General features: G+C 37.2%; 114 protein-coding genes and 3 tRNA genes (2 of these 117 running past the window's edge). 45 read left to right on the top strand and 72 right to left on the bottom strand.

Annotated elements, in window-relative coordinates; genetic code table 11:
• The 6 genes from HGJ18_RS04520 to HGJ18_RS04495 all read left to right on the top strand — a co-directional run.
• A protein-coding gene (locus HGJ18_RS04520) for an ABC transporter ATP-binding protein (RefSeq protein WP_253697914.1) crosses the window boundary here: on the top strand, positions 1–1,079 show its 3' portion. Its footprint begins 430 nt before the window's first position; the window shows 1,079 of its 1,509 coding nt (coding positions 431–1,509); its start codon lies beyond the left edge, outside the window; its stop codon occupies positions 1,077–1,079.
• The gene (locus HGJ18_RS04515) at positions 1,079–1,786 is read left to right on the top strand and encodes an energy-coupling factor transporter transmembrane component T family protein (RefSeq protein ID WP_301338930.1); all 708 of its coding nucleotides are present in this window, start codon (positions 1,079–1,081) and stop codon (positions 1,784–1,786) included. Before HGJ18_RS04520 ends, HGJ18_RS04515 begins: the two co-directional genes overlap by 1 nt.
• 14 nt (positions 1,787–1,800) lie before the next feature.
• Positions 1,801–2,382: an MptD family putative ECF transporter S component gene (locus tag HGJ18_RS04510; RefSeq protein ID WP_253697910.1), complete on the top strand. Its 582-nt coding sequence runs from the start codon at positions 1,801–1,803 to the stop codon at positions 2,380–2,382.
• A 59-nt stretch (positions 2,383–2,441) separates the two neighbouring features.
• Positions 2,442–3,533: a cobalt-precorrin-5B (C(1))-methyltransferase CbiD gene (cbiD, locus tag HGJ18_RS04505; RefSeq protein ID WP_253697908.1), complete on the top strand. Its 1,092-nt coding sequence runs from the start codon at positions 2,442–2,444 to the stop codon at positions 3,531–3,533.
• 128 nt (positions 3,534–3,661) lie between these two features.
• On the top strand, positions 3,662–5,491 hold the full coding sequence (locus HGJ18_RS04500) for an NAD(P)-binding protein (protein WP_253697907.1): 1,830 nt from the start codon (positions 3,662–3,664) through the stop codon (positions 5,489–5,491).
• Complete coding sequence (locus HGJ18_RS04495; RefSeq protein WP_253697906.1) at positions 5,485–7,275, top strand: [FeFe] hydrogenase, group A; 1,791 nt, start codon at positions 5,485–5,487, stop codon at positions 7,273–7,275. Before HGJ18_RS04500 ends, HGJ18_RS04495 begins: the two co-directional genes overlap by 7 nt.
• Before the next feature lie 15 nt (positions 7,276–7,290).
• On the opposite strand, the gene HGJ18_RS04490 is transcribed toward HGJ18_RS04495, so the two are convergent.
• The 6 genes from HGJ18_RS04490 to aspS form a co-directional block, all read right to left on the bottom strand.
• Positions 7,291–8,943 carry an ABC-F family ATP-binding cassette domain-containing protein gene (locus HGJ18_RS04490; protein ID WP_253697904.1) on the bottom strand — a complete coding sequence of 551 codons (1,653 nt, stop codon included), beginning with the start codon at positions 8,941–8,943 and terminating at the stop codon, positions 7,291–7,293.
• A gap of 54 nt (positions 8,944–8,997) precedes the next feature.
• On the bottom strand, positions 8,998–9,852 hold the full coding sequence (locus tag HGJ18_RS04485) for an NAD(+)/NADH kinase (RefSeq protein ID WP_253697902.1): 855 nt from the start codon (positions 9,850–9,852) through the stop codon (positions 8,998–9,000).
• Between the two features lie 41 nt (positions 9,853–9,893).
• Positions 9,894–10,919: a DegT/DnrJ/EryC1/StrS family aminotransferase gene (locus HGJ18_RS04480; protein ID WP_253697899.1), complete on the bottom strand. Its 1,026-nt coding sequence runs from the start codon at positions 10,917–10,919 to the stop codon at positions 9,894–9,896.
• 5 nt (positions 10,920–10,924) lie between these two features.
• Complete coding sequence (locus HGJ18_RS04475; RefSeq protein ID WP_002669135.1) at positions 10,925–11,431, bottom strand: chemotaxis protein CheW; 507 nt, start codon at positions 11,429–11,431, stop codon at positions 10,925–10,927.
• A gap of 83 nt (positions 11,432–11,514) precedes the next feature.
• Positions 11,515–12,588: a tryptophan--tRNA ligase gene (gene trpS, locus HGJ18_RS04470; protein WP_253697897.1), complete on the bottom strand. Its 1,074-nt coding sequence runs from the start codon at positions 12,586–12,588 to the stop codon at positions 11,515–11,517.
• Between the two features lie 7 nt (positions 12,589–12,595).
• A complete protein-coding gene (gene aspS, locus HGJ18_RS04465) occupies positions 12,596–14,359 on the bottom strand; it encodes an aspartate--tRNA ligase (protein WP_253698314.1) in 1,764 nt (587 codons plus the stop codon).
• A gap of 109 nt (positions 14,360–14,468) precedes the next feature.
• On the opposite strand from aspS, the gene HGJ18_RS04460 reads away from it, so the two are divergent.
• Entirely contained in the window at positions 14,469–15,122 is a 654-nt protein-coding gene (locus HGJ18_RS04460) for a hypothetical protein (RefSeq protein ID WP_253697896.1), read from the top strand.
• 110 nt (positions 15,123–15,232) lie between these two features.
• A complete protein-coding gene (locus HGJ18_RS04455; RefSeq protein ID WP_253697895.1) occupies positions 15,233–16,084 on the top strand; it encodes an Rpn family recombination-promoting nuclease/putative transposase in 852 nt (283 codons plus the stop codon).
• Between the two features lie 135 nt (positions 16,085–16,219).
• On the opposite strand, the gene HGJ18_RS04450 is transcribed toward HGJ18_RS04455, so the two are convergent.
• Entirely contained in the window at positions 16,220–16,969 is a 750-nt protein-coding gene (locus tag HGJ18_RS04450; protein WP_253697893.1) for an SIMPL domain-containing protein, read from the bottom strand.
• A 158-nt stretch (positions 16,970–17,127) separates the two neighbouring features.
• Between HGJ18_RS04450 and glgA the strand changes: the two genes are divergently transcribed.
• From glgA to HGJ18_RS04430, 4 genes are read left to right on the top strand one after another with little or no spacing between them, the layout of a single operon-like run.
• The gene (gene glgA, locus HGJ18_RS04445; protein ID WP_253697891.1) at positions 17,128–18,603 is read left to right on the top strand and encodes a glycogen synthase GlgA; all 1,476 of its coding nucleotides are present in this window, start codon (positions 17,128–17,130) and stop codon (positions 18,601–18,603) included.
• A gap of 37 nt (positions 18,604–18,640) precedes the next feature.
• Positions 18,641–19,159 (top strand): DUF2062 domain-containing protein, encoded by a 519-nt coding sequence (locus tag HGJ18_RS04440; RefSeq protein ID WP_253697889.1) that lies wholly within the window; start codon positions 18,641–18,643, stop codon positions 19,157–19,159.
• 1 nt (position 19,160) lies between these two features.
• Positions 19,161–21,410: a TIGR03545 family protein gene (locus HGJ18_RS04435; protein WP_253697886.1), complete on the top strand. Its 2,250-nt coding sequence runs from the start codon at positions 19,161–19,163 to the stop codon at positions 21,408–21,410.
• A complete protein-coding gene (locus tag HGJ18_RS04430) occupies positions 21,410–22,825 on the top strand; it encodes an NFACT RNA binding domain-containing protein (RefSeq protein ID WP_253690977.1) in 1,416 nt (471 codons plus the stop codon). The genes HGJ18_RS04435 and HGJ18_RS04430 overlap by 1 nt, the downstream gene beginning before the upstream one ends.
• On the opposite strand, the gene HGJ18_RS04425 is transcribed toward HGJ18_RS04430, so the two are convergent.
• The 5 genes from HGJ18_RS04425 to lipA form a co-directional block, all read right to left on the bottom strand.
• Entirely contained in the window at positions 22,820–23,479 is a 660-nt protein-coding gene (locus HGJ18_RS04425; RefSeq protein WP_253697885.1) for a metallophosphoesterase, read from the bottom strand. The two genes, HGJ18_RS04430 and HGJ18_RS04425, sit on opposite strands and share 6 nt — an antisense overlap.
• A 3-nt stretch (positions 23,480–23,482) precedes the next feature.
• Positions 23,483–24,331 (bottom strand): hypothetical protein, encoded by an 849-nt coding sequence (locus HGJ18_RS04420; RefSeq protein ID WP_253697884.1) that lies wholly within the window; start codon positions 24,329–24,331, stop codon positions 23,483–23,485.
• Positions 24,332–24,698: 367 nt separating this feature from the next.
• Positions 24,699–25,556, bottom strand: coding sequence for a hypothetical protein (locus tag HGJ18_RS04415; protein WP_253697882.1), 858 nt, complete (start codon positions 25,554–25,556; stop codon positions 24,699–24,701).
• A 21-nt stretch (positions 25,557–25,577) separates the two neighbouring features.
• The gene (gene miaB, locus HGJ18_RS04410; RefSeq protein ID WP_253697879.1) at positions 25,578–26,936 is read right to left on the bottom strand and encodes a tRNA (N6-isopentenyl adenosine(37)-C2)-methylthiotransferase MiaB; all 1,359 of its coding nucleotides are present in this window, start codon (positions 26,934–26,936) and stop codon (positions 25,578–25,580) included.
• Positions 26,937–26,938: 2 nt separating this feature from the next.
• Entirely contained in the window at positions 26,939–27,790 is an 852-nt protein-coding gene (lipA, locus tag HGJ18_RS04405) for a lipoyl synthase (RefSeq protein ID WP_253697878.1), read from the bottom strand.
• Positions 27,791–27,964: 174 nt separating this feature from the next.
• Between lipA and HGJ18_RS04400 the strand changes: the two genes are divergently transcribed.
• Together HGJ18_RS04400 and HGJ18_RS04395 are read left to right on the top strand one after the other, a co-directional pair.
• Positions 27,965–28,222 (top strand): type II toxin-antitoxin system RelB/DinJ family antitoxin, encoded by a 258-nt coding sequence (locus HGJ18_RS04400; RefSeq protein WP_002669190.1) that lies wholly within the window; start codon positions 27,965–27,967, stop codon positions 28,220–28,222.
• 2 nt (positions 28,223–28,224) lie between these two features.
• On the top strand, positions 28,225–28,488 hold the full coding sequence (locus HGJ18_RS04395) for a Txe/YoeB family addiction module toxin (protein ID WP_010699424.1): 264 nt from the start codon (positions 28,225–28,227) through the stop codon (positions 28,486–28,488).
• A gap of 75 nt (positions 28,489–28,563) precedes the next feature.
• Here the strand turns inward: HGJ18_RS04395 and HGJ18_RS04390 are convergent, their stop codons facing one another.
• The 6 genes from HGJ18_RS04390 to HGJ18_RS04365 form a co-directional block, all read right to left on the bottom strand.
• A complete protein-coding gene (locus HGJ18_RS04390) occupies positions 28,564–28,842 on the bottom strand; it encodes a hypothetical protein (RefSeq protein WP_253697877.1) in 279 nt (92 codons plus the stop codon).
• Positions 28,843–28,861: 19 nt separating this feature from the next.
• Complete coding sequence (locus tag HGJ18_RS04385; RefSeq protein WP_253697875.1) at positions 28,862–29,338, bottom strand: hypothetical protein; 477 nt, start codon at positions 29,336–29,338, stop codon at positions 28,862–28,864.
• 129 nt (positions 29,339–29,467) lie between these two features.
• Positions 29,468–29,818 (bottom strand): hypothetical protein, encoded by a 351-nt coding sequence (locus HGJ18_RS04380; RefSeq protein ID WP_253697874.1) that lies wholly within the window; start codon positions 29,816–29,818, stop codon positions 29,468–29,470.
• A gap of 118 nt (positions 29,819–29,936) precedes the next feature.
• Positions 29,937–30,545, bottom strand: a complete 609-nt coding sequence (locus tag HGJ18_RS04375) for a hypothetical protein (protein WP_253697871.1) — start codon at positions 30,543–30,545, stop codon at positions 29,937–29,939.
• A 3-nt stretch (positions 30,546–30,548) separates the two neighbouring features.
• Positions 30,549–30,899, bottom strand: coding sequence for a hypothetical protein (locus HGJ18_RS04370; RefSeq protein WP_253697870.1), 351 nt, complete (start codon positions 30,897–30,899; stop codon positions 30,549–30,551).
• Between the two features lie 118 nt (positions 30,900–31,017).
• Positions 31,018–31,335, bottom strand: coding sequence for a hypothetical protein (locus HGJ18_RS04365; RefSeq protein WP_366793582.1), 318 nt, complete (start codon positions 31,333–31,335; stop codon positions 31,018–31,020).
• 331 nt (positions 31,336–31,666) lie between these two features.
• Here HGJ18_RS04365 and lplA point away from each other — a divergent pair, with 331 nt between their 5' ends.
• Positions 31,667–32,662, top strand: coding sequence for a lipoate--protein ligase (gene lplA, locus HGJ18_RS04360; protein ID WP_002679211.1), 996 nt, complete (start codon positions 31,667–31,669; stop codon positions 32,660–32,662).
• A gap of 56 nt (positions 32,663–32,718) precedes the next feature.
• On the opposite strand, the gene HGJ18_RS04355 is transcribed toward lplA, so the two are convergent.
• The 15 genes from HGJ18_RS04355 to ligA form a co-directional block, all read right to left on the bottom strand.
• Complete coding sequence (locus tag HGJ18_RS04355) at positions 32,719–34,401, bottom strand: diphosphate--fructose-6-phosphate 1-phosphotransferase (protein ID WP_010956991.1); 1,683 nt, start codon at positions 34,399–34,401, stop codon at positions 32,719–32,721.
• 19 nt (positions 34,402–34,420) lie between these two features.
• Entirely contained in the window at positions 34,421–35,008 is a 588-nt protein-coding gene (gene recR / locus HGJ18_RS04350) for a recombination mediator RecR (RefSeq protein ID WP_002678237.1), read from the bottom strand.
• Between the two features lie 17 nt (positions 35,009–35,025).
• The gene (locus tag HGJ18_RS04345; RefSeq protein ID WP_002669078.1) at positions 35,026–35,331 is read right to left on the bottom strand and encodes a YbaB/EbfC family nucleoid-associated protein; all 306 of its coding nucleotides are present in this window, start codon (positions 35,329–35,331) and stop codon (positions 35,026–35,028) included.
• Positions 35,332–35,427: 96 nt separating this feature from the next.
• Positions 35,428–36,024, bottom strand: coding sequence for a ribonuclease HII (gene rnhB, locus HGJ18_RS04340; RefSeq protein ID WP_147623645.1), 597 nt, complete (start codon positions 36,022–36,024; stop codon positions 35,428–35,430).
• Positions 36,024–38,219 carry a chitobiase/beta-hexosaminidase C-terminal domain-containing protein gene (locus HGJ18_RS04335; RefSeq protein WP_366793441.1) on the bottom strand — a complete coding sequence of 732 codons (2,196 nt, stop codon included), beginning with the start codon at positions 38,217–38,219 and terminating at the stop codon, positions 36,024–36,026. The genes rnhB and HGJ18_RS04335 overlap by 1 nt, the downstream gene beginning before the upstream one ends.
• Positions 38,216–38,818 carry a phosphoribosyltransferase gene (locus tag HGJ18_RS04330; RefSeq protein ID WP_002669072.1) on the bottom strand — a complete coding sequence of 201 codons (603 nt, stop codon included), beginning with the start codon at positions 38,816–38,818 and terminating at the stop codon, positions 38,216–38,218. The genes HGJ18_RS04335 and HGJ18_RS04330 overlap by 4 nt, the downstream gene beginning before the upstream one ends.
• Positions 38,819–38,881: 63 nt before the next feature.
• Positions 38,882–39,994 carry a glycosyltransferase family 4 protein gene (locus HGJ18_RS04325; protein ID WP_253697867.1) on the bottom strand — a complete coding sequence of 371 codons (1,113 nt, stop codon included), beginning with the start codon at positions 39,992–39,994 and terminating at the stop codon, positions 38,882–38,884.
• Positions 39,995–40,057: 63 nt separating this feature from the next.
• Positions 40,058–41,080, bottom strand: a complete 1,023-nt coding sequence (mltG, locus tag HGJ18_RS04320) for an endolytic transglycosylase MltG (protein WP_002669068.1) — start codon at positions 41,078–41,080, stop codon at positions 40,058–40,060.
• A gap of 19 nt (positions 41,081–41,099) precedes the next feature.
• Positions 41,100–41,291, bottom strand: a complete 192-nt coding sequence (locus tag HGJ18_RS04315) for a hypothetical protein (protein WP_002669067.1) — start codon at positions 41,289–41,291, stop codon at positions 41,100–41,102.
• Positions 41,288–42,250, bottom strand: a complete 963-nt coding sequence (locus HGJ18_RS04310; RefSeq protein ID WP_253697864.1) for an MBL fold metallo-hydrolase — start codon at positions 42,248–42,250, stop codon at positions 41,288–41,290. The genes HGJ18_RS04315 and HGJ18_RS04310 overlap by 4 nt, the downstream gene beginning before the upstream one ends.
• Positions 42,251–42,277: 27 nt before the next feature.
• Complete coding sequence (locus HGJ18_RS04305; protein ID WP_253697862.1) at positions 42,278–42,724, bottom strand: YkgJ family cysteine cluster protein; 447 nt, start codon at positions 42,722–42,724, stop codon at positions 42,278–42,280.
• A 74-nt stretch (positions 42,725–42,798) separates the two neighbouring features.
• A tRNA-Tyr gene (locus HGJ18_RS04300) sits at positions 42,799–42,880 on the bottom strand.
• A 6-nt stretch (positions 42,881–42,886) separates the two neighbouring features.
• Positions 42,887–42,961: transfer RNA gene (locus HGJ18_RS04295), tRNA-Thr, on the bottom strand.
• A 110-nt stretch (positions 42,962–43,071) separates the two neighbouring features.
• Complete coding sequence (locus HGJ18_RS04290) at positions 43,072–43,680, bottom strand: hypothetical protein (RefSeq protein WP_253697860.1); 609 nt, start codon at positions 43,678–43,680, stop codon at positions 43,072–43,074.
• A gap of 2 nt (positions 43,681–43,682) precedes the next feature.
• A complete protein-coding gene (gene ligA / locus HGJ18_RS04285; RefSeq protein WP_253697859.1) occupies positions 43,683–45,626 on the bottom strand; it encodes an NAD-dependent DNA ligase LigA in 1,944 nt (647 codons plus the stop codon).
• A gap of 111 nt (positions 45,627–45,737) precedes the next feature.
• On the opposite strand from ligA, the gene HGJ18_RS04280 reads away from it, so the two are divergent.
• Genes HGJ18_RS04280 through HGJ18_RS04265 form a run of 4 tightly spaced genes read left to right on the top strand, consistent with a single transcriptional unit; the run spans position 45,738 to position 48,574 of the window.
• Positions 45,738–46,772, top strand: a complete 1,035-nt coding sequence (locus HGJ18_RS04280; protein WP_366793437.1) for a polyprenyl synthetase family protein — start codon at positions 45,738–45,740, stop codon at positions 46,770–46,772.
• Between the two features lie 3 nt (positions 46,773–46,775).
• Entirely contained in the window at positions 46,776–47,300 is a 525-nt protein-coding gene (locus HGJ18_RS04275) for a tetratricopeptide repeat protein (RefSeq protein WP_002671188.1), read from the top strand.
• Between the two features lie 3 nt (positions 47,301–47,303).
• Positions 47,304–48,107 (top strand): TIGR00282 family metallophosphoesterase, encoded by an 804-nt coding sequence (locus HGJ18_RS04270; protein WP_002671190.1) that lies wholly within the window; start codon positions 47,304–47,306, stop codon positions 48,105–48,107.
• A complete protein-coding gene (locus tag HGJ18_RS04265) occupies positions 48,089–48,574 on the top strand; it encodes a SoxR reducing system RseC family protein (protein WP_253697854.1) in 486 nt (161 codons plus the stop codon). Before HGJ18_RS04270 ends, HGJ18_RS04265 begins: the two co-directional genes overlap by 19 nt.
• Before the next feature lie 20 nt (positions 48,575–48,594).
• Here the strand turns inward: HGJ18_RS04265 and HGJ18_RS04260 are convergent, their stop codons facing one another.
• From HGJ18_RS04260 to HGJ18_RS04185, 16 genes are all read right to left on the bottom strand, one after another.
• Positions 48,595–50,058: a DUF8515 domain-containing protein gene (locus HGJ18_RS04260; RefSeq protein ID WP_253697851.1), complete on the bottom strand. Its 1,464-nt coding sequence runs from the start codon at positions 50,056–50,058 to the stop codon at positions 48,595–48,597.
• A gap of 95 nt (positions 50,059–50,153) precedes the next feature.
• On the bottom strand, positions 50,154–51,449 hold the full coding sequence (citX, locus tag HGJ18_RS04255; protein ID WP_253697849.1) for a citrate lyase holo-[acyl-carrier protein] synthase: 1,296 nt from the start codon (positions 51,447–51,449) through the stop codon (positions 50,154–50,156).
• 13 nt (positions 51,450–51,462) lie between these two features.
• On the bottom strand, positions 51,463–52,494 hold the full coding sequence (locus HGJ18_RS04250; RefSeq protein ID WP_253697847.1) for a nucleotidyl transferase family protein: 1,032 nt from the start codon (positions 52,492–52,494) through the stop codon (positions 51,463–51,465).
• A gap of 6 nt (positions 52,495–52,500) precedes the next feature.
• Positions 52,501–53,064, bottom strand: coding sequence for a Fe-S-containing hydro-lyase (locus HGJ18_RS04245; protein ID WP_002669045.1), 564 nt, complete (start codon positions 53,062–53,064; stop codon positions 52,501–52,503).
• Positions 53,065–53,078: 14 nt separating this feature from the next.
• Positions 53,079–53,924, bottom strand: coding sequence for a fumarate hydratase (locus HGJ18_RS04240; protein WP_253697846.1), 846 nt, complete (start codon positions 53,922–53,924; stop codon positions 53,079–53,081).
• Positions 53,925–54,002: 78 nt separating this feature from the next.
• Positions 54,003–54,674, bottom strand: coding sequence for a DUF2259 domain-containing protein (locus tag HGJ18_RS04235; protein WP_002669038.1), 672 nt, complete (start codon positions 54,672–54,674; stop codon positions 54,003–54,005).
• A 103-nt stretch (positions 54,675–54,777) separates the two neighbouring features.
• A complete protein-coding gene (locus HGJ18_RS04230) occupies positions 54,778–55,989 on the bottom strand; it encodes an ABC transporter permease (protein WP_253697845.1) in 1,212 nt (403 codons plus the stop codon).
• An 18-nt stretch (positions 55,990–56,007) separates the two neighbouring features.
• The gene (locus HGJ18_RS04225) at positions 56,008–56,457 is read right to left on the bottom strand and encodes an FMN-binding protein (protein WP_002679165.1); all 450 of its coding nucleotides are present in this window, start codon (positions 56,455–56,457) and stop codon (positions 56,008–56,010) included.
• Positions 56,454–57,146, bottom strand: coding sequence for an ABC transporter ATP-binding protein (locus HGJ18_RS04220; protein ID WP_002678210.1), 693 nt, complete (start codon positions 57,144–57,146; stop codon positions 56,454–56,456). Before HGJ18_RS04220 ends, HGJ18_RS04225 begins: the two co-directional genes overlap by 4 nt.
• 28 nt (positions 57,147–57,174) lie before the next feature.
• A complete protein-coding gene (locus tag HGJ18_RS04215; protein WP_253697843.1) occupies positions 57,175–58,311 on the bottom strand; it encodes an ABC transporter permease in 1,137 nt (378 codons plus the stop codon).
• A 26-nt stretch (positions 58,312–58,337) separates the two neighbouring features.
• Positions 58,338–59,615, bottom strand: a complete 1,278-nt coding sequence (locus HGJ18_RS04210) for an ABC transporter permease (RefSeq protein ID WP_253697842.1) — start codon at positions 59,613–59,615, stop codon at positions 58,338–58,340.
• Positions 59,616–59,639: 24 nt separating this feature from the next.
• On the bottom strand, positions 59,640–60,908 hold the full coding sequence (locus HGJ18_RS04205; protein WP_253698313.1) for a Fe-S-containing protein: 1,269 nt from the start codon (positions 60,906–60,908) through the stop codon (positions 59,640–59,642).
• Between the two features lie 88 nt (positions 60,909–60,996).
• Positions 60,997–61,623, bottom strand: a complete 627-nt coding sequence (locus tag HGJ18_RS04200) for an iron transporter (RefSeq protein ID WP_002669021.1) — start codon at positions 61,621–61,623, stop codon at positions 60,997–60,999.
• A gap of 39 nt (positions 61,624–61,662) precedes the next feature.
• Complete coding sequence (locus tag HGJ18_RS04195) at positions 61,663–62,931, bottom strand: FTR1 family iron permease (protein ID WP_147625318.1); 1,269 nt, start codon at positions 62,929–62,931, stop codon at positions 61,663–61,665.
• Between the two features lie 125 nt (positions 62,932–63,056).
• Entirely contained in the window at positions 63,057–63,722 is a 666-nt protein-coding gene (locus HGJ18_RS04190) for an ABC transporter ATP-binding protein (protein ID WP_253697840.1), read from the bottom strand.
• Between the two features lie 34 nt (positions 63,723–63,756).
• Positions 63,757–64,152, bottom strand: coding sequence for a DUF4418 family protein (locus HGJ18_RS04185; RefSeq protein ID WP_253697839.1), 396 nt, complete (start codon positions 64,150–64,152; stop codon positions 63,757–63,759).
• A gap of 183 nt (positions 64,153–64,335) precedes the next feature.
• Between HGJ18_RS04185 and sdaAB the strand changes: the two genes are divergently transcribed.
• Together sdaAB and sdaAA are read left to right on the top strand one after the other, a co-directional pair.
• The gene (gene sdaAB, locus HGJ18_RS04180) at positions 64,336–64,998 is read left to right on the top strand and encodes an L-serine ammonia-lyase, iron-sulfur-dependent subunit beta (protein ID WP_253697837.1); all 663 of its coding nucleotides are present in this window, start codon (positions 64,336–64,338) and stop codon (positions 64,996–64,998) included.
• A 20-nt stretch (positions 64,999–65,018) separates the two neighbouring features.
• A complete protein-coding gene (sdaAA, locus tag HGJ18_RS04175) occupies positions 65,019–65,915 on the top strand; it encodes an L-serine ammonia-lyase, iron-sulfur-dependent, subunit alpha (RefSeq protein ID WP_253697836.1) in 897 nt (298 codons plus the stop codon).
• A gap of 44 nt (positions 65,916–65,959) precedes the next feature.
• On the opposite strand, the gene HGJ18_RS04170 is transcribed toward sdaAA, so the two are convergent.
• From HGJ18_RS04170 to ppdK, 6 genes are all read right to left on the bottom strand, one after another.
• Complete coding sequence (locus HGJ18_RS04170; RefSeq protein ID WP_253697835.1) at positions 65,960–66,403, bottom strand: NfeD family protein; 444 nt, start codon at positions 66,401–66,403, stop codon at positions 65,960–65,962.
• 60 nt (positions 66,404–66,463) lie between these two features.
• Positions 66,464–66,667 carry a 50S ribosomal protein L31 gene (gene rpmE, locus HGJ18_RS04165; RefSeq protein ID WP_002669000.1) on the bottom strand — a complete coding sequence of 68 codons (204 nt, stop codon included), beginning with the start codon at positions 66,665–66,667 and terminating at the stop codon, positions 66,464–66,466.
• 36 nt (positions 66,668–66,703) lie between these two features.
• Positions 66,704–68,350, bottom strand: a complete 1,647-nt coding sequence (gene rho, locus HGJ18_RS04160; protein ID WP_253697833.1) for a transcription termination factor Rho — start codon at positions 68,348–68,350, stop codon at positions 66,704–66,706.
• A 201-nt stretch (positions 68,351–68,551) separates the two neighbouring features.
• Positions 68,552–68,623: transfer RNA gene (locus tag HGJ18_RS04155), tRNA-Glu, on the bottom strand.
• A gap of 131 nt (positions 68,624–68,754) precedes the next feature.
• Positions 68,755–69,141 carry a chorismate mutase gene (aroH, locus tag HGJ18_RS04150; protein ID WP_253697831.1) on the bottom strand — a complete coding sequence of 129 codons (387 nt, stop codon included), beginning with the start codon at positions 69,139–69,141 and terminating at the stop codon, positions 68,755–68,757.
• 80 nt (positions 69,142–69,221) lie between these two features.
• Positions 69,222–71,978: a pyruvate, phosphate dikinase gene (gene ppdK / locus HGJ18_RS04145; protein WP_253697830.1), complete on the bottom strand. Its 2,757-nt coding sequence runs from the start codon at positions 71,976–71,978 to the stop codon at positions 69,222–69,224.
• A 95-nt stretch (positions 71,979–72,073) separates the two neighbouring features.
• Here ppdK and HGJ18_RS04140 point away from each other — a divergent pair, with 95 nt between their 5' ends.
• Positions 72,074–73,261 (top strand): CapA family protein, encoded by a 1,188-nt coding sequence (locus HGJ18_RS04140; protein WP_253697828.1) that lies wholly within the window; start codon positions 72,074–72,076, stop codon positions 73,259–73,261.
• A 4-nt stretch (positions 73,262–73,265) separates the two neighbouring features.
• Here HGJ18_RS04140 and HGJ18_RS04135 read toward each other — a convergent pair whose 3' ends face one another.
• The 4 genes from HGJ18_RS04135 to HGJ18_RS04120 form a co-directional block, all read right to left on the bottom strand.
• The gene (locus tag HGJ18_RS04135; RefSeq protein WP_253697827.1) at positions 73,266–74,708 is read right to left on the bottom strand and encodes a lyase family protein; all 1,443 of its coding nucleotides are present in this window, start codon (positions 74,706–74,708) and stop codon (positions 73,266–73,268) included.
• Positions 74,709–74,786: 78 nt separating this feature from the next.
• Positions 74,787–76,331 carry a DUF8523 domain-containing protein gene (locus HGJ18_RS04130; RefSeq protein ID WP_253697825.1) on the bottom strand — a complete coding sequence of 515 codons (1,545 nt, stop codon included), beginning with the start codon at positions 76,329–76,331 and terminating at the stop codon, positions 74,787–74,789.
• Complete coding sequence (locus tag HGJ18_RS04125) at positions 76,328–76,744, bottom strand: hypothetical protein (protein ID WP_147624318.1); 417 nt, start codon at positions 76,742–76,744, stop codon at positions 76,328–76,330. The genes HGJ18_RS04130 and HGJ18_RS04125 overlap by 4 nt, the downstream gene beginning before the upstream one ends.
• Positions 76,725–79,667, bottom strand: a complete 2,943-nt coding sequence (locus HGJ18_RS04120) for an AAA family ATPase (protein ID WP_253697823.1) — start codon at positions 79,665–79,667, stop codon at positions 76,725–76,727. Before HGJ18_RS04120 ends, HGJ18_RS04125 begins: the two co-directional genes overlap by 20 nt.
• 119 nt (positions 79,668–79,786) lie before the next feature.
• Between HGJ18_RS04120 and HGJ18_RS04115 the strand changes: the two genes are divergently transcribed.
• Positions 79,787–80,407: a helix-turn-helix domain-containing protein gene (locus tag HGJ18_RS04115; protein ID WP_253697821.1), complete on the top strand. Its 621-nt coding sequence runs from the start codon at positions 79,787–79,789 to the stop codon at positions 80,405–80,407.
• Positions 80,408–80,436: 29 nt separating this feature from the next.
• Here HGJ18_RS04115 and HGJ18_RS04110 read toward each other — a convergent pair whose 3' ends face one another.
• Genes HGJ18_RS04110 through HGJ18_RS04095 form a run of 4 tightly spaced genes read right to left on the bottom strand, consistent with a single transcriptional unit; the run spans position 80,437 to position 85,156 of the window.
• Positions 80,437–80,877 (bottom strand): response regulator, encoded by a 441-nt coding sequence (locus HGJ18_RS04110; protein WP_002668975.1) that lies wholly within the window; start codon positions 80,875–80,877, stop codon positions 80,437–80,439.
• Positions 80,878–80,898: 21 nt separating this feature from the next.
• A complete protein-coding gene (locus HGJ18_RS04105; RefSeq protein WP_002668974.1) occupies positions 80,899–81,363 on the bottom strand; it encodes a chemotaxis protein CheX in 465 nt (154 codons plus the stop codon).
• A gap of 24 nt (positions 81,364–81,387) precedes the next feature.
• Positions 81,388–82,722, bottom strand: coding sequence for a CheR family methyltransferase (locus HGJ18_RS04100; protein ID WP_253697819.1), 1,335 nt, complete (start codon positions 82,720–82,722; stop codon positions 81,388–81,390).
• 16 nt (positions 82,723–82,738) lie between these two features.
• Entirely contained in the window at positions 82,739–85,156 is a 2,418-nt protein-coding gene (locus HGJ18_RS04095) for a chemotaxis protein CheA (RefSeq protein WP_253697818.1), read from the bottom strand.
• Positions 85,157–85,285: 129 nt separating this feature from the next.
• Here HGJ18_RS04095 and HGJ18_RS04090 point away from each other — a divergent pair, with 129 nt between their 5' ends.
• The 3 genes from HGJ18_RS04090 to gap all read left to right on the top strand — a co-directional run bounded on the left by HGJ18_RS04090 (position 85,286) and on the right by gap (position 88,421).
• Positions 85,286–86,443 carry a hypothetical protein gene (locus HGJ18_RS04090; protein WP_366793427.1) on the top strand — a complete coding sequence of 386 codons (1,158 nt, stop codon included), beginning with the start codon at positions 85,286–85,288 and terminating at the stop codon, positions 86,441–86,443.
• Entirely contained in the window at positions 86,443–87,285 is an 843-nt protein-coding gene (locus HGJ18_RS04085; protein WP_253697814.1) for a hypothetical protein, read from the top strand. The genes HGJ18_RS04090 and HGJ18_RS04085 overlap by 1 nt, the downstream gene beginning before the upstream one ends.
• Positions 87,286–87,371: 86 nt before the next feature.
• Positions 87,372–88,421, top strand: coding sequence for a type I glyceraldehyde-3-phosphate dehydrogenase (gap, locus tag HGJ18_RS04080; RefSeq protein ID WP_253697813.1), 1,050 nt, complete (start codon positions 87,372–87,374; stop codon positions 88,419–88,421).
• Positions 88,422–88,503: 82 nt separating this feature from the next.
• Here gap and HGJ18_RS04075 read toward each other — a convergent pair whose 3' ends face one another.
• The 4 genes from HGJ18_RS04075 to HGJ18_RS04060 form a co-directional block, all read right to left on the bottom strand.
• The gene (locus HGJ18_RS04075) at positions 88,504–89,247 is read right to left on the bottom strand and encodes a YebC/PmpR family DNA-binding transcriptional regulator (RefSeq protein WP_002668967.1); all 744 of its coding nucleotides are present in this window, start codon (positions 89,245–89,247) and stop codon (positions 88,504–88,506) included.
• Positions 89,248–89,373: 126 nt separating this feature from the next.
• Positions 89,374–89,598 carry a hypothetical protein gene (locus tag HGJ18_RS04070; protein ID WP_253697811.1) on the bottom strand — a complete coding sequence of 75 codons (225 nt, stop codon included), beginning with the start codon at positions 89,596–89,598 and terminating at the stop codon, positions 89,374–89,376.
• Between the two features lie 106 nt (positions 89,599–89,704).
• Entirely contained in the window at positions 89,705–91,462 is a 1,758-nt protein-coding gene (locus HGJ18_RS04065) for an aminopeptidase P family protein (RefSeq protein ID WP_253697810.1), read from the bottom strand.
• A 101-nt stretch (positions 91,463–91,563) separates the two neighbouring features.
• Positions 91,564–92,700 (bottom strand): hypothetical protein, encoded by a 1,137-nt coding sequence (locus tag HGJ18_RS04060; protein WP_253697808.1) that lies wholly within the window; start codon positions 92,698–92,700, stop codon positions 91,564–91,566.
• A gap of 125 nt (positions 92,701–92,825) precedes the next feature.
• On the opposite strand from HGJ18_RS04060, the gene HGJ18_RS04055 reads away from it, so the two are divergent.
• The 12 genes from HGJ18_RS04055 to HGJ18_RS04000 all read left to right on the top strand — a co-directional run bounded on the left by HGJ18_RS04055 (position 92,826) and on the right by HGJ18_RS04000 (position 102,806).
• Complete coding sequence (locus HGJ18_RS04055; RefSeq protein WP_253697807.1) at positions 92,826–93,245, top strand: hypothetical protein; 420 nt, start codon at positions 92,826–92,828, stop codon at positions 93,243–93,245.
• A 69-nt stretch (positions 93,246–93,314) separates the two neighbouring features.
• Positions 93,315–94,316, top strand: a complete 1,002-nt coding sequence (locus tag HGJ18_RS04050) for a DHH family phosphoesterase (protein ID WP_253697806.1) — start codon at positions 93,315–93,317, stop codon at positions 94,314–94,316.
• A 70-nt stretch (positions 94,317–94,386) separates the two neighbouring features.
• Positions 94,387–94,929 carry a hypothetical protein gene (locus tag HGJ18_RS04045; RefSeq protein WP_253697804.1) on the top strand — a complete coding sequence of 181 codons (543 nt, stop codon included), beginning with the start codon at positions 94,387–94,389 and terminating at the stop codon, positions 94,927–94,929.
• Between the two features lie 141 nt (positions 94,930–95,070).
• On the top strand, positions 95,071–95,931 hold the full coding sequence (locus tag HGJ18_RS04040) for a flagellin N-terminal helical domain-containing protein (protein ID WP_253697802.1): 861 nt from the start codon (positions 95,071–95,073) through the stop codon (positions 95,929–95,931).
• Positions 95,932–96,211: 280 nt separating this feature from the next.
• Entirely contained in the window at positions 96,212–97,069 is an 858-nt protein-coding gene (locus tag HGJ18_RS04035) for a flagellin N-terminal helical domain-containing protein (RefSeq protein ID WP_253687937.1), read from the top strand.
• 203 nt (positions 97,070–97,272) lie between these two features.
• On the top strand, positions 97,273–97,644 hold the full coding sequence (locus tag HGJ18_RS04030; protein WP_002668949.1) for a flagellar protein FlaG: 372 nt from the start codon (positions 97,273–97,275) through the stop codon (positions 97,642–97,644).
• 44 nt (positions 97,645–97,688) lie between these two features.
• Complete coding sequence (gene fliD, locus HGJ18_RS04025) at positions 97,689–99,647, top strand: flagellar filament capping protein FliD (RefSeq protein WP_253697798.1); 1,959 nt, start codon at positions 97,689–97,691, stop codon at positions 99,645–99,647.
• A 9-nt stretch (positions 99,648–99,656) separates the two neighbouring features.
• The gene (locus HGJ18_RS04020) at positions 99,657–100,250 is read left to right on the top strand and encodes a DUF8042 domain-containing protein (protein ID WP_253697797.1); all 594 of its coding nucleotides are present in this window, start codon (positions 99,657–99,659) and stop codon (positions 100,248–100,250) included.
• 13 nt (positions 100,251–100,263) lie between these two features.
• Positions 100,264–100,524, top strand: coding sequence for a hypothetical protein (locus tag HGJ18_RS04015; protein WP_002689336.1), 261 nt, complete (start codon positions 100,264–100,266; stop codon positions 100,522–100,524).
• The gene (gene tsaE, locus HGJ18_RS04010) at positions 100,524–100,955 is read left to right on the top strand and encodes a tRNA (adenosine(37)-N6)-threonylcarbamoyltransferase complex ATPase subunit type 1 TsaE (protein WP_253697796.1); all 432 of its coding nucleotides are present in this window, start codon (positions 100,524–100,526) and stop codon (positions 100,953–100,955) included. Before HGJ18_RS04015 ends, tsaE begins: the two co-directional genes overlap by 1 nt.
• Positions 100,952–101,608 carry a tRNA (adenosine(37)-N6)-threonylcarbamoyltransferase complex dimerization subunit type 1 TsaB gene (tsaB, locus tag HGJ18_RS04005; protein ID WP_253697794.1) on the top strand — a complete coding sequence of 219 codons (657 nt, stop codon included), beginning with the start codon at positions 100,952–100,954 and terminating at the stop codon, positions 101,606–101,608. The genes tsaE and tsaB overlap by 4 nt, the downstream gene beginning before the upstream one ends.
• Before the next feature lie 28 nt (positions 101,609–101,636).
• Positions 101,637–102,806 (top strand): HD-GYP domain-containing protein, encoded by a 1,170-nt coding sequence (locus HGJ18_RS04000; RefSeq protein WP_253697793.1) that lies wholly within the window; start codon positions 101,637–101,639, stop codon positions 102,804–102,806.
• A gap of 3 nt (positions 102,807–102,809) precedes the next feature.
• On the opposite strand, the gene hemW is transcribed toward HGJ18_RS04000, so the two are convergent.
• Positions 102,810–103,982 carry a radical SAM family heme chaperone HemW gene (gene hemW / locus HGJ18_RS03995; protein ID WP_253697792.1) on the bottom strand — a complete coding sequence of 391 codons (1,173 nt, stop codon included), beginning with the start codon at positions 103,980–103,982 and terminating at the stop codon, positions 102,810–102,812.
• Positions 103,982–104,683, bottom strand: a complete 702-nt coding sequence (lepB, locus tag HGJ18_RS03990) for a signal peptidase I (protein WP_253697790.1) — start codon at positions 104,681–104,683, stop codon at positions 103,982–103,984. The genes hemW and lepB overlap by 1 nt, the downstream gene beginning before the upstream one ends.
• Positions 104,684–104,756: 73 nt before the next feature.
• Here lepB and smpB point away from each other — a divergent pair, with 73 nt between their 5' ends.
• On the top strand, positions 104,757–105,221 hold the full coding sequence (gene smpB, locus HGJ18_RS03985) for an SsrA-binding protein SmpB (RefSeq protein WP_253697789.1): 465 nt from the start codon (positions 104,757–104,759) through the stop codon (positions 105,219–105,221).
• A 3-nt stretch (positions 105,222–105,224) separates the two neighbouring features.
• Entirely contained in the window at positions 105,225–106,091 is an 867-nt protein-coding gene (locus HGJ18_RS03980) for a TP0183 family DNA metabolism protein (RefSeq protein WP_253697788.1), read from the top strand.
• Here the strand turns inward: HGJ18_RS03980 and HGJ18_RS03975 are convergent.
• Together HGJ18_RS03975 and HGJ18_RS03970 are read right to left on the bottom strand one after the other, a co-directional pair.
• On the bottom strand, positions 106,088–106,642 hold the full coding sequence (locus tag HGJ18_RS03975; RefSeq protein ID WP_253697787.1) for an L-threonylcarbamoyladenylate synthase: 555 nt from the start codon (positions 106,640–106,642) through the stop codon (positions 106,088–106,090). The two genes, HGJ18_RS03980 and HGJ18_RS03975, sit on opposite strands and share 4 nt — an antisense overlap.
• A complete protein-coding gene (locus HGJ18_RS03970) occupies positions 106,617–107,066 on the bottom strand; it encodes a septum formation initiator family protein (RefSeq protein WP_253697786.1) in 450 nt (149 codons plus the stop codon). The genes HGJ18_RS03975 and HGJ18_RS03970 overlap by 26 nt, the downstream gene beginning before the upstream one ends.
• 139 nt (positions 107,067–107,205) lie before the next feature.
• On the opposite strand from HGJ18_RS03970, the gene HGJ18_RS03965 reads away from it, so the two are divergent.
• From HGJ18_RS03965 to HGJ18_RS03945, 5 genes are read left to right on the top strand one after another with little or no spacing between them, the layout of a single operon-like run.
• Complete coding sequence (locus tag HGJ18_RS03965) at positions 107,206–109,593, top strand: midas domain-containing protein (RefSeq protein WP_253697785.1); 2,388 nt, start codon at positions 107,206–107,208, stop codon at positions 109,591–109,593.
• Positions 109,593–110,528 carry a hypothetical protein gene (locus HGJ18_RS03960; protein ID WP_253697783.1) on the top strand — a complete coding sequence of 312 codons (936 nt, stop codon included), beginning with the start codon at positions 109,593–109,595 and terminating at the stop codon, positions 110,526–110,528. Before HGJ18_RS03965 ends, HGJ18_RS03960 begins: the two co-directional genes overlap by 1 nt.
• Entirely contained in the window at positions 110,512–112,041 is a 1,530-nt protein-coding gene (locus HGJ18_RS03955; RefSeq protein WP_253697782.1) for a 6-hydroxymethylpterin diphosphokinase MptE-like protein, read from the top strand. Before HGJ18_RS03960 ends, HGJ18_RS03955 begins: the two co-directional genes overlap by 17 nt.
• A complete protein-coding gene (locus HGJ18_RS03950; RefSeq protein ID WP_253697781.1) occupies positions 112,038–113,561 on the top strand; it encodes a motility associated factor glycosyltransferase family protein in 1,524 nt (507 codons plus the stop codon). The genes HGJ18_RS03955 and HGJ18_RS03950 overlap by 4 nt, the downstream gene beginning before the upstream one ends.
• Positions 113,561–114,988 (top strand): diguanylate cyclase domain-containing protein, encoded by a 1,428-nt coding sequence (locus tag HGJ18_RS03945; protein WP_253697780.1) that lies wholly within the window; start codon positions 113,561–113,563, stop codon positions 114,986–114,988. Before HGJ18_RS03950 ends, HGJ18_RS03945 begins: the two co-directional genes overlap by 1 nt.
• A gap of 46 nt (positions 114,989–115,034) precedes the next feature.
• Here the strand turns inward: HGJ18_RS03945 and HGJ18_RS03940 are convergent, their stop codons facing one another.
• Positions 115,035–115,343 carry the 3' portion of a lipase family alpha/beta hydrolase gene (locus HGJ18_RS03940; protein ID WP_253697777.1) on the bottom strand. The gene runs 519 nt beyond the window's last position, so only the last 309 of its 828 coding nucleotides appear in the window; its start codon lies beyond the right edge, outside the window — the gene reads right to left on this strand; its stop codon occupies positions 115,035–115,037.

The following is a 115,343-nucleotide window of genomic DNA, read 5'->3' as shown; positions in this document are numbered from 1 at the left end:
TCTCTTTGTCAAGCGGAGAAAAACAAAAGATTGCTATTATTGCTGCAAAAACTTTAAATCCTAACATATATGTTTTTGATGAGCCATCTGCCAACTTGGATATTCATGCAATTATGCAGTTACAAGAAATGATACGGAAGCTGAAAGAAGCAGGACATACGGTTATTGTTTCGGAACATCGCTTATTTTATTTGAAAAACTTATGTGATAGATGTTTTATCATGAGTAACGGAAATATCGTTAAAGAATTATGTAAAAGTGATATTGAAAATATGAATACAGCCGATTTGACAAACTATAAACTGAGAACATTTAATATAGAAGAAATCGGGTTGAATAGGGAAAATAAAACAGAATATGAGAGAAGCGACAACATAAAACTTGAAATTAAAAAATTATCTTTTTCATATAAACATTCTAAGAAGCTTTTAGACAATATCAATATAACGGCTTATGCAGGGGAGACCATTGCAATTATCGGACAAAACGGTGAAGGTAAAACTACTTTAGGGAAAATTATTGCAGGCTTATTAAAATCCGCTCATGGCCGATTTTTCCTTGACGGCAAACAGGTAAAACAAAAAGAATTATATAAAAGTGTTTATTTTGTCATGCAGGAATCTGATTATCAATTATATTCAGATTCTGTTTTATCCGAGCTATATGTAAGTTCCGGATTATCCAGCAAAAGGAATACGCAAAAAATCGAATGTATAATGAAATTATTACATATCTTTGCATATAAAGAAAAGCATCCATGGGCACTATCAGGGGGTCAGAAGCAGCGGGTAACTATTGCGGCAGCGATGGCTTCAAATAAATCTATTCTTATTTTTGATGAGCCGACTTCTGGGCTTGATTACGAAAATATGAAAGCAGTCTCAAAAGCAATAAACATTCTGAGCCGACAAGGAACCGTAAACTTTGTTATTTCCCATGATTTGGAATTTCTTAGCCGAGTTGCAACAAGAGCCGTTTTTATAGCAAACGGTACAATCGGCGGAAGTATCAGTTTAAAAAATAATCGAGACTTTAGAACCGTAAAAGATTTTTTGTTACGGAATGGGGTTGCAAAGTAATGTTTAAGCGCTGTAAACGATATGGAATAAAATATGATCCAAGAATTAAATTATTGCAAGTTTTATTAGTAAGTATTTTTGTTTTTACATTACCGGGTAAAAAATATGAGATATTGCTTTTTTTATCGGTCTTTATATTCGCAGTAATGAGCGGTATACATAAAACTGCTGTTAAATTTCTGTTTGTATACAGCGGGCTTTTTATAGCAGCCGAGATAAGTCCTTTATTTATCGCAACAACAATACATTATTTTTTTTTATGTTTTGTTACAATACTACTTGCTGCAACAAACTTGATGAGAACTGCTGAAATATCGGAAATATTGGCTACCTTACAAAACATGAAAATTCCATACTATATCAATATTCCTTTAGCGGTTATCCTGCGTTTTTTTCCTACGATAAAACAAGACATTTTTTGCATTAAACAAGGAATAAAGACTAGAGGAATAGATGTTTCTCTATTGGGTGTATTAAAGCATCCATGTAAAATGTACGAAATGATGTTGATACCGTTCTTAATGAGAATGTTATCTACTGCAACGGAATTAGCCGCTTCCGTTGAAACACGAGGATTAGGTGTTTCAGGTAAAAAAACAAGCTATAGAGAAGTTCGTTTCGGGATGCTTGATATATTGCTATTGATAATAATGCTTGTTTTTTATACAGCTGTTGTTGTTATGAAAATAAAAAATATTGAATTTTAAGGAGAACTTAACTTATGGAAGGAAGAAGAAATTTTCAAATTAAAGATTTGATTATTACGGCATTGATGGTTCTATGCTCACAGATTTTGTACAGAATACTGTCTTTTCTATTTATGTCGCCATACACAATGCTTTTAACAATGCCTATCTGGGCAATCATCGGAGCAATTGCTTATTTCTTAGTACCTGTTAAAACAAAAAATCCATGGATGATATTATTGTTTTGTATACTTACAAGTATTATAGGCTTTTATCCGCCATATATAATCAGCTGCATCATTGGCGGTGTTCTTGCAATGCTCATCGCAAGAATAAAAGGAATTGAAAATTATAAAGGCTTGACAATCGGATATATACTATTTTGTGTTCTTGCAAGTTTTGGAGGAATGTATGTGCCATTTTTATTTTATGCAGAGCAAACACTTAATGCATATAAAGAAATGTTTGGAGCCGAGTATTTGGAAACGTTAACTAAACTTGTTTCACCTACAATAACCGTAATAATGCTTATTATAACGGCGCTATGCGGATGTATTGGAGCGCTTATCTCGAAAAAACTTCTTAAAAAACATTTTGAAAAAGCAGGAATGATTTAAGAAAGGGGGTATATCCTCTTTCAAAAACCCATTTTTAATGCTATAATCTTATCCATAAAATGAAACTGGATTTATATATAGACAAAGACGGACAAAAGCTAAGATGCGGATATACGACGGGGAGCTGTGCAGCGGCAGCGGCTAAGGCAGCGGCCTTGATTTTGGGCGGTGAAACTATGACCTCGGTTAAAATCGATACGCCTGCAGGACTTGTCCTTGACCTTCCGGTAGAGCATTGCCGCTCATATAAAAACAACGACGGGACAGCTATTGGAGAGGCAGCCGTTCAAAAAGATGCGGGAGACGACCCGGACAGCACCGACGGCATCTATATCCATGCTCGGGTATCTTATAGAAACGATGGGAAGGTTCTCATTGACGGTGGAGAGGGTATAGGAAGAATTACCAAAAAAGGTCTTTTCGGAGAAGTAGGGGAGGCTGCCATTAATCCCGTACCCCGTCAAATGATAGAAAAAGAAGTTTTAAAGGTTTCAAAAAGGGGCTTCAATGTAGAAATTTTCAGTCCTCAAGGAGCCGAAATCGGCAAAAAAACCTTTAATAAAAATATAGGTGTTGAAGGCGGCATCTCTATTATCGGCACAAAGGGCATAGTCTATCCTATGAGCGAAGATGCCATCAAAAAAACCATCTACCTTGAAATAGACGGAATATTACAAAATTCGAAAAAAAAAGAAATACTTTTGGTGCCGGGAAACTACGGGGAAGGCCTTAAAGGAAAACTAAACACTATAATAGACCTTCCCACCGTAAAAATTTCAAACTATATAGGAGATAGTTTAAGCTATGCCTATTCTAAAGGCTTTAAAACCATGACCTTACTCGGACACATAGGCAAATTCGCTAAACTTTCCATAGGTATTTTTAATACCCATAACCGCACCGCCGACACGCGTATGGAAGCCTTTGTCTACTACCTTGCCATGCATGGGGCAGACAAAAAAACAATCGAAACGGTCAATGCCTTTTTAACGGCTGAAGAAGCCTTCAACTATCTTGTTGAAAATAAGATGGAAATGATTCTCAAAGCCATGGAAAGAGGCGCCGAAGAAAGAATCAAAAAATACCTCAAGGATGAAAGCCTTTCGATAAAGGTCTTAATCTATTCGATGAAATACGGCCTTGTAGAATGAACAATTTATAGAAAAAAAAATTCTAAAGTTATCAAATTAAAACTTGCTATTTTGATAAACATAGTGTACAATTAAAGGTGTAAGTGGATTTAACTTAGGTTAATATATATGACATAAGGAGTATGCAAATGAGTCGACTTGAGATATTTTCACAAAACCGATCTCAAATTATAATTGAAGAACTGTATGAGAATCTTCAACATCGAATTGAAGCAAGTCCTCCCGGACTTTGTCCCGTTTACATAACACGTGCCTTTATCGAAATGTGTCATGCCCAAACTTGCGGGAAATGTGTGCCGTGCCGTATCGGTCTTTTACAGTTAAAGCATATTTTAACTGATGTTCTAAACGGAAATGCTGAAATGGAAACCATCAAACTTATTGAAGAAACTGCAAAGTCGATAAGAGAGACAGCTGACTGTGCTCTGGGATATGAAGCTGCCGATATGGTTTATAAAAGCATAATCTATTGCCGCGATGACTTTGAAGAGCATATAAAACACGGAAGATGCGGCTGCATGACAACTCAGCCCGTACCTTGTGTTGCCCTCTGTCCTGCAAATGTGGATATTCCGGGCTATATTGCCCTCGTCAGGGATGAAAGATATGCCGATGCCGTCCGTCTTATCAGAAAGGACAATCCTTTTCCTTCTACCTGTGCCTTTATCTGTGAACATCCTTGCGAACATAGGTGCCGGCGAAACATGGTAGACAGTGCCATAAATATCCGCGGATTAAAAAGAGTTGCCGTTGAATTTTCCGGTAAGGTACCTCCTCCTCCATGCGCTCCTTCTACAGGAAAGACTATAGCCATAGTCGGAGGAGGGCCGGCAGGGCTTACCGCAGCTTATTATCTACAGCTCATGGGGCATCAGACAACCGTATATGAAATGCTGCCCAAATTGGGAGGAATGCTCCGTTACGGTATACCTAATTACCGTCTTCCTAAGGACAGGTTAGACGAAGATATAGATGCAATTCTCGAAACCGGAGTTAAGGTTGTTTACGGTAAAAAGATAGGAACCGACATAGAACTCAATGAGCTTATAAAGGATAATGATGCGGCTATTATAGCAATTGGAGCCTCAACCGACAAAAAGCTGGGCCTTGAAGGAGAAGATGCAGAAGGCGTTATCTCTGCCGTTCAATTCCTTAGAGATGTGGGAATGGATAAGGGAATGGATTTAACCGGTAAAAAAACCGCAATAATAGGAGGCGGAAACGTTGCCATGGATGCAGTGCGTACTGCTGTCCGTCTAAAATCGGAAAAAGTTACCTGTCTTTACCGAAGGCGTGTAGCCGATATGACGGCTCTTCCTGCCGAAATTGAAGGAGCTTTAGCCGAAGGTGTCGAAATGATGACCTTAAAAGCACCTTCAAAACTAGAAGTAAAGAATGGAAAACTCACAGGCGTTTGGGTTACTCCCCAGATGATATCCCGTATAAAAGACGGGCGAGCCTCCGTTGTATCTACAGGAGAACCTGATATTTTTATTCCGTGTGAAGTGCTTGTCGTTGCAATAGGTCAGGATATCGAAACTCAACATTATGAAGATTCCGGTATACCGGTTGATCGAGGAAAGCTTTTTACCATGCCCAGCGCAAGTTTTCAAGGAATGCCTGGCCTATTTTCAGGCGGAGACTGTGCTTCAGGCCCCGCTACGGTTATAAAGGCCATTGCCGCCGGAAAAGTTATGGCCGCAAATATAGACGAATATTTAGGCTATAGCCACACTATAAGCTGTGATATAGAAATTCCCATTCCCAATATTGATGACCGCCTTGCTTGCGGAAGGGTTGAACTTGGAGAGAGGGAAGCTTCTGAAAGAATAAAGGATTTTGAAGGCGTAGAATTCTGTATGAGTAAAAAGGAAGCTTGTCAAGAATCAAATCGCTGTCTTAAATGCGATCACTTCGGATTTGGTATATTTAAAGGAGGACGGGAACGATTATGGTAAACTTGACTATAGATAATATAAAAATATCGGCTAAAGAAAACATGACGATTATGGAAGCTGCAGAAAGCGCCGGAATCCCTATACCGAAACTTTGTTTTTTAAAAGGAATAAATGAAATTGCTGCCTGCCGTGTATGTGTTGTTGAACTGGAAGGAAAAGAAAAACTTATAACCGCTTGTAATAATTCCGTTGAAGAAGGAATGGTTGTATACACTAACAGCCCCAAGGTAAGAATTGACAGAAGAAGAACCGTTCAGATGATTTTGTCACAGCATGATTGTAAGTGTGCCATCTGTGTAAGAAGCGGAAACTGTACCTTACAAACTCTTGCAAACGATCTTAACATTCAAGATGTTTTATATGAAGAACAGCTTGAAGATCAGCCATGGGATAAGAATTTTCCTCTTATACGGGATTCAAAAAAATGTATTAAATGTATGCGCTGTATTCAGGTTTGCGATAAGATCCAAAGCCTGAATATTTGGGAGTTGGAAGGAACGGGAGCAAGAACTACAATAAATGTTTCAGGCTCAAGGACTATAGCCGATGCAGACTGCTCTTTATGCGGTCAGTGTATTACACATTGTCCTGTAGGTGCCTTACGTGAAAGAGACGACACGGAAAAATTCTGGCGGGCTGTAGCCGATCCTGATAAGGTTGTTGTCGTGCAAGTGGCTCCTGCAATACGTACGGCTTGGGGAGAACATATCGGCCTTGATCTAAAAGATGCTTCCGTAAACAAAATATTTGATGCATTAAAAAGAATAGGAGCCGACTATGTATTTGATACAGCCTTTTCGGCAGATTTAACCATAATGGAAGAAGCCTATGAATTTATTGAACGTTTTTCGAAGGGAGAGCTAAAAGATAAACCGATGTTTACCTCCTGTTGTCCCGGATGGGTTCGCTTTATAAAAAGCCAATATCCTCATTTGGTTTCTCATCTATCTTCCGCTAAGTCTCCCATGCAGATGTTCGGTGCGGTTATGAAGTCATATTTTGCAGAAAAAATCGGTAAAAAACCTGAGGATATTTTCTCTGTAGCTATTATGCCCTGTGTTGCAAAAAAAAGCGAAATCGATATGGAGCTTTTCTATGGAGAGTACGCAGGACATGACATGGACTGCGTTTTGACTACGCGGGAATTTGTAAGGATGATTAAGTCTGCTCATATTCTTCCTCAAACCCTTAAAGAAACGGAACCTGATAAGCTTTTCCATGATGCTTCAGGAGCCGGAATTATTTTTGGAGCTACAGGCGGTGTTATGGAGGCCGCCTTACGTACAGCCTATTATGCCATTATGGGAAAAAATTGTCCGCCGGATGCTTTTAAGGTTGTAAGGCATTCTTCGCAAGAAGAGTCGGGAATTATTGAAGCATCTTTTACCTTAAAAGAAAATAATTTACGGATTGCCGTAACCAGCGGACTTGCCAATACCAGACGGCTTATAGATTCTATAGAAGCAGGCGAAAAACACTATGATTTTGTAGAAATTATGGCTTGCCCCGGCGGATGCGTAGGAGGCGGAGGGCAACCGATACATGAATCCGGTGAATTGGCTGTTAAAAGAGGCAGTAATTTATACTTTCTAGATAAGAACTCAAAAGTGCGGTATTCTCATGAAAACGAATGTATAAAAGCGCTCTATAATGATTTCTTTGAAAAGCCGAACAGCCACAAAGCGCACAGTCTTTTACATACGGACCATTTTATATGGGAAATGCCGAGAAGTCCGAAGCGGGATCGAAAGGGCTATGTTATAAACGAGAAATTTCAATCATAATTATAGAACAGATTTTTAAATCTGCATCTTTTTGGTGTTGCCGTATAGTTCTTCACGCAGCTTTTTGACGTGTTCATCTTTTATATAGTCGTCAAAATTCATCATCCTGTCGATTACGCCGTTAGGGGTAATTTCGATAATTCTATTTGCAATTGAAGAAATAAATTCGTGGTCATGGGAGTTAAAAAGAATAACGCCGGGGAATTCCACAAGGGCATCGTTTAAGCTCGTGATAGCTTCAAGGTCGAGATGGTTTGTCGGCTCATCCAATATTAAAACATTTGCTCCCGAAAGCATGAGCTTACTCAACATACAGCGTACCTTTTCGCCTCCGGATAGAACATTTACGGGCTTTAATGACTCATCACCCGAAAAAAGCATTCGGCCTAAAAAGCCTCTTACATAGGCATCATCTTGGTCAGGGGAATATTGTTTAAGCCATTCGGTAATATTTAAATCGTTATTAAAGTACTCGGCATTGTCCTTATTAAGATAGGCATGGGATACGGTCTGTCCCCAGTAAACATCTCCCGAATCGGGGTTTAATTTTCCGGTTAAAATATCGAAGAGGGCGGTTTTTGAATTATGCTCTTGACCTACAAAGGCTATTTTATCGGTTCTGTTTACCGTAAACGAAAAATCGCTTAAAAGCTGAATGCCTTTTTCTTCCGCAGTGTCGGGTGTCTTATAAAAAATTTTTTCGGTGCGGACAACATTGTTTCCGATTTCCCTATTGGGCTTAAAATGGACATAAGGGAATTTACGGCTCGTAACTTCAATTTCTTCTAAGGCCAGTTTATCATAAACTTTTTTTCGGCTGGTTGCCTGACGGCTCTTTGCAGCATTTGAGGCAAAGCGTAGGATAAACTCTCTCAAATCCTTCATCTTTTCTTCTCTCTTCTTTTGTTGGTCCTTAGCCTGCCTTTGCATAATCCTGCTCATCTGGTACCAGAAATCGTAGTTACCGGAATACATGCGGATTTTTCCGTAGTCAATGTCGCAGACATGGGTGCAAACCGTATTTAAAAAATGTCTGTCGTGAGAAACAACAATTATAATATTGGGAAAGTCGATTAAAAATTCTTCAAGCCATGCTATGGATTCAAGGTCTAAACCGTTTGTTGGTTCGTCCAAAAGAAGAATATCGGGGGTACCGAAGATAGCCTGAGCCAGCAATACCCGCACCTTCTGCCCCTCATCCAGTTCGCTCATCATTCTGTCATGGTAGTTTTCATCAAGGCCCAAGCCTGAAAGAATCTGCTCTATTTGATTTTCAGCCTCCCAGCCGTTTAAATCGGCAAATTCGGCCTCCAACTCCGAAGCCCGTATTCCGTCTTCTTCGCTAAAATTTTCTTTTGCATAAATAGCTTCTCTTTCATTTCTAACATTGTAGAGCTTAGGATAGCCCATAAAAACCGTGTCTTTTACGCTGTATTCGTCAAAGGCAAAGTGATCCTGCCTTAAAACAGCCATTCTCTCTCCGGGGGTAATACTGAACTCACCTGAGTCATGCTCCAATTCTCCCGAAAGCACTTTTAAAAAAGTAGACTTTCCGGCTCCGTTTGCGCCGATAATTCCGTAGCAGTTGCCTTTTGTAAATTTTAAATTGACATCCTTAAAAAGCGGCCTGTCGCCGAACTTTAAACTTAAATCGCTTACTGTAATCATAAGCTACGATAATACAATAAAGGGGATAAAATGTCAATCAATTCAATTTTTACATCAATTCAGTTTGGGCGATGAAGAACCCGACCAGCCGAGTTTTGAGCGCAGGGCCTTGTAAAAATTATCGGGAGAGCAGCCTGCCATTTTTACCTTATTGGGAGATTCGCTTATTATAATCTCATCATCTTCTTGTAAAGAAACCATCTCCTGTCCGTCAATTGAAACTATAATATCTTTCACTCTTGCAGGAAGAATTTTTATCTTCATTTGACCCGACGATGGAAGAACCAAGGGGCGGTTCGATAAAGAAAAAGGAGAAATAGGGGTTAAAACAAAGGCCGATACATCAGGATCTAAGATCGGCCCTCCTGAAGCTGCCGAGTAGGCAGTTGAACCTGTAGGAGTCGAAACGATTACCCCGTCAGCTCTAAAAACACCGAAAGAAATTCCGTTAAAGGAAATATCTAAGTTTATCAGCTTTGCTATGCCCGAACCTGAAACAACTGCATCGTTTAAGGCTTCATATTTTACAATTTCTTTATTTTTCCGTTTTATCGAAGTTGAAAGGAGCATTCTTTTATGTAAGGCTTGTTTTCCGTTTAAGAGCTGTAAAAGTTCGCCTTCCCATTCTTTAGGTTCGATATTTGCTATAAAGCCGAACCTCCCTAAATTTATCGGAAAAACGGGGATGTGCCGAGGAGCACTGTAACGGGCAGTAAATAAAACCGTACCGTCTCCGCCGAGACTTATTGCAAGGTCATAGTCTTCATTTAATTCGGGAGAATGGGAGATGCCGTCATATTTATATACAAAAGAATCGATTCCCTTTGCCGATAAAAAGGCTTCGATTTCTTTACAAATCTTTTTTGCATTGGGTTTTTCGATACTTAAAACTATAAGGGCTTTTTTCAAAATTTCTCCTTAAAAGCTCGGGCCTAATTTTATAAAAGAAATTAGGGCAGGGTAGCTAAAACTCTTACGATCTCGGACGACTTTTTTGCTCCCAATCGCGGATAAAGAGGAAAAAGAACACATCTTAATAAAAGAGAAGATGCATTTATAAAACTTTCTTGATTTTCTTTTAAGTATTCGACGGTAGAATTTTTAAAAGCAAGTTCTATGTCTATATCCTTTTTTGCCGCATATCTTTGCACATCCGAAACTCCCGAATTTAAAATAACCGGGAAAGAATAAACCGGATTTACCGTGTCTTCTTTTTGAGCTATAGTTTTATGTTTTCCCTGCATCAAAGAGCGGACATAGGACTCATGCATTTCCTTGCGCTGCTCCATGTTTTTTGCCATCTGCTTCAACTGCACAAAGGCCAAGGAAGCATTTATGTCGGGCAATTGGTCCGTAAGAGGGGATTCGTCATAAAGTTTTTTTAAGACTATTGCATTCCGCCTTTCGGGAGCAAGTAATACGGCACCTCCTCCTCCTGTTAGAATATCCTTTTCTTCCAGTCCCAAAATCGAAAAGACTCCCATACTGCCGGCATATTTTTCCTTGTAGGCAGCTCCTGCACTTTGAGAAATATCTTCTATTACGGGAATGGTTAAGCTTAATATCTTTTCCATATCAGGTAAAAAACCCAAGGTTTCATGTAGGACAAGAACTCTTCCGCCGGCTTGAACCGCATTTTCAATGCTTTCAAAGGAAGGAAAAACGGAATCTGCTTCTACATCAAGCACAATCGGTTTATACCCTTGGCGGTTTAATTCTACATATTGCCAAGAGGGTGCAAGACTTGAGATAATAACCGATGAACCGTCTTCAAGGTTTAAGGCTTTTAAAGCATAGTTTAAAGCTATGGCCGGGCTTCTAAATGCAGCGGCTCCGGCTGTTTGAAATGTTTCGCAAACCTGCTTGATAAGTTTTTGATTCATTTCGCCGGGGCCTATTTTTTCCTCGACCATACATGTAAGAACAGCATCCATTTCGGAGCGTCTTATAGTGGAACTGTAAACAGGTACTTTCATAATTTTTATAAATTCGTAATTTTCTGTAATTCTTTCGGATTAAAGAGCCTGTGAATATCCAAGATTATTAGGTAACCGGGATCTCGGCGGACAACGCCGTTAATGTATTCGGCTCCGATACCTGCAATCATTTGGGGCGGAGGCTGTATTTCTTCTTTTTTTACGTCAACAACACGGGCTACTCTATCGATTATAATACCTATTTTATTGTTCTCAACCTTTATGATTATAAAGCCGCCCAAAAACTCATCGCCTTCATCCAAAGAAGCCTTTTTTATATGAAATCTCTTGTGAAGACTTATTACCGGAATAATTTCGCTTCGTAGGTTAAAAATTCCTTCAACATAATACGGAGCATTCGGAATAGGCCTTACATCCTGAACCCTGACTATTTGGTCAACATCCATAATTTCTACGCCGTAAAGTTCTTCTCCGAGTTGGAATGTAACTAATTTTAAAAGGTCATCATTTTCGACCTTGGCCTTTTTATTAAGGCCTCCTGCATTTGCCATATAGTTTCCTTCCTCCAATATTTAAGATATTATCATACAAACACATAAAATTCAAGGGGAAAATGGAGATGTTTTAGTTTTATTTACATTCCCTCAAAATAGTTTATTTTCATTGCAGAACGTACCGAATGAGTCGTAGCTGCGGCTTTTTCCCTTGCTTTTTTGGTGCCTTCAATCAGGATTTGATAAACGGAAGGGAGGTCTTTTTGAAAGGCCTCTCTTTTTTCCCTGATTGGCCTAAGTTCTTCCTGTAAAATATTGTTTAAGAATTTTTTAATTTTAACATCGCCTAGGCCGCCCTTTTGGTAATGCTCCTTAACCTCATTCAAGCATGAATAATCGCTCCAAAACTCAGGGAAGTGCTCATTTCGGGCAAAGGCGTCAAGATAGGTAAATACCGGATTTCCCTCAACCTTCCCCGGATCTTCAACACGGAGGTGATTAGGGTCTGTAAACATTCTCATTACCTTCTTTTTGATTTCTTCGGGGCTATCCGAAATATAAATACAGTTGCCGAGCGACTTACTCATCTTAGCCTTTCCGTCGGTTCCGGGAAGGCGGCCGCAGGTTTTGTTTGCAGGTAAAAGCTCCTTGGGCTCTACCAATGTTTCCCCGTAAAGAGAATTAAAGGAGCGGACTATTTCGCGCGCTTGCTCAATCATGGGCATCTGGTCTTCACCTACCGGAACCGTATTTGCCAAAAAAGCCGTAATATCGGCAGCCTGACTTATAGGGTAGGTTAAAAACCCTACAGGGATACCGGTGTTTCCGCCGGCGTTGGCACCTGTGTTAAAGCCTCTAAGCTTAATCTCATTTTTTACTGTAGGGTTCCGTTCAAGACGGGCCAGGGTAACGAGATTCATATAATAAAAGGTAAGCTCGCAAAGTTCCGGTATTTGAGTCTGCACGAGGATTGTCGATTTTTGAGGGTCTATTCCGCAGGCAAGATAATCCAAAGCCACTTCGATAACGCTTGTACGCACTTTTTCAAGATTATCCGCATTGTCGGTTGTAGCCTGTGCATCAGCAATCATAATATAAATTTCATCGTACTTGCCCGAATTCTGCAAGGCCACCCTGTTTTTTAAGGAGCCTACATAGTGCCCGATATGAAGTTTTCCTGTGGGTCTATCCCCTGTCAAAATAATGTTTTTCATTTAAACCTCATTCCTTAATAACCAAATGGAGTTCATCCAGCTGCTTTTGGTCTACTTCGCTGGGGCTGTCGTCCATGGGGCTTACTGCAAAGGAGTTTTTCGGGAAGGCGATTACTTCTTTTATCGAGGTTTCGCCTGCCATAATCATCACTATGCGGTCAAGTCCCGGAGCAATGCCGCCGTGGGGCGGGGCACCGTATTTAAAGGCTTCCGTTAAAAAGCCGAACTTCTTTTCCGCCTCGCTTTCATCAAAACCGACAATCTTAAAGATACGCTTTTGCAGTTCGGGATTATGGATTCTTATGGAGCCGGAGGCTACTTCATATCCGTTTAAAACAAGGTCGTAAAGATCGCCTTTTACAGGTTCAGGATTTTCTTCCATTGTTGCAATATATTTTTCTTGAGGGGCCGAGAACATGTGATGAGCCGGATCCCATTTGTTTTCTTCCTCATTCCATTCAAAGAGGGGGAAGTCCACAATCCAAGCAAATTTAAACTCGGCAGGGTTTAAGAGTCCTAAGTCTTTTCCGAGCTTGCTTCTGACGGCTCCCAAGGCCGTACAGGCAATCTTGTACTTATCGGCTACAAAAAGAATTAAGTCGCCTTTTTCGGCTCCGAGTTTTGAGCAAATTTCCGCTTCCTTTCCTTCAAAGAATTTGGAAATACCGCCTTCAAATTTTGCACCGCTTTCCGTTACCTTAATCCAAGCCAAGCCCTTTGCCTTGTAGATTTTGGCTGCGGCTTCAAGCTCTTCAATTTTTTTGCGGCTATAGGATTCTGCCTGTCCTTTTACGACCAAGGCCTTGACAGCTCCTCCTGAAGAAAGGGCATCTTTGAAAACTGCAAAGTTTCCGATTTCGGCCATAAATGCTGCATCCTGCATCTTCATTTCAAAGCGGAGATCGGGCTTATCAGTGCCGTAAACATCGATAGCTTCGTCATAGCTTATGCGTTCAAATGCTTTCGGAAGGTCTACGTTTATGCTCTTTTTAAAAGCATACTGCATCATTCCTTCGGTTAAACTTAAAACATCTTCGCGGGAAGCAAAGCTCATTTCAATATCTATTTGAGTGAACTCGGGCTGTCTGTCGCCTCGGGCATCCTCGTCGCGGTAGCAGCGTGCAATCTGAAAATATTTATCAAAGCCCGATACCATTAAAATCTGCTTATAAATCTGCGGAGATTGGGGTAGGGCATAGAATTTTCCCGGATAAAGGCGGGAGGGAACCAGATAGTCGCGGGCTCCTTCCGGTGTGGACTTAATAAATGTCGGGGTTTCAATTTCCAAAAAATCTTTTGAAGTTAAAAATTCGCGGACAGCAAAGGCGAATTTTGAACGCAAAATAATATGATCCTGCATTGCCTTTGAGCGTAGATCCAAATACCTGTATTTAAGCCGCAAATCTTCGTTTGCATTTGTTTTTTCGTCAATCTGAAAAGGAAGCACCTCGCTTTTTGAAAGCACTTCAATCTTTAAGGCCTTAACTTCGATTTCTCCCGTTGCCATTTCTTTGTTTATCATAGAATCGGGGCGCGGTCTTACAAGCCCCTCAACGGCAATACAGAATTCCTGCTTGAGACTTATAGCAAGGGCTTTTAACTCTTCGCTTGCATCATCGTCCACAACCACCTGAGTCAAACCGTAACGGTCGCGTAAATTTAAAAAAGTAATACCGCCGTGATCCCTTTTTCGGTGAATCCAGCCGTTTAAAACAACAGTTTTTCCTGCAAAATCCTTATTTAAGCCGCCGCAGGTTACGGTTCTTTGCATTTTTTCCATAATTAAATATTATAGTTAAAATGCAAAAGCTATGCAAGAGGGAAAAAATCATAAATATTTTTCTCTTGCAAAAATTTTGTGTTTAGTTTATTATAGGAATATGAAAAAATTTAGTATTTTAATTTTGGTTGTTGTCTTATGCTTAATTTGTACGGGCTGCTTAGATATTGTGCAGCATATAACACGTCTGCCTGACGGTTCCGAACAAAACACAATAAAGATAACGGTTTCTAAAATGATTTTTGCTCTTGCGGCAGGAGTTTCTTCTAGTGAAGATAAAAATTATGAAAAGTTTTTTAATGATAAAGAAATTAAAGAACTAATCGATACTCCTAAGTTTAACCCTTTTTCAGCAAAACTATCAAAAATAAATGATCCGATTGATATTGGCTACTTAATAGACATGAATATCAATTACAACGATAAAAATATTCTAAAAAAAATAAATTCCCAAGATACAATATATTTCATTCCAAAATACACAGGTGAAAAAGCAATAATTAATTTGCCTTCTTTTTCAGAAGAATCAAATGAAACCCCTAACAAAGATGAAGCAGCTATGGCATTGCTGGCAACAGGAAAATATAGATTATTGATAAGTAAATCCTGTATAAAAAATATCAGCAAGGTAGTTCTTAAAAATGCCAAGGAAGAACTTGATTATACATTTTTAGATTTATATGATCAATTTTTAATTGAAATCCCGATACCCATACTTTTTTCCGAAAGGGTAGTTTTGGAAATATATTTTTAATAAAATTAGGCTTTTTTTCAAATTTTACTATTAACCTCAAATAATCTCTACAATAATTATGAAAGGGGAAAAATTTTTCTTCTTTAAAAAAATTATTAGAGGAATTAAATATGGGAAAATTGTTTAAGATTACCCTCCGAAACGATTACGCATTTAAGAGAGTATTTGGAGTGGAAGAAAACAAGGATGTCTTACAGGATCTGCTGGAATGTATCTTAGACATCCCGCCTGAGAACATCGCAGGTTTGGAGCTCTTGGATAAGGAGTTTCATAAGGATTCGATAACTGATAAAACCGGAGTTTTAGACATAAAATTACGCCTGAAGAACAACACAATTATCGACATCGAGATTCAAAATAGGTGGAACAGCGAATTTGTTCAGCGTACCATCTTTTACTGGGCTAAAATGTATACGGAAAACTTAAAAACAAGTGAAGTATATACAAAATTGCCTAAATGTATTACAATAAACATAGTGGGTGAAGGCTTTAATTTAAATAATCTTATACATAGTGAGTACAATGTAGTCGAAAAGCACATAAACGACAGGCTTTCCGATGAGCTCGAAATCCACTTTTTAAACTTAGCCAAGGTAAAAGACGAAGAAAATATTGAGCAGGACGAAAAGAAAAAGAAACTTTACAAATGGCTGAAATTTATCGAAACTGATGACATGGAGGTAAGGGAGATGTTAGCAGAAAGTTCTGAAATGATGAGAAAAGCAAATTCCACTATTACAGTAATAGAAATGAGTCCAAAAGAAAAATGGCTTTATGAAAACCGCATGAAATATGAACACGACAAGGCCTCTTGGAAACATGAGGGGTATCAAGAAGGTATTGAAAAGGGAGCCTATCAAAAAGCAGTTGAAACAGCAAAGCTGATGAAGCAAGCAAATTGTGAGCTTGACTTTGTCATACAAATGACTGGTCTCAGCAAAAAAGAAATCGAGGCTCTATGATTAGGATGCCAGGTTGGAAGACGAGGCTTCCACTGATAATAAGCCTCTGTACATCCCGTGTACATTTTTAAGCTTCAAGTTTGCAAAAAACTTGTAAGTTTTTAATCACCGCCATCAGTGGCGGTGGTTAAAAGTCTATTCCAATTCAAAGACAAGGCTGATTTCTGCAGAAACTTCAATCTGTCCCATGGGAGAAAAATTTCCTCCTGCAGCCTCATCATAGGCGGCTTGTTTCATATTTTGGGCAGCATAATTATAATAGTTTCGTTGGAACATACCTGTAGGTTCCTCGCTTATGCTGATTATTTTTCCTAAAGAAAGGGGGTGTCCGCCGTTGGGGGCTGCCTTACAAAGAAGGAGAGCTTTTTCTTCAGCTGCTTTTACAGCCTCAGCCCTTGCCTCGTCCATTAACTTTCTCATATCGGCAACCGAAAAGCCTACATTATAGATTCTATCGACCCCCGTATTTAAAAGGTCGGTTAAAAATACTTCGTAATCTTCAATCTTTGTAAGAAGAATGGCTATGTTTTGTACCACTTCATAGCTGTCAAAATATTCATCACCGTTGTCCCTATATCTGTATCGAGGGGTAATATTTACGCGTTCAATACTTATATTTTTTTGTTCGATTTTATATTTTTCAAAAAGTTCTTTTAATTTTAAAATTGCCGCATCATTTTTCTTTTTTGCTGCAGATAAGTCTCTATCCTTAGAAAAAACCGAAAACGAAATTGAAACCTGATCAGGAGATTTTGAAATAGAAGATCGTCCTGTAACGCTTACAAAACGCTTTTCGCTTGCTTGAGGACTGCATGCTCCAAATAAAACAAAACCGATACATAAAACGCCGATAAGTTTTATGCCCTTAATAATAGAATCTTTCATAAAAGCCTCCAAAAAAATCAAGCACTTACAAAAACCTAAAAGGCTTTTTGTAAGTACAGTAAAACAACAAAATTTCGCATTATAAAGTTACGACTTTTTAGTTTTAGTCTTTTAAAATCAATAAAACTATGGTATCATTATTATAACGGAGGAATTTTATGAAAATAATGATGGTTACAAGCGAGCTTGTTCCTTTTGCAAAAGTAGGAGGTTTGGCTGATGCCGTTACGGCTTTATCAATAGCTCTTGCAGAAAAAGGACATGATGTAAGGGTTGTAATGCCTCGTTATTATAAAATTGATCGAAAAAACTTAAAACAAATTCCGGGAGCAATGGCTGTTCATCTTGGACCTTATGAACACTGGGTAGGAGTTTATGAGTCAAATCTGCCTTCTTCAAAGGTAAAGGTTTATTTTATAGATCATGAACAAGCCTTCGGCAGGGATGGAGTTTATGGCTCACCTTTTGAGCCTGATTTTTCCGATAATACGAAAAGATTTTCACTTTTAGCCCATGCAGCTTTTCAGGTTTGCAGAAAACAGGCATGGATTCCCGACGTTGTACACGCTCATGATTGGGCTGCAGGCTTGGTTCCCGTACTTTTACGCTTTACCGAAAAAAATACGGAATTTAAAAATACGGCAAGTGTTTTTACCATTCATAATATGGGTTATCAAGGCGTTTATTCTAAACACTATTTTCCCGATACCGGCCTTGATTGGAACAACTTTTATGCTACGGGCTTTGAAGACTGGGATAGAATAAACTTTTTAAAAGCAGCTCTTGTTTCTTCCGATATGCTTACAACCGTTTCTCCTTCTTATGCGGAAGAAATTAAACGCCCCGAATTCGGCTTTAGGATGGACGGTATTTTGCGTTACAGGGAAAAAGAATTGACAGGAATTTTAAACGGGGTAGATACTTCAATATGGAATCCTTCAAAAGACGAGTATATTCCTTACCGATACAATTCTAAAACCCTTGAAGAAAAGGAAAAAAATAAATCCGTTTTACAGGAAAGGGTCGGGCTCGAAATAGATACTTCCGTTCCGATATTCGGCATGATAAGCCGTTTGGTTGATCAAAAGGGGATTTCAGAGCTTTTCGGGCCCATGTACGGTTCGGCATTTAAGATATGTTCCGATATAAAGCTTCAAATGGTTGTTTTAGGCTCAGGTGAATCTTGGTGCGAAAAAGAGCTCAATTTTCTTTCACAAAGGCTGCCTAATTTTAGATGTTATATAGGCTATAATGAAGAATTAAGTCATTTAATCGAAGCCGGAAGCGATTTTTTCTTGATGCCTTCAAGATATGAACCATGCGGCTTAAACCAAATGTATTCCCTCCTTTACGGAACCTTGCCCATAGTCCGAAAGACGGGAGGGCTCGCAGATACGGTAGAAAACTATAATGAAGAAACAGGCGAGGGTACGGGTTTTGTGCTTGAATACTTAAGCCCTCAAAGTATTTACGATACGGTCGGCTGGGCTGCTTATGCTTGGTATAATAAAAAAGATCACATAAAAAAGATGAGAACCAAGGCCATGAGTAAAAAGTTCGGATGGAATATAGCCGCGGAAAAATATTTAAAAGTATATGCCGATGCTATTGAAAAAAAAGCTTCCATGCTATAGACTAAATAAAAAGGAGGAGGTTTAAAACCGTATTTCTATGATAAAATATGTAACTTCATTTTTTAGAGCCATTAATGCAAATGCTCATCCCGGTGATATAGCTCATGCCGTCGCCTTAGGCCTTTTTTTGGCAATATTACCTAAAAATAATTTAACATTTACGTTTTTGTTTTTCTTGTCTATTTTTATCCGCATAAATAAAGGAGCCTTTTTTATAACTTTTATTTTATTCGGGTTTGTAACCCCATTTATGGATGTACTAATAAACAATATAGGTTTTTGGGCTGTTCAACTGCTATTTTTACGCCCCATATTTATCGCCTTAGAAAACATTCCTTTTGTAGCTCTTTTTAAGCTTTCGAACACAATGGTCTTAGGGGGCATAATTTGGGGACTTATACTGTATATTCCCGTATACATCTTAACAAGAATTATAATAGCAAAATATAGAAAATATATGCAGCCTGCCGTAAATGTAAAGGGTGTCGGCCTTTTAGGTAAGATACCGCTTCTTCGCCACTTAACAAAAATATCTGATATAAAGGAAAATTTTTAATATGACGGATAAAAATAACGAATCATTGCAAAAAGATGAAATAAAAGCCGCCAAAAGAGCCGCTAAAGAGGCAAAAAAACTTGAAAAGGTAAAAAAACTTTTTAAAAAACGTTATACAAAAAGATCTCTTAATCGAAAAATCTATAAAAAGATTTTCATTCCGTCAGATAAAGATTATATCCAAGGTTTTATAGTTTCAAGTACCGATGAAAAAACAAACAAAGAGTATTTCCAATTCGATAAAACAAAGATAAACGATAAAACCCAATTAAAACGAATAAACAAAATAGCTTTGGAAATAGGCAGACAAAAGGGTAGGGTAAATTTTCCGGCAGTGCTAGGTGCTTTAGCCTGCGTTTTTGCCGTTCTATTCTTTGTATATATTTTTAGAAATGTATTGGCAAAAAAAATTATAGTCGGAGGCTCCGAAGCTGCTTTCGGTGCAAAATGTGAGGTAAGCCTTGTAGACTTCGACTTGTTTAACACTAGGTTTAGAATCCAAGGATATAAGGTTGCAAATAAAAACGAGCCCATGCGCAATTTATTTGAGATCCAAAATATAGACTTTTATTTTAACCTTTTGGAATTAAGCCGAGGAAAATTTGTTGCAGAAAATATGGCGATTGAAGGTTTTACATGGAATACTGAAAGAACGACTTCCGGAGCCTTGCCTCCAAAAAAACAAAAACCTGCAGATCCCAATAAGAAGCCTAACCCCATTACGGAACTTATAAATACTGAACTTAAAAAAGTGCAGTCCCAAGTATCCGTTGACAGCGGTTTAAAAGCCGTTCAAGATCAAATAGATCCTAGAAAAATTCTTGAACGCGAAAAAGCCGCTTTTAAAACTCCTGAAATTACCGAGAAAATTATAAATTCCGTAGATCCGATGGCTCAAAAATGGATTAAGACTAAGGACGATGTAGAAAAACAGGTTGTAGACACCATTGAGTCTGTTCAAAAACTAATGGCCATAGATATAAATAAGATTAACGATATAAAACAGCTTCAAGAGCTGATCGAAATTATCCAAAAAGTAGTTAAAACAGGGCAGGATGATTTTGATTTAGCAAACCGTCTTTTTAATGATGTTCAAAACGATATAAATGATGTTGATAAGCTGGCACGGGAAGCAGGTAATGCTGTTACAAATGACTTAAACCGTTTAAACAACATTGCAGGACAAATAAAATCTATCAATATCGATACCGGTAAAAAACTGGTTGCCGATCTTATAAACACTTTTATAGTAAATACTCTTGGTACATATTATCCTTATTTTGTTCAAGGAATGGAGCTTTTACAAAGCTCTCAAAAACAGCCTAAACAAGAAAAGGAACTTACATTGGCTCAAAAATCGAAAGCTATGGAACGCCTTCCCGGCAAAACCTTTATCTTCGGTAAGGATTCGGTTCCGACTTTCTTGATAAGGAATATTTCGCTTTCAGGTCATCATCCCGAAAAGGATGTCTTTGAAATCGGAGGAAGAGCTAAGGCTATAACTAATGATTACGATAAACTCGGTATTCCTCTTACAATTAATTTAAATGCAGCCCACGGAAAATTAAAAGAAACTGCAGAGGGTATAATCGATTTACGTTCTTATACCAATGAGCTCGTCGATACCGATTTTACATTTGAAGGCTTGGATATGGATATTCCTTCTCCTGCAGATGCCGTTCCTTCTCTTACAGGTATCTTAAAAACGGGAGGCGGTATAAAGGTTTCTAAAGATAAGGATGTAGTTATCAATGCAAATATGGAAATCATCAAAAGCATTCTTAGTGTTCAAAAATTTGAACCGGCATTTGTTTTTGAAATCTATCAAAACATTCTATCAGATATAAAAAAGATAAACGTAAAAACAACCCTTACAATCAATAAGGGAGAAAGTTTTACCCTCGATGTCGATACGGATGTGGATAATCAAATAGCAGCTGCCTTAAAAAAAGAATTTGCCCGCCAGGTTGAAAAAGTAAAAGCAGAGCTTTTAAAGCAGGGACAAAAATGGCTTAATGAACAAAAAGAAACTTACAAAAAAGAAATCGACACCTTTATGTCGGCAGCAAATAAGGCGAAAAAGCTTCTTGATGACGTAAAAAATTACGAAAAAATATTGGATAAAAAGAAGGCTGAAGCCGAAAAACGTATAAAAGATATTGCCGCAGGAAAAATAAAAGAAGTGCAAAACGAGGTAAAAAAAGAGGCAGAAAACAAGGTAAAAGATCTTTTAAAAGGATTCGGATTTTAATGTCCTTAAACAATAAAGAAATAGATCTAATTCTTGAAGAGCTGAAATTAGAGGGCTATTTTATTCAAAAAATAATTCAGCCATCTTATACAGCCTTGGTCTTTTATCTTTACAAAGATAAACCTCTTACTCTTTTTATTTCTCTTGATGCCGGAGCATGCCGGCTTCATGCTACACGTAAAAAAATTCCAAAATTCGATAAGCCTATGCGTTTTATGGAGCTTTTAAAATCCAGAATCAAGGGCGGGAAAATTCTAAAAGCGGAACAACTAAACGAAGACAGAATCATACGTCTTCATATTTCAAGCGGAGCAGGAGGCTTTTTTTTATATTTAAGGCTGTGGAGCGGGGCCGCAAACATAGTTTTAACCGATGAAAATAACCTTATAATCGACGCTTTTTACCGTCGCCCCAAGAAGGGCGAAATATCAGGCGGAACTTGGCTGACTCCAGAACCTCAAAAAATAAAAAAACAAGATTATTGTGTTCGCGAGTATGACAAAACAAAAACTTTTAATGAGGCTGTCGAAGAATGGTATATTAATAATGCTCCAAAGGTTTCAAAAGAAGCCCTGCTGGATGAAGCCGAAAACCTTTACGGAACCAAAATATTAAAAATCGAAAAAGCTCTTTTAAAACTTAAAGCAAAAAGGGAAGAATTTTTAAATGCTCAAAGTTTAAAAAATGCAGGAGATTTGCTTTTTTCAAACCTTCATCTGATAAAAAAGGGAATGAAATTTATAGAACTTGAAGATTACACAAAAAACGGTGCAAAAATAAATATTACTTTGGAGCCCCTAAAAACACCCCAAGAAAATGCAAATCTATATTACGAAAAATATAAAAAAGCCGTTTCTGGTTTAGAGGCCTTGGAAGAAGATATTATATCGGCCGAAAAAGAAATAGAAAAACTAAAAGAAAAAATAGAAAAAATTAAAACGGAAGAAAACCCTTATTTAATTCAAAAAATTCTTCAAAAAGAAAAAATTCCGGTTCAGCAAAAAGCAAAAAACACAAAAACCGCTCCGGGTTTAAAATTCTTTTCGGAAGGTTGGACTATTTTAGTAGGCCGAACGGCAGCCGAAAATGATGAGCTTTTGCGTCATTTTGTTAAGGGGGCTGACCTTTGGCTTCACACAAGGGATTATGCAGGCGGCTATGTTTTTATAAAGGCTAGGGCAGGGAAGAGTATCCCCTTACCTGTTTTGATTAAGGCCGGAAACCTCGCAGTCTTTTATTCAAAGGCGAGAAAAAATGGACAAGCCGATTTATATACCACTCAGGTAAAATATTTACGCAGAGCAAAAAACGCACCCAAAGGAACCGTTCTTCCTACACATGAAAAAAATCTTTCCATAAAACTGGATGAAAAAATCTTAAAACAATTGGAAGAAGAAAAAATATCTGCTTTATAAATTTTTAAATTCCATTGACGGTTTTGCATCTTTGCTCATAGTTAAAATTCCATAGCTTTTATTTGAGCCCATTCTAGGTCTTGATACCGAACCGGGGTTTATCAAAAATATTCCGTTTACTTCTTTAATTAATGGTACATGGGTATGGCCGAAAACCGCAACCGAGCAGTCTTGCTGCCGTGCAAAATTTAAAAGAGTGTTTAATTCAAAATCTACATAGAATTCATGCCCGTGGGTTAAAAGAATTTTTTTACGGCAAGCTTCTAAAAAGATAAATTCAAAAAATTCCAAATATTGTTCGGGATTTTTTTTAAAGCCGAAATCCGCTCCCGTTTTTCTTGCATCTAAATTTAGAACATATTTTTTTGAATCGCAATTTCCCATAACGAGAGCTGCTACAGGAGGCATACATTCCATCAGCTCTTTTTCGTATTGCGAAATCGTTATATAATTTAAAAAATCTGCAAGGCCGTCTCCCGAAAATAAAACGGCATCGGATTTTTTTCCCTCGCGGCCCAAAATATCGATTATAGTATCTACGTTACCGTGTGTATCCGAAATTAAAATAAGGCGTGCTTTTTCGGCAGATTTTAGTTTTTCAAGAGCTTCAGGAGATGCAAAAATCCCTTTATTAAAGTACTCCAAAGAGTTCACCGGTTAAGCACCTCCCTCAAGCTTATCCGGATTTATAATGCCGTCATTCTCCGTTTCGTTTTCTCCTGAGTTTTCTTTATCATCCGCCGTTTTCTGACTTTCATCAAAATCCTTATAAATTAAAAGGTATCTATGAGATTGAAGCCCTGTATCGGAATCAGTATACGGTTTAATTGTATAATGATTAGTAAAAAGCTCCTTGCCCAAAATTGTTTGTGCCGTAAAAAAAGCCTGTTGAAATTCCTCAATCGGAAAAATCTTTATGTTTTTGTTATGAGCATTTATATCTTCACCGGCAAAAATAGCTGCTACAAGTAAGAGCATAACCTCATTATCGCTTATCAAAAAATCCTTTTCCTCATTCATTATCTCTTTAGGAATTTGAAAGTCAACTACAATATCCGAAGCCGCTTCTAATGGGAGAATTTCGTCCATGGGCAAAAGGTTTATTATTGAAAGATTAGGATTATTCTCCGCAGCCTGAATCAGATAACGGCCTCCGCCTTCAGGTATACCTATGGAAATAAGTATTGTTGTTTTTTGTTCTTCAATCTTCTCGTTAATCATTCTAAGACGAGGCTGTTTAGTCGCTTTTACCATATCCGAATAGGGTAAAACTCTAACATGAGAATCGGGACTTCCAAGAGCATATTCATTTTCAAGATATTTTAAAATATCTTTCCGCTCATAATAATCTTTTCCAAGAACAATGAGGATATTGTTTTTTATAATCCTTTTAGGTTTTATTTTTTCATAAACAATTTCTTTTTCTTTATTATTGCTGCAAGAAGTAATAAAGGTTGAGAACAGTATATTTATAAAAATCAAAAAAAATAAAAGCTTTTTCTTCATAATAAAATTCCAATTTTCCTTTTTAATGAAAGGGGGCTTATAAATGGAAGTATATCAAAATTTTAAGATAAAGAAAAGAGGAGATGAAAATTTTTAAAATTCACCCCAATTCAATTAAAACCCCGAATAAGTAGACAGAACATACATTATAGGAAGTTTTATAAAGGGTTTTTATGAGTTTTTTTAGGAGGAATTTTTACCCATTCTTCACAATAAAATCCAAGTTGACATCTCTACAGCCCAACTTATCCATTTATAAAATCTATTCTCTATTTTAGTCGAGCCAATATATTGTTTATTAATATGTATTATTATTTCTACAATATTTAAAATTTAGTATAAAAATGTATACAGGTTTATAAAAATTCTATATCTGTTTTACAATCCAATGCTTTGAATACTTATTTTTTAAGTTTTTATATTTACTCTCTTTTACTTTTTTATCCTTTTCCAGCTGCCAAGAATATACTTGAAAAGGAATAAAATCAGGATATGAATTTACGATATCATTAAGCAGCGGCTCTAAGTCTTTTTTATCAGCTCCTACATTTATCAAAGTTTCTATCATCCATAAGTAAATTAAGGGATGCACTCCCTTATTAAAGCGTTCTTTATATGTGCTTTCAACCATATTCATATTTGCAAAATCCAGAAAGGGATTTTTTATTGATTGAAGTCCATAATATAAAAATATTCCGTAAATAATATCCCTGTTTTCATTTTTTATATCTGCACTTGCTTGCATTGTTTTATCGATTAATTTGTTTAGCTTTTTACTTGTGTATGGGTTTTCATTACCGTTAAAAAGCTTATAAAACTCTTCCAAATATTTATCAATGTTATTTTTAGAACTTTTTTTATTGTATTCCGAATCCGTGATTACCCAAGCCGGTACAATTGGATAAGGAGAAATAATATCTATTTTTCCGTCACCTACCATATCATATAGACAGATTTCTTTTCCGTTTATATATTGGGTAACACCTACCAACTTATTTTGCGATACCAAAAATTTCGTATCTTCTTTTGTAATAACTTCCTTATAGCCGATCATTTCTTGAAAACCGTCAGGCATTTTTATAAGTTGAACTCTACTGATAAAATATCCCGGCGGATTTTTTTGTGTAAAAGCAACTATGTCATCTCCTACTTCAAAAGAAAAATTTTGAGAATAAATTCCAAAAACACAAAAAATAAAAAAAATCGATATAAAATATTTACGCATATTTAACCTCCAGGCTTTTTTTTATCTGATAAGATTTGCTCTAAATGTTTTTCCTTTTAGCTCTTTTAATTCTGCATGGGCAAAATTTCCGATTAAGGATTCGGGAGGATTGCCCTGAATTACGGTCATCTCTCCTTGTTCGGTGTGCCCGAAAAGTTCAGACCTTTCATTCCTTGAATGGGATTCAACCAAAATATCTACCGTTTTACCGAGCTTAGCCTTCATTTTTTTTGCCGTAATTTTTAGCTGTAAGTCGATTACACGGCCCAATCTTTCTATTTTTATTTCTTCAGAAATCCTGTCAGGATAATTAAAAGCCTTTGTTCCTTCTCGCGGATTATAATGATACATAAAGGCTGAATCGAATTCTATTTCCTGCATCAAATCCAATGTAGCCTTCACATCATCTTCGGTTTCACCGGGGAAGCCAATCAAAATATCGGTACTCAAGGCAATATCGGGTATGGTTTCTTTTAGGCGTTTTATTCTGTTCTTATAATGTTCAACCGTGTAAACCCTGTTCATTCTTTTTAAAATTGTATCGGAGCCATGCTGAACCGGAAGATGAACAAGTTTGCAGACTCTTTTTTCTGCAGCGATTGTGTCGATTAAGGCATCGGACATATCCTTAGGATGACTCGACATAAAGCGTATCCATCTTATCATATCGGTTTTATCCGCTTCTCTCGCTATAAGACTTAAAAGTTTTGGAAAATCGATTACTCTCCCCTCCCCGTCTTCTCCTTTATAGGAATTTACATTTTGGCCGAGCAAGGTAATTTCCCTCACCCCCCTTGATGAAAGCTCGGTAATTTCTTGCAATATTTCATTTACGGGACGAGAAACTTCCCTGCCCCGAACATAGGGCACAATACAATAAGTACAAAAATTATTGCAGCCGTTCATAATGGGCACATAGCTTTGAAAGGACTTCGGCGAATGAGAAAGAGGTGCGAAATAATAACCCGATACGGGTTTTTCTTCGATATTGTTATGAGTAAACTCCGCCATATAATTATCATCTTTAAGGCGGGCTTTAATTTCATCAAAAATTTGAGGAAGAAGATTGCGTTCAAACATTCCGACAACATAATCGATGAGCGGAAATTCTTTTTGTATTTCGGTATAAAGCCTTTCAGCCATGCATCCTATTAAAAGCACAAAAAATTTACGCTTTTTTTTCAAGCCCGAAAAATGTCCCAGTCTTCCCAGAACCCTGTTTTCGGCAGTTATGCGTACGGAACAAGTATTTATTATAAGTAAATCGCAGTGTTCGGCATCGGAGGAATTCGTCCAGCCCTTTTCGAGCAGAATCTGTTCCATTGATGAGGATTCAGCCTGATTCATCTGACAGCCGTATGTTTCAAAAAAGTATGTCATATTTAGCTCAACACATGCTTTTCGGCATGATAACTGGAACGAACAAGGGGACCGCTTTCCACAAAAGAAAAACCCTTCTCCAAACCTATTTGTTTATATTCTTCAAAAACTTCAGGCCTTACATATTCTTTAACCTCAATGTTTTTTATAGAGGGCCTGAGGTATTGGCCTATGGTCATAACTTTGCAGTTTATTTTGCGTAAATCGTCCATGGTTTCTAAAATTTCAGCCCTTGTTTCACCCAGCCCCAACATAATACCTGATTTGCATACCAAGCCGGAGTCCGCAATTTGTTTTAAAACTTTGAGAGAGGTGTCATACGTAGCCCTGCTTCTGACATGGGGAGAAAGCCTGCGTACCGTTTCAAGATTATGAGAAATTACCTCCGGTTTTGCTTCGATAATCATCGATACCAAATCTTCATGGCCTTGAAAATCGGGAATTAAAACTTCCATAGTAACATTCGGTGTTTTTTGTTTTACGGCTCTTATAACCTTTACCCAGTGGGAAGCTCCGAAATCTTTTATATCATCCCTATCTACCGAGGTTAAAACTACATGTTTTAAGTTTAAAGCTTCAACCGATTGAGCTATTTCCATCGGCTCATTAGGATTTAGGGGCAAGGGGCAACCGGTAGGCACATTGCAGAATTTACATGCCCGCGTACAGATATTTCCGCAAATCATAAATGTTGCAGTTCCGCACCTCCAACATTCTCCCTGATTGGGACATTTGCCGCTGGTACATATAGTATTTAATTTATGTATTTTTATTGTATTCGATACTTCCTGTGAAAGCTCTCCGGTAGGAAGTTTTATTTTTAACCAATCAGGTTTTCTTTGATTACAAGTCATACCCCAGCCTTAAAATTCATAATTTTATTGATTATAGGTTAAAATCATAAAAAAGTCTAGGTACCGGGTAATTCCTCTCACGGTAATTTTCTTTATACTTTTTAATGAAAAGTATTTATGCAAAAGTATTGCTTTTTTATTGCTTTTGTAGTATCTTACTAATAAGAGGTAAATATGAAAACAGCAGTTTTACAGACACGGGTAGATAAAACTCTAAAACAGGATGCGGATGCTTTTTTTGAATCAATAGGAATGGATACGACAACTGCAATACGTATATTTTTAAAACAAACTTTAATACAGCGTAAAATTCCATTTGAAATTGTTCAAGATAATTCTTTTTATTCTGAAAAAAATATAAAAGCTTTGGAACATTCTAAAACTCAAATGGAAACCGGGCAGCATTCAATTCGTGAACTTGTTGAGGTATAACATTGCATAAAGATTTTTCCGATGATGCGTGGGAAGATTACACTTATTGGGTAATCCATGATAAAAAGATTCTCAAAAAAATAAATCAATTATTTGCAGATATTGAACGAAACGGCAACGATGGAATTGGTCACCCTGAACCCTTAAAAGGAAATCTGAGCGGTTATTGGTCGCGAGCAATAGATGAAAAGCATCGTCTTGTTTATAAAATTGAAGATGAAATAATAAAAATTATTCAGTGTAAAAATCATTATAATGATAAATAATCTTTTTGACATATACTATGAGTAAACAACCCGTTAGACCGCAGCCAAACTATTTATTCTAACAGCATACAAAAATCAAGTTTCATCAAACATATGATCATATTTTTTATACCAAAAATTTAATAATAACTTTCTTTTGGCGGACTGTTCAATTTTGTTTTTTAGCATTATGAAGAAAACAAAATTGAACACCGCGCTTTTCAGGGCTCCGCTATCGCTTCGGTATCTTTCCGCAGAAATTACTGCGGAAAGATGTACAGCAAAAGCAATTTGTATAAATTGCTTTTGCTCCCTTGCAATCGCTGTCCGAGTGAGATAGTTGGGGTGTGAATAAATGTTAAGTTTTGTTTTCATATAAAAATTATTTCTATTCTCATTTATAAAATAAGATAATACGAATATCTCCATTAATCGACATAAATACTTCATAATTTATATCCTTCAGTATTTCATCCAAATTATAATTAGAAATAAAATCTTCATTATACATTCGAGAAAAAATACTATAATTATATATTTTATCTTTTGCAAAAGTATTTAATATGACATAAGGTGGAGCAGAATTTCGTTTACCTAATATCCACTCATTTTCAACTTGCACTAATAAAATAAATTTCTTTTTGTATTGCGACTTTTCAATGTGTACTTTCCATACTTTTGCTAAGTATAATGCTGAATAGATACTAAATCCAATTCTTTCTTTCTTATTGCCTATTTTAAGAGAAATGTCAGCTATACTGTGACATATATGTCGCTGAAAATCAAATTCCATATCCTTACCATTTATATCAAACAATTGAATCATATTATTTTTTATTAAATTGGTAATAAAATATTCTCCTTCCGTCATTTATTCACTCTCCAAAGGTTTATTGTTTTCTTATGGTCTGTTAGGGAAGGAAAGACACTTTTGTCAGATAAAAGTTTCTTTACCTCGGAACCTTGTTGGTTGTTACCTTCCATATAACCCTTCCTATCTTCAAAATAACTGTTTAAAGGGCCGATGCAAGCACCTTGCCCTTAAGAATCCCGAAGGTTCCTTATAACTTTTATTATTGCACAAAATATAAAAACAAACAAGTATCGGCACCGCGCTTGCTTCGAAGCTGCGCTTATCGGCTTGCAGCACCAATACCGCTCCAATCTTTTTGCTGTATTTATCTTCACGGGCAAGGCTCTTCCCTTCGGTCAGAGCTTGCTTTTTGATTACACAAACCGCAAAAAGGATTTGGCTGGAAGTTCGGCGTTGCCTCACTGCATGTAATGCTTCAATCGCTGTCCGAGAAGTGAGATAGTTAGGTTGTGAATAAATACAAGGTTTTAGTTTCATAGTTTATGTTAACTCAATAATTTTGTAAAATATTATCAAAACACAAAGAAATCTATTCAGTGATAAACATTTAAGTTGACTGTATGATATATTTCACTAATTGGTTACAAAAATAATCTTACTCCTTCTTATATAAATCTTTGAAAGGCAAAGTCCAATTTTCCCCATAATGATGGGTATATGCAATTTCAAAATCAATATTTTCCAAAGTTGATCCTGACAATTTTTCGATTTGAATAATTGCTTCACATTTTAAAATAATCGTACTGATAGGAATAGGATAAAGCCCCGCTTTTTGTCCATTTAGTTTTAAACACATTAAAATTCTATCAACATAATTAAGAAATTCATCTTCAAAGACAAAATATATATAAGTTCCGTCTATAGTATATTCAAATTTTGGTTTATACAAAGAATCTTGAAGTTGTCCGTTTTCTATTTTTATAATATGAAAAATATTACTTTCATCTTCATACAGTAAACAATCAGAGGATTCTGCAATACAGTGTATAAATGATGGAATTAATGAATTTCCTTTTATCCTTTTAAATTCATTTATAATTTCTTTTGGTGCTATATGCTCCTTAAAATCAAAATAAGTGTCCTCAGATAATAATTTTACATATACCGCATTTTCATGGACTTCACATCTGCTCATAATAAACAAGATAAGTATAATGAGCATTATAATTAAAAGGAATAATTCTTTTTTTATATTTTTATACATATATTATCTCTCATACTCCTCAATTATTTGACTGAGTAAATCCAACGTATCCTTATCTATACCGGAAGTTGTCGGAACTTGCCCCTCTGCTTTTGAAGATAAATGATTAAATAATCCATCTGTAAAATTAGCTTCAACAGGATTTAGAAAAAAGGCCAACCCAAAACTTATAGCAGCAAAAGCTAATTTGTTTGCATCTTCTCCTTTATATTCTTTAATCCATCCAACAACTTTTACTGTTATATCGGTTATGTCAATTACTTTTTCACCGGATAATCCGGATACGACAAAAAGAAATAAAAATGCTATCATAATTATTTTCCTACTGTAATTCATCAAAACTCGTTCTTTCATAGCACCTTGCCCTTAAGAATCCCGAAGCTTTCTTATAGTTTTTATTATTGCACAAAATATAAAAATAAACAAGTGTCGGCACCATAGCCAAACTGTTTATTCTAACAGCACACAAAAATCAAGTTTCATCAAATATATGATCATATTTTTTATACCAAAAATAAGGCAATACATGTCGGCCCATTACATATAAAAACAATAAGCCTGTTAAAATCCATAACACTAATAAAATACTAACTACCATGTTAGTATAGTACCACCGTAAAACTGATACCTGAACATCTTCCATATTCTCTTTAGTAGTTAAATAATAATTACCATTTATAATATCTGCTGTATCAAAAATTAATTTTTCACTGGCATAGTACTCATCTATTCTAGCAAGAATTACAAATACTATAGTCAATATTACAATGCATATTCCAATTTTTTTCATAATTTTACTCATTCAAAACCTCATAAAATCATTCTTATTTAGAAATTCATATACTTTTTCCATAGACAAATTATAATAAGCAATTACAAGATCTCCATTATCAAGAAACTTAGTTTCTTTCAAATCAAAAAGTAAATACTTAATTGCAGTATTATCATAATTACGATTTATATAAAACATCTTTTTTCCTTTGAATATATCCAACACATAAACAGCCTCTTCTCCTACAAGTGCATAGCTTCCGGTAATATCTGCTTGTAAACTCTACCATACATAATATTGAGTTGTCAAGCTCTTGCATAAAATTATTTTTTTATTATAATAGCTTTCCATGAAATACATAGTTAACAATTCGCATGACCCCGAATATAATATGGCCTTTGAAGAGTACTGCTTTAGGAACCTCCCTTTGGAAAATGAGGAATATGTTTTTTTATGGAGTAACAGCCCCACTATTCTTTTAGGTAAAAATCAAAATACCTATCAGGAAATAAACGAAAAATATATAAATGAAAACGGTATAAAGGTTGTCAGACGTATTACAGGCGGAGGGGCCATCTATCAAGACCTCGAAAACTTAAACTTTTCTTTTGTTACAAAAACAAAGGGAAACGAAAAGATTGATTTTAAAAAATATTATATTCCGATTGTAAATGCTTTAAAAAAAATCGGAGTTGATGCAGAACTTTCAGGCAGAAACGATGTTACGATTGAAGGGCAAAAATGTATAGGGGCGTCTCAGTCGGTTTGGCAGGGACGGGTTTTAAGCGACGGTTCCATTCTTTTTAATGTGGAAATGGAAGCCCTTTCCAAAGCCTTGACTGTCCGAAAAGAAAAACTTGAATCTAAAGGCGTAAAAAGTGTCCGCTCAAGGGTAACAAATATAAAACCATATTTAAAACGCGATATTACAGTTGACCAATTTAAAGACGAACTTTTAAAAGCAATCTTTGAAGTTGAAAATCAAGAGCCTGTCGAGTATAAACTTTCGGAAGAAGAACTTAAAGGTGTTATGAAAATTTATGAGGAAAGATTTTCCCGTAAAGAATGGAATTACGGAGCCTCTCCAAAGGCAGAATATTCTCACTACGAGCGTTTTCCAATAGGCAGTATCGAAGTATTTTTTAATGTTGAAAACATGAAAATAAATTCTTTAAAAATTCACGGGGATTTTTTCGGTACAGCCGATAAGGCAGAACTGGAAGAACTTTTAAACGGCTGCGAGTATTCCGAAAGTGTTTTAACAGAAAAACTTAGAAACACTGATCTAACACCCTATTTCGGAAGTCTGGAAAAAAAAGATTTTATCGGAATGTTTTTTAAGTAAAAACTTTCAAATTAAAAAAGCACCGGTTAAAAACCGGTGCTCTTTTTAAAATCAATTTATTTTTTCTTCCTCTTTTCTTTTAAATTTCCTTTTTCGAGTAAGAGGGTCTTAGTAGGTATGTCACATACTTCAAGGTCACCGAAATATTGAATTGCTCCGGGGAATCGGTAAAGGGTTTCGACAGCCCACTTATCCCTATTTTTTTCATAGGTTTTAAAAGGTTTACCGTTTAGATCTACTACGGATTTTTTTATAACCGGAGTCATCTTACCCTTTCTTCTTTCCATATTCATCATCATGGAAAGAGGTACGCCGCAAGGAAGCCAATGTTCTACCTCATCAGTCAGGTTTTTAACCGAAGCTATATAGCCTGAAAAGCCGTTAAGTGCCAATAAAAAGGCCGTAAAGCCCAAGGTATAACAATAATCCGAATCAAAGTTTGAAGGAAAGGCAGAGCGCCCTTCATATCCGAAAAAATGAGCATAGGTACTGAATTTTCCGTTATATGTACCTTCCTTTTTCATCTCGGTTATTTTTCTGGTAACCAAATCTATTAAAAGTTTTTCAGTTTCAATGCGGGAAACTTGAACGTTTCCGTGGGGGTCTCTATCCATTAAAAGCTGTAAAGAAATGTTTTCGGGAAGGTTGTCAAAAAGAGCAAAGGCCTTTTTGGACAAGTGTTTTTGAAGCCAAGATTTTTTTCCTGCAAAGGTCTTTAGCTTTGAAAAGGCTGAAGTCTTTTCGGCCATAATATCATTTATTTCTTCAATCAATTCATCCATTTCAGGGATAAATTCTATAATTCCTTCCGGAACCAAAACAACCCCGAAGTTTTCGCCTTTTTGGGATCTTTTTACAATTATATCCACAATGTAATCCGTAACCTGCTGTAAGGTAACCTTTTTTTCGGCCAGTTCTTCACCGATTAAGCAGACATTGGGCTGGGTTTTTAAGGCACATTCAAGGGCTATGTGGCTTGCAGAGCGTCCCATGAGCTTTATAAAATGCCAATATTTACGTGCGGAATTTACGTCTCGGCAAATGTTTCCGATTAACTCCGAATAGAGTTTTGTTGCAGTATCAAAACCGAAGGAAGTTTCGATGTATTGATTTTTTAAGTCGCCGTCTATTGTTTTCGGAACGCCTATAACCTTGGTATCTAATTTTGCCTGAATAAAGTATTTTGCCAAAAAAGCCGCATTTGTATTCGAATCATCTCCTCCGATTATGATAAGGGCATCCAGTTTTAATTTTTTTACGTTTTGAATAGAACTTTCAATCTGTTCCTCAGTTTCTATCTTTGTTCTTCCTGAGCCGATTATATCAAAGCCGCCCGTATTTCTGTACTTATCGATTAAGGCTTTTTTTATTTCGACATAACGCCCTTTTACCAAACCTTCAGGGCCTCTTAAAAATCCGTAAAGTTTGGAATTTGCATTACCTTTTTTTAGGGCATCAAAAAGACCGGAAATTACGTTGTGACCTCCGGGAGCCTGTCCCCCTGAAAGAATTACACCGAATTTTAAGGGCTTATGTTCTACTTCCGATTTTCCCTTTACAAATCTGATAATGGGCATTCCGTAAGTATGTGGGAATATTTCTTTTAATTCCGCCTGATTAGATTGTGCATGTGTAGCCTCTCCTATTTCCGGCTTAATCAAACTCAAAGGTTCCGCAAATACTTTTGGGATTTTCGGTTCGTAATTATAGCGCAATCTCTGCATTGTGGATTCATTCATTTTTATTCTCCCATAAAAATTAAAATTTAATGCGGCCGTTTAAACTCCTTGCAAGGGTCAAACGATCGGCATATTCCAAATCGCCTCCGACAGGTAAGCCTGAGGCAAGCCTCGTTATATTAACAGGCAGGTCCTGCAATATTTTTTGAATGTACAGGGCCGTAGTATCGCCTTCAATCGTAGGGTTGGTTGCAAGAATAACCTCGGTAATTCCGCCTTCATGAATACGTCTGATAAGCTCGCTTATATGTAATTGATCGGGGCCTATACCTTCAAGGGGAGCTATAAGTCCGCCCAAAACATGGAACAATCCTCTATATTCGGGGATTGAAGAAATTGTATTCACATCCTGAGGAAAGCCTACTACACAGATAGTTGCCCTATCCCTTGTTTCATCCGCACAAATAGAACAAATCTCATCTTCCGTATAAGAACCGCATATAGTACAAGGATGAATTTTCTCGTGTAAGGTAGAAACAGCTTCCGCTAAACGCAAGGCATCCGCAGGCCCTTGTTTTAGAAGATGATAGGCGATGCGGGCAGCACTCTTATGACCTATACCGGGAAGGCGGGAAAATGAGTCTATAACGGAATCAATAGCATTCATCTAATTTAATACCTCTTTTAAAAAGGTAAACCGCCTGCAAGACTTGCAAGGGGCCCAAGTTTATTTTGTAAAAGCTCCTTTAGTTTTGCCACTGCATCATTATGAGCAGCCCTGACTAAATCCTGAAGCATAGGAACATCACGATTATCTACAGCTATAGGATCAAGAAAGATAGATTCAACTTCAAAACTGCCTTTTAAGCGGATTTTTACAAGACCTCCGCCCGATACACCTTCAACAACTTCTTGATCAAGGTCTGATTTAATATTAGCAATTTTTGCTTGGATTTCTTTTGCATTTTTCATAATATCAAAAGGATTCAATTTGTTACTCCTCACAAATACTTTTTTATTGTAAATAACTACAATAAGATTAACATTTTTTTATAAATAATACAAGTAAGCTATTTATAAATATTTTTACAAATTTTTTACAAAAAAAGATCTGCGCTGAATCGGACTATAGCCGTTAAATCTAATTGCTTCTATGTGCTTTTTTGTTCCGTAACCCTTGTGTTTTTCATATCCGTATTCCGGATAAAGCCAAGAGTAGCGTATCATCATTTTATCCCTTGCAGTCTTTGCTAAAATAGAAGCAGCCATAACCTCATAAACGGAATCATCAGCCTTTACGAGAGCTTTAATCGAAGAGCAATTTTTAATATTGGGAATAAAGTTACCATCAACAATAATATCCGGTTCTATAAATTTATCATTGTTTAATTTACAGAATTCTTGAAGTTTTAAATAAAGGCCTTCATAAGCTCTTTCCATTGCCAAAAAAGTTGCCTGCAAGATATTTATCTCATCTATTTCATAATTGGATGCCCAGCCGATAGCCCAAATAACATTTGGGTCGGCATATATGGTTTTACGTACTTCTTCTCTTTTTTTTTCTGTCAGTTTTTTTGAATCTTTTAAAATTGAAAAATCAAAGCTGCTTGGAAGGATAACGGCAGCTGCCGTAACAGGACCTGCAAGGGGCCCTCTTCCCGCCTCATCTATACCGCATAACATTATGGTTCTCTCTCAATTGAATTTGAAAAACCTCTGACAATGGGTTTGAATTTAATATCCATTCTTGAATTCTTATTATACCAAACAGCGGTATCCCTATTTTGTGCCGATTCAGGTAAACGGATAAGGTTAAGTTTTCCTAAAGATATTTCCGAATTCCACGCCTCTAAAAACCTTGCAGTAAAATTCGGACTAAGAGAGGCGTTTAGATTATCAAGCTCAATAATCGAATTTGAGGCGGAGATTGCTGCAACCGAAAATCCTTTTCCTGTAAAATCAGTATTTTGAAAAACGGCTGAAGAGTTATTTAGGTTAAATATAAGGCAGTGCTTTGTCTGTTCCGAAATTATCTTAGTATCGGATATATCCAAATGAGAATAGAAAGAACTTAAAACAGGTCCGCCCTCAAAAGCTTGAAGACTTACATTATTAAGTTTTATACTTGCCTTATCTGCATAAATTATCGGAACCTCACGCGGTTCTTCAGCTCTTTCCCTTCTAAAAATTTTAAAGTTTTCAATTTCGAAATTTGCACCTATTACAACAAAACCCGAATTTTTAGAAAAATGAATTGCGGTCTTTTGACCTGCAGAGGTAATTTTTATATTTCTTGTAATAAGCACGGCTTCATTTAAAATACAATCCCCTCTTACATATATTTTCCATTTTTCGGAACTTACCTTATTTTGTTGCAATAGAGATACCTTATTTATATAATCAACAGCTTCATAAATAGAAGAAAAAGGTTTTGACGGATTTCCATCGGAATTTTTAATCTTATAATTATTATCTACATATACGGCATTTTTATCTATTATAAATTCTTTATTGACATTTGCACTCTTATTACCGGCTTCATCCTTATTATAAATATTTACGGAATAAATAGTTTTTTCACCCATAGCTCCGGTTAAAACAATTTCGTCTTTCGAAGACGAAGTAAAAATAGGAGGTTCAATTTCAACTACTGTCTCAACTGAAGCCGATTTAATTTTTATTTTTACATCCGAATTTGTAGGCGATACGGGCGGGCTAAAAGAAACTTCAGGTTTTTCGGGAGGAAGCTTATCTATTGTAAATGATGTTTTCAACTCGCCATGAAAGAGACCATCATAGAAAGCTCTTATTTTAACATCAAAAAAACGTTCTTCTTTTATTCCCACATCAAATATATAAGATGCATCTTTTTTAAATTGAGAAGAATTTTTATCGGGATAAATATAAGTATTGCCGTCACCTGTTTCAAAAAAATAAGTATAACGCTCATCATCAAATTTAAGCTCAATATTTCTATTTACTGCTGTTTTAGGTACCGAGGATAAAACAGGTTTTTTAGGTAAAAATATTTTATTTACATTTTCTTCCTTTGCTTTTACCCAGTAAAATACGGTATCTTTAGTTCTATCAATAAAAACAGGCCCGTCATAAATATTTAAGAGTTGGGAAGCATCGGTTGTTGAATCATCATTTGTTTTTTTGATCAAATAATAAATAGGCACATCGGAATTAAATTCCAAAAAATACCAATTTAACATATTGTACTCTAAATCTTTATCGGGCTTTTCATTTAAAGCGGACTCGGGTATTTTAGGAGAAGGAATACCATCGGGAGATACTTCATAGTTTATTATTTTCTCTGTGATATTTCCCGATTCGGGTACAGCCTTTATTCTAAGCTCTATTTTTCCTTCTTTTTCAAGGTTGATAGGTCCGGTATATAAAAGACCGAAGTCCAAGGGATCGCTTCCATCCACGGAATATATAATTTGTGTTTTAGGAGGATGTTGAATTATAAGTTTTTGCGTCTCATTCCAAGTACCCTCTTGAGGACTTAAAACATTTAAAAGTTTTTTTTCTTCCAAGGGCTCAACAATTAGATGAGCCGGTTTACTTAACTTTCCCGATGAGGTTTGTACCCAAACACAAAGTTCCGTTCCAAAATTAAAAAACGGTCTTTCACCTTTTTTTAGTTTACCGTTTGAATACAAATTGGTAAGCGGATTAAAAGATCTATAAAAAACGTAATCCTCTTGGCTTTCAGGATATTTTATATCAAGGTTTACACCGTCTTTTTTGTAATCTTGTTTTATTTCAAGTTCATCCAATTCATAGCAATTTAAATCTAAAGCAAACAAGCCAAAAGCTGCTATAATGAAACCAATTTTAAGAATGCTATAAATTTTAAGTCTTTTCAATTTATTATTCCTTTAAATACATCTTTTAAAGCAGGATTTTTCGAATAATAGTTTTCTTCGAGTTCTTTATTAGAAAGACCGACTAATTCATGGCTCATATAATGAATCCATAAATTATCCTTTTCCGTATAAATATCATGCTTTCGGCACCAATAATCGGGATGATGCTCATATTGTTCTTTTTTATCATGAAAATATTTATAATCATGAACGGCAATTTTTATATTTTCTCTTTTTAATCCCTGTTTAATTAACTCATCGACGAGATAATTTATTGTAGCACCGGAATCGAAAATATCGTCTACCAATAAAACAGAAGAATCGGCCGGCAGTTTGCTTGGATGGAGCGTCCAACCGTCCAATACTATTTCCGAGTTATTATGAACTCCGGAGTAAGAGTGAGCGACAACTGTTGAATATAAAATCTTCTTTTCGTCTTTATAAGCTATTTTAAAAAATTCACTTATTACATTTGCCAGATAAGCACCTCCTCTCATAGAGGCATAAATAACATCGGGAACATATCCTTCATCATACATCTTTCTGGCGAGAATGAATCCGTTATCTCTTACCGTATTGTAATTTAAAAATTCTTTCATAAAATCCTCGTGATATTAGAAGATTATATCATTTTACGGTATATTTTTCAATATATTTTTCGGTTATTTTTTTAGCAAAGAATCTATGTATTCGATAGTTTGATGAGCGGTAGTTTCCCAATTATATTTTTTTACCCAGTCAAGACCTTTCTCTATAATTTCTTTTCTTTTTGCCGTATTTTTATCGCAATCGACTAAAGAAGAAATGGCTTCTGCAATTTCCTCCGGTTTTTTTGAATTAAAAAACAGAGCAGAATCCCCTGCAACTTCCGGAAGTGCTCCGGCCCTTGCACAAGCAACAGGAACACCGCAGGCCATGGCCTCAATAACCGGTAAGCCGACTCCTTCTATCATCGAAGGAAAGACGCAAAGGTCTGCCGATGAATAAAGTTGAGGAAGACTTTCATGAGGAAAATAACCTGTAAGCAAAATATCCGAAGAAAAGCCCGATTGTATTACCGCATTATGAACAGCTTCGGAATTATTTCCATCAGAACCTGCAATAACAAGACGATGAGTAGAACCTGTTTGCTTTTTAAATAGGGCAAAGGCCTTTATCAATTCTACATGGCATTTTTGTTCATGAGTTATGCGGGAGGCATAAATTATATACGGTCTTTGAATTGCAAAGGGCTGTATTAAAACCCTGTCTTCATCATTTGTGATGGGCTTAAAAAGAGAACAGTCAATACCGTTATATATTACTTTTATATCGGATGCATTTACCCCAAATTGCGATAAATCGTTTTGAATATATTTTGTAGGACTTATAAGGCCTGAGGCATTTTTAAGCGTACGCCTTAAACCCATCTTTGCAATAACTCCAAGGTCTGCAGATAAAAGACTTTGAATGACCAAAATAGAAGGTACGGTAAAAATCGGAGGTAAAAGTTCTACCCCTGCAGGGTAAATGACGGCATCATATCTTTGCTTTTTTATAAAAGAGTTTAAATTTTTAAAATGCCAAATTTTTTCCGAAAATTTTGTATCGGAAATATCTATACCTGTAAAAGAAACATAATCTATGTCGGATGTATATGTATACTTATCAAGTTCGGGACCAAAAAGCTCGAATTCGTAATCATTTTTAGGCAAATTTTTTACAATAGACAGTATATAAGAGCCTATGCCTGAGCGGCCGTGATCACATCCGAATGCATCTACTCCAATTTTCAAAACAAATTCCTCCGAGCGGGAATAATTATATCACAAATGATAATTTTATTCTACAAGTACCTATTATTGACCGGCGGCTTTTTTTAATAAAAGACCTTCTCCGGCCTTATTATGCTCAGTTATGGTTTTTGTAAACACATGTTTTCCGGTATCCGGATCGATCAGTCTGAAATAAAAATAATCCGTATTTGCGGGATTACAGGCAGCATTTAAGGCCGTAAATCCTGGGTTTGAAATAGGCCCCGGCGGAAGACCTTCATGGATGTAGGTATTATAAGGACTTTGAATTTCCAAGTCTTCATAAAAAAGCCGAGTAGGATGCTTTTTATTTTTGATTTCGGTAATTATGTATTCAACGGTTGCACATGATTGAAGCCCCATGTTTATTTTAAGCCGGTTAGTAAAAACGCTTGAAATTATAGGAGCTTCTTCAGGAAGCTGATACTCTCTTTCAATAATGCTGGCCAAGATCACCTTTTTATAAATTTCGTTAAAATCTTTAGGAAAATTCGGAATGGATGAAGTTTTTTCAAAAAAGGTTTTTATGATCATTTTTACCATCATCTCAGGCGTATCTTCTTCTCCGAAAAAATAGGTATCCGGATATAAAAAGCCCTCGGCTGTTTTTGCCTTAATTCCGTTTTTTTCTAAAAAATCGGAATCGGATGTTATTGCAATAAAGTCTTCAGCTTTTATAAGACCTACAGTTTCGAAAACTTGAGCCGTCTTTTTTAAAGTTAAGCCCTCAGGTATTGTAAGCTTTTTAAGGGCTTGAGAGCCTTGGGTCAGCTTATGTAAAATATCATGGGTGGTCATTTCGGGCTTTATTTGATAGGTTCCGGCCTTTAAATTAAGTTTTTTAAGCCTAAGATAGGCATAGGCATAAAGCTCCGAGCGTATAAGATTTTTAGCTTTTAACTCACCAATAACCGTTTTTGCGGCAGTACCGCGCGGTATTTTAAATGTTACAAGCGGCTCTGAAAATTCCAAAGGGGGATTATTAAGCGACAAAACAAAAAATATTGTACCGGCAAGAAGGCCGGCTATACACAATATTATTATGACAATCTTTGATTTATTTTTCATATAAAAAATTCCTTTTTTCTTATAAGGAGGCTTGCTCAAAAAAAGCCTCTGCTTCTCCTATAGTCATCCTCCCATAAACGTACGATTCTGCAAAATCGGATAATGGTTCTAAAACTCTGGGAAGCGAGTCGGCATTTTTTCTGAGGTATAAAGCCAGTTGTTTTAATTCGTTATCTGAAAACAAATATGATACTGATTCGGTTTCACTCATATTAAAAAAGACCTGCCTTCTTGAGCAATAAAAATCTTGATATCGGGAGAACGGGAACAATCCCTGTACCAGTCAGCAGATTGTTTGAGCGAAAATACTTTTTTATCCTGATATGTAGGCTCATGATGAAAAAGAGCAATGCTTTTTATATTCCAACCGGCTGCAAAATCTATGGCTACGGAAAAAGTCGAGTGTCCCCACCCTTCCTTTAAAATTGAATCGGTAAGGGTGTATTGGGCATCAATTATCAGCATCTCGGCATCGGTATAAAATTCGGCATTTTGTTCGTTCCTTTCAAAATCACGAGGACGAAGCTCCGTATCTGTAGAATAAATTATTTTTTTTCCTTTTTCGATTACCGAATAGGCCGTACATCCTCCCGGATGACGCACTCTATGCCAGCCTATCTTAGTATCGCCTATCTCAACATATTTTTGATCAGGCTCAATATATTTAAACTCAAAAGAAGCACCGAATCCGTCTTCTCCTAACATCGAAATAGGAAAATAAGGATACTTCATCTGATCTTCTAAAAATTCTTTTGCTTTTTTTCGGGTACTGTAAACAATTATCTTGTTTCGGGGGTCATAGGCGGGATTAAAAAAAGGAAGACCTTGAATATGATCCCAATGAAAATGTGAAAAAAACAAATGGTATGTCGTGTTTTTTCCATAGTTGGGTCTTTTCATCAAATCGATTCCTAACTCCCTTATTCCTGTTCCTGCATCAAAAATAAGGTGTCCACCGTCATCGGTTTCGACTTCAACACAGGCGGTATTGGATCCTATAGTACCAAAAAGCCATTTAGGAAGAGATGCTAAAAACCTTTCCCTTGAGTCCTGACTTTCAATGTCTTTTAGAGTTATCCTTTGAACTACAGCAGCAATCTTACTTTGAACTTGTGCCGGCGTAAGCGGAGCCGGAAGCGACCCCCTAACACCCCAAAATTTTACAAGCATAAATACTCCAAAAATTCTTCCTTAATTTTAACCTACTCTCCGCTTAATACAAGGTTCAGCTTTTCTCCTTGTAAGAATTTTTTCAATTTTTTCTGCAGAATAAAATTCGCCTTTTCCCATGCCGGGACAATATCGGGCATTTATATCCCACATATCCTTTGAACTTAAAATCGAATTCCAAAAAGGAAAATCCGAGCATTGACGAGGTCTGGCAGTATAGGCCTTACATCCGTCATCCCAAAGTATACAGTCATAATTGGGTTTTTCTTTTAAGGATAGGTACTCAAAACCGTCATCCTTAGGAACCCAGCGGCAATACACTTTTATAAATTCATCTTTCGGCATAGTTGCCCATTCCAATAATCTCGAAAGATCATGTTCGGATAAAAACACAAATCCCGGATCAAATCGGCAGCAGGCCGAACACCTTGTACATGAAAAATTTAAACCGCTTTTCCAGAATTGCTTATCCATAGTCAATAGTATAAAACAAAAAAGGGATTGTTTCAAGCTCTTTTTTATCAAAAGATTTAAAACAATCCCTAAAATGGGGAGTCAAGGATTCGGACCTTGGAAGGCATAGCCAACAGATTTACAGTCTGCCCCCTTTGACCGCTCGGGAAACTCCCCATAAAAAGCCAACTTAGGGATTCGAACCCTAGACCCCGAGATTACAAATCACGTGCTCTGGACCAGCTGAGCTAAGTTGGCATAGACAACAAGAGCGAGTTTACTCGATATACCGGATTTTGTCAAGAGGTTTTACCCGAAATTTCAGATAATTTTCCTTAATTTTTGGGGTATTATAAAAACCGCTATTTTTAAAGGCTGCCCTTTATAAATTTTATTTCTCCATCAGAACCGGCATATAAAAGATATTCCGTATCGGGTTTAAAATTACGTAAACTTACGGTTTTTGTCTTTGCATAAGAAAAAACTTTTAAAAGATAGGGAGAAAAAACTGCATATCCGTAAAGGCTTTTTATAAGTTCTTTTTCTTCTTTTGAAAAAAAAGAGTAATCATAAATTGCAGGATACCCATCTCGGTTATAATAATCAAAAAGTTTTATGCCGGTACCGTACTTTGACTCATTCGAAAAAAGGCGGTAAGGAAATACTATTGAACCTGATTCAAAGGTAAAAACTATACATTCAAGATTAAGCTCCCAGCCCTGCCAGGCTCTTTCGTAACTGTTTATAAGATTTCCGCTCGGCGTAAAAAAAGAAATAACGGCGCTTACCGTTTCGGTATTTTGCCCGAATGTTTTTATTACCGTTCCCGTACTATAAATACTTAAATTTGTTTTAGACAGTTTTTGTTTGATAGAGCCTAATTTATAATTATAAAAATCCGTTAGTCCGAAGATTAAAAAAAACAAAAGAGAAACGGATAAAAAAATAATTAAAAACCTTTTTTTTCTCTTTAACAAGGCTATACCTTCCCAATAAGATTTAAAAAAGCCTCTTCGGTTATGATTGCTGTTCCCAATTCTTGGGCTTTTTTGTTTTTAGATGACCCCGAATCGGGTGTATTGGTTACAAGATAACTTAGGCCCTTTACAACGGAAGATTTTACAGTTCCCCCCTTTTCTTTTACCAAGGCTTCAGCCTGAGCCCTCTTCATCGTGTTAAGCTCCCCAGTAAAACAGAAACTTAAGCCCTTTAAAACTGCCCCCTCTTCCGATGTAAGCGGAGGTTTAATTTTTATATAACCCTTATCTATCAATCCGGTCATCTCATCTTTTAAGATCGAAAGATTTGTTACTAAGGTATGGGATAGAACCTGCCCGAACTGATAAACATTTGCAAAGTCGGCTTCCGAGGCTCCAAGAAGCTCATTCAAATCATTAAAACCCGCTTCTTCAAGTTTTTCAACCATTGTTTCGCCGATTCCCTCAATATCGAAGCCGGCAATAAATTTAGTTAAGCTTATTTCTTTTTTGGAATGGAGGGCCTTATAGACCTTTTCGGCAGAAAGCTTTCCCATTCGGTCTATAGCTGCCAGTTCTTCGACAGTGAGGGTATATAAATCGGTGATTGAATTAACCCGTCCCATCTCAAAAAGTCTTTTTATGAGGGTTATACCGAAATCCCTTATATCGAGAACGCTTATCCATTTTTCGATTCGGTGATGGATAAGTTTAGGGCAGCTCATGTTGGGGCAATAAAGCCTTGTACCCTCATTGGTAAGAGGACTGCCGCATACGGAACAGGTATCGGGATATTCTATTTCTTTAACATCTGGAGGATTTTCTGCAAGGGCTTCTATCTTTGGGATTATCTCCCCCCTCTTGGTTACCACTACCCTGCTTCCGATTTTTAAGTTTAGAGCCTTGATTATGTTCGGGTTTGCAAGGCTTGCTCTTTTTACCGTAGTACCGGCAAGGCGTACAGGCTCGATAAGGGCTATGGGGGTATAGGTAGCCCCCGACTCGCTCCATTCGATTTCTTTTAGGACGGTAACCGCTTCTTCCAAGCTGAACTTAAAAGCTATCTGCTTTTCTGGACGGGCTCTTTTCATGTCCTCGGGATCGATTGTATCGTTTTTTATTACAAGGCCGTCTATGTCATAGTCCAAGGAAGGGCGGATATCCATAACATGAGCCCTATATTCTATTACTTCAGCAATACTTTTACAGTATTTTACTTCAACACAATTAAAGCCCGCTTTTTTAAGCCAGACGAGTTTTTCGGACTCGGTTTTAAAGGGGTCATCTCCCGTAAAAGGGCGGCCTATACTTCCTTGAACGGCATCATAGGCAAAAAGATTTAGGTGTTCGCACAATTCTCCGTTCTTTTTTTTCATAAGCCCGTTGGCTGCATTTCGGCAATTAGCCTTATCTTTAAAGTATTTTTGATGAATGGAACGGAGCATTATAACCTCGCACCTTATTCCGCCCGAAAAGGGTTTAGCCCCATCAGCTGCGGCAGTCCCCTCATTTACAGTAATGTCTTTTATCAGCCCTTTCATTTTAAGTACATTCTCGGTTATATCGTCCCCGATTTTTCCGTCGCCTCTGGTAACGGCACGCACAAAATGCCCTTCTTCGTATTGAAGCTCAAGACTTGCCCCGTCCATTTTATATTGCACGATATATTCTTTAAAGGGCATCTTTAAGGCCCAAGCTTCAAATGAAGGCGGATCGGCAGCCTTTTCTTGACTTCCCATAGGAATAATATGTTCCGACTTTGCAAATCCATCGGTAGATTCCAGCGGAACCGTAAAAAAAAGTTTATTTTGAGGATCCAGTGCTTTTAATTCATCCCAAAGAGCATCGAATTCCGCATCCGAAATTTCAGGCTGGGCATTATAATAAAGGTCTTGATGTTTTTTTATGGTCTTTTCAAGGTCTAAAATTCTTTTTTCTTTTGCCATAATTCTGCTCCAAAATTTTTATAGCATTCTTATTCTACCAAAAAAGAAGAATTTGGGCAATTACCAAATATAGATTGCCAATTTTTCCTTTTTGTGATATATTGTGAAAAGATGATGGAATTAAAAAATAGGCTTGAACATATAGAAAAAACTCTCGATTGTTTTTTGCCCGAAAAAATAAATTCTTCGTGGATTTCTCAAAGTTTCGGCGAATTAGCTTACGGCTTGCCGGACGGCTTTTTTTTGAATATCATCAATCCTGTAAGGGATTTGGTAAAACGCGGAGGAAAAAGGTGGCGCCCCCTTCTATGTGTTCTTTCATGCGAACTTGCAGAAGGCGATCCCGAAAAGGCCTACCCCCTTACCCCCCTCATCGAATTTTGTCATACGGCAAGCCTCGTCCATGACGATATAGAGGATAAATCCGATACCCGCAGAGGGGCTCCTGCGGCTCACATAAAATACGGGCTTGATACGGCTTTAAATTCCGCCTCATGGCTTTATTTTGAAGCCCTTAATCCCCTGATAAATTATGAAACGTCCGAATCCGTAAGGGCCGTAATATACTCGCTTTACTCGCAAAATTTAAGAAGGCTTCATTTAGGGCAGTCTATGGACATAGGCTGGCATTCAAATCCCGATATAATTCCGTCAGTTGACGAATACATAACTATGATAAGCCTGAAAACAGGCTCTCTTGCAAAGTTGGCAGGAGAATTAGGCTTTATAGCTGCCGGTAGACCTATCAATGAAGTTCTGGAATACGGAAAACTTATGACCGATATGGGTATAGGTTTTCAGATATTGGACGATGTAAAAAATATTACTGAAGGCAACGCCGGTAAAAGGCGGGGCGATGACATAGTTGAAGGCAAAAAAAGCCTTCCTCTAATTTTTTATACGGAAGAAAATCCTGAAGGTGCCGAAAAAATAAAGCTTTTATTTAAGCAGGCTTCAAAGGAAGGTATAGAATCTCCTGCAGTCGAAGCCTCGATTTCGGCTATTTGTTCTTCAAAGGCTGTAAAAAGGGCAGAAGATTACGGCAAAAAGATTGTAGAAGCTTCATTGATAAAGCTTCAAAATAATTACAAACAAAACGAAGCAAAAGAACTTATCTTCGATTTGTTTAACACGATATTGAGGTAGAAAATGCAAGAATCGGCTCAATTTTTTAACGATACGGGAGTAAGCATGTCTATGCAGGGCTTTCACAATGAAGCTATAGCCTGCTTAAAAAAAGGGCTTGCCCTTGAACCCGATAACAGCCTGATGTGGCTCAACCTAGGTTTGAGCTACTATGCCGCTAAAAGGCAAAACGACAGTAAGTTTGCCCTTTTTCAGTCCTTAAAATACAATCCCTATGAGGCTGACGCTTGGGATTCATTAGGGCTTGTTTTATTTGAAACGGGAGACATCGATCAGGCAGAAAGAGCCTTTGAAAGCGCTATAAAACTGGAGCCCGAAAACGGAAGGGTTTGGAATAATTACGGAACGGTTTTGTTTAATAAGGAAAACTATAGGGCTGCACGGAGAGCCTTTGAATCGGCCGTTACACTTGACCCTGAAATGGGAGATGCGGTTTTTAACTTGCGTGATACCTATCTTGAATTGGGAATGAATGATTTGGCTGAAAGATGCAATAAAATTTTAAAAGAGATGGATTATCAAGAATAAATAATGAATATTTTATATATTGCCGAAATTACAGGCAAGGCCGGTGTATGGCTAGTAAAAACACAACTTCCAAATTTAAAAGAAAAATATAAGGCCGATTTTGTTATTGCTAATGCAAATTCGGCTACAGGCTCGGGGGGGCTTGGAAAACAGCATGCAGTCTACTTAAAAAAGCTCGGTATCGACTGTATCACTTCAGGAGATTTAATCTTTCAAAAAAAAGACTTGGTAGATGACCTTCCTAAAACACCCCATGTACTACGCCCCTTTAATTTGCCGTCTGAATCTCCCGGCAACGGATGGAAGATTTTTAATTTAAAACCGAACAAAAAAATAGCCGTCGTTTCAGTCATCGGCAGAATAGGACATCACAAAATAATGGCTGAAAACCCCTTTACTGAAACCGAAAAACTTGTTTCCCGATTAAAAGAAGAAGCGCATATCATCTTTGTGGATTTTTCCTCTTTTGCAACAGCAGAAAAACAAGCCCTAGGCTTTTTGCTTTCAGGCAAGGTTTCAGCCCTGATCGGATCGGGAACAAGGGTGCAGACAGCCGATGAGTGTATTTTAGAAAATAAAACCGCCTACATAACGGATGCAGGCAGAACAGGAAGCCTTAATTCTGTGGGCGGATATGCGATTGAAGATAAAATAAGAGAATACCGCACCTGCCTTCCCGATTTCGGAAAAGACGCTTGGGCACGCCCCGTCCTTCAAGGCCTTTTTATCAAAACCGATGATGCGGGAAACGCAATAGAAATAAAAAGAATTTTTGAGGAGTCGGAACTTTGCAAAGATACGGAATAGTTACATCAGTGTGGACTGATAAAAACAATGTAGAAAAGATAAACATAGATTTGGATAATTCAAAGACCGAAAACGCCTGCTCCATAAAACAAAAAGATTGCTATGCGGTAAAAAGCTGTGCAACTTGCGGAGGCTGCGGTTTTGCCGGCAAAAATAAGGAAAAGGGGCTTTTGGCAGTCAGCGGAAATAAGATTACGGCCTTAAACAATAGCGGAAGAAATTTAAAAAAGGGAGACTTCGTTATTGTAGAAATTAATGAAACCCAAACACGGATTCAAACCCTTTCTTCTGTTATTCTTCCCTTACTTTTAGCCTTTGTTTTCAGTTTGAGCTCCTACCTCATTTTTTACACCGAAAAAGCGGCTGTAGGAGGGCTTTTTTTAGGACTTTTAACGGGAACTGCCCTAGCCTTTTTATTAAAAAATAAAATGGGAGATAAGGCCCTGCCTCAAGTAATAAACAACTGATTTTTAATAAGCAGCTGATTTTATGGATTGAATACTCCGGGTTGGGGAGCCCTGATTCTGACCAAGGCTGTAAAGGCATCAGAGTTCAAACTCATAAATTGCTCTATTGAAGTTTCTTTTCCGCTTTCGTAAACATCAATATGAAAATTACCGAAAACGTCAAAATAAGGGAAAAAAGCTGCAATATGGTGATATTGTCTAAGAGGGGGACTTCCTTTTTCCGGGCTTGCAGTCCGGCTTACTGCTCCTAAATAAAAATGCCCCGGCTCGCTTATGGCAAGGTAATAAAGGAGAGCTTGCAAATACGAAGTCTGATAACCCGCTGTTTTTTCATATCCCTTAAACGAAGCAAAATCTTCTTTTACATTCTTTTGCTTTATGGGAGGCACAAGAGCAAAGGGTTCAACCGTAACATCAACTCCTGAGCCTATGGGCTTTACAGTACGCTTTACGTTTAAGCTTAAGGCTGCAGCCGCAAGATTGCGTATCCACTCAAGACCGAAATAGAGTTCTCTTTCTTTGTAAGGCTTGGTAAAATAAGTATCAGGCACATCAGTTTCGGTTTTAAGGCTTTTAATAAAGATACCCTGCCCTGCGATGGGCCGAATCATTCCGTCCACTATCCATTTGGCAAAACCTGAACAGTTTACACCGCCCTTTACGTCTTTAAGCCTTTGGTCGGGCCGAACGGCTTTAACAATATCATCTTCAGTCTGAGGCCTTCCGTCCATTAAATGGACAGGCTTACCGAATTCGTCAAAGGCTCCGTCTTGAATATAAACCAAGGTCTTTAACCTTTCCCGAATTGTATCTGATGCCGCTTCAACACCGTTATAAAAAATAGGCGGATTAAAGATATCCCAAGGGAGCATATCCTTTGTAATGTCCCTTAGTTTTAAAAGAGATAAATAATATAAATTCTCAAAAGGAATACCTACGGAAATATCTTTTCTGACATAAGTATTAAAAAGACAAATACTTATAAGCGATTTATCTTTTGATGATGAAGGTCTTATGCTTAAATAAAGTTCAGGATTTTCACGCGGATAAATTTTAATACATTCGGGCGCTCCGGTTTCATAATTCCGGTATAAAATCCATGTCCCTTGCGGAACCTTTTCGAGGTTTGAAAACTCGGTATCGATGGGGCTTATAACTACGGCAAGAAGCTTTTTCTCTTTTAGATATACCGATCTTATTTTAAAAAGGTTTCCGGCCGAATCCGCGTCAATGTGTAAATGCCGGGAGGCAATTTCTTCAGGAGCCGCTAAAAGCCATGATTTTGCAATATCCCTTCTAACCAAGGCGGAATCGGGCACTCTATCTAAAGGAACCAGAGGAATCAGCCCATCATCAACCTTTAAAAATTCGCTGTCATAAGACTCCTTAATATCATCATCAGAATAAACGGAAAAAAAAGAAAGAGAAAAAAACAAAATAAAAATATATTTTTTAAAGTTTATATTAAAACTGCCCATGTTCATAGTATCGGCTAAATTAATAGGGAACTTAAAGTGAAGATATTAAAGAGTCTTAGCGTTTTTAGGGCTTATTTTTTATTCCATTCTTATAAGCTCTGTCAAACAAAACTCTCCCTTATCAGCTTCAGATTATACAAAATAATAATCTTATCTGCCGTTCCGCCTGTGGAGATATTGTTTTTTTCGCACCATTCGGAAAATTCTTTTATAGCTCTTTCTTGAGCCGGCCCTTCCTCTATGCAAAGGAGACTGTGAGCTTTTTTTTGTACTTCAAGTAGGGCTTTTTCGCCCTTGCGTTTTATAATTGTAGTATCGCAGGTAGTTTCAATCATCTTAACAATAATTTTTACAAAGTCCCCGCCTTCCGAAAAAGTTTTTTTATAGAGGGGTAGCCAATTTTGAAAGTGTTCTGCAAAACCTGAAAGGGCTAAGCCCCTCACTCCCCCACTCCCCAAATTATTAAAGGCTTGTAAAGAAGACGGGGAGCAGGCTTTAAGCTCAAAATCTTTTTTTAGGGGAAGAGAAAAGTCTGCAATTTCTTTGCTTAAATCGGTAAAGGCTTTTTTTTCTTTTATTATACGGAAGGTACAGGCATTTAAGATAAGAAGCAAAAATAAGGCACCCTTATAGGTGTTTACCCCGCCCGTTAAATCGAAAAGTTTTTTTTCTTGTTTTTTCCCGTATTCACGCAAGGCCTCAAAGGATTCGCAATCTTTTCCGCTTAAATTTTTAATTGCACTCCCTATTAAAGGAATACATTTTAGCATGAGTAAAAAATCCATATCTCTGTGGGAGCCTTGGGAATTAGCCGTAACACAGCCGAAGCCCAATGGACGGCAAAGCTCTGCAAGGAGGGAGCTTTCGGTTAAATTACCCAAAAGTTCAAAAATATCTCCATCGTAAAACCAATCTTCATGAACTTTTTTTAAGATAAAATCCATTATTTCTTTTTGGGAATGGGTGCGGTTCCTCGCACAAATAACGGCATCTTTTTCGCATAAAAAACATTTCCGCCTCTTATTCTCATGGGAAAAATCATTACGCGAAAAAAGTTTTTTCGCAGTTAAAACATCGATATCGGCAAGGCGGCCTAGGGCTTCATCATCTTCAATTTTTATGCTTAAAGCCTTCACTTCCAAGGGCGGAGCATCTACAATCAAAAAAAAGATTAAGCCTTCTTCATCGGTGTAGGAATGAAAAATTTTTAGCGGAGCCATCTTTTTTTTACATTCCAAAAAAATGCGGTATACAATCCAATTCGATTCGATTGAGCCCTTCTTTCCTCCCGGAATATTGGCCCTGATTACTACAAGTGTTTTAAAAGGAAAACGGCTTAAAAGTTCTTTTTCAAAAAAGTCGGTTTTTTCTCTTTTTTCCAATAAAGATAAACTCATCTTTTCTCCGGTATCAATTAGTTTTTTGTTTTAAAGACCTTAAAAAATTATAAGTTATTTCCGGTAAAAAGGAACGTACTTCTTCAAGACTATTATTTTGAAATGCCTTTCGAACTTGCGTTGCGGAAATGATTTGCTGATTTTGAGTTTTTTTACGCTTAATTATTTTTACCTCACATTGAGGAGGGAGTTCATTCAATAGAGTTTGATTATATATTTCGGTACTCGGGTCTAAGGGTTCTTCTCCCAAAAAGCGAATTTTAATATTAAAAAGAGGTACAAAGTATTTTAAAAATATCCTTGCATCAAGCTGGGTTTGATTTTTGCTTATTAAACTTTTTTCTTTTAAAAAATAGGACGGAAATGTTGCTCCGCTTATTAAAAATTGAGATGAGGGAAGCACTACTACATTTTTTAAGTCGTCCGTATTTTTTTTGATAAGCATAAAACGGTCATTAAAAGAAAAAAAACTTTTGTCGGTCTCAACGGCAAAAACAAAAAGGCGGCTCTTGCTTCCGCAATAGTCTAAGGCTTTTTCTATTAAATATCTGTGGCCGAGGGTAAAGGGATTTGCATTCATAACTATGGCTGCATTTCCCTCATCGCTTATACTTTCAAGTATACTGTCGGGGCAATAAGGAAAAAGCTCATTCTTTAAAACCTCCTCTACGGTTTTTTCTCCCCTGTATAATAAGGAAGAATCATCCGATGAGGCTAAGTTTATAAAACCTGCTCCCGTAAAAAAAGAAACGCTTGATCTTTTTGTAAATATAAAAAAGAACTTATAACCTTCTCCGTAAGCGTCTTTTAAGAGGGCCGATAAAATCTCATCGGTAAGACCGAGGCCCTTAAATTCATCTTTTACGGCAAAGCATTTTAAGATATTTTTTTCCCGCCCTCCGCAAGCGGCCAAATTGTCGGCTTCATCAAAAATGCCGTAAACACTTTCAAGGGAGTCCGCAATAAGGCCATTTTCTTTTAAAAGAGCTGTAAATTTTTCTTTTTGACTTTTAAGCTCTAGGTTAATTTTTTGTAAATTAGTCATCTACCTTTAGTTTAGGCTTTTTAAGTATTCTTCGCGTCCCAGTTTATAAAGGTTGTTCCCCTTGGAATCGATTATGCAGGTTACGGGAAAGTCTTCAACATATAGCTTACGGACAGCTTCAGCTCCCAAATCTTCATAGCAGATAACCTCAGCCGATTTAATTCGGCTTTTAATCAAGGCAGCGGCTCCTCCTATGGCGGCAAAATAACAAGCTCCATGTTCTATTATTTTTGCAACTACCTCATCGTTTCTTTTTCCTTTTCCGACCATAGCCATAAGCCCCTCATCTAAAAGCTGAGGTGTATAGGCATCCATTCGGTAACTGGTTGTAGGCCCTGCAGAACCTATGGGCTCTCCGGGCTTTGCAGGACTCGGTCCTACATAGTACATGACAGCCCCCTTTACATCTATGGGGAGTTTTTCTCCCTTTTCTAAAAGTTCGCATAGGCGTTTGTGAGCTGCATCTCTTCCCGTATAAATATAGCCGTTTAATAAAACAATATCTCCGGCCTTAACATCTTTTAAATCTTCCCTTGTAAATGGTGTTGTAAGTTTTTTCATCTCAGACATTTTTCCTTCCTCCCTTATAAAGTAACTTCCTTATGGCGTGTTGCATGACAGTTTATATTTACACAAATAGGAAGACCTGCAATATGTGTGGGATAGGTTTCGATTAAAACCCTTAAAGCCGTAGTCTTGCCTCCGTAACCTTGGGGGCCTATACCTAAGGCGTTGACTTTCTCAAGCATTTCTTTTTCGAGGTCTGCATAGAAAGGATCGGGATTATAACTATCCATAGGTCTCATCAAGGCTTTTTTTGCTATTAAGGTTACCTTATCTACGGTACCGCCTATTCCTACACCTACAACTATGGGAGGACAGGGGTTAGGGCCTGCAAGTTCTACAGTTTCCAATATGAATTTTTTTACCCCCTCAAGGCCGTCGGAGGGTTTAAGCATTCCAAGGCGGGACATGTTCTCTGAGCCGAAGCCCTTTCCTGCAAACATAATATGAAGTTTATCGCCGGGTACGATATTATAATGGATTACGGCAGGTGTATTATCCTTTGTGTTTACCCTGTTGTAAACGGGATCGGCAACAACGGATTTTCTTAAATAACCTTCCGTATAGCCCTGTCTTACGCCCTCATTTATAGCATCTTCAATATAGCCGCCTTCAATGTGAACGTCTTGCCCAATCGTAACAAAAACTACGGCCATTCCCGTATCTTGGCACATGGGCGAATTCGTATTTTTTGCAATATCGGCGTTTTCTATAATCTGGTCGAGAGTATCACGGGCTAAGCTCCATTTTTCGGCTTCCCGCGACATCTTTAAACTTGTCAATACATCTTGAGGAAGATAATAAGCGGCTTCAATAGCCATCCTTTTAACCTCTTCCGTAATTTTTTTTGCTTCTACAATGTGCATACTCAAAAATACCCCCAAAAGTTATTCTTGGGGGTAATTATAGAACATTAAAAGATTACTGTCAATTGATTAGGAGAGTTATAGCTTAATAGTTTCTACCATGTAGCGGATGGAGTTTCCAAGTTTATCATATTGATGTTTTTCGATTACAAAGATGAGGCTTGTGTTTGTGTTATCGATAATTACTTTTTTTATTGCGTAGTCCCGCACTCCTGATCTGGTTTTTCCTTTTTGACCGGCTGCTTTTTTTATCTTATTGCCGTTAGGTTTGATGATTTCGACTTCAATATAGAAAGAAGCTTCTAAATTGGATTTTTTATCCTTATACAGCATCACCTTATACTCGTCATTGGTTTCAAAGTCTTTAAAAATCAAGGTAGTTTCGTTTATTGTAGAATCCGTAGCTGCATAAATAGCCCTTCCCTCGTTTTTATCGCTTATCTTCCATTTTAAAAGAGAAGGATTTGCCCTATCCAAAAGGCTTAAAAATATATTTTTACTGTCTTTATCTGCCGTTTCAGATGTCGGACTTGTTATAAAGCGTCCTGAAGGTAAAAACTTATTTTCTGCTACATCTACCCCATAAATTTCTGCATAGGCACGGTAGGTTTGATCGGTTAATCCGTATTGCCCGAAAGCAAATTTACTTCCGTCAGCCGAAAAACCTAAATTAACAAAGGTTGCAATATCGCCTGCAAACAGAAAAAAAGAACAAAAAATAAAACAAAAAGAAATCATAGCTTTACGCATAATACACCTCTCATCTGCTTAAAATATCGGTTAAAAAAAAAATAACTAAAGCCTTTTTAAAATTGAGATAAAGCAGACTTTTACACTTGAATAAATCAGGCTTTTAAGATTTTGATAAAGCCGGTTCTTCTTTTGTAAAACTATACATAGTTTTAAGGGCTGCAAGGGGGCCTATTACCGAAATAAGGGCAAAGGTCAAAAGAAAGCAAACAAATGTCCAAAGAAAAGAAGGGTTTAAAAAAGGCATCTTCATTCCTGTAACAATTGCCTGATTAAATAAAAACATAATCAAACATGAAAGAACCGTTCCTATAATTGCTCCCGACATACTTATCATAAGAGATTCTAAAACCGCAAGTTCAAATAACTTCTTTTTGGTACTTCCTATTATCCTCAACATTCCGAATTCTTCTTTACGCTCATTAAAAATCGAAGAAAAAGAAACAGCCAACACGATAAATGAAAGAATCCATAGGATCGCAATAAGGATATAAACATAGATATTTAAGCTTGAAATACTTGAAGATATATTTGTCATCATCCTCTTTGATATTAAAGGATAAATTTCTTCTCCCTTAAATTCTTCTCTTATCTTTTTAGCTACCTCACCTGCGTCATATCTCGGATTAATCCTTACCATAACACTTGAAATCAAATTTTCATTTTTTGCAACAGGATGCTGCGTAATTCTTTCGTACTCTTTTGCAAGCTTCCTTGCATTTTCTATTGTCATAAAAATAGAATTATCAAAGCCCATTCCCGTTTTAGTCAAACGGCCTGCAATCACAAAGGGTTGATTAAAAAATTTTACTTGAGAATTATAATCGCCGGATATATTACTTCCGGCTACAATTTGATTATCCAAAAGAGGAAGTTTTATCTGTTTTTTAAGCCAAGGTTTTACATTAAAATCTGAATCAAAATCGATACCTATAATCTGTAAAGGAAAAGAGCAGCAGCCTGCAGAGAGGGTTGCAATAAAAAGCTGGGGAGACGCAAGTTCAACCCCTTCAATTTTTTTTACACGTTCTACGACTTCAGTATCAAAATAAAAACTATTAGGCTCCCCTCTCAATAAGGCGCTTTCAATCTTTGAGTCATAACCTTGGGGCACGACAATAATATCCGCACCCAGACGATTTGAAAGCGACAACATTCCGCCCCTTAAACTTTTTACCAAAAAACTGCCTGCAAAAAGACTAAAGGCTAAAACAGCCGTCAGAATAATTAGGCTTGCAGTTCTAAAAGGTTTTCTTTTAATATTTAATTTTGCAAGCTCAAACACGGTCAGTTTTTTTGTTTGTAAATTTTCCATAGTTTTTTAGAGGTTTCCTTAATTTTCTTTTGCATTTTGCATTGCACCCTGCAATGCATTTTCAACCGCATCTTTAAACAGTTTATAAGAAATTGAAGCTCCGGCAATTACATCGACATCATCAATATTTTGAGTTTCAATTAATTTTTGACCGTACTCCGCAGCTTTTAAAACAGAGGCTTGAGCAATTTTATAAAGGCCCATATTTTTTATAACTCCATCAACCTTTCCGTATTCAGGCCCTTTTAGATTGCCGTTTTTTTCGTAAGACAAAAACGTACACTCGACAATCTTACCTTCTTCAATTTTTATTTCAACCTCGGCTGTTCCGCCCCAATCATCTTTAATATTGGCAAAAGACTTATAGACGCCGTCTTTGTATTTTATACTCTTCTTTGTTTCCGTTTTTGAACAAGAAAAAATACAGATAAAACACAGTGCAGTCAAAATAATTTTATAATTTTTCATACATTCTCTCCTCTTGAGGGTCTTACCCTGCTCATTTTTTCAATTCTTGCTATTTTACCGTGCTCAAGAACAACCATCCGTTCAGCCTGATCTGCAACCTCAGGATCATGGGTTACAACTATGATGGTGCTTCCCGCATTATGGAGCTTTTCAAAAATTTCCATTACAAGTTTTTCATTCTTTTCGTCAAGGTTTCCCGTAGGTTCATCGGCAAGCAGGAGCTTGGGATGATTTATCAGAGCACGGGCAATACAGACACGCTGCTGTTCTCCTCCCGATAATTGATTAGGCAGATGCTTGGCTCTTTCTTTTAAGCCCACACTTTCAAGGGCATCAAGAGCTTCCTTTTCATCGGGGAGGCTGTGATAATACTGGGCCATCATAACATTTTCAAGAGCTGTAAGATAGTTTACAAGGTGAAATTGTTGAAAAACCAAACCTATCATATCCCGCCTGACTATCGTTAATTCTTTAGAAGAAAGTTTTGAAATGTCCTGACCAGCCAAATCAATTTTTCCTAAAGAAGGCTTATCCATACAGCCGATTATGTTCATCAATGTGGTTTTACCTGAACCCGAAGGCCCCATTATGGAAAGCCACTCTCCTTCTTCAACCGTTAAATTTATTTTATCGAGGGCTTTTAGATCTCCATATATTTTTGAAATTTCGGTTAAGGTTAAAATATTCATAAATTAAAATTCTCCTTAAAATTTAAGATTACTCTCCGCGCAAAACAAGAGCAGGGTCAACATCCACAGTTGCCCTTACGGGAAAGAGGGAAGCAACAATAGTTATAACGATGGAAGAAATTACGGTAAAAGGTGCCAGCCTTATGGGAAAGGAAACTTCTCTTGCAAAGACACTTATACTTACATTATTTGCAAATAAGTAACCGAGCCCTATTCCTAAAATACCGCCCATGAGCCCAAGCATAACCGCTTCTCCCAAAAAATCTATAACAACACTTTTATTTGAAGCACCTAAAGCTTTTTTTAAGCCTATTTCTTTTCTGCGTTCCACAACTACGGCCATCATGGTAGTGGTAACACATATCATAGTCAAAAATAAAACAATAATGGTAACAATCCAAACAAGGGCCTGAAGTTTACTTAAAACCGTATCCTGAGATTCGGTAACACGCTTTACAAGACGGGGGGTAATACCTTTTACATCATTTGAAACTTTTTCGGCAATTAAATTAAGATAATCCCTGTTTCCGTCAATACTGCACTCAATTACATCGAAGGCATCATTATAGCCGACAATATTTTTTATATCATCAAGGCTCATAAAGATAAATTCTTCTTCGACACCCCCTGTTGTAACTATGCCCGAAACCTTAAACTCGTTTACGGTTACATCTCCGTCAGGTTTCGGAGTGTTTACAATAAAATTATCTCCTATGGATAAACCTATGGCCTTACTTATTTCATGGCCGATTAAAACTTCCTTTTTTTTGTCAGGCCATTGTCCGCGTACAAGCCAATATGGACTATTGTTCTTTGCACTTATAAGATCGGTAGCTGCTATCATATAGGGCTGCTCGTTTACCTTTGCAGGTTTGTAAATATAAGGAGCAAAACCTACAAGTTTGCCTGAATCGATTTCTTTTTTAATTTTATCGATTTGCTCTTTTTTTATTTTTGCATCGCTTTCGGAAGGAAGAAATATCATATTTGCCCCATAAGAGCGGAATACCGTTCCCATCTGCCGCGGAATGTCGTAGTAAATAGTCAATAAGCCCGATAAAACGGTTGAACCGATTGCAATAGCCAGCAAAGCTACCAACATTCTTGAACGGCGCCGCAATAAAGAACTCATTATCATTTTAAAATACATCTTATTTTTAGTCATATCTTAACACCTCTAAACAGGAACATTTATTTTCCGTGCAAAACTTCCGTGGGGTTTAGCTTTAATAAATATCTTACCGACGGAAAACTTCCCAAAAGGGTAATCAAAAAAATGATAAGCACTACAATGGGAATAACCATGGGAGCCGGCGGAATTGCAGAACCGAAAACGCTTCGGCCTATTATCTGCGTTAAACCCAACCCTACAAAATATCCGGCGGCACCGCCGATAATTCCTATTACCATAACCTCAGTTAAAACCGAAACGGTAACGGCCGTATTACTTGCCCCGATTGCTTTTTTTAAGCCGATTTCAGCCCTTCTATCCATAACACTCGCCGTTACCAAGTTTGAAATACCGAGAGCTGAAGCGATCAAACTTAAAATGGTAATTAAAAGCATTAACAAGCTTGTCTTATTTAAGATAGCACCCTCGGATTCGGCCACCTGTCTTATCGGCTTTGCAACCGCATCCGTTATAACTTCCTGAATCTGATAACAAATACTGCTTACATAGGCGGTGCAATACCATATTTCCATTTCTTTTATCGTTAAACTTAACGGGTTTCTTGCGGCCTTTCTTGCCAAATCATTATCGGGAGTCGTCAAAGCACTTACCTCGATGCTTTCACAAACATTTGTCTTTCCTAAAAATTCTTGGGCCGTATGCAATGTAGTAAAAATTACCTCATCTTCATTGCTTCCCGAATTAAAAATTGCAGAGACTTTTAAAGTTTTAGAGGCTGCAGCACTTGTAAGTTTTATCTCGTCCCCTACTTTTAAGTTATTCCTTCCTGCAAAAAGACTTCCTACCATACAGGAAGAATTATCATCATCCGAAACCCAGTTTCCGTTTACTTCCCACCATGTACGCATTCTTCTTATTCCGGTTATAACTTCCTGCCCGGTATGCAAGTCTATTCTAAAATCGAACCATGTACCCGACAGGCGGACAGGTTTATCCGCTCCGTCATAATCTACTTGCACATTTAAAAAAGGTGCATAATCGACAATATTGTATGCCCAAAATATGGTTTTAATTTTATACAATTCATCTTCTTTTAAGAATTTTTTTGTGTTTCCGGATTCTTCTCCGTAAATATCATCTAAAAGAGAAGATTCTTTATGAGCAACATTGATATTGGCTCCATAAGTTTTAAGCTCTTGGTTTACCTTATCTCCTACACCAAGCATTGTGTTAAGCATAGAAGTTGAAAGACTTGCGCCTAGGGCAATGGTAAAAGCTATCATCACCATTTTTCCTTTTTGTCTAAAAAGCGCCCCCGCTATCATTCTCCAAAACATAACTTCCCCCATAAAAACTTTTTGCTATTTAAAACGATGAGCCTCGGACTCAAGGTCTGATATCTTTATTTTAATATTCCCGTCATGCACAATATAAGGAATCGGAACAGGATTGCATCCTCCGGGAAAACCTATGGTAGCCTTATTCATAACGACATCGCAAAGTTTGCAAATTACTTCATTATTCCGTTCAAAATAACCGCTGGGGCCGCATATATCGCATGCATCAAGGCCTACACCGTAAGCACCTTCACTTTTTTTTATGGCAATAAAACGCATACTGATACCTTGTTCCGTTACATATTCATAGCGGTGAAGTTTATCATCTTCCAACTGCTCTAAAGAAATAACAGCCATACCGTCTGCAATCGTATAATTTTCAGGCGGTGACAAAGGAACTTCTCTGTCTACATAAAAACGCAAAAAAGATAAAGAAAAAACCGAAATCACTAAAAGGCTTAAAGAAAATCGAGCCCACCTTTTTGCATTACGTTTTTTTGCTTTTATTTTTCTTAATTCGGCATTGTTATTATATGATTCGGTAATTTTAATATTTTTTTTCCATAAAAGAATCGGAGCAAACATTATAAACACAATGACAGCAAATATAAAAAAGTTTCCGTTATTCACCACCATTGCAATAAACCAAAAAATAAAATTATTCCGCGGAATTATTCTTAAAGAATATAAACGCTGGATTATTACCACAATTTGAGTTATCCCTAAAATACAAAGAGAAGCTATTACGGTAATATTTAATTCGATATCGGATAACTTTATTAAGGTTTTATAAATTGAAAGACTTGCAAGAACAATAAAAACTATTCCGAGCAAGTAGCCTATAAGTCTATATAAAACGAGGGTGCTTACCGCACTTTCGCCGTAATTAACCAAGGTTGTAGAAAGAGTTATTATAACGGGAAGATAATAAAATATTGTTGCAGCCGTATATAAAAAAACAGTTGTGCCAAAAATATTTTCGTACAATAAAGATTTTTTCGCTTTTGTTTTAAACAGTAAAAGAACAATTAAAAGTAAGAAAAATATACTTACGGGAATCATCGACCAAAAAGCAAAATTGGTTCTATTTATGTAATTAGGAATAGATCTTAATATTGCAGAAACAATACTGCCGATAAATCCTGTGAGTATACCTAAAAAAACAATATACCGTTTTTTTTCGGGTCTTTGGGTTCTAAATGAAGCAAAAACAACTGCAAGAACTAAGGCAAAGCCTATGCCTGCTTCAATAACCCTTATATAAAATTTTAAAATGGTGCACCTCCAAAACATCAAAAGTAACCGCCCAAGCTAAAGCCTCGGCGGTTACAAATTGAATGAGTAATTAGTATTAGATTATACTACTACCGATTGGACAAGTTTACCACTGAGGTCCTGTCCATTCAAAATCTTTCCATTCAACAACGATGGGTTCCGTCCAGAAACGTCCGGTAACGCCTGTTTCTTTGTCGACATGAAGAAGATAATCATTTCCCGGTGCCTTAATTTCAAACTTGATATTGTACTTACCTAAGCCTTCTTCAAATTTTACGTTAGCACCATAGTGAGGTCCGTCACTGGCATTCATCGGCATAAATGCAACTTCCTGTACCTTTGAAGAACCTACTTTTTGGATGTAAGCCTTAACATGTAAGTAAGGAACAAAGTCGCCGGCACCGTAACCCAATGTTGCGCCTTTTTCATTGGCAGAAATATCGGCTTCCATGTGGCAATCAGCTTCGTTCTTTGACAAACTGTTACCGGCAGGTTCCATATCTACAGGCTGAAAATAAACACCTGCAACCGTTAATATTCCGGCATCTTGCTCATCGCCGATGGGGAACTCGTCAAAACCGGCAGCGCCTTCCTCGTGGGGTTTAGGGGCAGCCGTTTTCTCTTCAGTAGGAGCAGGTTTCGCAGCCTGCTGTACCGCTTCTTTTTTTTCGCATGATGTAATTACAAAAGCAATTGCAAGCAATGCAAAAATACAAGATAAAGTTTTTTTCATTTAAAAACTCTCCTCTATATTTAATTTTTTTGGACTAAATTAATTATCCCCGCCTTCTTCTTTCTTTTTTAATTCGGCAAGAATCTTTTTATTTTTTTTGACATATAAACTTGAAAACACAATAATCGTAATTAAAACTATTATTTGAGGTATCAAGCTTTCATAGGTTGCATATATGCCTAAAAAATCCAACTCAAAACTTTGCATCCACGGGATTATAGTCTTTCCGACCACACCTGCAGCCTGCAATTCCGAAACGCCCTTTCCCGTAAACGAAAAACAAAGTATGTACATCAAAATACTTGTTACGGTAAAAAACGGCTTTAAGGGCAGTTTTACACTTAAAAATCTAAATGCAAGGAAAACACCGGCTAAAATAATCACCGATAATACAATAGCTAAAATCATAGCTCTTTGACCGCTTGCACCTTGAACGGGAACTCCTTGGAAAAATAAAATAAGTTCGGCTCCTTCTCTTGCTACGGCAATAAAGGCAGCAAAAATCAAGACCCACTTATTACCGGTCGATACCGAAGATTCAACCTTCTTTTTAATATATCTTTCCCATGCTTCCGTTTCCGATTTTGAAATCATCCAGTTGCTTACATAGAACAAAACTATTACGGCAACGAACATTCCGATGCCTTCAAAAACCTCTTGAGCTATGCCGCTTTGCGCACCTGCCAATAAACCGAATAAAAAAGCTAAAACTATACTTACAAGAATACCGGCAAGAGCTCCGATATAAACGGAAGATATGTACTTCTTTTTTCCGGTTTTTACAAGATAAGCGATAATAGCCGCTATAACCAAAATAGCTTCCAAGCCTTCACGCAGTATAAGCACAAAGCAGGAAATAAAGGTTGCAACAGCCGCCGATTTCCCACTCCCGCCCTTATCATTGGAAGTGCCGTCAAGCTCGGCTGCATCATGGTAGAGCATTGCTATAAGAGCATCCTTATGAGCTCTTATCATTTCGTTATCCTTATCGCTTTTTACGTTTTTCCTGTACTCATAAAAAGCATTTTCGACAGCCGTTTTGCGAGCACCGGAAAGATAGCTCATCGTTATCTTTTCCATTCCCTTGGATTCGTAATATCTAAAATAAGCGGCATTTACTTCATCATAGGCTTCACGGGTTTTCCCCTGTGTATACAATTCGTATGCATTATTCAGGTGAATTTCCATTTTTTCGACTATTTTAGTCCAAGTGCTCAAGTCTTCTTTTTCTTTGGCTGAAACAGAAAACAAAAAAGCAAAGAAAATCAAAAAAATCGATAAAAATCTTTTAAAACTATCATTAAACATATTAACTCCAATTTTGTAGCCAAGACTTACAAAATTCTACTTCAAGTATATCAAGTCAAAAAAACAATGTCAAGCTTCTCTTACATATTTTTTTAATTTTTTTAATAACATAAACGGTACTAAAATCAAGTTTTCGTTAATTCTCCATCATTCATTCTATATATGGTACTATTCTCACTTAAAATTTCAAAATCATGTGTTACAATCAAAACGGCGGTTCCTAGTTTATTAACACTTTTTATAAGATTCATAACCGTTTCAGAAGTTTCCTTGTCAAGATTTGCCGTAGGTTCGTCTGCAATAAGTAATTTAGGAGAATTCATAAGAGCCCTTGCTATCAACATTCGCTTTATTTCTCCGCCGGATAAATTTTGAGGCATCTCGTTCTTTAAATGAGCTATATCCATCAAGTCCAAGAGGCTTAAAGCCCTGCCCTCACTGTCTCCGTCCCTTTTAAATAAAAAAAACGGAACCCTTACATTATCAAATACCGAAAGATTCGACAAATAAGCCAATGACTGAGGAACAAAGCCTATCGACTCGTTTCGGTAAAAGCTCTTATCGATATCATTCATAGATGAAATATCTTCATCTTCAAAAAAGACCTGCCCTTGGGTAGGATCTAAAATACCGGATATCAAATTAAGAAAGGTTGTTTTTCCCGAACCCGAACGCCCTACAATGAATACAAAATCGGAAGCCGAAATGGAAAAGTCTACATTTTTTACTGCAAAAAAAGAATTCCTGCCTCTTGCAAAGGATTTGGAAAGAGATTTTGTTTTTAAAAGCATAGGTTTCCTTTTTTATAAACTACTCATTTATAAATTACTCAACTTTTTCTTTGCGTGAAAGAAAAACATAAACAAGGCTTACCGTAATCAAAGCAATGGCCAATAGAATAACTATAGGCTTTGTATAAATATTGCAGCTCATATTTGGGTGTTTACAGGTACCGATAACAAGGGTTTCAAGTAAAATAAGACTTACTCCCATTCCGATATTGTAGACGGATATTCCAAAGCGCGATTTTTTACAAATAAAAAAAGCAAGTCCTGATAAGGCTATCAGCCCCCCTAACAACCTCACAGCTTCTCCCATCCAATGACATTTCATAAAACTGCCGTCAGCCTTAGGATGACATACATGGGCAAAGCCGAATGGAGCAAATAAAACCAATAAACCGATTATAATAATAAGAGCACTGAATATATATCTTTTCATATTTTCCCTTCCTATAATTTATAAAATTTAAAATATCATATGGAGTATAGACTCATCAAAAAAAAATGTCAATCTCATATTACATAAATTTTAAATAATATGTCTTTTCTAAAAACCCAATAAGTTTTTTAAGATACCCTCATATTGACCTCAGCAATTTTTTTTTATATAATATCGTTCATTATGGATATCTTTGATATTATAGGCCCGATTATGATAGGGCCGTCCAGTTCGCATACGGCAGGAGCCGTAAGAATAGGCTATTTAACAAGGGTTCTTCTTGCAGAACCTGCTATAAAAGCAAGAGTGTACTTACACGGGTCTTTTGCCTCCACCTATAAGGGGCACGGTACCGACAGGGCTATTGCAGCAGGTATTATGGGAATGAAACCCGAAAACGAGCGTATCAGAAACAGCTTAACCCTTGCAAAAGAACAAGGTTTGGACATTACCTTCGAGCCCATCGACATTCCTAATGCCCACCCAAACACGGCATTGATTGAAGTTACCGGTATTGACGGAAAGGAGCTTTCCGTGCAAGGCTCATCCATAGGGGGCGGGAATATTCTAATTACCAAAATAAACGGAAAACCTGTAGAGTTAAGCGGTAAAAACCCTACACTGGTAGTAGAATATAAAGATATCCCAGGAAGAATAGCCGCCATAACAAGCGTAACGGCAAAACACAAGATAAATATTTCGCAAATTCATATCGGAAGAGATTACCGAGGGGGAACCGCCACAATGTGCCTTCAAATGGACGGTTTAAGCGTAGGCCCCGATTTAAAGGATGATATTTTAAACATAGAGCATATTTACAATGTCATCTTAATTCAGCCTGTATAAATTTTAAAAGGGTATAAACCATGAAAACAAAAACAATAGAGTATAAAAAAATAGAAGACCTGATACAAAAAGCAGCCGAAAACTCTTTAAGAATTTCGGATATCATTTTAGAAGACCAAAGCTCCGCCCTTGAAGAAACTAAGGAACAGTGCTTTGAGAGAATGCAGGAGCATTTAAACGTAATGCTTGAAGCAATTGACAAAGGAACAAACCCGGATATACGCTCTACAAGCGGGCTTACGGGCGGAGATGCCTATAAAATATACGAAAGATCGGAAAACGGAAAAGCACTCTGCGGCCCACTCCTTGCTAACGGCATAAGAATGGCAATGGCCGTTTCCGAATTAAATGCTTCAATGGGAAAAATAGTCGCAGCCCCCACTGCCGGCTCTTGCGGTATTCTCCCCGGTGCAATCGGAGCCGTTCTAAAAACAAAGGATGTAAAAAAAGAAGATGCAGTTATGTCTCTTTTTACGGCGGGAGCTATCGGCATGGTTATAGCCAACACGGCTTCCATTTCGGGAGCTGAAGGCGGATGTCAAGCCGAATGCGGCTCAGCCTCAGCCATGGCAGCAGGAGCTATAGTGGAAATGTGCGGAGGAACACCTGAAATGGTAGGCCATGCAACGGCTATTGCGCTTAAATGTATCTTGGGTCTTGTTTGCGACCCTGTAGCAGGCTTGGTTGAAGTTCCTTGTGTAAAACGGAATGCTTCGGGTGTAAGTTTGGCCTTTACGGCAGCAGAGCTTGCCCTGGCAGGAATCAAAAGTGCTATTCCCGTAGACGAGGTTATAATAGCCATGAAAAAAGTCGGAGATTCCATGCCTTCAGCCTTGAGAGAAACTGCCGAAGGAGGTCTCGCCTGTACAGCCACAGGCAAAAGACTTCAAAAAGAAATATTCGGAAAAACTTTATAAGATGGTATCTTCTAAAAACCGATTTTTTTAAGGGTGCCTAAAAGTTATTTTTCAGCCTTTTCAACAATGTAGGTAAGCCCTTCCCGCCTCAGGACTCTGACCATTGAGCCTGCATGAATTTCTTCCGAAAGGGAGCGGGCACTCCATGTCGTACCCTTATACTTTATTCTGCCTTCCTTGTTATGAAAAACCGTTTCAATAACATCGGCAAATTCGTCTCCTTCTTTGTCGCTTTTTTTATCCGAATAGAAAATAGTCCCCTTAAAAATAGGAGTGAATTTTTTACGCAAAAAAGCCAAAGAAAGAACCGAAAAAATAACAAATATTATTATTTGAAGCCAAAGAGCTTGATTAATAAAAGGAATTAAACTAAAAACGGAAGTAAAAACAGCTCCGAAGCCGAAGAAGATAATAACAAGACCGGGAATTATAAGCTCCAAGCCTATACACAACACACCGATCAAAAGCCAGATAGACCACCATCCCATAAACTACCCCCTAGAAAAAGCATAAGCACGAGAAAACCCGTGCTTAGCTTATAAAGACAATTAGTCTTTAATATTGTATCGTTTCTTAAAGCGATCAATTCGTCCTGCAGTGTCAACAAGCTTTTGTTTTCCCGTAAAAAAAGGATGACACTGAGAGCAGATTTCAACCTTGATATCTTTTACTGTAGAACGCGTATTTATTACGTTTCCGCAAGCGCAAGTAACGGTTGTTTCTTCATATTTCGGATGAATATCTTTTTTCATACAAACCTCCCAAGGTAGTGTTATAATATACAATATTTATTCTTTTTGTGCAAGACCGGCATTCATTGATTTTAAGAAAGCTTCATTATTCTTGCTCTTATTCATTTTATCTATTAAGAATTCGATGATATCGGCATCATCCATCGAGCTGATGAATTTGCGTAATATCCACATAAGCTGCATCTCTGCTTCCGTTAATAAAAGTTCTTCTTTTCGAGTTCCCGAGCGCTTTATATTGATTGCAGGGAATAATCGGCGGTCGGAAAGTTTTCTGTCTAGGTTTACTTCCATATTGCCCGTTCCCTTAAATTCTTCAAAAATAACCTCGTCCATCTTGCTGCCGGTTTCAATAAGAGCCGTAGCTATTATCGTTAAACTTCCGCCTTCTTCGATATTTCTTGCGGCACCGAAAAAGCGTTTGGGCTTATGGAGAGAGTTTGAATCCACACCGCCGGATAGCACCTTACCCGAAGTAGGCATCGTCTGGTTATAAGCCCTTGCCAAACGGGTAATCGAATCCAAAAGAATAACTACATCCCTCTTGTGCTCAACAAGGCGTTTTGCCTTTTCGAGTACCATTTCAGCAACTTGAACGTGGCGGGTTGCCTGCTCATCAAAGGTAGAAGAAATAACTTCCGCATTTACAGTGCGCTCCATGTCGGTAACTTCTTCGGGACGCTCATCTATCAAAAGAACTATAAGATAAACTTCAGGATGATTGGCCGTAATTGCATTGGCTATCTTTTGAAGCATTATCGTTTTTCCCGTACGAGGAGGAGCTACAATCAATCCTCTCTGCCCCTTTCCTATCGGACAAAAAAGATTCATAATTCGGGTAGATATTTCCTGAGTAGTTGTTTCAAGGTTTAATTTTTCTCTAGGATAAAGGGGGGTGAGGTTATCAAACGGAATACGGCGCTGCGATTTTGCAGGCTCATCAAAGTTGACCGTTTCAACCCTTAAAAGGGCAAAATATCTTTCACCCTCTTTTGGAGAGCGGATTTGACCATAAACCGTATCACCCGTTTTAAGATTAAAAAGCCTTATCTGACTGGGAGAAACATAGACGTCATCAGTTCCCGTCAAATAGCTGTTTTGAGGCGAACGTAAAAAACCGTATCCGTCAGGAAGGGTCTCTAAAGAACCGGAAGCAAAAATAGTGCCGCCCTGATTGGTATGGTTTTTAAGAATGTGATAAATCACATCCTGTTTTTTCATTAAGGAAAGTTCATCCTCCGGTACGCCGTATTTAATGGCCATATCCCTTAAATCATGCATACGCATCTTTGTAAGATCGTTTATAATAATTTTAAAAGAACTATCTGATGCGGGCGGGACTTCTTCTTTTTCTTCTTGAATATCTTTAGGTATACGTTTTTTTGCAGTTACACTAGTTCTTTTTGCCAGTTTGGTTTCAGCTTCATCCGAAAAGCTTTCTGTTTTTTTTCTTCCGCGGGAGCGGACAACAACTTTTTTTTCAAGAACTTCATCGTCTGCTTCATTGTTTTGCTCAATTCTTGTCTGCTCTACAGCAGCTTGAATCTCATTTGCCGGACTAAGGGATGGATCATCAGCCTGTGAGTCGGACGGACTAATACTCAAGTCTCCATCAGAGTTAATACCCTCATCAAACAAGGTATCCTCAGAGGTTTGCGGCAAAGTTTTCCTTTTTCTTATTGTCATCGGATTTTTCTCCTACGTTCGTAACTTAAATATATCATTCCAAAATTCAGTATTCGGCTTAAGGAACCGAAAAAGACATGTAAAATGAATTGTTACTGTTGAATAGATTTTTAGTCTAACAAATTTATTTTATTTTGTCAAGTAAAGCTTTTTTAGTTTTAAGATTACTAAAAAAATACCCTCGATTTAATCGAGGGTATCCATCTCCTAGGGGAATTGAACCCCTGTTGTCGGGATGAAAACCCGATGTCCTAACCACTAGACGAAGGAGACATGGTCAAAACTCATCGCATTGAAATGCATTGCGTTGACAGGAATGGAATATATCATATTTTTATAATTATGTCAAGCAAAATTACAAAAATTCTTTTGGGAACCTCGAAAAACTTCAGTTTTTTAGAGGTTTACCTTAAGCTTACTTGCGTATTTCTTATCCAATCAGGTCTTAAAACCTCAGCCCCGCCCATATAAATATGCCTCGGCTTTCTCCTTGAATAATAATAAATTAAAATTCTAATAGTTTTAGGTAAGCTGCCTTTCATACAAGGCTCTAAAGCACAAAAAAGGGCCGTATTTTCTGCAAAGCCCTGTCTTCTTAAGGCTGATGCAGGATTTAAAGCCCTTATATCTGAGGTAACCGTAAATTGTATTGAAACTATGTTCTTTTCAGACAGGGAATTTTCCATCAAGATTCGGCTGTAAAGGTTTACAATTGCCGAAGATATACTTTCTTCACTATCTTCACAGCATACAGCCCCGCGCAAGGCTCTTAATTTTTTTATCAAGCTCATTTTTTTTTTGCTTAAAATCTTTAAATTAAAGCGCTGCACCTTGACTTATTTACAATGGTGCAGTGCTTTAGAATTAATTTTTATTTGGCAGGCTTCTTAGCAGTTTTAGCGGCAGCCTTGGCAGGCTTTTTTACACCGGCCTTAGCTTTTGAAGCTTCAACTTCAGCCTGAGCTGCGGCAAGTCTTGCTATAGGAACTCGTAATGGTGAAGCGGAAACATAGTCCATTCCTGCCCTGCAGAAGAACTTAACCGAATTTAAGTCTCCTCCGTGTTCACCGCATACACCTATTTCCAAGTTCTTTTTAACTTCTCTTCCTTTTTGAATAGCAGTAGATACCAAGATACCCACACCTTCTTGATCCAATGACTGGAAAGGATCAGCCTTAAATACGCCGGCCTTGTTTTCATCTACATATTCAGGGAGGAATTTACCTGCATCATCCCGGCTTATACCTATGGTCATCTGTGTGAGGTCGTTTGTACCGAAGGAGAAAAATTCCGCATATTCTGCTATTTTGTCTGCAAGAAGGGCTGCTCTCGGAGTTTCAATCATAGTACCGACCATGTACTTAAGTTTTTTATCCTTAGCTTTTTTCTCGATGATATCGTCTGCAACAGCTCGAACCCTCTTTTCCAAAATCCTAAATTCTTTTGCATCGATTGTAAGAGGAATCATTATTTCGGGTAAAACGGCAATTCCTTTCTTTTGAACCGTGCAGGCAGCATTTATAATGGCAGTAACCTGCATCTCAAGAATTTCAGGATAGGTAATGCTCAAGCGGCAGCCCCTGTGTCCCAACATAGGATTTGCTTCAGTCAGCTGGTCTACTCTGTTTTTAACACTTGCAAAACTTATATTAAGTTTTTCAGCCAACTTTTGCTGACCTTCTTTATCATGAGGAACAAATTCGTGTAAGGGCGGGTCAATCAAGCGGATGGTTACGGGATATCCGTTCATAGCTTTAAAGATACCTTCAAAGTCCTTTGTCTGATACGGAAGAAGTTTTTTTAGAGCCTTTTCCCTTGCTTCCTTGTTTTCTGCAATAATCATTTCACGGATTGCCTGTATCCTGCTCTCATCGCTAAAGAACATATGTTCGGTTCGGCAAAGACCGATACCTTGGGCTCCGTGGCCTACGGCAATCTTAGCATCTTCGGGCGTATCGGCATTTGTTCTTACCTTTATTTTTCGTATCTGATCAACCCATTCCATGATTTTTTTATAGGCTGCAGGAGGCTTGGGAGTAATTAAGGGTAACTCGCCCTTGTAAACAGCTCCCTTTGAACCGTCCAAGGTAATGTAGTCTCCTTCTTTTAAGACAATACCCTTGGCCGAAATTGCTTTTTTCTCGTAATCGATTCTTAAATTTTCACAGCCTACTATACAGCATTTTCCCCAACCTCTGGCAACTACGGCTGCATGGCTGGTTTTTCCTCCGGTTGCGGTTAAAATACCCTCGGCAGCGTGCATACCGCCTACATCTTCGGGACTTGTTTCATGACGAACAAGAACAGCTCTTTTACCGTCCTTTGCAGCAGCTTCCGCAGCCTCTGCCGAAAGACAGATTATACCGCATGCAGCTCCCGGAACGGCAGGAATACCGTCAACAAGGTGAGAGCTTTTTATTTCGGAAGCTTTAGAATAATCCAAGGCCTTGTAGAAGACTCCTTCAATGTCTGAAGCCTTAATACGGCTAACAGCTTCTTCCTTGGTTATAAGTTTTTCTTCCACCATATCTACAGCCATCTGGAAGGCTGCTGCAGGAAGCCTCTTACCGGTTCGGCACTGAAGCATGTATAATTCACCTTCTTCAACGGTAAATTCCATATCCTGCATATCCTTATAATGTTTTTCAAGGATTTTGCGTGCATCGCAAAGTTTTTTATAAGCAGCAGGATCTTTTTTTGCAAATACATCGAGTTTAATAGGAGTTCTGATTCCTGCAACAACGTCCTCACCTTGGGCATTAAAGAGGTATTCACCGTAAAAGTCGTTTTTACCCGAATTCGGGTCGCGTGTAAAGCAGACTCCTGTTCCGGAATTATCTCCTTTGTTTCCGAATACCATCTGCATAACGTTTACAGCCGTACCGCGGATTCCTACAATGTTCTCAACCCTTCTGTAAGTAACGGCCTTATCCGACATCCAAGAACCGAATACGGCTCCGATAGCACCCCAAAGCTGTTTTATGGGATCTTGGGGGAAGGGAGATTTTATTTCTTTTTCATAAAGTTTTTTGGATCTATCTATAACATCCTGTAATTCCGGTTCGTTTACATCGGTATCCGAAACTTTTGCAGTCTGAGCAAGATTAAGACGCTTTTTTGTTCTTTTTTCTTTTACATCATCAAGAATTTTATCGAATTTTTCACGTTCAATGTTCATTGCCGTAGAACCGTACATCAAAATAAACCTACGATAAGCATCCAAAGCAAACCTTAAATTTCCGGTCTTTTCAGCCAAGCCTTGAACGGATTGGTCATTTAAGCCTAAGTTTAAAATTGTCTCCATCATTCCGGGCATCGAAACGGGAGCTCCCGATCGAACGGAAACCAAAAGAGGATCTTTTTTGTCCCCAAGTTTTTTTCCGGTAATTTTTTCCAATTTTGAAAGATAGGATTCGACTTGAGCTTTTAGTTCGGCAGGATACTTTCTGTTATTTTTATAATACTCTTCGCAAACCTCGGTTGTAATAGTAAATCCGGCAGGAACAGGAAGTCCTATTGCCGTCATTTCGGCCAAACCGGCACCCTTGCCGCCCAATACTTCCCTCATCGTACCATTACCTTCAGCGCTACCTCCGCCAAAAAAATATACATATTTTGACTTTGCCATTGCATTGTCCTCCTTGAACATTGAACAATTATTACAATATATTTATATATTGTATCTTGTATAATATCAATTGTCAATGTATAATTATAACAATTATGAAAAAAAATCTTAACTATTATTTATTTTTATTTATCACAGCGGCATTTTTTATTTTAAATTCCTGTAATTCAACCGAAATTTCCGAATCAAAATTACCTCAAAAAGAAAATGATATAAGCGAACTTGTTTTAAGTTTCTCAGGCGATATTATGGCTCATGATGTCAATTTTAAAATGAAAGACTATAATAGAATTTATGATGATGTCAGGGATATTCTTTTAAACGATGATTTAACTTTTGGAAATGTGGAAACACCTGTCTGTGAAGAAAAGCCGCTTTCATCCTTTCCATATTTTAATATACATAAAGACTATCTAAGGGCTGCAATTGAAGGGGGCTTCGATGTTTTTTCCTTTGCAAATAATCACACTAACGATCAGGGTATTCAAGGAATAGACGGAACTATTAAAAGTTTTAATGCTTTAAAGGAAGAGTATAAAAATAAAGAGCTTTTTTCTTCCGGTTTAAAAAACAAAGAAGATGAAGATTTTAAACCTGTCCTAATCGAAAAAAAAGGCTGGAAGATTTTATTTTTATCTATAACGGAGCTTATCAACTCTCACGGTAAATCAAAGCACAGGCTTTATTACTCGGATCCCACAAAGGCAGGAAGAGAAAAACTTCTTTTATCCATAAAAAAAATGAGGGAAGAAAATCCTTGCGATATTTTTATTCTGTCTCTTCATCTAAACGAGGCGGAATACGGCCTTAAAGTTTTAGATAGTAAAAAGACATGGTTTAAGGCTTTAGCCCAAGCAGGAATAGATGTAGTCTGGGCTAATCATCCCCATGTTTTACAGGATTGGGAACTTTCCGATGTGGAACTTTTAAATGAGGAAACACCTGATTCTCCGTCTAAACTTAAAAAAAATGCCTTTTTTATGTACTCTATGGGAAATTTTATTTCGGGTCAAAGGTGGAAGGTGAACTATGCCGATCCGGCTTACTACAGGGAATATACGGGAGACTCAATAATAATGCAGTTACGCTTAAAAAAAATAGACGGTATTTTGCAGCCTGAGATAGAAGCGGCCCCTGTTTTAATTACAAACTATAACGAAAAAGATGCACCCGTAATAAAACGCTTTACCCAAGAATGGATTGAGACCCTTCCCGAAAAAGAAAGGGCCTACTATCTTAAAAGGCTTGAGCTTATGAGGGCCTACTTACCTAAGCTAAAATAAAAACTTACATCAAGGACTTATACTTTTCGGCCAAGACTTTTGCCTTTATGTTTGCAAGACCTCGGTAGCGTTCGGGGTTTGCAAAAAACTCTTCCGGCTTATCAAAGTTAAGCTCTTTTAATCTAGCCGTAACAAGGGCAAAGACCTTTTCTTCGGCTTTTAAGGCCTCATAAAAACTTATCTTTTGATTTTCGGCAGCAAGGGTAATCTTGCGTATTACCTCATGGGCATCGGAAACGCCGCATTCCGCCAAAAGGATATAAGCGGGCTCGGCCATAACGCCTCCCCTAACCTTTCCGCCGCCCTGTAAAAGGTTTTTGAGCATATTTTCCCTATCGGCCTGTAAGCCCTTTAAAATTGAATTCATACGGTTAAAGGCCAAGGCGAGGCCTGTCAGATAATCGGCTATAAACCTTTGGCTTGCAGAATTGGATAAATCCCTTTGGTGCTCCGAGATTTGATCCATATAAAAACTCATCACGCGGGGAGAAAAAGCCTTCCACAAGCTTTTTACATGTTCGGAGTTCCATGGGTTACGCTTTTGAGGCATGGTGGAAGAGCCTACCTGTGTTGCGCTAAAATATTCAAAAACCTCACCTATCTCGGTTCTTTGCAAATTGCGTAAATCGTCTGCAAGGTTTGCAATTATACCGAAGGCAATATTTGCTTCAAGAAGGAGGCGGAGCATATATTCGGGCTCCACAAGCTGATGAGAATATTCTGAAGGCTTTAAGCCGAGGTAATCAAGGTAGATTTTTTCAAATCTCATCGGATCGGAAACTATCAAGGAGGCCGCATTATAAGCCCCGACGGCTCCGGCAAATTTCCCTCGCAAATCTTTTACAAGCTCTTCCATTTTTAAAATCGACTTACCCAGACGGGCTACATATTCGGAAACGGCATAGCCGAAGGTAATAGGAACCGCATGCTGACCGTGAGTACGCCCGACCTGAGGCGTTTCAGCCTCTCTTTCAGCTATATCGCAAAGTAAAAGTTCGGTTTTCTTTAAAAGAGGAATTATTACCTTTATGACAGCGTCCCTTATCCTCATAGAAAAGGCCGTGTCAAGGATATCGGCACTGGTAGCCCCAAGGTGAACCAAGGGAGCTGTATTTTCGGGAACTTTTTTCTTTAAGACATTTACCAATGCCCTTATATTGTGCTGGGTCTTATGTTCTTCTTCATAAACTTCGGAAGGATCGATATTTAAGGCAATATCGTCCAAGGTTTTTTCAAGCTCGCCGCTCAGTTTTGGAAGTAAAGAGCCTTTTTTTTCTTCTGCTATTTTAAGATGAGCCTTTACAAGGGCCATTTCGGCCATGGCGCAATAAACGATGCCCGCCTCTTCCGATAAAAAAACCGACAGTTCATCATAAAGACCTCCTTGCGGGAGGGAATAACGATGATCTATCGGCGATATATTTTTAAAAATACTTCTAGTTTCCATACCCAATATAATGACCTAAAGAAGATGTTTAGTCAAGCGGTTGGATAATTCCTTATAGTTTACAACTACTACTAAATTTTATTTTATATCGATATAGAATTTTTTGATGTACCTTATTCTTGCGTCTGCTTTATCCCAAAATTTGCTTTCGGGATAGGCCTTAGTTAGGGTTTGATAGGCTTCCAAGGCTTTTTTTACGTTTTTATTCGGTCCGTTTAACTCGTATGCTTGACCGCGTAAAAATAAGGCCTCATCCAAATTTACCGAATAATTTTTAAAAAAATCTTCTGCCGAATTTAGAGCACTTGCTGCATTTCCTTCCGAAATATAGCCCCTTATCATATCCAACAACTCTGAAGCCGATTTAAAGTCCTGTCCTGATGTTTTAGACTCCGACTTTTCGGTTACGGTTAAAAGATCGGGAGCATCATAAACCTTGGAATTCTCTCTTTTTTTAACTGAAGACTCCGCCTTTAACGGTGTTCCGGCCGAAACTTCATCCAATGTCTTAGATGAAGATGTATCATTATTAACCTTCCCTTTATCAGTACCATATTTACTTTCATTTTTTAAATCAGGTTTATTTTCTTTCTGAGCGTTTATAGGCCCCTTATAGTCAGATGCTTTAACCGTATTATTAAGCTTTGTTTTTGCTTTTTCAACATGAACGGCAATAGAATCCGAAATAAAGTTATCCGAAAAAACATCAAAATATGAAAAGTTAAGAATATATGAGCCTTCATCTCCGGCTCCAAAATGGAAGATAGAGGTACCGCTTTGAAGTTTTCTTTGTTGATACTTTATACCTTTTTGTGCAGTGGACTCACCTAAATACACCCAACCCTCTCCCGGGTATACAACTTCAAGTCTCTGCCCCGTATAAAGCTTTACTGAACGGGAGGCTTTTTCTTCTTTTGAGTCATCAGGTTCGGTACTTGGAAATTCCGAAAAAACGCGGGCGGGCTCACTACCATCTTTAATTTTTTCCTCGTTCACAATATTCTTATCTGAATTATCTTCATTGGACATGCCGGAAACTTCCGGAACAGAAGGTTTTGTTTCTGCAGCTGTAGGAGCTTTATCGGAACTTATTACGGGTTTTTCTAAAGATTCTTTTTTAATTTCAGGTTTATTAACCTTATTAGGATCATCGGCCGGCTTTACTATTTGTTTTTTATCAGGCACGCTTATGGTGGACTGATTAGATGTTGAAGGCGCCGAATCCTGAGGCTTTTTTTCTTCAGGCTTCTTTAAAGGCTCCGGTTCAATTACAGAAGGTAACTTGGAATCCGTATCTTTCGATGAGCCGGCTTCATTATTTGATGAGGCAGGTTCATTTTCATCTTCCGTATCAACTATCAGCTCCAATGCCGGTTTATCGGCAACAGGCTTAGGATCGGAAACGGATTCTACCGATTCGGCTTCAGGTACTTTCATGATTATAATCTTTTCGGAATTCTTAGCATTTTCAGAATCCTTGGAAGTATCAGTATCGGCAGGACTTGAAACCGTAGCTTCAGTTTTTTTATCTAAAGTTTCGCCTGTATTTTTTTTAGTACTTGCACAGGAATTCAAAAAGATAAAAATCAAAAATAATATTAATATATAACGTATCGATTTCATGGAGCCGCCTCCAGTATTTTATCGGCAATTTTTTTGTTCTGTTTATGCAGTTCCTCCATATCCTTTTCGGCAGGAGGCTCATACCAATAGTCAACCTCTTCTTTTTCCCATATTTTATGCTGTTCCCGAGAAAACTGAATAGGAGGAAGGTAAAGGGGTTCATCTATAATTTGCAGTTTATCCGTGTCTACCTTACCGGATTTAAAATCGGAATTTTTAGATGATAAGACAGCTTTTTTTGTTTCGGAATATGATGCATCATCTTTTTTTTGTGAAAATATAATCAAAAGGAGGCTTAACGTTAAGATAAAAATCAAGGCACATACAGTTATAATAACCGGCTTTCTGTGATGAGAAAAAGAAACCTGCATGTTTTTAAAAATACCGCTTATTTTACTCTTGAGGTCTATCATTTTCTGAAATTTCCTCCTCATCGTTTACGGTTTTTATCCTTTTAGGCGGATGAGGCGGAATATAAACTCCCTCCTCAGGTTCAACATCTTCTTCTACAAAGGGCTCATTAACCAAGTCTATAGTTTTTGATTCAAGTTCCGTTTCATTATCCAGCCTTATGGCTATAACCTTTGAAACACCGGATTCTTCCATGGTAACGCCCAGCATGGCATTTGCACCTAAAACAGTCTTTTTATTATGAGTGATAACTATGTATTGACTTACATTTGCAAATTCACGAAGCGTGGTAACAAAGCGGGTAACGTTTTGCTCATCAAGGGCTGCATCAATTTCGTCAAGAAGACAGAACGGGGAAGGCTTAACCATATAGGTTGCAAATAAAAGAGCTACCGCAGTCATAGATTTTTCTCCGCCCGATAACAGACTGATATTTTCAAGTTTTTTTCCCGGAGGCTGTGCAAAAATTTCTATTCCCGATTCAAGCACATTTTTCGGATCGGTTAAGCGTATTTCAGCCCTTCCTCCTCCAAAAAGCCTTCTAAACATATTATGAAAATTCTTTTTAATCTTATTGTAGGTGTCCAAAAAAAGTTCGGTGGATTCGGCCGTAATCTCGTCCGTAATCCTCTGCAAGTCTGCACGGGCCTTATCAAGATCGCTTATATGTTTAGTTAAAAATTCATAGCGTTCTTTAACGCTTTCAAATTCTTCGGGAGCCATAAAGTTTACCCGTCCTAAAGAATCAAGCTTTTGTTTAATCGAAGAAAGACTGTCCCTAAGATCATTTACCGATGAGGTAATAGTAAACATCCTCTCCTCAAATTCCATAAGCTCTCGGGAATGTTTTTCTCTAAAATTTTCTTTTGTGTTACGGATATCGGCTTCAATCCCTGCAAGATCCAAATGGAATTTTTCCAAAAGAGAGTTTGCTTTTGAAAGCTCTGCGGTAAGCTTATCAACCTTTCCCCTCTTACTGGCAAGGTCGGAGTTTTTTATCGAAATTTCATTTTCAAGTTTTTCAAGCTCGGCACTTATCTTTCTTCCCTCATATTCCAAAGAATTTATCTCGCCTTCAAGTTCCGAAATATCTTCTTCCGTTTGCTTTAATTGTTTTTCTTCGGTAAAAAATTCGTTTTCAAGGTCATGAAGTATTTTTTTCTCTGAAGAAAGCTGCCGCTCTAAAAGTTTAACCTGATCTTCGGCATTTTTTGCCTGAGCATCTACCTTGGCTCTGTTTACACGCAAGTCTTCAAGGGTTTTGCGATAGTCGTTTATCTTGACTGAAAGCTCGTTGTTTTCTTCTATCAGAGCGGCAATTTTAGTACGGTTATTTTCGATAGATTGCCTGTTTTCCAAGATAGCGGCATCGACGGCTCTTTTTTTGGTAATAATACCTTCAGGAGCCAAAAAGTCATCAATAAAGCCTGCCGAAGATTTTTTATATTTTTCAAGGGCATTTTGAATTTCATCGCTTATGGATAAAAGTGAAGAAAAACTTTGAACGGAGTCTTCTGCGAATTTTTTTACATCATCTGCAGAATGATTTTCTATCGAGGCAAAGTCGGAAAATATAGCTTTTTTTCCCGTAACTAAAACCTTTAACCGGTTTAAAGCCCCGTCCAAGTCTTTTTCGGCTTCCAAGCGATTTGTAGAAGAATAACCCGCCGATCTTAAATTTTTATCAAGCTCGGTAACGATATCTTCGGTTATGGACTTTAATTCAAGTTCCATATCCCCTCTCATATCGTCAAGCCTTTTTATATTTTCTTCAAGCCTTTTTACTTCTTCCTTGTTTGAAGTAATCTTATGACTTGCCAAGTCTATGTTTTTTTCAAAGTCTTCGGCATTTTTTTCTATTGCAGAAACCTGTTTTTTAAACTCAAAAACATCGGCATTTTTTTCGGAAATATCGTCCTCAAGGCCTTCAATATTTTCCTTGGTTGAAGAGGTCTTTGCCTCCAGCTGGTTAAGCTTTAACTTAAGCTCGGAACGGCGTTTATTGTAAATTTGAACCTGCTCCTGTTTACCTTTTTGTTCTATGGCCAGGTTTAATACCTTTGTTCGGTAAGCATTAAGCTTCTCTTCCATTCCATTTACAATATCCATATTTTCCGAAAGGAGCCCGTGAATACCGTCAATTTGCTCCTGTATTGAATCTCTTTTTTCGGAAGCTTCTTTTAGGCTCTGTTTTTTTGCGGCAAGACCGTCTACAAAACTTTTTAAGCGTAAAAGCTGAATATCTCTTTCATGTTCAAAAACGGAATCTTTTAGCTCGCGGTATTTAATTGTTTGTTCAGACTGAATTTTTAAGGTATCATAGGATCTTCGGACCTCGGCCAAAGCAGCTTCAATCTGTTTCATATTTTCTTGGGTTTTTTCGAGCTTTCGTTCGGCATCCTGTCTTTTTACCTTAAATTTCGTTATACCGGCAGCTTCTTCAAAAAGATAACGCCTTTCTTCAGGCTTACTCGAAAGGATCTGGTCGATTTTGCCCTGCTCCATAACGGAATATGCAGCCTTTCCGACACCTGTGTCCCAAAAAAGTTCTCTAATTTCACGCAGCTTTGCCGGCTGATTGTTGATAAAATATTCGCTTTCCCCGGATCGATAAAGACGCCTCTTTATAGCTATTTCGCTTAAATCCAAATTCAAGAGGCCCTTTTCATTGCTTATAGTTAAGGTTACTTCTGCAATATTCAGCTGATTTCTCTTTTCGGTACCGTTAAAAATAACGTCTTCCATTTTGTCGGCCCGTAAAGTACGGGACGATTGCTCTCCCAAAACCCATTTTACTGCATCTACTACGTTACTTTTCCCGCAGCCGTTGGGTCCCAGGAGGGCTGTTATACCATCTGCAAATTCAATTTTTACTCTATCGGGAAAGGACTTAAATCCGAAAATTTCAAGATTTTTAAGAAACATAGCCCGAACATCCTTTTAACATGTACATATAAGAGATTATACAATTTATTTGCTTGTTTGTCATTAGGAATTGAAAAGTTTTTAAGGGATAGGATATTTTTTCCGATAAAAGGGGTGTTATGAAAGTGTTGGTTTTTGATAGAAAAATAGAAACTCTCGCCTTTTTGTGTGAAAAGCTGGAAAATCATGGAGTTATAACTATTGCTGCAGAAAACGGCAGTAAATTTATATGTAATTATTTGGATCCCGAATTGGATGCCATCATTGTAGCAACAAAAGAATTGGCCCATTATAGTTTGAATGAAGCCCGATTGATAAAAAAGATATACAAGGATATTACAATTTGCACTTATTTTCATGAAGATTGCTATAATATAAAAAATATCAATATAGTAAGCTCTTCAGGAATACATGAAAGCATAAAAAGAAATGAAAAAATCCTCAAAATAATTCTTTCAAAATGTAAAAGACGGCCGGATCTTAATAAGGACTATATTTACAGCCTGCCTAAAAAGTCCGGAATCTTGCTAAAGCACTTACTTATAAACAGACAAAAAGGGTTAAGTGATGAAGAGATAAGCACAATTTTTTGGGGAGAAAAAATTCCTTCAAAACAAAACAGCATCTATAATCACGTTTACAACTTAAAAAAATCTCTCAAAAAAAGTTTTAGCAATACATATACTATTTTAAAAGCAAACAAGCGTTACAGACTTATAAAACTAAAAAAAGAGGCTTAAACCATGGGATTTAAGCCTCTTTTATAAGATTAGGAAATACCTAGAACACCGGCGACACGCTCCAAAACTTTTTTGCGGTCAAGCGGTTTTACGATATAGTTCTTGGCTCCAAGTAAAAGAGCTTTTTTTACAAGCTCCTCCTTTCCCAGAGCACTTATCATAACTACCTTGGCATTTTTATCGAATGCCATTATCTGTTCCAAGGCGGTTAAACCGTCCATTTTCGGCATCGTAATATCCATTGTTACAAGGTCAACATTGGGGCATAATTCTTTATATTTTTCAACGCCCTCAAATCCATCAACAGCTGTAGCAACAACTTCATAGCCCTCGCTATTCAATATCTGTCCTATTTGCTTTGTAACAAATATAGAATCATCAACAACCAAAATCTTGTAAGGCGTTCCATCCGGTTTTTTCCCTTCAGGTGCCCTCTCGTTAATATTGGGAAAGTCCTGTTTCGATATCATAATAAAACTCCTTTAACTTTTTTATACTCGGTCACGAATTGCAACGTTGATTTCTACTCTACCTTGCGGAGCCGTCATCGGCACAATTAAAGCTTCGATATCATTATTGGATATCTTCATGTTTTCGCCCGTAAACAGAGCCGGAGGAGTTAAGTCAAACTTAAATCCTAAATCATGAAGCTTTGTTACAGCCTGAGCCGTAATAAGATTAGCCAATTCCGTAATCGTTGCGCGAGCAAGCTCATCAAATTCTGCCAATTCCTCGTTATTCATTGCAGAGGCAATCTTTAAAGCCGTATCCAAGGTCATATCAAAGATGACCCGGCCCTCAACATCCCCGGCAAGACCTACAATAGCTGCGACGCCCATAACCGGCATACAAGTCGATTTTAGGTACAAGTCACCGCGTTTTATATCCTCACTTAAAACTTGTGACAGGATATTGTAAGCAGCTTCGCTAAACGGATTAATATACTCTACACGCATTTATTTCTCCTTATCCTTTTATATTTATTCTTTTGTAAAAATTACAATATCACCTGAGCTGTTTCTCAGCCAGCCGTCCTGCTTGGGCATTGCCTCATTATGACCCAGAATTATAAGTCCGGAATCCTTAAGTTTTTCCCTAAATTCTTCTATCAGGGTTCTCTGAACATTTGGGTTCATAAAAGATAAAACATCCCTTGCAACAATTATATCTACATCGGGAACGGCATTTTGATGAGTACAATCATGGTACTCAAAAAGAATCATATCTTTTATCTCTTTTGAAAATGTCAAATTTCCGGAAGCAGTCTTTGTAATATAGGGCTCATAAATACCGGAAGCAATATCATCGGGAACCGAAAGCATGGGAGCATTCGAAATAGCCAACAAATCTGAATCATTTGCATAAATCTTTACATGAGCACGAGGATAGCGCATTTTTAATAGAACAGCAAGACTGTATGCTTCATATCCTTGCCCGCATCCTATACACCAAACATTAATTACGGAAGAAGTATTCTCCGGAAGCATTTTATAATAGGCATTTATATAGGCCTCATTCCAAAAGCGTTTTGTAAAAGGTGACAAGAAAGAGGATAAAAATTCTCCGGCATCTTTTTCGGATTGAATTTGCAAGCTTCCTGAAGGACGCATATCCTTCCACTCTAAATACCTTTCCTTGACCCAATCTTCATTAACGGCAGAAATATAGAATTTACCCATAGCAGATAAGGTATCGCCTATAAATTTTATATCCAGATTTTCTGAAGATTGGCTGCCTTGAAGCTTTACAGGTTCCTTTACTACACTTGCAGCAACAGGAGCCAAGTCTTCCTTGACTTCTTCTTTTTGACGCGAAGCAAATATCTTATCGACATCAAGAAGAATGTACAGATGGCCTCCGTTTTCTACAACACCGTGAATATATTTAATATTTATATCGCCGAAGATAGGATGAGGGGGTTGAATTGTACTGCTGGATACACCCACAACCTTATCGATAAAGTCAACTACAACACCGAAGGTCTGATCTTGAACATTTATGATAACCATACTTTCAGGCTGGTTTTTTTTGCGGGCCGGTACAGGAATATTAAAGAAAATACGTAAATCTATTATCGGAATAATATCACCGCGGAGGTTGTATACTCCCAAAACAAAGGGAGAAGTATTGGGTACATAGGTAAAATTTCCGGCCTTTGCTATTTCCTTAACACGCATAATGTCTATTGCATAATCTTTACCGGCAAGAGAAAATGTTACCATCTTAAAATCTACAACAATCATCTGCTCGTGTAGAGAATCAGTATCTCCTATGCCTATGCCTGTATTTACCTTTAGTTCTTTCATTTCTTCCATAATGTCTTTCCTTAACCTACCAAATTGAAGCCTCGCGGCGCTCCCTAGCCTGCATTTCCTGCTTTAAGCCAAGCTCAAGCAGCTGTGCAACATCTATAATCAACGAAACGGAGCCGTCGCCTAAAATAGAAGCACCGGCAATTCCCGGAGAATTAGTAAACTGATCCTTCAAGGGCTTTATTACAACAGCCTCTTCACCAATAAGACTGTCTACCATAAGACCTACTTTTTTTTCTTCGGTTCCTACAACAACTATATAATTATATCCGTCATCATCGGTTTCTGCCGATGTAATACCGAACAGGCGGTTAAGCCTTAAAAGGCTGTATACCTCATCACGGACATTAAAAACTTCATAATTATCTATGCGGTTAATTTCATCGGGTTTTACCCTGTGACTTTCTATAACCGAAGTAATAGGAATCGAGTAAACTTCGTCCCCTACCCTGATCAAAAGCCCCTGTATAATAGCCAGAGTCAAGGGAAGTTTTATAATAAAACGGGTTCCGACATTGGGTTCGGATTCTACCATAACGGTTCCGTTTAATTTTTCTATATGAGTCTTAACTACATCAAGACCTACACCTCGGCCAGATACGCTCGAAATCGTTTTACTTGTCGAAAAACCGGGAGCAAAAACCAACTGGAAGGCCTCAACATCGGTAAGGCTTTTATTCGGGTGTAAAATTCCTCTTTCAACAGCCTTTTGCTTTACCGCTTCAACATCAATTCCATGACCGTCATCGGCGACTTCAATAACAATCATATTGCCTTCGTTACTGGCTTTAAGAAGAAGGATTCCCTGCTCAGGCTTACCAAGATCTTTTCTTACCTCCGGAGACTCAACACCATGATCAAGAGAGTTTCTTACACAGTGCATTATAGGATCGAGCAAGTCTTCAACAACCGACTTATCGAGTTCAGTATCTTCACCTTCAATTACGAGTTGAACATTTTTATTTAAGTCTCTTGAAAGGTCTCGAACCACACGGGGAAAGCGGCTGAAAATCTGACTGATTGGAACCATTCGTATTTTCATAACTCCTTCTTGAAGCTCGCCGGAAATACGGCCCAAGTTTTGAGATGAAGACTTAAACTTTGTAACAGCAGCCTTCATTAAAGAGTCAAAATCGCCGAAAACATCCAAGAGGCTTGAATATTCGTTTAAAACATCCTGCTTTATAGAGTTGATATCATAACCTTGCTGAATTTTTTCGAGGTATTCGGGCATCTTATCCAATAGCCTTCTAGTTTTATCCTTATAAATTGTACTGGAGTTTTGAAATTTATCGTAGAGCTCTGCAAATTCAATAGTGCTTTGATTTAAAGAGGCCTTAGTTATAACGGTCTCACTTACCAAGTTCAAAAGATAATCTATTCTGTTTGCATCTACACGCAATATGGAACCGGATGAATGGCCGCTTCCTTGCGGGCTTGTTTGAGATTGTTTTTTCTCAGGTTTGGAAGGCTGTTCTTTAGCATCTTCAACAGGTTTTTCTTCCGTTTTTTCGGAAACTTTTACCTCAGAAACGCTAGCTTCGGGAGCTTTTACGGGAGCAGACTGTGCAGGAGCAGCCTTTGCAGGTTTGGGACTTTCAGGAGTTTTATCCTTAATGTCAAGTCTTTCGGCACTTGCAGAAAGAGTAACATCGCCTATAAAGGCTGCCTTTTCCAATATTTTGCTATCCGATGCTGAAGATAAAAAGTAAATTACCGTTTCATGGAATTCGTCTTCATATAAGGCATCAAAATCAGGAACTGTTTTTAAAACGCTGCCGTAATCTTTTAAGGCGGCAAAAACCTGAATACCGCCTACGGAATTCATTAAATTGGATTCATCGAATTTTACTATAACGGCATATAAGTCTTCACCTTTTTGGATTGTCTCTGCCAACTCAAGAATTTCATACTCTGAAAAATAATCTTTAATATCCAAATTTGAAGCCGAAGCCTGAACTTTCGGTGCAGAAACAGGAGGAACTGATGCAGGAACAGAAGCCTTAGGTGCCGAAGCCTTACTGCTCTTTTTTTCTGCCTTTGCAGGAATAAATGATCTTAATTGATTTACAATACCGGACACATCATCCGAGTATATGGAACCTGAGGCTCTGGCATCCAACATAAGTTTAATTATATCTATGGATTTTAACAGCAAATCTACGGTTTCTCCGGTTACTTTAACTGAACCGCTTCTAATCTCATCAAGAAGATCTTCCATTGCGTGAGTAAATTTAGACAACTCCAACATCTCTACCGTAGCAGAACCGCCCTTTAAAGTATGAGCAGCTCTGAATATCTCATCAATGGAGTTACGATCCTCGGGATTTTGCTCTATAACTAAAACATTGCTTTCAAGTATTTCGACCTGTTGTTCAGCTTCACTGAAAAAATCTTTTAAAAGTTCTTCGTTATTGATATCAAGATAATCACTCATACATATATTCTATACTATTTACAATATTAGTCAAGAAGAAAACTGCTTTTTTTTAGTTTTTTTATTTATAAGAGCTTTTTTTTAAACTTAACTAGATTTTTTTTTAAATTTATTGTAAAATATGCAGGTATGAGTATCAAAAGCAAAAAAATAAAATTCTTATTATTCTTCTTTTTAATAAAGACCTCCCTTGTTTTTTCCCAAGGATTTTCGGTCCCTCATTTTGAAAACACCAATACTTTTTACGGCTTAACTACCAAACCATATATAACCGCCGACTCTCTAATACAGCTCAAACTCAGGATGGAACCGTCTAATAAGTTTTACTTTGATATGAATATCGATGCAAATATTGACAAGCTTATAGATTTTTTTTCTCAGGCTCAAGATCCGAACTTCGATGGAAATTTCCGCTTTTTAGGAGCCTCCCTCAATTTTCCTAAAATACAAAATCGCCCTCTTTCTCTTGCAATATTTACCGGCACATATGATACCTTAGGTTCAGACTCCATTTTACAGGAACACCTTAAAGTAAAAATGCCTGATCCTGAATTTAGGCGTTATCATCCCGCTTCGGCTTTCCGTCCGCGCAATTTTGTACAAGGAACCGGATTTGGAATTTACGGAGCCTTTTTTTCCGGTTTTTACCTTGGAACATACCTGACGTGGAATGAAAAATTGGGAGATAATCTTCAAATAAAATCGGATTTTAGAATGGGCGGAGCCGTTGACTTTTTTGCCTTTGATTTTTTTGCCGGAGCCTCTTTTCCAAAAAATGTGATAAAAACAAAAATCAGGTCAGGTCTTGCAATGCTTTTTCAGGCAGATGACAGCTATGACTTTTTTACCGAGATAGGTATAGCGGAAATAAAAATCGAAAATATTGATATTAAAGACTTTACCTCCAATTTCTATGCATCATTTGAGGCAAGAATAAAAAAAGATTTGATAAGGTCAAACATAGCCTGTTTTGTATCTCCTATCTTTTTACTTCCCAAAAGCATCAATGATCCTTTATTAAAAGATTCTTTTTTTACCGGTTTAAGCGTTGATGTAGGCATTGGAAATCTTGAAACAAAAAAAATGGAAGGCGGAATCCATCTAATGGGAACGGTAAATCCATTAAAACCTACAATGATAACTCCCTTCTCGTTTTTAATCAGTCCTTTTTATACCATAAAAGCAGACGGCTTTACACTCGATTTTCGTCTACCTGTAAATCCACTGCTTTACAACGATATATCAAAAATGATAACGGCACAAATATCGATAAAGGCGGTGTACTAATGAAAAAGATACTGAGTGTTTTGGTTTTTTTTACATGCGTGAGTATTTTGTTTTCTCTTGATGTTACGACATCTATAAACGTGGGAAACACGCCCTTTGACTCAAAGGGTTATACAGGAAAAATACCTGACTTTGGCTTTAAGTTGATTTTAAATGAAGATCTGGGTAAAAATGTAAACGGAAAATTAGCCGTTCAAAGACATCCGGGTATAGGAAACGTAATTTGGGGAAGAATAGCTTATGCAACCGAAATGATAGATATCTCTATAGGACCGACTTTAAGTGTATTGAATGCAGGATTTGACAATCAAAATGTAAGTACAATCTTTCAGCCGGGTTTAGGGACATCCTTATCCTTTAAATTGCCGATAGGATTTTTTACGTCATTGGATACAAACTTCTCGATTCCCTTGGCATCGGTAAAAACCAAAAACGTATATCTTCAAGACGGATACTTTGATTTGGGCTGGAGATTTCCAAACATAATTGCATCCATAAAGTTGAGTCAAAAAAACAAAAGTATTGTTGAAAATCCGGACGAAACGCATATTTCAATATCCGATATAGGATTTTATACGGTATCATATTCAAAACCGTCGGGAATAAGAATCCCCTTAAATATAATTTATAGAGTAAATCATTTTCAAAAGACAGGATCACTAAATGAAAAAATAGCCGATATCGTATTGGAAACAGGAATAAGTCATTCTGTTTCGAACGATATTGAGTGGTTTGTTAATTTTGGAGCTTCGGTATTTTCTTTTTCTTTAACAAATGCAGGCAAACGGGTAGAAAAGTTTTTTTTCAATGCTGAAGCCGGTATTGTGTTAAACTTTAACTAAAGCACCTAAACAAAATGAGCTTAAATAAAGTTGACATATGACCCAATATAGGTTAATATAAAAACAATAAAAATAAGGAGTTTTTTATGAAAGTAGCTATCAACGGATTCGGAAGAATCGGAAGACTTGTTTTTCAAGCCTTGGTAAATCAAAACTTGCTTGGAAAAGACAAATTCGATGTTGTTGCAGTGGTTGACCTTTCAACGGATGCAAAGTATTTTGCCTATCAACTAAAATATGATTCGGTTCAAGGCAAGATGGACGCCAAAATCGGCACTGACGGAGATGATGTCCTTGTAGTAAACGGCCATAAAATTAAGTGTATATCGGGAAAGGGATTAACTCCCGCACAATTACCGTGGAAGGAGCTCGGAATAGATGTTGTAATTGAAAGCACCGGTATTTATACAAATGAAAAGGCCTATGAACATATTGAAGCCGGAGCAAAAAAGGTTATTATCTCCGCTCCCGGAAAAAGCAGCGATCCTTCAAAGCCAATTAAAACATTTGTTATGGGCGTAAACGAAAACGAGTATAAGGCATCAGAGCATCATGTGGTTTCAAATGCAAGCTGTACTACAAACTGCCTGGCTCCTGTTGTGCACGTTCTTTTAAAAGAAGGCTTCGGTATTGAAACAGGTCTTATGACAACCATTCATGCCTACACGGCAACTCAAAAAACTGTAGACGGCGTTTCCCTCAAGGACTGGAGAGGCGGACGGGCTGCAGCCGTGAATATCATCCCCTCAACCACAGGCGCTGCAAAAGCTGTAGGAGAAGTTCTTCCGTCTACAAAGGGAAAACTGACAGGTATGTCCTTTAGAGTTCCTACCCCCACAGGCTCCGTTGTGGACTTAACAATCCGCACAGAAAAAGATACCTCTATCGAAGAAATAGATAAGGCAATTAAAAAAGCCTCGGAAAGCTATCTAAAGGGTATCTTAGCCTATTGTGATGAAGAAATAGTTTCTACCGATATTATTCACGATCCTCATTCTTCAATTTATGACAGCAAGGCAACTTTACAAAACAACCTTCCCGGTGAAAAGAGATTCTTTAAACTTGTTTCATGGTATGACAATGAGTGGGGTTATTCCAACAGAGTAATCGATTTGCTTAAATTTATAACAAAGTAAAATTTGATTTAAGTAAAATGAAAAAGCCCTTGCAGCTTAAGCAAAAACTGCAAGGGCTTTTCTTATAAAAAGTTTTTAAACCTTATTCCGGCATTTCAAAACCTTCGGGGATTTCGATATTTGAGGAAACGGTCTGAACATCATCATCTTCTTCCAACTTATCGATCATCTTTAAGGCTTTTTGAGTTGTATCGGCATCCAAGGCTACATAGGTATCGGGAACCATCGATACGGCAGCAGATACGGATTCAAAGCCTTTTTCCTGTAAAGCTTCAAGAACCGAAGCAAAGTCGTTGGGATCGGTTGTTACGGTAATAACACCGTCTTCAGTTGCAATATCTTCGGCTCCTGCCTCAAGAGCAGCTTCCATAATTGCTTCTTCACTGACCACCTCGGCATCATACTCTATAACACCTTTTCGGTTAAACATATAAGCTACGGAACCTGTTGCACCCAAGTTTCCGCCGCTCTTTGTAAAAATATTTCGAACACTGGCGGCTGTTCTGTTTTTATTGTCCGTTAAAACTTCAACCAAAACGGCAACCCCGCCGGGGCCGTAGCCTTCGTACAAAAGCTCCTCATAGTTTACAGCTCCAAGCTCTCCGGTACCCTTCTTAATTGCTCTTTCTATGTTGTCTTTAGGCATGTTTGCAGCACGAGCTTTTAAAACAGCTGTTCTAAGTCTTGGGTTAGTGGCCGGATCTCCGCCTCCCATTTTTGCAGCAATTGAAATTTCTTTGATAAATTTAGTAAACAGCTGACCTCTTTTAGCATCAGCTGCGCCCTTGGCATGTTTAATTGTCGCCCATTTACTATGTCCTGACATGAAAACTCCTTACTCTCTTTCTAAAAAAAATAGATTTTAATATTACACAAAAAGACAAAATATGTCAATGGAGCCATGAAAAAAAAGACCCGATCACATATCGGGTCTTTTTTTAACCATAGTCTCTTATGGGCGCCTTGCAGCAATACCTTTTTCAATCAAGGCTATGAACTCATGCTCATACCAGTCTTGAGAATATGGAAAATGCTTGCGGACTACAGGCCTTAGCTTAAACTCAATAGCATCCTTGCAAGCTTCGCATACGTCATATTCGCGGATATGCCAGTAAGTCCTTCCGGTAATAGGATTTACCAGCTCTTTTCTACAAATATCACAATTTAAAGTTTTCATAATAATACTCCTTACTTTGTTTATATCAGTATATATCATTGTACCTCATTTTTCATACTTTGTCGAGTAAAAAAATGATTTTTTTTGTTTAAAACATTTTTATCGGTTAAATTGCCTTTGTTCTTTCTTTTAAGAAAGCTTTATGCTCTTCATCCAAATAAGGCATCAGCCTTTCACAGACCTCTTTGTGATACTCATTGAGCCATTTGATATCCTCATCCGATAGAATTCCGGGAACAATAGGTCTTGTATCAATTGGACAAAGAGTTATTGTTTTAAACTGATAGAATTCTCCGTCTTCGGTTGTTTTAAATTCGGTGGTAACAACAAGGCTTTCAATGCGGATACCGTGACTTCCGGCAACATAAAGGCCGGGCTCATTAGATGTTACCATACCGAGCTTCACCGGAACATCAAGATACTTGCCTGAAATAGATTGAGGTCCCTCATGAACTGAAAGAACATAACCTACACCGTGACCCGTACCATGTTTATAATCCCTTCCATAAGCCCAAAGATGCTCTCTAGGGATGGTATCTATTGCATAGCCTGTGGTTCCGGCCTTAAATTTAGCCCTTGCAAGAGCAATATGAGCTTTTAAAACAAGGGTATAATCCGTTTTTTCCTGCTCGGTAAGTTCTCCAAGTTTAATGGTTCGAGTAATATCAGTCGTGCCGTTTAGGTACTGACCGCCGCTGTCCAAAAGCAAGAAACTTTTAGCTTCAAGCTTTGCAGAATTTGAAGATGAAGGAGAATAATGGATTATGGCACCGTTAGGACCATAACCTGCAATAGTTTCAAAGCTCTCCTCAAAAAAATCCTTTCCTTCGGCACGGAATTTTAAGAGTTGTTCGCTTACATCCCATTCGGTAATACCCTTTCCGGCATTTTCTTCTACCCATTTTAGGATTTTTACCATTGCAGCGCCGTCTTTTTCCATAGCATAATCGAAGTTTTTAAGTTCAACTTCATTTTTTATTGCTTTAAGAGTTGAGGTTAAGTTTAACCCCTTTTCGGTTTTAGCTTTTATTTGGTTGTATAGATAAACATTTGTTCTTGAAGGGTCTATGTAAACAGTTCCTTTAAGATTTTTTGCTTCTGCAAATATGTCTTCATATCCCATCACCGTAATACCTTGTGAAGCAAAGTATGACTTAACATCATCAGTTAATTGCTTATCGGAAATAAAAATAACGGCTCTTGCTTTATCTACCAGCGCATACGCAGTAACTACGGGATTGCATCTTATATCTCTTCCTCGGACATTAAAAAGATAACAGACGTCTTCGAGGGCACCGATAACCGTAGAATCGGCCTTTTTTTCGGCAAGCATTGAGCGGACTTCTTCAATCTTTTCTTTTGCAGATTTTCCCGTGTATTTTTCATCGAGTATAAAAGCCTTGCTTAAAACTGCCTGAGGACGGTTTTCCCATATTTCGCCTATTAGGTCGAGATTAGTAACAAGTTCGATACCTTCAAGCTCTTTTTCCATGGAATCAAAGCCTGAAACGGAAACAACCTTACCGTCCATTCCAAGTTTTTCACCCGATTTTAAGCCGGATTTTAAAAACTCGTTTATGGTAGGAACACCGGGTTCAAGCATTTTATAAAGTTCAACAACCGAACCTTTAAGCTGTTTTTCAGCCTGAAGAAAATACCGGCCGTCAGTCCATAAAATAGCCTTATCCTTTGTAACAAGGACAGTTCCTGCCGAACCTGTAAAACCTGAGATAAACTCCCGTGTTTTATAGTTTTCAGGTAAATATTCACTCTGATGGGGATCAGAGGACGGAATTAAATAAGCACTTAAAGAATGCTCTTTCATTTTTTGCCTTAAAGCGGCAATTCTATCATTTACAGTCATATAAACCATCCTAAAGATTTATTTTATATTGAGTATAATACTATTTATATTTTATGTAAAGCCGTTTACGGTTAGAAAGAGCAAACAATATCAATAATACATTATCGGTTTAAATGATATTGATAAATTCTATAAACTATATCCCTTTTTGCTCCTGTTTTCTCAATATCTGTAATCATAGGAATATTGTACTCCCAAATAGTGGAACCTTCGCCTTCCAGATAGCCTTTTTTTATAGCCGCTTGGTAAAGACGGGAATAAATAGCTGCTGAAACACCTTTATTATGATATTTAGGATCAACAAATAGAACAAATGTTCTAAGACGCTTCATCTTACGCTTGTAATAAAGGAATTTAAAGATACCGAACGGGAAAAGTTTTCCTTTAAGGTGTTTTAATACATCGTTATAGTCAGGAAGGGTAACATTAAACCCGATAGGCTTGCCCTCATTGCTCCTTGCAATAAAAATCAATTCTTCATCTGCAAATGAAATAAGCTGTTTTACAACCATATCTATTTCTTTGCGGGACATAGGCATAAAGTCTTCCCACTCTTCCGGCTCGGAATTAAGGAGGATTGAATGAATATCGCCGGCCTCACGCTCAACATTATTTTTTAAATCTATATTATCTACATGAAAGCCGTACCGTTTTTCTACCAAGGGGGCCAAACGGACATAGCGGCTTGCATCTACATCATCAAAACGGGCATGATAGGCATAACAATCCCAATATTTTTCAAATCCGAATTTTATAAAAAAATCGTTATAATATTTTTTGTTATAGGTATTCATTATATAGGTACGGGTTTCAAAATTGTCGGTTATAAATCCGCGGTTATCTTCCCCTCCCGGAAGAGAAAGAGGCCCTTTAATTCTATCCATACCTTTTTGTAAAAACCATTCTTTTGCCGCATTAAGCATTTTTTCGGCAACAGCATAGTCTTCAATACATTCAAATTGAGAAATGTAACCGACCTTCATTTTTTTATAGTCATTCAATTTCTCATCAATACCGTACAAAATACGTCCAACCGTTTTGCCATCAAGCTGAGCAATCAGTTTTATGTGAGGACCTACATCACATAAAGAATTATCGGCTCCGGACACGTACTTTTTGTATTCGCTTATAATAGGCGGTACCCATGAACTATCATTCTTATAAAGCTCAAAAGGTAAAAGAGCAAATTCATTTAATAATTTCGAATTATTAACTTCAAATAAACTAATTTTATCCATTTTTTATTCCTAGATGAAACAAAATAGCATTTTTTATAAGTCTTTGTCAATATTGTAAGATTTTTACGCCTTTATGCTTGCAAAATTCATAACTTATGTGTATAATGGGGTAACTGGAGGAATATATGAAGAAATCAATATTAAGCTTGGTCTTTTTAGTTTTAATTTTTTCCCTTTTTACGATTGCCCCGGCTTTTTCACAAAAGATCGATGAATCGGATGTTTATTATGTAAATGTTCAAATTTTGAAAATATTTGCACATTCAAAGGGCTTTTATGTTATTTACCGAAGAGCGGGATTAAAACATGCAGAAGTTTTTATTCCAAAATCTTGGCTTGAACCCCAAGACGGGCGAGCTAAAATGGAATTGGTAAACACCAGAGTTAATCCGTATTTATCTTTTTATCTTAAAGACGGAAAATTTGATCATATAAAAATAGCTGCTCCCAGAGATTTGGGAAGCTCGGTCTGGGGCGCATTAAAAGCACCAAGCGAATATGACAGTAAATTTGACGGCGTAGAAAGTCTTGAACTAAAATTTTAATATCCAACACAATCTAAGCTATTTATATCCTCTAAGGTAAACATCTTAGAGGAATTTTATGAGGAATACATGCATAACAATAGCAGCTCAACAATCGGGAAACCTTTAATTCCCCAAAAATTATCGGGATTTTTAAATGCGTATGAAAATTTTATAATTGCAGGTCATAAAGAGCCCGATGGGGATTGTATCGGAAGCTGCCTTGCAATGTCTTTCTTTTTGAAGAGAAAAAATAAAAATTGTATTTTAATGTCGGCGGGACCTTTTAAACGTACCGAAATAAAGGAATATGAACATCTTTTTACGGATAAGCTGGAAATTTCCGATAAAATAAATCCTAAAACTACAGGGCTTATAATCCTTGACTGTTCAAACTTTGACCGTGTAGGTGAAATAGCAGAGCTTATCAGCGGTTTTAATTACATCATAATCGATCATCATGCTACCAATACCGAAAAATCGGATACTTCTCTTATAATGCCGGAAGCCCCTTCTACAACCTATCTAATTCAGTCAATAATTGAAAAAATGGGAGAAAAGCTTACAAAAGAAGAAGCCGATGCCCTCTTTTTCGGTCTTTGCACGGATACGGGATTTTTTAGACATTTGGATGAAGGAAGCGCAGAGGTCTTTGCTTACGCATCCCGTCTTATTGAAGCCGGAGCCAATCCAAAACAAACCTTTATGAAAATGAACGGAGGTAAAAAATTTGAATCACGCCTCCTTATTTCCAGAATTCTAAACAGAATGAAGACCTATTATGACGGAAGACTTGTTATTTCGTATGAAACTTATGATGATTTACTGGAATTCGGCCTTGAAAGCAGGGATTCCGATATTTTGTATCAATTGATTCAGTCGATAGAAGGGGTTGAGGCAATCTGTATTGTACGGCAAGACTCTCCAAGCCACTGTTCGGTAGGTTTTAGATCCTTAGATAAGATTGATGTAAGTAAGATTGCCTCATCATTTGGAGGCGGAGGACATAAACAGGCTTCAGGCTTGTACATAGAAGGGAAATTTGATGATTTAATTCCAAGGTTTGTTGAAGCCTTTGGAACTCAAATGTAAGTTTTACATTGTTTTTTTTTAAATAATGTGATAGAATACTTTATGATTACAGTTTTATGGGAGAATAGTCTTGAATAATGATGAAATTTTGTTTCCGCTATTAGAAAAAGGTGATATCAAACGTACAATGGAGCTGGCCTCTAATGAGAACAAAAAACCTTTTGAAATTGTCTCTGAAGGCATGAACATAGTGACAGCATCTATTTTAGCAGATATACCATCAGTTTATAAAATGGATTTGATAAGAAAGGTAGGAGCCCTTTTTTCTACTCAAGAGTATTGCGAACTGCTAAATCAAAAAATGTTCACCCTGAAACCTGAAGAACGCGATAAACTAAAAGATCAGGGTATTCTTATAAATAAAGAAACGACCCTTCCCTATTGCCAATGGTTTAATATTTTTGAAATAGCCTTTCCTTGGCTGCCCCTTTCCGTTTTTGAAGATTTTGCGGTATATCTTAGAGACGAAAAAAAGCTGATACTTGATAAAGAAACTATTGAAATTGTAAGAGATAATTTTTCAATATCAAAACGATATTCTGAAAGGGAGCTTTCCCGTCTTTTTGATTCAAATGCACTAAAAGACCCGGCAGATATCGATGATGAATCTTAAAACCTCATTTTTTTTTAATTTTTTTTAAAAAAAGCCTAAAGTTTTAGAAACAGAAAACCGAAGATAGATAATGAGGGTTTTCTGCCCTCAAAACAAAGCAAGGATGCTTTGTAAACACATTATTCCAGGGAGGAATATCTTATGATTATCAATCACAACATGAGTGCGATGTTCGCACAGAGAACGCAGGGTGTTACCAATGTACGCATCGGTAAAGACATCGAAAAACTTTCATCCGGTCTACGCATTAACCGTGCAGGCGATGACGCTTCCGGTCTTGCAGTTTCCGAGAAAATGAGAAGCCAGATTCGAGGTTTAAACCAAGCTTCTGCAAACGCTTCAAACGGTATTAACTTTATCCAAGTAGCCGAAGCATATTTGCAGGAAACAACCGACATCATGCAGAGAATCAGAGAGCTGGCTGTTCAGTCTTCAAACGGTATCTACTCTGCCGAAGACAGAATGCAGATTCAGGTTGAAGTTTCTCAGTTGGTTGCAGAAGTTGACCGAATTGCAAGTTCAGCTCAATTTAACGGTATGAACATGCTTACAGGCCGTTTTGCACGCGAAACAGGTGAAAATGCCGTTACCGGTTCTATGTGGTTCCACATCGGTGCCAATATGGATCAGAGAATGCGCGTATACATTGGAACAATGTCGGCAGCAGCTCTCGGTATCCGAAATGTCGGTGATGAAAAAATCATGACAATCGAAACAGCCGATGCAGCAAACATGAGCATTGGAACAATCGATGAAGGTCTTAAAAAGATCAACAAGCAAAGAGCAGATCTTGGTGCATATCAGAACAGAATGGAGTTGACTGTTGTCGGTATCGACATTGCTGCCGAAAACCTCCAAGCTGCCGAGTCAAGAATCCGAGATGCAGACATGGCAAAACAGATGGTAGAATATACAAAGAACCAAATTTTGTCGAATACCGGTATTGCAATGCTCGCTCAGGCTAATAATAACAGCCAGCTTGTAATGTCTCTTTTAAGGTAACAAATTTGTAAAATACTCTTGTATTTTTTTAATTATAAGAGTATAATGTGTTAAGTGTCAGGGGAAATTCCCCTGACGCTTAAAAGATCTTTGAAAAAATGCCCTTGATGGGCGGCCCTTATGAAGCCCTGTATTACAGTATTATTAGCAGTTTGAATAAAATTGTTAATAATACTGTCTTTATAATTTGTATAAAAGGCGCAAAATTTTATGCATTTATAAAATACAGGAGTATTTTTCAGCAAAGGATGCTGAACTATAGGACTTCAGGGAGGGTCATATGATTATTAATCACAATATGAGTGCAATGTTTGCACAGAGACAGGGAGGAGTCAACGAACTTCATCTCGCAAAAAACATCGAAAAGCTTTCCAGTGCGGAAAGAATCAACCGTGCAGGTGACGATGCTTCCGGTTTAGCCGTATCCGAAAAGATGCGCAGCCAAATCAGAGGTTTAAACCAAGCCGGACAGAATATTCAAAACGGTGTTTCTTTCATTCAAGCAACGGAAGGTTACTTAGGTGAAACGACAGATATAATACAGAGATTAAGAGAGTTGGCTATACAAGCCTCAAACGGTATTTATTCCGCCGAAGACAGGATGCAGATTCAAGTTGAAGTTTCACAGCTTGTTGACGAAGTAGACAGAATCGCAAGCCATGCTCAGTTTAACGGAATGAATATCCTGACAGGCCGCTTCGCTCAAGATTCCGTGTCGGGACCTATGCAGCTCCATGTCGGTGCAAATATGGATCAAAGAGAAAAGATCTATATAGGAACAATGACAGCTACAGCACTCGGTATTATAGGAGCACAACAAGGCGGAGAAGACAAGATGATTTCAATGTCTTCAGTAGACGGTGCAAATATGGCACTGGGAGCCCTTGATAATGCTCTTAAACAGATTAACAAGCAGCGTGCAGACCTAGGTGCATATCAGAATAGGTTTGAAATGGCATATAACGGTATAGCAATTGCTGCCGAAAATATGCAGGCTGCCGAATCAAGAATCCGAGACGCAGACATGGCTAAAGAGATTGTAGACTATACAAAGAACCAGATCTTGATCCAATCAGGAACTGCTATGTTGGCACAAGCCAATGCTCAGCCTCAAGCTGTTGTCAGGCTTCTTCAATAACAAAGCAGATCTTGTAAAGGCCGATACGGAAAGAGATAACCGGATGTCATCTCTTAAAATTAAAGGCCTTTAGAATATTTAGGAAGAAAGAAGATGCGCCCTTCTTCTTCCTTTTTTTTACTGCTAAGAGTTGATGCTTAAAACGTTAAACTATATTTAGATGTCACGGATGATGTCTATTTTTAAAGCCAAGGAGGTTTTTTATGAGTATAGAAATAAACGGCATAGGGCACCAAGCAGCATTACAACAAAAACGTGATACAGTGATTAACGGCTCAATGAGAGCTGCATCGGATGTAATAGTACAAAAGGAAGCTGCCGAACAAGCCGAAAATCAAAAAACGCTGGTGGACCCGAATGAAATCTCAAAAGCGGTTGCACAAATCCAAAAGTTATGCGACATGTGTGATCGAAAATTACAATTTAGAGTAAATAAAGAAACAAACCGCATCGTTGTTAAGGTAATAGATGCAAATACCGACAAGGTAATAAGGGAAATACCATCCGAGGCAATACAAAGACTGCAGGCAAGAATACTTGAAACAGTCGGCCTTTTATTCGATGAATCAATATAGTCGGAAATTTCCCTTTTTTAGGTATTAAAAAAATAGGGGTTTAAATGTCCGATTTAAGTATACCGGGAGTCAACAGTACATACGAAAAGCTCGTTGAAGCTTTGATGAAAAAGGAAAGAATTCCTCGTGACAGAGAAGCCGAAAAACTCGAGCGTCTAAAATTGCAGGATGATTCCTGGAGGCAGGTAAATAAATTTTCTCTTGAAGTACGAAATGCCGCCAGAGACCTATATTCTTTTAATAATCCCTTTGTAGAAAAAATAGCAGAATCCTCAAATGAAAGATCCTTTACCGCAACAGCTTCAAGAGGAGCCAAGGATCAAAACGTAAAACTTAATATAGTTCAAGTTGCAGACTCCGATAAATTTTTAAGTACCGAAATCAATAATGACCTTCAAATAAAAAAAGGTATATATACTTTTAAGGTAGGAGAAAAAAACATATCCGTCAACTGGAAGGGCGGAAAATATAAGGGTTTTATAGACCTTGTAAACTCAAGAGCAAAAGAAATTTTAAATATAAGCGAAATAAAAATAACCCCGGATACAAAGTCCTTACTTTTTTCATCCAACATAACAGGAGCAAAAAACAGATTGGAGTTTGCAGATGATGCCCTGCCCTTTGCCATTGAAATGGGACTTATCAAAAAAAATGACACATCTGCCATAAAAACTTCAGTTTCCTCCATTGAAACTAAGCCGGAGACCTCTCAAAAAATAGATTTTTCCGAAGCTGTAAGAGCCAAGGGGCAATATGTTATGGAACTTACGGTTTCAATTAAGGAACCGTCAAAAGAAGCCGTAAAAAAAGAAGAAACGGGCGAAAAAATTTATGAACAAATAGGCTCAATCGCATACAGAGGTATTGTAATACAAAATGAACCTTCAAACGACGGCCTTGAAAAAACGAAAATGGAACCCAAGGAAGCCTCAGGTCCAAAAGTTGATATGAATATTTTAGCCCTAGAATCGACAAGAGGAGTACTTATTCCCCTGCCCCCTCTTTCGGAAAATGCCGAGACACAAACAATTACGATTCCTTTGGCTGAATACGGAGACGTAAAAGCTCTTGCAATAAACAATAATAATTCCGACAAGGCCGTCTTTATAGAAAATATTAAAATATTTGATCCTAAGGCGGCCGGAGACTATGTTCCCGTAAACCCGGTTTCAACGGCACAGGATGCCATAATCAATTTTGAAGGCATTCAAATTAAAAGAGAAAAAAACGATATCGACGATTTAGTGCCTAACGTAACCATTCATGCCCATGAGTCTTCGGAAAAGCAGGAAAAACTTACCATAAAACCGGATGTAGATGCCGTCAAAAATGCGATCATCGAGTTGGTAGCCAAATATAACCGTGTTTTTGCTCAAATAAATATTTTAACGCAAAATAAGCCGGAAATCATAGAAGAACTGACCTATTTTTCAGAATCGGAAGTTGAAGATGCTCAAAAAAAATTGGGGCTTATGTATGCTGATTCTACTTTAATGACATTGAAATCCAATTTAAGGCAAACAATAAATACACCCTATAAGCCTGCAGACGATTCCAAAATATTTATGCTGGCCCAACTTGGAATTTCCACAAAATCCGATTCTTCGGGCGGCATAGACATGTCGCGCCTTCGAGGATACCTTGAAATTGACGAAAAAAAGCTTGATGAAGTCTTAAAAAACAATATGGAAGAGGTAAAACTTTTTTTCGGATTTGATTCCGACGGAGATATTTTAATAGATTCAGGCCTTGCTCATGCAATGTATGAATACATAAACCCGTACACACAAAGGGGCGGGGTCTTCGGCATAAAAACCGATTCTTTAAAACTAAAGATGGATTCTTCCCAAAAAAGAATAGAAAACTACGACAAAAAACTAACAGAAAAAGAACTGGCGCTTAAAAAGAAATACGGAATAATGGATGGAACATTAAAAAGTTTACAAAAACAGTCCCAGACGATGGATAATTTTAACAAGCAACTTCAAAATCAAAATAAATAAGGAATAAAAATGAAAGTAAAATTAAACGGACAAGAAATCAAATTAAAACTTGAACAAGAAATAACCATAGGTGATGTTCTTGGGAATATAGAACAAGAATGCAGAAATCAAAAAAGTACTATAACCCAAGTTTTAGTTAACGGAAAAGAATTAACTTTAAACGAACTTGATGAGCTTTTTCAAGATTCTCATCAAACAGAAATAAATATTGAACTGTTTACAACAAGCGGAGAGGATATACGGATACTTTTAAAAGGACTTGGTGATGAATTTATAAAAAATTCGGAAGAAATCGAGAAAATTCCTATTAAGGTTCAAACGGGAAGCGATGTCGAAATTATAAAGACAATTGAAACCTTCTCTATTAATCTGGCAAAACTCTATGAAACAGCTAAACTATTTGACATTGCAGATATTAATGCAGATCTAAAGTTAGGAGAGATGACCATCAGCGAATACCAAAGAGAAATATCTTCTAATTTGGACGCTATTATTAATGCAATTGAAGATACCGATACGGTAGAAATTTCTGATATTGCAGAATACGAATTGGCACCGCTTGTAAAAAAGCTGGGAAATGGTCTATTATCAATAAAAGCATAAACGGAGATGAAAAATGATTGTTTCTGAAATAAAAGATATTGAAAAAGAAGATACACATATATATTACAGACAAAAATATGTCGGAACAGCAATATATACAATATTGGGTAGAGAACAAAACGGAAAGGTAGAATTTTTTGTAGAACATAAGCCGACGGGCGAAACCGAAATACAGGTACAGATGATAGACAAAATAGACTATCCTGTTTTACAGATCATGATGGAATTAAAAGCCTGCGTCCGCCGTTTAATCGAAACAAGGAAATTACCGTAATGGAATTTACAGTAAAAACCGAAGAAGATACTATTAATTTAGGAAAAAAAATAGGAAAACAGTTAAAAAAGGGAGATGTAGTAGCCCTTGACGGATCTTTAGCAGCAGGAAAAACCTATCTGACAAAGGGTATTGCCCAAGGCTTGGATATTGAAGAAGATATTACAAGCCCTACTTTTACCCTAATATCGGAATACTCAGGCCGTCTGCATCTATATCATATGGATGTATACAGACTTGAAGGAGTTGAGGATTTTTTGGACCTTGGTACTGAAGAAATGTTATATGGAGATGGAGTTTGCGTGATTGAATGGAGTAAAAAGGTAAAACAAGTATTACCCCCAAGCACTATTTATATCGGCATAAGTGTAAATGATGATAATTCCAGAAAAATTATCATCAATAACAAGGACTTTTGTAAGGCTTTATGAACATAGTTTGTATCGATACATGTTTTTCCTCTGTTGCAATAACGGCTCAAGGAAATGCCGGTACATTTACCTCCGTTTTTACACCGGCTAAAGCCAGACATTCTGCCATACTGATCCCCGCAATAGAAGCCGCCGTAAAACAGGCAGGTTTTTCTATAAACGGAACCGATGTTCTAGTATGCCCCCAGGGGCCCGGAGGTTTTACCGGTTTGAGACTTGCTTACTCAACAGCAAAAGCGATTCAGCTGCAAACTAATGCTCGGTTTTTTTGTGTTTCTATTTTGGAGGCTTTTTGTTCTAAATATGGCGACAAAAATCAATTTTTATCGGTTATTGATGCAAAAAGAGACTGCTTTTATGTGCAAGCATTTGAAAACAAAAAGCCGATCTCGGAAGCTCTTGATATAAGAGTAGAAGATGCACTTAAACTGATTGATAAAAACAAAAAAACTATTATTTGCGGCTATGGGACTGAAAAATTTAGTGAAGAAGCGGGAGCATCTATTGAGCCGAATAATATTACCTTAATAGAAGCAGACAAAGAAACCTTTTCAAAAACTTTACTTGATTGTTTCCTTACAAATCAAGCCTGTAATAAAGTTGAAGATCATGAGGGACCCGTGTACATCAGAAAGAGCGATGCAGAGTATTAGGTATTTGAAGTTATAAGGATTTTAGCCTATGAAAAAAAGGAAAAACAAAAATAAATCTAAAACAGAGAACAATGAAAAAGATTTTCTAACCCTCGATGAAGTAGAAATGCTTGATGAAGTAGATGAAGAATTGGAAGAAATGCAGGAAAACCTTTATCAAGACGATCAGGAAAATCCGAACAGCCCGATAAATTTTAACAATACTGAAATTAAAACCGAGGTTTTAAAAACAGCTGTAGACTTACTTGCTACACCTACTGTTTGTTCAATGCTCTTGGATAAAAATTTTTTGATATTATACATAAGCGATGCAGTAAACCATCTTTTTGAAGGTTATCACAATATAGAAAAAAAACCGTTTTTTAACATATTCGGAAGCACACTTGAAAAATCCGCCCTCGACGACCTTTTAACAAAATTAAAAAGCCCTAATAGAGGCTACTCATGGTCAGGAATTTTAAGGCATAAGACAAGATACCGTAAAACTATGTATACAAAGACAAACATATTCCCTTTATTTGATAATAATACACTCAACGGATATTGGGTTATGTTTGAAGATATAAGCAGTTCTTACTTAAATCAGCATAAGGGTATGATGGAAAGTCTCTTAAATGCATCAAAATTAAAGGATAATGATACGGGCTTTCATAATGAAAGGCTTAATTATTATTCAAAAACTCTTGCTGAAGCCTTGTTTAAGGAGAATTTGTTTCCTCAAATAGATGCGGATTTTATAGATAATATTTCTTCTCTGGCAGCCATTCACGATATCGGAAAAATAGGAACTCCCGATTATATTCTACAAAAAAAAGGAGCTCTTAATGATGTAGAATGGGAGGTTATGAGAGAACATACTATTAACGGAACCCTTATCCTTGCGAACTATCCTATCCATATGGCAAAAGAAATTACTCTTAGTCATCATGAGCGCTGGGACGGAAAAGGCTATCCTTATAAGCTTGCAGGTGAAATGATTCCCTTATCTGCACGTATAGTGGCTGTAGCCGATGTTTACGATGCACTTCGAATGAGAAGATCCTATAAAGAAGGAATATCTCATAAAGAAAGTATCGAGCATATTATAAATGGAGCCGGAGCCCATTTTGACCCTACTATAATTAAAGTCTTCAAAACCATAGATAAAGAATTTAGTTATATATGGGAGCAAAATAAGGATCAAAATCAGGCCGTATAAATTTTAAAATAAGGAATCAATTTCTTGAAATAGTTCCTGTAAAAATAAATTCAAGTAAAGAAATCCTTTTTCCGTTAAATAAAATCTTTTTTCCGTCAAAACGGCCTCATTCCTATCCAGCCATTTTGAAATAGTTTTTCCTGCAAATACCGAAATATCCTTACCAAACCTCGATTTAAAAAAAGACCTGTCAATACCCTCGGTAAGTCTTAAGCCCATCATAAAAGCTTCTTCTATAAATTCTTTTTCATCAATGGTTTCATACTCATACACTTCATCCCTATTTTTTAAGGTCATCCATTTTTCTATATTTTTAATTGCAGAAAATCTCAATGCGTTAGCATGTGCGTGAGAAGGTAAAGCATCTTTATCAAAAAAAATTGAGCCGAAGGCTCCCGGGCCTACCCCTATATAATCCTCCAACCTCCAATACTTCTCATTATGTATACTTTTGTATAAGTTTTTATATGAAAAATTAGACACTTCATACTTATTATAGCTGTTTTTCTCCAAAACATCCTTACCATAGCTCCATAACTCGGCTATTTCATCATCTTTTTCGGGCGGTACCTTTGTATTTGAACAGAGGGCATATAGTGAAAAATGCTCCGGTCTAAAATGTAATAAGGTCCGGATATCATCTTTTAAAATATCCGATGTTTGTTTATCCAGCCCTGCAATTAGATCACAAGAAAGGTTTAGACCTTTTTGACTGCGTAAAAGCTCAAGGGCTGAAAGGCTCATTTTTCTGCATCCCCTCCTTTTACAAGCACTTAAAACATCATCATTAAGAGATTGGATTCCTACAGAAAACCTATTAATTCCTCCACTGACTGCAGCGGACAAAAACTCTTTAGTTAAATCTTCAGGATTAATTTCAACGGTAAATTCTCTATGAGGATTTTTTTGAGCAGCCGGTATTTGCGATGAAAGATAATAAAGATCATCAGGAGATAGAAGAGACGGAGTTCCTCCGCCTATATAGACGGTATCCCATTCGTTTATGGAATACTTATCCGCTTGGATTTTTATATCTTCAGTCAATCTTAAAACAAAGGGACTTAAATGACCCGATAAGATATTTTTAAACCGTCCGGCACGAACAGAAAAAAAATCGCAATAATTACATTTTTGGAGACAAAAAGGTATGTGTATATAAAGGCCGGCCTTTTTCATCAATAGGATTTAAATTCTTTAAGCGGCCAATATTTTAAAATAATTTTCCCGCATATTTTTTTATCTCCTTCAACTGCTCCCCAAAGACGGGAATCATCAGTGATTATCCTATTATCGCATAATACAAAATATTCGCCTTCTTTTAGAACAGTCTCCGGGTATGCTCCCGAAAAAGGTAAGGATGAATCCCAATGCTCCGGCAAATCCTTAACTTCAATATCATAATTTTGTTGAGCCAACTCAAATTCGGTCAAAAAATGACTCGAATCCTTAGTTTTTATGTGCAATACAAAATTTTCCATATAAAGAGTATCTCCGGGTAAGCCTACAATTCTTCGTATGGAATAGGCGTCTTCACTCTGCAAATCAAAGGGCCGTAAAAGCTGAAATGTAAAAAAGCCTGTAAGGGTATTTACAACCGATTTAAAAAAAGGCTTATTTTGCGATAATGTATCATCGATGACAACCAAGTCGCCGCGTTTAGCCGACACCTGAGAATAGATAGGAGTCATTAAAACCATATCTCCCGTAGAAATTTCAGGAAACATAGTGTCGGTCCGTAATCTATAAGTTTTTAACAAATATGATGTTATGAGTATATATGAAAGAAAAGTAAAAAGCACCAAAAAAACAATAAAAAAAACTTTGTTTTGGTATTCCCTCTTTGCCGTATATGAAAAATTTCGATATTTTGCAGTCATTATTATCCCTCAATGCATAATATCATTTTCCGCTATCGTTGACAAGTGTCTAATCTATGAATATAATGTGCATATGGAGAAAACACCTGTAAAAATCATAGCAAAAAACAAAAAGGCTTTTTTTAATTATACCGTTGAAGAAAAAATAGAATGCGGCTTAGTCTTAAGAGGTACGGAAGTCAAATCTCTCAGAGAAGGAAGAATATCTTTTCCCGATGCCTTTGCCGAAATTAAAGATAATGAAGTATGGGTTAAAAATTTTCATATTTCGGAGTATATTTACTCTTCCGTTTTTAATCATGATCCCGAAAGGCCTAAAAAACTCCTTTTAAAAAAGGATGAAATAAAAAGATTAAAACGAAAGGTTGAGGAAAAAGGTTATACCCTTGTTCCCTTGGAATTTTACTTTAAAAACGGTATCGTTAAGGTACTCTTAGGTGTTTGTAAGGGTAAAAAGACCTTTGATAAGCGGGCAGATATAAAAGATAGAGACATAAAAAGAGATATGCAAAGGGAGATAAAAATAAGGGGTAAGTAAATAATGAAGATAAAAAAGTGTTACGGATTTTTAATATTTTTGCTTTTAATGCTGTCTATACCGGTTTTCAGAGCCGGAAGCATGTTGTATGCATCACCTACTGTAGGTGTTTTTAAACTTGAATCTAAAAATATAACGGAACAAACAACGGCAACAATCAGTAATGCTATTTTCAGCTTTGTAAAAGAATTAAAAAAATACGATATTGTAGATATGCGTTCTACTCCGGTTACCGAAACGGATGCTCAGCAGCGCTTCGATTATGTTTTTGCAGGTAAAATCACCGGACTGGAAAACGGAATACAGCTTGAACTTATGTTAAAAAATTCGTCGGATAAGATCACAAGACGGATATCTAAAATTTATCAAAGCGTCAATTTAATCCTATTGGACTCGCGGGTTCTTGTATCGGATATTTTTGATAAGTCGGTTAATTTATCGGTTACTTATAATCCGGAAGACTCAGATCCTAAGGAGGATGCAGAGGTAGAAGAGGTAAAAAATATCGATATACTTTCAGGCTCATGGCAAGGAGAAGAAGGTCTTGAAAGGGTTGAACTTATGAGGGGTGGAAGAGGAATAGCCCTCCTTTCGAGCGGAATAACTATCCTGCTCCAAATAAGAGTGCATGAAGGCTATTTAACAATAAATCAGTCAGGAAAACCCCTGCCAAGACAATTTATCAATTTACCTGATGAAATAGCCAAGAAAGCTGCGGAGATGGGAAAAACTCCCTCGTGGAAATTTTTGGTTTCTGCCGACAATAAGATTTTAGTCGGAGAAAAAACAGATATCGAAATAGTCTATCACGGAAATACCCTTGTTTCGGTAAATGAAGTTATAAAAAAAGTACGCTGGATAAAAAACTAAAAACTTATTTTTAAGGCACCCTGCCTGATTATACAAGGCTCCTTATCGGTTAAGCTTACAATCGTGGACGATAAGCCTTTTTGCTCTCCTCCGTCAACTATCAACGAAACCTTATCTTCAAACTCGCTTATTATATCCCTGATATCACTTAAAACAGGCTCTCCCGAATAGTTTACGCTTGTAGAGTAAATGGGGAAACCCGTCTTTCCTATTAAATTTCTAAGCCAGACATCATCGGGGCACCTAAAAGCCGAAGTTCCCCTGCCCTCCTTATCCCTTACTATTATGCTCAAAGGAGCCGGCCAAAGATTTAATAAGATTTCGGGAACATGAGTATCCGTATATTTATAAATATCTTGAGGTTTTTCAATGAGGCTGATAAAACTCTTTTCAGCCCCTCTTTTTTTGATTTTAACGATTTTTTCTTTTGTAAAAGGCATTATACCCGAAAAACCGTAAACGGTATCGGTAGGAACTATTATAATTTCACCCTTTTTTAAGACAGAAGCTGCTGTTTCTAATGATTTAGGATCTTTTTTTAAAATAACCATCTTTTCTTACCGCCAACATCTGAAAAATTATAACAATTATACCTAAAGATGCCGCTATTGTTTTGCATATGTAATCTGAAAGAAAATACGGAGTTTCAATTTTTAAGATTGTTCCGGGATTTAAGCCCTTCCCAAACCCGGAATTAAAGTTCACGAGCTTAATTATTCCCTCATTATCATATATATAACCCAATTCATGGGCATAAATAGCAATTGTTTCAGGATCATAGGTTAAATTTCTTATCAAACTGTCCAAATCGTCTCCGGTTTGCCTAAGAGAACGGACATGGCTTACAAGAGTATCCCGCTGAGTTTCTATAAAATGCTGTGCATATATTCCCTTAGGACCTAAAAACACGGTCAAAACAGTGTAAGCAAAAACAGTAATAAAAATGGGAATAAGTACTTTAAAATAGATTTTCATAATCTAAAATATATAACGGCATTTTATGTTTTTTTCTTGAATTTTTTGACAATTTATTTAGACTAAATAATTTAAGGTTATTTACAAATTCTGTCGATATATAGTATAATTATAGATATAAGTTATACGGGAGAATAGCATGGCATTAGATTTTAACAAAATTGAAGAACCGGATGATTCGGTTTTTCCGGTAAAACTTGAAGATGATTCAAATCTCGATATGTATGGTGTATGGGTCAAAAAAAGGCCTGAACATAAAGACGGTTATGAAAGTGTGTTGCCTGTAGAAAATGAGAATGCTGAGGATCCTTTTGGAAACGACATATTGGAATTTGACGACCATGATATTATAAATTTAGATAATTCGGATGAGCCATTAGAGTTTGAAGAATTAACAGCATTGAATAATTTTGAAACTATAGACAATGAAGGTAATAAAACTGAAGAACATCTTGAAGATTTAAGTATTACTTCTGAGGATGATATTTATGGAGATGAATTCGATATTTTTGATGAAGCTGATGCCGTAGTAATTGATGAAGATGTTAAGGATAGTTTTGATATTGATCTTGATGTAATGCCGAAAGTTGAAGAAGAAACCGCATCCGATATAAATGAATTTGAAACTCTTGATTTAGATGACTTCCTAAGCGATTCTGAATCTCTTGAATCAACCGACAAAAATGAGAACAAAAATGAAGACGGAAGCCTTGAACCGGATAACAATATAAAACTGGATCTGTCTTTTGATGAAGACTATTTGGAAACAAAGGAAAGCGATGCCATAGATTTTGAAGGAAACGAAAGCTTTGAAATAACATCAGATGAACCCGATACAAGTGAAACTGCAACAGAAAACAAAACTTTAAATATTGAAAATTTACCTGAAAGGACAATTGACGATATTTCCGACTTTGATGAAATTTTAGATGAGCTTGAAGTTAATGATGAAAATAAGGCAGAAGACATAGAAGAACTATCGGATGAAATTCCTCTTAATATTACCATAGACGAATACTCGGATATAAGCTCTCTCGCAGGTAAAACTATGAGCGGCGATGACGACTTAGAAGATGTCGAAATATTCAGCGATATTTCCGAATTCGAAGAAGCAAAAGATATTGAAAATACTAAAGAAGAAAAGAAAGAAGATGATGGCTTGGTAATAGAAAGTACCATAATAGAAGCAGGTAATATCGACGAAATCCGAAAAGAAAATCAAAAAATTATGTCTGACTTTTCTACGGCAGATGAAGAAAAAACAGAAGAAGCTGAAGTAATAGATGATTTTGACTCAATGTTGGATAGCGTTATGGGAGAATCGGCGGAGACGGAAAATACAGTTGAAGAAAGCGGCAATATGTTTTTTGACGATATTGAAGCCCTTGAAAATGACCTTTTAGACTCAGGAAGCCAAGAGATACCGGAAGAGTTTACGGAAGACCTTTCAGTAGTCCAGTCACACAAAAAAAATGAAGAGGTACAAAAGGCAGCATCACAATCCAATGTACTTGCAAACGATAAGGCTACCGAAATCTTAACCCAAATTGCAAGCGAATTAGTAAACATCAAAAATGAACTTGCAAATATGAAATTTGAAATGGCCCAAACACAACAAAAATTGGAAGAGTCAAAAATCTCGGCATCTCAAGAAAATACTATAACCGGCAGCATTTTAAACGATGTAGCTGAGAGCGATAAAACAGGATTCTTTAATGATGATGATGGAGATGAAACAATCGCCCTTACAGGTGATGAACTTAATAATATATTGATAACGGCCGATTTCACGGAAGAAAACACGGAAAAAGATTACGAAATCCCCGAAACATTGGATGAAATCGACGGGGCTTTCCTCGATGATGATAACCTTGAGAAAGATAATAATAAGAATGAACCCGAAGTTTTTGCCGATAATGACCTATTAAACGCTGTAGAGCCTGAACATATCAATGACTTAACTGATGACATCAGCTATCTTGATGAAGACGTAGAGCTACACACTGAAGATGAACCGGATGAAAAAATCGAGGAGATTGAAATAGAAGATTTCCTTTCCGATGATATACCGGAAGAGCCGGCTTTAGAAGATTATAACTTGGATGAATCCGATACTGATGAGGGTGGAATTCTGGATGATTTTGACATGCCTATCACAGAGCTTGAGCTGCCTGACGGACAAAGTATTCCTCTGGGCGATGAATACAGCGGTTTTGAAGCTATTACGGAAAAGATTGAAGAAGGCCATGACGAGGCTGCGGACTTTGAAGATTCAGTATTTTCACCCGAAGAACTAGATCAAGCCGCCAAGGATATTCCAAGACTTGAGCTTAATGAGAGTGCAGCAGAGGAACAAAAAGTACAGACCGAAACCTTACCGATTCATTTAAAAGATGAGATCAAGTCTGTTCTAACATATATGGATCAGCTCTTGGAAAGTTTACCTGAAGAAAAAATTGAAGAATTTGCAAAATCGGAATACTTTGATACCTATAAAAGACTTTTTGATGAGCTGGGGATATCCTAATGGGATTGAGGCAGAAGGCGGAGGCTGTAAGCATAAAAGCTTATCGGCCTCCAAAAGCACCGACCGAAAGGCCTCATTCACCTTTTTTTGATGCAAAAGACAATTTTCAAACCCTGCTTAAAAATCTCCACATTGAAAAGGGCGGTTTTTTGGTAAAAGCCAATGAAGATTTTTATAACCTCTGTTTTGCTGCAGGCGTGGATATAACTACTTTTCATAGGTGCATGATACCTTCAAGCATTATAGAAGGATTTGAAGCTAAGCAAAATAACCGCTATTCTCTTACAAATAAGGATTTAAGCTCGATAAAGAATTTCTTTTCTTCTCAGGAGTATATAAGCATCACAAATCTTATTTTATATCCTGTTGAAGAAAATAGGAGTTTTTTATTTTTAATAAAATCGCAAAAAGATTTTTATAGAGAAGCCTTTGACTTTGAAAAGACAGATAAGTTTGTAAAAGAATTTTTACCCTGCTATGATCAATATAAACAGATTATAGAAACGGCAAGGCCGGTATACCCTTTTCAGTATGGTACGGACACGATAATGCTTAAAATAAAATCGGCCTTAAACCTTAATAATACGGCCCATTTATTAAAAATCTCGTTTTTACATGTTTTTACCGATAGGGTAACACTGCAAAGCGATTTAAATACTCTCGAACTTTATTATTCGATAATAAATAAAATTCTTAACCTGATAGGAAAATCCAATATGGCAATGTTATGTATGGATAATTGTCTTTATGCATCAATATTCTCATCGGAAACCCTGCCTATGGATATTTATACACAAAAAATAACGGCAAGCTTATCCAAGATTTATGGAGAAGACATCTGTTCTAAAATTTTGATGGACTACACAGGAACCTCAAAAGATATAAACGAGATAAAAAATTTTTTTAAGGCCGTGATAAATGATAAAACAAGTTAAATTACACTCTTCATATAACCCTCAAAAAGAGGCCGAAAGGTTTTCCGATACAATACAGGGAAACCCAAAAATTATCGTTATCACGGAACCCGGAGAATCTTACCTTGCGTCAGCTTTACGTAAAAAATTTCCTAAGACTAAATTGATGGCCATGAGGTACACGGACAATTATTTTTTGGAGTCGGATAAATTCTGGGACAGGGTTTGGAGACCGGCTTCAGGAAATCCATCTTTTTTTTTGGTTAATAATATTCCGGATGAATTTTTATCGTCTACTTTGTTTTTACCTTGGAAGCCGGCAGAAAAGGTTTGGCCAGATTCGGCTTCTTGGGTATGGAAGGAGATATCCGAAGCCGTAAAAATAATACAGAGCCTGATAGCTACAAGAAGTTTTTTTGGAAAAAGATGGCTTAAAAATATGGGCGATAATTTTATCTTTACCGAAAAACCCGTCAATCTAGATTTTTTTGGTGAAAATAATATTGAAAATAAAAAGCCCTCTTTTTTTGCAGGAGCCGGCCCCGGTTTAAATGAGGTCTTGGATAATTATTCTAACAATATAGACGGAATGTTTAACATGGCTGCTGCTTCAGCCCTGCCGGCAGTCTTAAGCCGAAATATAAAGCTTGATCTATGTATATCGACTGACGGGGGATTTTGGGCGGCAAATCATTTAAAATATTTAAAGGATGAAAAATTTAAAGAGACCTCCCTAGCCTTCCCGTTGGAAGCAAAAATTCCTTATCAGATTCTAAAAGACAATAACTGTCTTTTTTTAAGTTACGGCTCAAGCCTTGAAAATCTTTTTTTTACAAGTTTAGGTATTGAGCCAATTCCGGCAAAAAGAAACGGAACGGTGTCAGGCACGGCAATAGAGCTTCTCTTAGACAAGACCGGGGGAAAAATCTTTATTGCAGGCTTGGATTTAAAGGAATCAAAGGGCTTTTCCCATTGTTCTCCCCATGAAAGTCAAATACAAAAAGAAATTAAAGCAAACCGCTTAGATACTCTATCCAATTTTGCAGCTATATCGAATTTTGATCTGCGCTCATTAAAAACTTACGAAAAATGGTTTAGCCGAATGCCCGTGCCGAGGGCTGAAAGGCTTTTTAGGATAGGAAAAGACCTTCCTCCTTTAGGGAATATAAAATCAATAGACGGGGAAGATTTTAAGGATCAGGTAAGAGCACAAGAAAAAACAAATAAAAAGAATATTCAGGTAAGACAACTAGAACACAAAACTATAAAAGAAAAAAAAGCCCTGCTCTCCGGAATTTACCAAAACATAAAAGAGGAAATAAAAAACAAGACTTTTTTTGATAAAATAAAAATAAGTGCAAAGGAAAAAGAATTAAGCAGTCCTGAAAAAGAATTATGCGAATTTATTTCTTTTCAAAATTATATGACCTTTTTAAAAGAAAAAGATACTCCCAATGAAGCGGAAATTAAACTAAAACTTGAAAACGAAATAAGCTCCTTTTTAGAAAATCAAATTAGAAGGCTTAAACAATGAATTTTTTTGACAAGAATATAGAAGCATTAAAAAAAATAAATTTAAAACTTGCCGAAGATATTATAAATTCCGACGATAACTCCGATTACTCTTCCGATAAGGAAAGCTCTAAAACGGGACTTGATCTTCCTTTGCTAAAAAACGGCAAACTCCTTCATTCTAAATATGACCCATTAAAAGAAGCATCGAGATTTTTTACAGGGAACGAAAATTTTATTCTCTTTTGCGGATTGGGGGCAGGTATTCACATAGAGTTTTTTTTAAATAATTTTAAATCAAAGTACTGTGCCGTAACCGAAGCAAGTTTTTCAAATTTTAAAAGCTTATTTAAAATTATAGACTTTTCTCATCTTATTCTAAATAAGAACCTATCTTTTTTACCGCCATTTGAATCGGAAAACTTTGAAAAAGAATTTATCAATAGCTATATTCCGGCCATCCACGGCAATTTTGAGATAAAAATTTTAAGGCCTTGGGAAGACTTTTACAAGGAGAAAATCCCAATATTTGAAAAGAAAATTCAAGCCTCATTAGAAAAAATACAGGCAGATGTTTCAACTCAGGCAGCCTTCGGCAAAATATGGATGCGGAATATTATGCAGAATTTAAAAACGGCTTCTTTAATAAGACCGTTTATTCCTAAAACGGATCCTAGTAAAAAAGCCTATATTTTAGGAGCCGGTCCGAGCCTTGAATCTGCCTTGGAAAATATAAAAAAAAACAGGAACTCCATTGTTCTTTTTGCTTCAGATACGGCCTTTCCGGTTTTAATATCGGCAGGAATAGAGGCCGATTTTTTTGTGACGATGGACCCGCAAAATATTTCTTATTCTCATTGTTTTAAACCTTTTACAAAAAATACCGTAGGTATATTTGATCTTTGCTCAAATCCGATTCTTGCGAGGGAATTCTTAAAAAACGGCAACTCTTTTTTCTTTACAAAAAGTGCCCATCCCTTTGCCCAATATGCTTCTTTTTTTTCTCCCTTTCCTTATATGGAAACAGGAAGCGGTACTGTTGCTCTTGCGGCAAGATCGTCAGCCCTTTCCCTTGGATTTAAAGATTTGAAATTTTTCGGTTTGGACTTTGCTTATACCGGCGGTAAGGCATACTCAGCCGGAACATATCTTTCAAAGCAATTTGAAAAAACGTCTTCTAAAACTTCGCCTTTGGAAACAAAATTTTGTGACCTTATGTTTAGAACGGAAGTAAAAAAAACGCAAGAAAACGGAAAAATAACTTATACTACAGATCTTTTAGACGGGTATAAAGCTTTTTTTAAAGGGGTAATCAGCCTTAACTCTGCTTCCCCTGTGTGGAAAAAAGAAGACTTTTCAATATTCCAATATGAGGAATTTATACGTCATCTAAAAACGCCGGCTTGTAAGGATAAGAAGATGCTGACAACAGCTCTTTTGCCTTATTTTGCATATTTAAATAAAAGATTATCTAAAAATATCTCGAATTTTGCCGATGTAGAACTTGTACTATCTCAAATTCTGGAGTATACTGTAAGTTAATGAAAAAGATGTATATTGGCATATATGCCGCAATAGCTTTATTGATTATAGTAGGAACATTTTCATGGTTTGTATATGGGATTATAAGGGATTCCGATACCGGTGCGGAGGAAGCCAAATCTACATTTGCTTATTTTGCAAAACAGATTATAATCTCATCCGAAAAGGAAAACTTTGCCCAAAGTGAATATAATCAAAGATTGTATGCACTTGCGGATGAGCTGGAAATCAAGGCCTTTGTTATTTCCAAACCTTCTAAAAGTATCGTAATTTCTTGGCCCAAAGATTCCGACCTAATAAGCTATGATGAAGGTGGTAATTTTGTTATAAAACCGGCCTCCTTATTTATAAAAAATCACAGCGGAAAAATAAATGTAAAAACAATGAAAAGCTATGATACCGAGCTTGTATTGACGGCCTCTATCCCGACATTAAAACCGGCAGCAATCTATTTAAGAATTAGAAGTGCATTTTTTATAATATTAGCCGTAACAATTTTAACCGTAATAATAATTCTTTCTACAAATCTTTCTAATACTCAAGACAGAGTATATGCAGATATAAATAAAAGAACCTTTGAGGACGATTTTAGAGACGGTGAAGGATTCAGCCCCAAAACATACGCTGAAGAAAATAAATATTATGAACCTGAAGAAGTCTATCCTCATGACTATACCGAAGCAAAAAAGGAAGATGAAGCCGGTTTAAGGCCTATCGAAAATACCAAGTCCGGCAAAGATGAAGATATCTACGGCCTTGAAGATCTGGATAATTTAAAAATTACACAGCAGTTCCCTTATGAGGCAGGCAAAGAAGCAAAGCTTAAAGAAGAAAAAGATATTAGCTATATAAGTTCGGATTCGGAAGAATACAATGATGTTAAAGCATCGGATTTCGGCACTGTAAACGCAGAAGCCATAGAAAAGGTGAGAGGCCTTTATTCTCCTATTACGGGAATAAGCTGGCAGGAATATTTACCCGAATATCTGGAATCGGAATTACGAAGAGCCGCATCATCCGAACAGGACATAGCCTTAGTTATTATGAAGCTTGAAGATTTTACTCTCGAGAGCATGATAGGAAAGAAGATTTCGGCTCTTTTAATAGACTTTATAAAATTCAGGGATATGATTTTTGAATTTGATAATAACGGTTTTGCGGCTATTCTTCAAGACACCAACTTAGATGAGGCGATGAAAAAGGCCGAGGAAATATATAAGGGAACCAAGAATATTTTAACCGAATACGATATATCGAAATCGGTGTCGATAGGTATTACAACAAGAACATCCCGCCTTATTTCGGCAGGAAGAATGATTGAAGAAGCTCAAGCAGCGGTAAACCGTGCTATAAAAAATAATGAAGATCCTATAGTGGCCTTTAGGGTAAATCCGGACAAATACAGGGAATTTATTTCGGATAATTAAATAGATGAATCATAATTACGGAATAACTAACAATAAAAGAAATAGTCTAAAACCCTAGCTTCTTAAGTTCCTGTACATGCTCAATATAAATATTGGTAATATCAAAATTACCAATCGTAGACTGGCGGATATCTACTATATCGGAATGTGAAACACCTCTTCCACCTTTGTTTTCTATTAAGCCCTTAAAAATGCCCCACTTTGCAGATTCAACAGGGATGAGACCGTCGTTATCTCCATCGATAAATTTAACTATTGGATAGCTTAACAAAAATATGATATCACTTAAGGCATTGTTCATCTTTGCAGCATAGCTGAAATACCGTACTTGATTATCGTCTTTATTTTCGGCATT

Source organism: Treponema denticola (genome assembly GCF_024181405.1).
GTDB classification, from domain to species: domain Bacteria; phylum Spirochaetota; class Spirochaetia; order Treponematales; family Treponemataceae; genus Treponema_B; species Treponema_B denticola_D.
This window is presented reverse-complemented; position numbering and strand designations above follow the sequence as displayed.

Excerpts from the sequence above, each read along its gene's own strand:
- HGJ18_RS04515 (WP_301338930.1), top strand. The coding sequence starts at position 1,079 with ATGTTTAAGCGCTGTAAACGATATGGAATAAAATATGATCCAAGAATT.
- HGJ18_RS04510 (WP_253697910.1), top strand. The coding sequence starts at position 1,801 with ATGGAAGGAAGAAGAAATTTTCAAATTAAAGATTTGATTATTACGGCA.
- cbiD (WP_253697908.1), top strand. The coding sequence starts at position 2,442 with ATGAAACTGGATTTATATATAGACAAAGACGGACAAAAGCTAAGATGC.
- HGJ18_RS04500 (WP_253697907.1), top strand. The coding sequence starts at position 3,662 with ATGAGTCGACTTGAGATATTTTCACAAAACCGATCTCAAATTATAATT.
- HGJ18_RS04495 (WP_253697906.1), top strand. The coding sequence starts at position 5,485 with ATGGTAAACTTGACTATAGATAATATAAAAATATCGGCTAAAGAAAAC.
- HGJ18_RS04490 (WP_253697904.1), bottom strand. The coding sequence starts at position 8,943 with ATGATTACAGTAAGCGATTTAAGTTTAAAGTTCGGCGACAGGCCGCTT.
- HGJ18_RS04480 (WP_253697899.1), bottom strand. The coding sequence starts at position 10,919 with ATGAAAGTACCTGTTTACAGTTCCACTATAAGACGCTCCGAAATGGAT.
- HGJ18_RS04475 (WP_002669135.1), bottom strand. The coding sequence starts at position 11,431 with ATGGCAAATGCAGGAGGCCTTAATAAAAAGGCCAAGGTCGAAAATGAT.
- trpS (WP_253697897.1), bottom strand. The coding sequence starts at position 12,588 with ATGAAAAACATTATTTTGACAGGGGATAGACCCACAGGAAAACTTCAT.
- aspS (WP_253698314.1), bottom strand. The coding sequence starts at position 14,359 with ATGCAAAGAACCGTAACCTGCGGCGGCTTAAATAAGGATTTTGCAGGA.
- HGJ18_RS04460 (WP_253697896.1), top strand. The coding sequence starts at position 14,469 with ATGAAAAAATTTAGTATTTTAATTTTGGTTGTTGTCTTATGCTTAATT.
- HGJ18_RS04455 (WP_253697895.1), top strand. The coding sequence starts at position 15,233 with ATGGGAAAATTGTTTAAGATTACCCTCCGAAACGATTACGCATTTAAG.
- HGJ18_RS04450 (WP_253697893.1), bottom strand. The coding sequence starts at position 16,969 with ATGAAAGATTCTATTATTAAGGGCATAAAACTTATCGGCGTTTTATGT.
- glgA (WP_253697891.1), top strand. The coding sequence starts at position 17,128 with ATGAAAATAATGATGGTTACAAGCGAGCTTGTTCCTTTTGCAAAAGTA.
- HGJ18_RS04440 (WP_253697889.1), top strand. The coding sequence starts at position 18,641 with ATGATAAAATATGTAACTTCATTTTTTAGAGCCATTAATGCAAATGCT.
- HGJ18_RS04435 (WP_253697886.1), top strand. The coding sequence starts at position 19,161 with ATGACGGATAAAAATAACGAATCATTGCAAAAAGATGAAATAAAAGCC.
- HGJ18_RS04430 (WP_253690977.1), top strand. The coding sequence starts at position 21,410 with ATGTCCTTAAACAATAAAGAAATAGATCTAATTCTTGAAGAGCTGAAA.
- HGJ18_RS04420 (WP_253697884.1), bottom strand. The coding sequence starts at position 24,331 with ATGAAGAAAAAGCTTTTATTTTTTTTGATTTTTATAAATATACTGTTC.
- HGJ18_RS04415 (WP_253697882.1), bottom strand. The coding sequence starts at position 25,556 with ATGCGTAAATATTTTATATCGATTTTTTTTATTTTTTGTGTTTTTGGA.
- miaB (WP_253697879.1), bottom strand. The coding sequence starts at position 26,936 with ATGACATACTTTTTTGAAACATACGGCTGTCAGATGAATCAGGCTGAA.
- lipA (WP_253697878.1), bottom strand. The coding sequence starts at position 27,790 with ATGACTTGTAATCAAAGAAAACCTGATTGGTTAAAAATAAAACTTCCT.
- HGJ18_RS04400 (WP_002669190.1), top strand. The coding sequence starts at position 27,965 with ATGAAAACAGCAGTTTTACAGACACGGGTAGATAAAACTCTAAAACAG.
- HGJ18_RS04390 (WP_253697877.1), bottom strand. The coding sequence starts at position 28,842 with ATGAAAACAAAACTTAACATTTATTCACACCCCAACTATCTCACTCGG.
- HGJ18_RS04385 (WP_253697875.1), bottom strand. The coding sequence starts at position 29,338 with ATGACGGAAGGAGAATATTTTATTACCAATTTAATAAAAAATAATATG.
- HGJ18_RS04380 (WP_253697874.1), bottom strand. The coding sequence starts at position 29,818 with ATGAAACTAAAACCTTGTATTTATTCACAACCTAACTATCTCACTTCT.
- HGJ18_RS04375 (WP_253697871.1), bottom strand. The coding sequence starts at position 30,545 with ATGTATAAAAATATAAAAAAAGAATTATTCCTTTTAATTATAATGCTC.
- HGJ18_RS04370 (WP_253697870.1), bottom strand. The coding sequence starts at position 30,899 with ATGAAAGAACGAGTTTTGATGAATTACAGTAGGAAAATAATTATGATA.
- HGJ18_RS04365 (WP_366793582.1), bottom strand. The coding sequence starts at position 31,335 with ATGAAAAAAATTGGAATATGCATTGTAATATTGACTATAGTATTTGTA.
- lplA (WP_002679211.1), top strand. The coding sequence starts at position 31,667 with ATGAAATACATAGTTAACAATTCGCATGACCCCGAATATAATATGGCC.
- HGJ18_RS04355 (WP_010956991.1), bottom strand. The coding sequence starts at position 34,401 with ATGAATGAATCCACAATGCAGAGATTGCGCTATAATTACGAACCGAAA.
- recR (WP_002678237.1), bottom strand. The coding sequence starts at position 35,008 with ATGAATGCTATTGATTCCGTTATAGACTCATTTTCCCGCCTTCCCGGT.
- rnhB (WP_147623645.1), bottom strand. The coding sequence starts at position 36,024 with ATGTTATGCGGTATAGATGAGGCGGGAAGAGGGCCCCTTGCAGGTCCT.
- HGJ18_RS04330 (WP_002669072.1), bottom strand. The coding sequence starts at position 38,818 with ATGAAAGAATTTTTAAATTACAATACGGTAAGAGATAACGGATTCATT.
- mltG (WP_002669068.1), bottom strand. The coding sequence starts at position 41,080 with ATGAAAAATAAATCAAAGATTGTCATAATAATATTGTGTATAGCCGGC.
- HGJ18_RS04315 (WP_002669067.1), bottom strand. The coding sequence starts at position 41,291 with ATGAGTGAAACCGAATCAGTATCATATTTGTTTTCAGATAACGAATTA.
- HGJ18_RS04310 (WP_253697864.1), bottom strand. The coding sequence starts at position 42,250 with ATGCTTGTAAAATTTTGGGGTGTTAGGGGGTCGCTTCCGGCTCCGCTT.
- HGJ18_RS04305 (WP_253697862.1), bottom strand. The coding sequence starts at position 42,724 with ATGGATAAGCAATTCTGGAAAAGCGGTTTAAATTTTTCATGTACAAGG.
- ligA (WP_253697859.1), bottom strand. The coding sequence starts at position 45,626 with ATGGCAAAAGAAAAAAGAATTTTAGACCTTGAAAAGACCATAAAAAAA.
- HGJ18_RS04280 (WP_366793437.1), top strand. The coding sequence starts at position 45,738 with ATGATGGAATTAAAAAATAGGCTTGAACATATAGAAAAAACTCTCGAT.
- HGJ18_RS04275 (WP_002671188.1), top strand. The coding sequence starts at position 46,776 with ATGCAAGAATCGGCTCAATTTTTTAACGATACGGGAGTAAGCATGTCT.
- HGJ18_RS04270 (WP_002671190.1), top strand. The coding sequence starts at position 47,304 with ATGAATATTTTATATATTGCCGAAATTACAGGCAAGGCCGGTGTATGG.
- HGJ18_RS04260 (WP_253697851.1), bottom strand. The coding sequence starts at position 50,058 with ATGAACATGGGCAGTTTTAATATAAACTTTAAAAAATATATTTTTATT.
- citX (WP_253697849.1), bottom strand. The coding sequence starts at position 51,449 with ATGAGTTTATCTTTATTGGAAAAAAGAGAAAAAACCGACTTTTTTGAA.
- HGJ18_RS04250 (WP_253697847.1), bottom strand. The coding sequence starts at position 52,494 with ATGACTAATTTACAAAAAATTAACCTAGAGCTTAAAAGTCAAAAAGAA.
- HGJ18_RS04245 (WP_002669045.1), bottom strand. The coding sequence starts at position 53,064 with ATGTCTGAGATGAAAAAACTTACAACACCATTTACAAGGGAAGATTTA.
- HGJ18_RS04240 (WP_253697846.1), bottom strand. The coding sequence starts at position 53,924 with ATGCACATTGTAGAAGCAAAAAAAATTACGGAAGAGGTTAAAAGGATG.
- HGJ18_RS04235 (WP_002669038.1), bottom strand. The coding sequence starts at position 54,674 with ATGCGTAAAGCTATGATTTCTTTTTGTTTTATTTTTTGTTCTTTTTTT.
- HGJ18_RS04230 (WP_253697845.1), bottom strand. The coding sequence starts at position 55,989 with ATGGAAAATTTACAAACAAAAAAACTGACCGTGTTTGAGCTTGCAAAA.
- HGJ18_RS04225 (WP_002679165.1), bottom strand. The coding sequence starts at position 56,457 with ATGAAAAATTATAAAATTATTTTGACTGCACTGTGTTTTATCTGTATT.
- HGJ18_RS04220 (WP_002678210.1), bottom strand. The coding sequence starts at position 57,146 with ATGAATATTTTAACCTTAACCGAAATTTCAAAAATATATGGAGATCTA.
- HGJ18_RS04215 (WP_253697843.1), bottom strand. The coding sequence starts at position 58,311 with ATGACTAAAAATAAGATGTATTTTAAAATGATAATGAGTTCTTTATTG.
- HGJ18_RS04210 (WP_253697842.1), bottom strand. The coding sequence starts at position 59,615 with ATGTTTTGGAGAATGATAGCGGGGGCGCTTTTTAGACAAAAAGGAAAA.
- HGJ18_RS04205 (WP_253698313.1), bottom strand. The coding sequence starts at position 60,908 with ATGTTTTGGAGGTGCACCATTTTAAAATTTTATATAAGGGTTATTGAA.
- HGJ18_RS04200 (WP_002669021.1), bottom strand. The coding sequence starts at position 61,623 with ATGAAAAAAACTTTATCTTGTATTTTTGCATTGCTTGCAATTGCTTTT.
- HGJ18_RS04195 (WP_147625318.1), bottom strand. The coding sequence starts at position 62,931 with ATGTTTAATGATAGTTTTAAAAGATTTTTATCGATTTTTTTGATTTTC.
- HGJ18_RS04190 (WP_253697840.1), bottom strand. The coding sequence starts at position 63,722 with ATGCTTTTAAAAACAAAATCTCTTTCCAAATCCTTTGCAAGAGGCAGG.
- HGJ18_RS04185 (WP_253697839.1), bottom strand. The coding sequence starts at position 64,152 with ATGAAAAGATATATATTCAGTGCTCTTATTATTATAATCGGTTTATTG.
- sdaAB (WP_253697837.1), top strand. The coding sequence starts at position 64,336 with ATGGATATCTTTGATATTATAGGCCCGATTATGATAGGGCCGTCCAGT.
- sdaAA (WP_253697836.1), top strand. The coding sequence starts at position 65,019 with ATGAAAACAAAAACAATAGAGTATAAAAAAATAGAAGACCTGATACAA.
- HGJ18_RS04170 (WP_253697835.1), bottom strand. The coding sequence starts at position 66,403 with ATGGGATGGTGGTCTATCTGGCTTTTGATCGGTGTGTTGTGTATAGGC.
- rpmE (WP_002669000.1), bottom strand. The coding sequence starts at position 66,667 with ATGAAAAAAGATATTCATCCGAAATATGAAGAAACAACCGTTACTTGC.
- rho (WP_253697833.1), bottom strand. The coding sequence starts at position 68,350 with ATGACAATAAGAAAAAGGAAAACTTTGCCGCAAACCTCTGAGGATACC.
- aroH (WP_253697831.1), bottom strand. The coding sequence starts at position 69,141 with ATGAGCTTGATAAAAAAATTAAGAGCCTTGCGCGGGGCTGTATGCTGT.
- ppdK (WP_253697830.1), bottom strand. The coding sequence starts at position 71,978 with ATGGCAAAGTCAAAATATGTATATTTTTTTGGCGGAGGTAGCGCTGAA.
- HGJ18_RS04140 (WP_253697828.1), top strand. The coding sequence starts at position 72,074 with ATGAAAAAAAATCTTAACTATTATTTATTTTTATTTATCACAGCGGCA.
- HGJ18_RS04135 (WP_253697827.1), bottom strand. The coding sequence starts at position 74,708 with ATGGAAACTAGAAGTATTTTTAAAAATATATCGCCGATAGATCATCGT.
- HGJ18_RS04130 (WP_253697825.1), bottom strand. The coding sequence starts at position 76,331 with ATGAAATCGATACGTTATATATTAATATTATTTTTGATTTTTATCTTT.
- HGJ18_RS04125 (WP_147624318.1), bottom strand. The coding sequence starts at position 76,744 with ATGATAGACCTCAAGAGTAAAATAAGCGGTATTTTTAAAAACATGCAG.
- HGJ18_RS04120 (WP_253697823.1), bottom strand. The coding sequence starts at position 79,667 with ATGTTTCTTAAAAATCTTGAAATTTTCGGATTTAAGTCCTTTCCCGAT.
- HGJ18_RS04115 (WP_253697821.1), top strand. The coding sequence starts at position 79,787 with ATGAAAGTGTTGGTTTTTGATAGAAAAATAGAAACTCTCGCCTTTTTG.
- HGJ18_RS04110 (WP_002668975.1), bottom strand. The coding sequence starts at position 80,877 with ATGATATCGAAACAGGACTTTCCCAATATTAACGAGAGGGCACCTGAA.
- HGJ18_RS04105 (WP_002668974.1), bottom strand. The coding sequence starts at position 81,363 with ATGCGTGTAGAGTATATTAATCCGTTTAGCGAAGCTGCTTACAATATC.
- HGJ18_RS04100 (WP_253697819.1), bottom strand. The coding sequence starts at position 82,722 with ATGGAAGAAATGAAAGAACTAAAGGTAAATACAGGCATAGGCATAGGA.
- HGJ18_RS04095 (WP_253697818.1), bottom strand. The coding sequence starts at position 85,156 with ATGAGTGATTATCTTGATATCAATAACGAAGAACTTTTAAAAGATTTT.
- HGJ18_RS04090 (WP_366793427.1), top strand. The coding sequence starts at position 85,286 with ATGAGTATCAAAAGCAAAAAAATAAAATTCTTATTATTCTTCTTTTTA.
- HGJ18_RS04085 (WP_253697814.1), top strand. The coding sequence starts at position 86,443 with ATGAAAAAGATACTGAGTGTTTTGGTTTTTTTTACATGCGTGAGTATT.
- gap (WP_253697813.1), top strand. The coding sequence starts at position 87,372 with ATGAAAGTAGCTATCAACGGATTCGGAAGAATCGGAAGACTTGTTTTT.
- HGJ18_RS04075 (WP_002668967.1), bottom strand. The coding sequence starts at position 89,247 with ATGTCAGGACATAGTAAATGGGCGACAATTAAACATGCCAAGGGCGCA.
- HGJ18_RS04070 (WP_253697811.1), bottom strand. The coding sequence starts at position 89,598 with ATGAAAACTTTAAATTGTGATATTTGTAGAAAAGAGCTGGTAAATCCT.
- HGJ18_RS04065 (WP_253697810.1), bottom strand. The coding sequence starts at position 91,462 with ATGACTGTAAATGATAGAATTGCCGCTTTAAGGCAAAAAATGAAAGAG.
- HGJ18_RS04060 (WP_253697808.1), bottom strand. The coding sequence starts at position 92,700 with ATGGATAAAATTAGTTTATTTGAAGTTAATAATTCGAAATTATTAAAT.
- HGJ18_RS04055 (WP_253697807.1), top strand. The coding sequence starts at position 92,826 with ATGAAGAAATCAATATTAAGCTTGGTCTTTTTAGTTTTAATTTTTTCC.
- HGJ18_RS04050 (WP_253697806.1), top strand. The coding sequence starts at position 93,315 with ATGCATAACAATAGCAGCTCAACAATCGGGAAACCTTTAATTCCCCAA.
- HGJ18_RS04040 (WP_253697802.1), top strand. The coding sequence starts at position 95,071 with ATGATTATCAATCACAACATGAGTGCGATGTTCGCACAGAGAACGCAG.
- HGJ18_RS04035 (WP_253687937.1), top strand. The coding sequence starts at position 96,212 with ATGATTATTAATCACAATATGAGTGCAATGTTTGCACAGAGACAGGGA.
- HGJ18_RS04030 (WP_002668949.1), top strand. The coding sequence starts at position 97,273 with ATGAGTATAGAAATAAACGGCATAGGGCACCAAGCAGCATTACAACAA.
- fliD (WP_253697798.1), top strand. The coding sequence starts at position 97,689 with ATGTCCGATTTAAGTATACCGGGAGTCAACAGTACATACGAAAAGCTC.
- HGJ18_RS04020 (WP_253697797.1), top strand. The coding sequence starts at position 99,657 with ATGAAAGTAAAATTAAACGGACAAGAAATCAAATTAAAACTTGAACAA.
- HGJ18_RS04015 (WP_002689336.1), top strand. The coding sequence starts at position 100,264 with ATGATTGTTTCTGAAATAAAAGATATTGAAAAAGAAGATACACATATA.
- tsaE (WP_253697796.1), top strand. The coding sequence starts at position 100,524 with ATGGAATTTACAGTAAAAACCGAAGAAGATACTATTAATTTAGGAAAA.
- tsaB (WP_253697794.1), top strand. The coding sequence starts at position 100,952 with ATGAACATAGTTTGTATCGATACATGTTTTTCCTCTGTTGCAATAACG.
- HGJ18_RS04000 (WP_253697793.1), top strand. The coding sequence starts at position 101,637 with ATGAAAAAAAGGAAAAACAAAAATAAATCTAAAACAGAGAACAATGAA.
- hemW (WP_253697792.1), bottom strand. The coding sequence starts at position 103,982 with ATGAAAAAGGCCGGCCTTTATATACACATACCTTTTTGTCTCCAAAAA.
- lepB (WP_253697790.1), bottom strand. The coding sequence starts at position 104,683 with ATGACTGCAAAATATCGAAATTTTTCATATACGGCAAAGAGGGAATAC.
- smpB (WP_253697789.1), top strand. The coding sequence starts at position 104,757 with ATGGAGAAAACACCTGTAAAAATCATAGCAAAAAACAAAAAGGCTTTT.
- HGJ18_RS03980 (WP_253697788.1), top strand. The coding sequence starts at position 105,225 with ATGAAGATAAAAAAGTGTTACGGATTTTTAATATTTTTGCTTTTAATG.
- HGJ18_RS03975 (WP_253697787.1), bottom strand. The coding sequence starts at position 106,642 with ATGGTTATTTTAAAAAAAGATCCTAAATCATTAGAAACAGCAGCTTCT.
- HGJ18_RS03970 (WP_253697786.1), bottom strand. The coding sequence starts at position 107,066 with ATGAAAATCTATTTTAAAGTACTTATTCCCATTTTTATTACTGTTTTT.
- HGJ18_RS03965 (WP_253697785.1), top strand. The coding sequence starts at position 107,206 with ATGGCATTAGATTTTAACAAAATTGAAGAACCGGATGATTCGGTTTTT.
- HGJ18_RS03960 (WP_253697783.1), top strand. The coding sequence starts at position 109,593 with ATGGGATTGAGGCAGAAGGCGGAGGCTGTAAGCATAAAAGCTTATCGG.
- HGJ18_RS03955 (WP_253697782.1), top strand. The coding sequence starts at position 110,512 with ATGATAAAACAAGTTAAATTACACTCTTCATATAACCCTCAAAAAGAG.
- HGJ18_RS03950 (WP_253697781.1), top strand. The coding sequence starts at position 112,038 with ATGAATTTTTTTGACAAGAATATAGAAGCATTAAAAAAAATAAATTTA.
- HGJ18_RS03945 (WP_253697780.1), top strand. The coding sequence starts at position 113,561 with ATGAAAAAGATGTATATTGGCATATATGCCGCAATAGCTTTATTGATT.